Here is a 113,458-nt window from a genome sequence, read left to right on the forward strand (position 1 = left end):
TGGGGGGGGTGGGGGGGGGGGGGGGGGGGGGGGGGTGTGCGGCGGGTGGGGGGGGGGGGGGGGGGGGGTTTGGTTGGTGGGGGGGGGGGGGGGGGGTGGGGGGTGTCTTCCCGGGTGGGCGTTCCCCCCCCCCCCCCGACCGGAGTTCACCGCCTTGAGCAGGATCTCCGCGAGTGTCGTCAGGATGCCGTTGGTCTTGCCCACACGGTCACCCTAACCGCGATCACGCGTCCGCGAGCGCGTAGCCCTCCTCGCCGTGGACGACCTGGTCGACGCCGGCGATCTCGTCCTCGCTCGTGATACGGAAGCCGATCGTCTTCTGGATCGCGAAGCCGATCACGAAGGCCACCACGAAGGAGTAGATCAGCACGCCGAGCGCGGCGATCACCTGGACCGCGAGCTGACGGGCGTCGCCGCCCACGAACAGGCCGGTGCCGGTGGCGAAGAAGCCGAGGTACACGGTGCCGATGAGGCCGCCGACGAGGTGGATGCCCACGACGTCGAGCGAGTCGTCGAAGCCCAGGCGGAACTTCAGCTCGACGGCCAGCGCGCACACCACACCGGCGACCGCGCCCAGCAGCAGCGACCAGCCGGGCGTGAGGTTGGCGCAGGCCGGGGTGATCGCGACCAGACCCGCCACGGCACCCGAGGCGGCGCCGACCGAGGTCGCCTTGCCGTCCTTGATGCGCTCGATCAGGATCCAGCCGAGGATCGCCGCCGCCGTCGCACCGAGCGTGTTCAGGCCGATGAGCCCGACGCCGCCCATGTCCTCCGCGAGCCACTCGGCACCGGCGTTGAATCCGAACCAGCCGAACCACAGCAGCGCGGCGCCCAGCAGCGTCAGCGGCACGTTGTGCGGCTTGAGGATGCCCTTCTGGAAGCCGATGCGCTTGCCGAGCACGAGCGCCAGGGCGAGAGCAGCTGCACCCGCGTTGATGTGCACCGCGGTCCCACCGGCGTAGTCGATGACGCCGATGCCGCTGTCCTCCCCGAACAGCGTCGTGCCGAGGTTCATGATCCAACCGCCACCCCAGACCCAGGCCGCCACCGGGAAGTAGCCGACCGTGGCGAACACGCCAGCGAAGATCAGCCAGCTGCCGAACTTGGCGCGGTCGGCGATGGCGCCGGAGATCAGGGCGACCGTGATGATCGCGAACGTGGCACCGTAGGCGACGCCCAGGAGCGCGACGTTCGATCCCTCGCCCGATGCCAGGTTGGACAGGCCGAAGTCGGCGAACGGGTTGCCCGCGAACGCGGTCGGGCTGTCGACGGCGCTCATCGAGAAGCCGAAGAGAATCCACAGCACGGCGACGAGTCCGATGGAGCCGAAGCTCATCATCATCATGCTGACGACGCTCTTCGCCTTGACGAGACCGCCGTAGAAGAAGGCGACGCCGGGCGTCATGAGCAGAACGAGCGCCGTCGCGGTGATCGCCCACGAGATGTTGCCGGGAGCATCCATAAGGAAAACCTCACATCCGAAGTAATTGAGAGCTTCAGTGTGACCACGCACGGTTTCGCCCATGCGTGAGGTTTGTTTCCCCGCTGTTACAGCGTGCGCTCCGGTGTGAACATCGCGTTACGCGGCCCTTCGGGCTTACGCAGAATGCGTGAGGGCGTTGAGGCGGGAGATGGCGCGCAGGTACTTCTTGCGATATCCGCCGGCGAGCATCTCGTCGGAGAACACCGCGTCCAGACCCAGGCCGGTCGCGACGATGGGGAGCTGCGCGTCGTACACCCGGTCGACGAACGCCACGAAGCGCAGCGCCTCGGACTGATCCGTCAGCTGGCGCACGCCGCGGAGGCCCACCAGCGCGAGGCCGTCGATGAGGCGGATGTACCGCGAGGGGTGCACCTGGGCGAGGTGCCGGATCAGATCGTCGAACGCGTCGTCGGACGCGGGCCCCTCGGCCCCGTCGATCGCTGCCGCGTAGGCCGCATCATCCCGGACGACCGCGTGGCCGTCGATCGCCCGCTGACGGAAGTCCACGCCGTCGATGCGCAGCGTTTGGAAGCTGTCGGACATCGCGTGGATCTCGCGCAGGAAGTCCTGCGCGGCGAAGCGCCCCTCCCCCAGCGCGTTCGGCGGCGTGTTCGACGTCGCGGCGAGCTTGGTCCCGGTGGGCACCAGCTCGCCCAGCAGCCGCGTCATGACCATGGTGTCGCCCGGGTCGTCGAGCTCGAATTCGTCGATGCACAGCAGATCGGCGCCCTTGAGCAGGTCGACCGTGTTCTTGTAGCCGAGGGCCCCGACGAGCGCCGTGTACTCGATGAACGACCCGAAGTACTTCCGGCGGGCGGGCATCGCGTGGTAGATCGACGCGAGCAGGTGCGTCTTGCCGACACCGAAGCCACCGTCGAGGTAGACGCCCGGCTTGAGCTCCGGCTCCTTCTTCGCCCTGCTGAACAGTCCCCCGCGCTTGACCGGGGCGCCGCGGCCCGAGAAGCGCAGCAGCGTCTGCTTCGCCTCCTCCTGCGAGGGATACGCGGGGTCGGCGCGGTAGCTGTCGAACGTGGCCTCGTCGAACTGGGGCGGCGGCACCAGGCTCGCGAGCATCTCGGGCCCGGTGACGGTGGGCGTGCGGTCGGTGAGGTGCACGGTGCCGGAGCGGGTGGTCGGGTCGGTCATCACGGTCCTGAATCAGGCGGCGGCCTGTGTCGAAGTCTTACGGATCCGGTGCCGGGGGCACGGGGAGCATCTATCGTCGAAAGAGACGGATCAACACTACGCCGTCTTACCCGACCGCTCGCCCGCTCACCCGCTACGGAGACCCCATGGCCATCGAGTTCGACTCCTCCTCCTCCAAGTTCGCCGAGTATGCCGAGCCCGGACGGCTCGTGACGACGCAGTGGCTGGCGGAGCGGCTCGGCGCTCCCGGGCTCGTCGTGGTGGAGTCGGACGAGGATGTGTTGCTCTACGAGACCGGCCACATCCCCGGTGCCGTGAAGGTCGACTGGCACACGGAGCTGAACGACCCCGTGGTCAGGGACTACGTCGACGGCGAGGGCTTCGCGGCGCTGCTGAGCCGCAAGGGCATCGCCCGCGACGACACGGTCGTGATCTACGGCGACAAGAACAACTGGTGGGCGGCATACGCGCTGTGGGTGTTCTCGCTCTTCGGGCACGAGGACGTGCGACTGCTCGACGGAGGCCGTGACCGCTGGATCGCGGAGGGTCGCGAGCTGACCCGCGAGGTCACCGAGCGCCCGACGACCGAGTACCCGGTGGTGGAGCGCGACGACTCCGTGATCCGCGCCTATAAGGAGGACGTCCTCGCCCACCTCGGCAACCCGCTCATCGACGTCCGCTCCCCCGAGGAGTACAGCGGCGAGAGGACCACCGCCCCCGCCTACCCGGAGGAGGGCACGCTGCGCGCCGGCCACATCCCGACCGCGCAGAGCGTGCCGTGGGCCAAGGCGGTCGCGGAGGACGGCGGCTTCAAGAGCCGTGCCGAGCTCGAGGCGATCTACCGCGACGGCGCCGGGCTGAAGGACGGCGACGACGTGGTGGCCTACTGCCGGATCGGCGAGCGGTCGAGCCACACCTGGTTCGTGCTGAAGCACCTTCTCGGCTTCGAGAACGTGCGCAACTACGACGGTTCCTGGACCGAGTGGGGCAGCGCGGTGCGCGTTCCGATCGTCACCGGAGCCGAGCCCGGCACGGTCTGACCGTGGGACAATGGCGGGGATGAGCGCCACCGACCTGCCCGACACCCTCGCCGAGATCCGCGACGGGTTCCTGGAGACTCCCGAGGCCGACCGTCTCCTGCTGCTCCTCGAGTTCGCTGACGAGCTGCCTCCCGTCTCGGAGGAGGTCGCGAACCACCCCGAGATGTGCGAGCGCGTCGCCGAGTGCCAGTCGCCCGTGTACATCTACGTCGAGGTGAACGACGACATCGTGACGATGCACGCGACCGCACCGGAGGAGGCGCCCACCACGCGCGGCTTCGCGAGCATCCTCGTGCAGGGCATCACGGGCCTCACCTCCGACCAGGTCCTGGCGATCCCGGAGGACTACCCCCAGTCGATCGGGCTCACCAAGGCCGTGTCTCCGCTGCGCATCGGCGGGATGACGGGCATGCTCATGCGCGCCAAGAACCAGGTCAGGCAGAAGCGCTGAGACCCTGGTCCGCCAGCCACGTCGTGATCGCGGTGCTCCAGCCCCGCTCGTCGTAGTTCCACAGCTTCGTGTGACGGGCGACGGTGAACCGCGGCATCGTGACCAGGTCGGGTCGCGCCTCCTGCAACGCCCGTGACGCGTCGACGGGCACGAAGCCGTCGTCGTCGCTGTGCAGGATCAGGATCGGCGCGGCGAGCTCGTCGGCGCGCGCGACCATGTCGAGCCGGTCGAACAGGATCGGCTCGTCGGCGCCGCTCAACCGCGCCGTGAGCGGCAGTTGCAGGGCGCTCATCGCCAGGTCGGGCAGCGGGGGCCGGACGCGGAGGAGCTTCGCCTGGAAGCGCAGCACCGTGCGCCAGTCCACCACCGGGGACTCGAGGATGACGCCGGCGATCCGGTGCCGGTTGCCCGAGCTCACCGAGGCCTGCAGCGACACCGCGCCGCCCATGGACCAGCCCATCAGCACGACATGCTCGGCGCCGTGGCGCAGCGCGTAGGCGATGGCGGCGTCGACGTCGCGCCACTCGGACGCCCCGAGGGCGTAGGCGCCGGCCCGCGTGCGCGGTGCCTCGCCGTCGTTGCGGTACGACACCACGAGGTTCGGCAGCCCGGCGGCGTGCAGCACGGGCACCGCGCGGAGGCACTCCGACCTGGTCGTGCCGCGGCCGTGCACCTGGATCACCCAGGTGGACGACGACGCCGGGAAGAACCAGGCGGGGCACGGCCCGGCGGGCGAGCCGATCAGCACGTTCTCCCACCGCAGGTGCAGCTCGCTGGGAGAGGTGTAGTAGGAACCGCTGAAGGAGGCGCCGCGGTCGACGCTGGCGCCCGGCTCGATTTTGGTGAGCAGCTTGCGACGCACCGTCGTGCTGTCCGCGCTCAGCACGGCCCCGAGCTTCACGTAGCCGTAGGTCCCGGTGGTGAAGAGCCCGTAGCGCCCGGGCAGCTCGGTGTCGAGAGTGCGACCGAGCTCGATGGTCTGCGCACCGGTGTCGATCGCGAGGATCTCCGTGTCTGGCACCTTGCGCATCGGGGTGACCACGCGTCGCGCGACGGCGAGCACCAGGAATCCGGCGGCGGCTCCCAGCGCGAGGAGCGCGGGGACAATGAACTGGGCGGCGTGCCTGAGACTCTTCATCGCCTTCCGACTCTAGCCTGTTGCCGTGACCGCACATCCCGAGGCCGGGACGCCCTTCGACAGCGCCGTCGCCGAACTGCGTGAGACCGCGTTCCGCGATGACATCACGGTGCGCGAGATCCCGACGCCGCAGGGCCTCGCCCCGTTCGCGATCGCGCTCTCCGCCGATGTGCGGCCCGGCGAGGACGGCGACTCCGTGTACGGCACCGGCCGGTTCATCCTGCTCCACGATCCCGACGAGCCGGATGCCTGGGGCGGCGCCTGGCGCATCGTGATCTTCGCGCAGGCGCCGCTGGAGACGGAGATCGGCACCGACCCGCTGCTGGCCGACGTGACGTGGTCGTGGCTGGTGGACGCGCTCGACTCGCGCGGCGCGGTCTATCGCGCGCCGTCGGGCACCTCGACCAAGACGCTGTCCAAGGGTTTCGGCGGCCTGGCCGACGAGGGTGACGGGGCACAGATAGAATTGCGGGCGTCCTGGACACCGGATGGCCCCTTCCGACCGCACGTCGAAGCGTGGGCCGAGCTGGTCGGCATGCTGGCGGGACTTCCGCCGGGCTCCGAGGGCATCGCCGTGACCGGCGCGCGAAAGGCTGTACGTGACTGAATACTCCGTGATCTCCGACACCGAGGAGTTCCTGGCGGCGTGCGCGGCGCTCGTGGCGGGGTCCGGCCCCGTGGCGGTCGACGTCGAGCGGGCGTCCGGTTTCCGCTACTCGCAGCGGGCCTACCTGGTGCAGGTGTTCCGTCGCGACAGCGGCGTCTTCCTGTTCGATCCTCCGGCGATCGGTGACATGGGCGCACTGCAGACCGCGATCGGCGATGTGGAGTGGGTGCTGCACGCCGCGAGTCAGGACCTGCCGTCGCTGCGGGAGCTGCACCTCGAGCCGCGCACGATCTTCGACACGGAGCTGGCGGCGCGGCTGCTCGGTCACGACCGCGTCGGGCTCGCGGCGGTGGTGGAGGACACACTGGGCATCACGCTGAAGAAGGAGCACTCGGCGGCTGACTGGTCGACCCGTCCGCTCCCCGCCGCCTGGCTCGAGTACGCCGCGCTCGACGTGCTGCACCTGGTGGACGTGCGCGACGCCCTGGTCGCCGAGCTCGAGGAGCAGGGCAAGACCGACTTCGCCGCCCAGGAGTTCGCGGCCACGCTGGCGCGCACGCCCAAGGCCCCGCGCGAAGATCCGTGGCGGCGCCTCAGCGGGTTGCACCAGGTGCGCGGCGCCCGTAACCTCGCCGTCGCCCGCGCCCTGTGGGAGGCGCGGGAGATGTACGCGCAGCAGCAGGACATCTCCCCCGGAAGGCTCGTCCCCGACCGCTCGCTCGTGGCGGCCGTGCTCGCCAACCCCGCGTCGAAGCAGGCGCTGGCCGGCATCAAGGAGTTCCAGGGTCGCGCGAGCCGCACCCAGCTCGACCGCTGGTGGCAGGCCATCGTCGACGGTCGCGCGGCCGAGCAGCTGCCGCGCGAGCGCGTCCCCAGCGACACCCTTCCCCCGCCGCGCGCCTGGTCCGATCGGAACCCCGAGGCGGACGCACGGTTGAAGGCCGCACGCCCCGCGGTCGAGGCGGTGGCGGAGGAGCTGGGCATGCCCACCGAGAATCTCCTCACGCCCGACTACCTGCGCCGCGTGTGCTGGGACTCCCCCGGCACCACCGCGGCGGAGATCGGCGACGCCCTCGCCGCGCTCGGTGCGCGTCCCTGGCAGATTGAACAGACCGCACAGAAGATCGCGGACGCCTTTGTAGAGGCGGCGCAAGCGCCCGACACCACCTCCCCGACCGCTTCGTAGGTTCGATCCAACCGATTCCTCCCGGTTTTCACGGTTTCCTAGACTGAGGTCAACCCCAAGAAACCTGGAGGCAGAGTGGCCGAGATCTCGGACGTCTTCTTCGTCGATGGCGTGCGCACCCCGTTCGGGCGCGCCGGCGAAAAAGGCATGTACTGGAACACCCGCGCGGATGACCTCGCCGTCAAGGCGACCATCGGGCTGATGGAGCGCAACGCCGCCGTGCCGGCCGACCGCATCGACGATGTCGCCATCGCGGCGACCAGCCAGACCGGTGACCAGGGGCTCACGCTCGGCCGGTCCGTCGCGATCCTGGCCGGTCTCCCCCAGACGGTGCCCGGACTCGCGGTGGAGCGCATGTGCGCGGGCGCGATGACCAGCGTCACCACGATGGGCGCGTCGATCGGCGTCGGCATGTACGACCTCGCCCTCGCGGGTGGCGTCGAGCACATGGGCCACCACCCGATCGGCTCCAACGCCGACCCCAACCCGCGCTTCGTCGCTGAGAAGATGGTCGACCCTGGCGCGCTCAACATGGGTGTCACGGCGGAGCGCATCTTCGACCGGTTCCCGCACCTCACCAAGGAGCGCTCCGACCGCTTCGGCATGCTGAGCCAGCACAAGGTGCAGGCGGCGTACGACGCCGGCAAGATCCAGCCCGACCTGGTTCCCGTCGCGATCAAGGGCGCCGACGGCGCGTGGGGTCTGGCCACCGAGGACGAGGGCCGTCGCCCGCAGACCACGATGGAGGACCTCGCCGGGCTCAAGACGCCGTTCCGTCCGCACGGACGCGTCACGGCGGGCACGTCCTCGCCGTTGACCGACGGCGCGACCATGTCGCTGCTCGCCGGTGGGGGTGCGGTGAAGGAGCTCGGTCTCGCGCCGAAGATGCGCATGGTGTCGTTCGCCTTCGCGGGCGTGCAGCCGGAGATCATGGGCATCGGCCCGATCCCGTCCACGGAGAAGGCGCTCAAGAAGGCCGGACTCGACATCTCCGACATCGGGCTGTTCGAGCTGAATGAGGCGTTCGCGATCCAGGTGATCTCGCTCCTCGACCACTTCGGCATCGCCGACGACGACCCCCGCGTCAACCAGTGGGGCGGGGCGATCGCGCTCGGACACCCCCTCGCGGCCTCCGGCGTCCGACTGATGATCCAGCTCGCCGCACAGTTCGCCGAGCGTCCCGACGTCCGCTACGGCCTGACCGCGATGTGCGTCGGCCTCGGTCAGGGCGGCTCGGTCATCTGGGAGAACCCGCACTACGACGGAAAGAAGAAGAAGTGAGCTACGACGACGTCGACTTCTCGCCCATCCAGGCGCTGACGGAGGGCGAGGTGATCACGCACTCCCCCGTGCGCGACATCCGCCTCCCCTCCGGCAAGGTCCTCGCCCTCATCACCCTCGACAACGGCCGCGACCACACGCGCCCGAACACGCTCGGGCCGGCCACGCTCACCGAACTCGGCGAGACGCTGGACGCGCTGAAGGCACGGGCGGCGTCCGGGGAGATCCAGGCCGTCGGCATCACGGGCAAGCAATACATCCTGGCCGCCGGCGCCGACCTGTCCGACATCAGCAAGGTCGGCTCGCGCGACAACGCCCGCCTCATCGCGCAGCTCGGGCACCGGGTGCTCGGCAAGCTCGGTGAGCTCGGCGTGCCGTCGTTCGCGTTCGTGAACGGTCTGGCGCTCGGTGGAGGGCTGGAGATCGCGCTGAACTCCAGCTACCGCACCGTCGACGCCTCGGCCGCTGCCGTGGCGCTCCCCGAGGTGTTCCTCGGCATCATCCCCGGCTGGGGCGGCGCCTACCTGCTGCCGAACCTCATCGGCATCGAGAACGCGCTCGAGGTCGTCATCTCGAACCCGCTCAAGCAGAACCGCATGCTGAAGCCGCAGCAGGCGTTCGACCTGGGCATCTTCGACGCGATCTTCCCCGCCGCGAACTACCTCGAGAACTCGCTGACCTGGGCCGACGCGGTCCTCGGCGGCAAGAAGGTGGAGCGCAAGAACGAGCCGGGCAAGATCGAGCGGCTCACCAAGTGGCCGATCGCGATCAAGATGGCGCGCGGCATGCTCGAGTCGAAGATCGGCACCGTGCCGAAGTCGCCGTACGCGGCGCTCGACCTGCTCGACAAGGCCAAGAGCGGCACCAAGGCCGAGGGCTTCGCCCGCGAGGACGAGGCACTGGCCGAGCTCGTGACCGGCGATCAGTTCGCCGCCTCGATGTACGCCTTCGATCTCGTGCAGAAGCGGGCCAAGCGCGCGGTCGGCGCGCCCGACAAGGCGCTCGCGAAGAAGGTCACCAAGGTCGGCATCATCGGTGCCGGACTCATGGCGAGCCAGTTCGCGCTGCTCTTCGTGCGCAAGCTCCAGGTCCCCGTCCTCATCACCGACCTCGATCAGGCGCGGGTCGACAAGGGCGTGGCGTACATCCACGACGAGATCGGGAAGCTGGAGGGCAAGGGGCGCCTCGACGCCGACACCGCCAACAAGCTGCGCGCGCTGGTCACGGGCACGACCGACAAGAGCCTGTACGCCGACTGCGACTTCGTGATCGAGGCGGTCTTCGAAGAGGTCGGCGTCAAGCAGCAGGTCTTCGGCGAGATCGAGAAGATCGTGGCGGAGGACACCATCCTCGCCACGAACACCTCCTCGCTCTCGGTCGAGGAGATCGGCGCGACGCTCGCTCACCCGGAGCGCCTGGTCGGGTTCCACTTCTTCAACCCGGTCGCCGTCATGCCGCTGATCGAGATCGTCAAGACGCCGAGCACCTCCGAGGCCGCACTGTCCACGGCTTTCGTGGTCGCGAAGAACCTGGGCAAGAACGCGGTCCTGACCGCCGACGCACCCGGCTTCGTGGTGAACCGTCTGCTGGCCAAGGTCATGGGCGAGGCTGCGCGCGCGGTCTACGAGGGCACCCCGATCGCCGAGGTGGAGAAGGCGTTCGCGCCGCTCGGCCTGCCCATGGGGCCGTTCCAGCTGATCGACCTGGTCGGATGGAAGGTCGCCGCCCACGTGCAGGACACGATGGTGCACGCCTTCCCCGACCGGTTCTACGCGAACGAGAACTTCCACGCCCTCGCCGCGCTCGACCAGGTCGTGGAGAAGGACAAGGGCGGCCGGGTGGTCGGCTGGAGCAAGCAGGCCGAGAAGGTCATCAAGCCCGCACTCGGCAAGAGTCCGGCCTCTGCGGCGACCATCCTGCAGCGCGTGCAGGACGGCCTGGCGACGGAGATCAAGCTGATGCTGGACGAGGGCGTCGTGCCCGAGGTGGAGGACATCGACCTGTGCCTCATCCTCGGCGCAGGCTGGCCGTTCATCGACGGCGGCGCCTCGCCCTACCTCGACCGCGAGGGCGCTTCGGAACGCGCCTTCGGCGGCTCGTTCCACACGCCGCAGATCCGCGGCATCGAGAACCGCTGATCAGTCCGACGACGGGGGCCGTGCCGAGCGCGCGGCCCCCGTCGTCGCGTCCTGGGCAGGGCGCTCGTCGGGCTCCCCGCGGCGCGGCCAGTGCGACATCGCCCGTTCCGCCAGGGCGGTGATGGTGAGCGACGGGTTGACACCGGGGTTCGCGGGGACCGCAGCACCGTCCACGACGTGCAGCCCGGGATGACCCCAGACGCGGTGGTACTCGTCCACGACGCCGGTCTCCGGGGCCGAGGAGATGACCGCCCCGCCGAGGAAGTGCGCCGTCAGCGGGATCCCGAACACCTCCGGCCACGACCCGCGCGCCTCGGCACGGATCCCGCTCTCCTGCTCGAGCCGCGCCGCGATCGCCTGCGCCGCACGGTGTGCCTCCGGCAGGTGACTCGGGTTCGGCGCACCGTGCCCCTGCGCGCTGGTCAGACGCCAGCGCCCGAACCGCCGCCGCAGCGACAGCGTGAGGGAGTTGTCGGCGGTCTGCATGACGAGGGCGATGATCCCGCGCTCGCTCCACCGCCGGAGCGACCCGAGCCGGACCGCGGTGACCGGTGCGCGGAGGATTCCCCGCACGAGCGCTGCCAGGCGTCCGGGCAGCGACCTCTCCCCCGGCACGAGCACGGTGGCCAGAGCTCCCATCAGGTTCGACCCCGGACCGTAGCGGACGTTCTCGACGTGGGTGCGCTCGTCCACGTGGAAGGACGTCGTGATCGCCACACCCCGCGCGAGCTGAAGCTGCTCCGGAACGCGCACGGCCACGGCGCCGTCGAGCGCCTCGGAGTTCGTGCGGGTCAGGCGCCCCACGGCGTCGGGTATCCGAGGGAGCGCGCCGGTGTGCTTCATCCGGTGCAGCAGCTGCTGCGTGCCCCAGGTGCCGGCGGCGAGCACGACCTCCCGCGCCGTCACGGTGCGGGCCCGGCGCCGCAGCCAGGCCCCGCTGCGCACGGTCGTGATCGCGAAGCCGCCCGTCGCCAGCTCCCGCACCTCGGTGACCGTGCGGAGGGGCTCGATCGCGACTCCGCGTCGCTCCGCCAGCGCGAGGTAGTTCTTCACCAGGGTGTTCTTCGCGCCGACGCGGCACCCCACCATGCAGTTGCCGCAGAGCGTGCACCCCGTGCGGTCGGGACCCTCCCCGCCGAAGTACGGATCGGGCACGCGGCGCCCCGGCTCGCCGAACCACACCCCGATGGGTGCCCGGCGGAAGCTCTCCCCCACGCCGAGGTCGTCCGCGGCTCCCGCCATGATCCGTTCGACCGGCCCGCTGTGCGGATACGCATCGACCACGCCGAGCATGCGCTTCGCGGTTGCGTAGTGCGGAGCGAGCGCCGCCCGCCAGTCACGGATCGAGCCCCACTGCGGGTCGGCGAAGAACGCGGGGCCCGGCTCGTAGAGCGTGTTGGCGTAGTTGAGCGAGCCTCCGCCCACACCGGCTCCCGCGAGGATCATGACGTGCGGGAGGCGGTGGATGCGCTGCACGCCGAAGCACCCGAGCGCGGGCGCCCACAGGTACCGGCGCACGTTCCAGCTCGTCTTCGCGAAGTCGTCGTCGGCGAAGCGCCGCCCGGCCTCGAACACGCGGACACGGTAGCCCTTCTCGCTCAGCCGCAGCGCCGCGACCGAGCCGCCGAAACCCGACCCCACGACCACGACGTCCTCATCGAACACGGGCGTCTCCCTCGCTCGGTGGGGTCATCATCGTCAGCGCACCCGTCCGCACGGAGATGGTGCAGACGTCCTCGCCCCGGCGCTCGCCGTCGGCGTACACCACGAGTCCGGGCGCGGCGACCGTGACGCGGCGCGCTGCCGTGTGCTGCACCTCGGGACGGGCCAGGTGTGCCCCGCGCAGCAGGAGGGGGAACAGCCGCACGAGTCGGGTGCGGCCGAGCGGTGCGACGCGGACGACGTCGAGCCGCCCGTCGTCGGGCAGGGCGCCGACGCACACCGGCATGCCTCCGCCGTAGCTGGCCGTGTTCCCGATGGCCACCAGAGTCCCCCGGGCGGTGATCGGCCGTTCGTCGTCGACCGTGACGGTGAAGTCGAGCGGCCGCAGCCGGACGAGCTCGATGAGCAGGGCCAGGTAGTACCGGAGGGCGCCGGAGGGCCAGCGCAGACGGTTGGTGCGGTCGCTCACCCTCGCGTCGAAGCCCAACGCCACGACCGTGAGGAAGGCGGCACGACCCGCGCGCGTCTCGACCTCACCCACGTCGATCGCCCGGGGCGTGCCGGTGAGGGCGAGTTCGACGGCTGCGGCGGCGTCGTGTCGCGGCAGGCCGAGCGCGCGGGCGAGGTCGTTGCCCGTCCCGGCGGGCACCAGGGTGATCGGGACGGCGGCGGCGCACACGACATCGAGGATCCCCGACAGCGTGCCGTCCCCGCCGACCACCACGAGCCCGTCCGGCCCGCCCACGAGGGCTTCAGACGCCAGCGCCGTCGTGTCCGCCGCCGAGTCCCCGACGTAGAGTCTGACGCTCGCGCCGCGCTGTCGAAGGTGTGCCACCGCGAGCTCGGTCAGACGGCGGCCGCGCCCCTTGCCCGCGCGGGGGTTCGACAGCACCGCGATGTGGCCCACGTCAGTCCCCCGCCGGGAGGGCAGCGGGGATCACGGCGCCCGGGTTCAGGAGCGCCTGCGGGTCGAGCTCGCGCTTGATCGCCGTGAGGATCCGCATCCCGGCCGGTCCGAGCTCCTGCGCCAGCCAGGGCGCGTGATCCCGTCCGACCGCGTGATGGTGGCTGATGGTGCCCCCGTGCGCGAGGATCGCGTCGTTCACGCGTGCCTTGACGGTCGTCCACACCGGGAGCGGATCGCTGCGGATCCCGGCCAGGACGGTGAAGTACAGCGACGCCCCCGTGGGGTACAGGTGCGAGACGTGGCACATCACGGTCGACCGGGCCCCCGCGTCGCGGAAGCCCTCGCGCAGGGCGGTCTCGACCGCGGCCTTCAGCGTCGCGAGCCCCGTCCAGGTGGTGGCGGTCTCGAGGGTCTCGCAGAACACACCGGCGTCGAGCAGGGAGTCGCGCAGGTAGGGCCCGTCGAATCGGCCGGCCGCCCACTCCTCCGCATCCCCTGCGCCCGACGACGTCCCGCCCGCCGCGCGCAGCAGCGCGGTCGTCCGGGCGCGCCGCGCGTCGATGTCATCGCCCTCGTACACGGTCACGACGCTGGCGCCGCGCGCGATCGCCTTCCCGATCCGGCCGACCTGCGCGAGACCGACGGCGGTCTCGGCCTCGTCGGACAGACGGATCACGGTGGGACCCGCGCCGTGCTGCGCGACGCGGCGGAGTCCGTCGACCCCGTGCGCGAAGTCGGGGAACGACCATGACTCGAACACCCGCTCGGCGGGCACGGGGTGCACGCGCACGCGGACCTCGGTGATGACGCCGAAGATGCCCTCCGACCCCAGGAACAGCCGGATCAGGTCGGGTCCCGCGGCGGATCCGGGAGCCCGGCCGAGCTCGAGGTCGCCCGTCGGTGTCGCGACCCGGAGCCCGGTGACCATGGTGTCGAAGCGTCCGTACCCTGAGGAGTTCTGGCCCGACGAACGCGCGGCCGCGAAGCCGCCGATGGTCGCATAGCGGAAGCTCTGCGGGTAGTGTCCCAGCTCGAGCCCGTGCGCTGCCAGCTGCGCCTCGGCGTCGGGGCCGGTCGTCCCGGCCGCGAACACCGCCTCGCCGCTGAGCGCATCGACGCGCAGCAGGCCGCGCAGGCGGCGCAGATCCAGGCTGATCACGGCGCGGTGCGGCCCGCGCTCCGGATCGAGCGCGCCGACCACGCTCGTGCCCCCGCCGTAGGGGATCACCGCGATGTCGCGCTCCCCGGCCACGGCGAGGCATGCCATGACCTGAGCGTGGTCGGCGGGGAGCACGACCCCGTCCGGCACGCGTTGATCGCGCTCGCGGCGCCGCAGCAGGTCCGGGGTGGAGCGCCCGCCGGCGTGACGGATCCTCGCCTCGTCCGCGTGGTCCACCCCGTCGACGCCGACGACGGCCGCGAACGCCGCCCGGTCGTCGTCGGTGAGCGCGCTCGGTCGGACGCGCACCTCCGCGAGCGACGGCGGCGGCGCAGGGCGGCGCACTCGCCCCAGCAGCAGCGGGATCAGGGCTCGCACGGCGCGCGGAAGCTCCTTCGCCTTCGCCGGATCGCCCCAGCCGTTCCACCGCATGGGCTCCTGTTCGGCGGCCCTGCCGATCTCGTCCTGCATGCGTTACAGTGTGACACATCATGGAAGAACGTCAACCTGTCGGAGTCCCACCCGTGTGGGAACCGACGCAGACGCGGGTCCTCGACGCGGCCGACGAGCTCATCGTGCGCACCGGCATCCACGGGGTCACGATCGCAGCGCTCGCGCGCCGCTCCGGACTCAGCCGTCCGACGATCTACCGCACCTGGAGCGATGCCGACGACGTAGTGCGCGCCGCTCTGCTGCGGCGCGTCGGAACCCTCATCGGACGCTTCTCCGCGGTCGCGGACACCCGAGCCGCCCTGGTCGACGACATCCTGACGTTCACGGCCCTGTTCCGCGCCGACGACGTCTACGCCCGGCTGCTCGACGAGGAGCCGGAGGCCTTCACGCGCTACACGCTGCAGCGCGTCGGGTCGAGCCAACGGCTCATCCTCGGCTGGCTCGCCGCAGCCATCGGACGGGGCCAGAGGCACGGGTCCGTGCGGGCCGGAGCGCCCGAGGAGATCGCCGTGATGCTGCTCCTGATCGCCCAGTCGGCCGTGCTGTCGCACGCGACCGTGGCCGACCTGATCGACGAGGACGCGTGGGAGCGCGAGCTCCGCGCCGCCGTGGACGGGCACCTGCGACCGTGACCGACCCCGCCACCGCCCTCCACGCCGCCCGCCGCCGACGCGATCTCGCCGCGGGAGCGGAGGAGACCTGCGACGTGCTGGTGGTCGGCGGAGGCATCACCGGTGTCGGTGCGGCTCTCGACGCCGCCTCACGCGGACTCCGCGTCACACTGATCGAGGCCGAAGACCTCGCGTTCGGCACGAGCCGCTTCAGCTCGAAGCTCGTACACGGCGGACTGCGCTATCTCGCCACCGGTGATGTCGCCACCGCGAACGAGAGTGCGCTCGAACGACACCTGCTGATGACGGTGATCGCGCCGCACCTCATCCGTCCGCTGCCGCAGCTGCTGCCGTTCGCCGCCGGGGTGACGCTCCGCCAGCGCTCCGCCGGTTCGATGGGCATGGCCATGGGCGACGCGCTGCGACTGCGCGCCAGGACGCCGCGTCGGGTGCTGCCACCGCCGCGACTGGTGGGGCCGCGCGAGGCCCAGCGGCTGTTCCCCGCTCTGCGTCGCCGTGACCTGCGCGGCGGCGTGCTCGGCTTCGACGGGCAGCTGGTCGATGACGCCGCGCTCGTGGTCGCTGTCGCACGGACGGCGGCGGGGCGGGGCGCGCGCATCCTCACACGGGTGCGGGCGGAGGAGCTGCACGACGGTGGAGCGACCGTCGTCGACACGCTCACGGGCGAGCGGCTCGAGCTGCGCGCCCGGGCCGTCGTGAACGCCACCGGCGTCTGGGCGGGAACGCTCGACGACAGCATCCGCGTGCGCCCGAGCCGCGGCACGCACCTCGTGCTCGACGCGGACGACCTGGGCCGCCCGACCGCGGCGTTGACCGTTCCCCGGGAGGGCTCGATCAGCCGCTACGTGTTCGCGCTGCCGCAGCGCCACGGGCGGGTGATCGTGGGGCTGACCGACGAGGACGCCGCCGGGCCGGTCCCGCGCGTCGCCGCGCCCACCGAGCCCGAGATCGCGTCGCTGCTCGCCACGCTGAACCGACTGCTGGCGACCCCCCTCACGCGAGACCACGTCCGCGGGGCGTTCGCCGGACTGCGGCCCCTGGTGGACAACGGCGCCGCGTCGTCCGCGGACGTGTCCCGGCGGCACCTGGTGCACGTCTCCCCCGGCGGGTTCGTGTCGGTGCTCGGCGGGAAGCTCACGACCTACCGTCGGATGGCCGAGGACGCGGTCGACCTCGCCCTGCGTCACCGCGGGATCGACGCACCGCCCAGCAGCACCGCGGCTCTGCGGCTCGTGGAGGACACGGGCGCGCGGTGGGGTGCACCGGACGACACGTCGGATCCGCCCGCACTCCCACGCGCCGCGGTCGAGTTCGCCGTGCGGTGCGAGGGCGCGCTGACCGCGGACGACGTCCTGGAACGACGCAGCCGCCTCGCGCTGGTCACCGCCGACGCGGAGCGCGCACGACCGACCGTCGAGCACATCGTCGCGGAGACCCTCGCCGATCTGGACTGATCCCGCCGCGGGCCCCGGATCAGTGGCGCTCGTGCAGCGGGAGGTCGATCGTACCGGTCTCTCCCGCGTGGCGCGCCTTGGGGATGCGCGTCCCGAGCACCTGCGCCACCACGTCCTGGGCGATCTTCGACGCGGTGAGCCCCGCATCCGCGAGGATCTGGTCGCGCGACGCGTGGTCGAGGAACTCGTCGGGCAGCCCCAGCTCGTCCACGGCCGTGTCGATCCCGGCCTCGCGCAGCACCTGGCGCACGCGCGTGCCGATGCCGCCGACGCGGATGCCGTCCTCCAGGGTGATGACCAGGCGATGACGAGCGGCGTGCTCGACGACCGACGGCTGCACCGGGATCGCCCAGCGCGGGTCGAGCACCGTCGCACCGATGCCCTGCGCGCGGAGGCGGTCCGCCACATCGAGGGCGAGCTCGGCGAACGGGCCGATCGCGACGATGAGCACGTCTTCGCTCTCCCCCCTGGCCAGCACGTCGACTCCGTCAGCGAGGCGCTCGATCGCCGGGAGGTCGGGCGCGACCTCCCCCTTCGGGAACCGGATCACGGTGGGCGCGTCCTCGACGGCGACCGCCTCGTCCAGCGCCTCGGTGAGTCGCACGCCGTCGCGCGGCGCGGCGATGCGGATGTGCGGCACGATCTGCAGCATCGCGAGGTCCCACATGCCGTGATGGCTCGGACCGTCGGGACCGGTGACCCCGGCCCGGTCGAGCACGAAGGTGACGCCGGCACGGTGCAGCGCGACGTCCATGAGCACCTGATCGAAGGCGCGGCCCATGAAGGTCGCGTACACCGCGACCACCGGGTGCAGCCCGCCGTAGGCGAGTCCGGCCGCCGAGGCCACGGCGTGCTGCTCGGCGATACCCACGTCGTAGACCCGATCCGGGAAGCGCTCGGCAAAGGGGGCCAGGCCGGTCGGCCGCAGCATCGCCGCGGTGATCGCGATCACGTCGGAGCGCCGTTCGCCCACGTCGACCAGCGCGTCGGAGAACACGTCGGTCCATCCGCGCCCGCCGGAGGACAGCGTCTCCCCGGTCGTGGGGTCGATGCGCCCGACCGCGTGGAACTGATCGGCGTCGTCGTCGCGCGCGGGCTGGTACCCGCGCCCCTTCTCGGTGATGGCGTGCACGATGACGGGCGCGCCGTACGACTTCGCGAGCTCCAGGGTCTCCAGCAGGGCCGGGAGGTCGTGGCCGTCCACCGGGCCGAGGTACTTGATGTCGAGGTTCGAGTAGAGGGCCTCGTTGTTCGTGAAGCGGGAGAGGAAGCCGTGCGTGCCACCCCGCACCCCACGGAACACGGCCCTGCCGACGGGGCCGAACGCGCGGAACAGACGGTCGGACTTGTGGTGGAGGTCCTTGTACGCGGCCGCCGTGCGGACCCGGTTCAGGTAGCGCGACATCCCGCCGATCGTGGGTGCGTAGGAGCGGCCGTTGTCGTTGACGACGATCACCAGGTTGCGGTCGTTGTCGTCGGAGATGTTGTTCAGCGCCTCCCAGGTCATGCCGCCGGTGAGCGCACCGTCGCCCACGACGGCGACCACATGCCGGTCGGCGCGTCCGGTCGCGGTGAGGGCGCGGGACACGCCGTCTGCCCAGCTCAGCGAGCTCGAGGCGTGGGAGGACTCGACCACGTCGTGCGGGCTCTCGCCGCGCTGCGGGTAGCCGGCCAGACCGCCGCGCACGCGCAGTCCGGAGAAGTCCTGGCGCCCCGTGAGCAGCTTGTGCACGTAGGACTGATGCCCGGTGTCGAAGATGAAGGGGTCGTCGGGAGACGAGAACACGCGGTGGAGGGCGATGGTGAGCTCCACGACGCCGAGGTTCGGCCCCAGGTGGCCCCCGGTACGGGAGACGTTCTCGACGAGGAACGTGCGGATCTCGGAGGCGAGTTCTTCCAGTTGCTCTGGCGACAGGCGGTCCAGGTCGCGGGGTCCAGAGATGCTCGGAAGAATGGGCATCTGCGCCTCCTCACAGGCTTCGACAGAGACGCCCGTCACGGGTGCGAGCGCCTACCGATCCTACCTCGCGGAGTCGGAGAAGCCGCCGAGGACGACGCCCCCTTGACACGGCGAAGGGGCCCGTGTCCGTAGACCCGGGCCCCTCCGTGAGACGCGTCAGACGAGCGAGCGCAGCACGTACTGCAGGATGCCGCCGTTGCGGTAGTAGTCCGCCTCACCGGGGGTGTCGATGCGGACGACCGCGTCGAACTCGATCGGCTGCTTACCCTCGGGCGAGTGCTCGCTCGGGGTGGCGGTGACCTTGACCGTCTTCGGGGTGACGCCGTTGTTGAGCTCCTCGAGGCCCGTGATCGAGACGATCTCGGTACCGTCGAGGCCCAGCGACTCCCAGCTCTCGCCGGCCGGGAACTGCAGCGGGACGACGCCCATGCCGATGAGGTTGGAGCGGTGGATGCGCTCGAAGCTCTCCGTGATCACGGCCTTGACGCCCAGCAGGCTCGTGCCCTTGGCCGCCCAGTCGCGCGACGAGCCGGAGCCGTACTCCTTGCCGCCGAAAACGACGAGCGGGGTGCCCTGCTCGGCGTAGTTCATGCACGCGTCGTAGATGTACGACTGCGGACCGCCCGGCTGGGTGAAGTCGCGCGTGAACCCGCCCTCGACGACCTGACCGTCGTTGACGGCCGAGACCATGAGGTTCTTCAGACGGATGTTCGCGAACGTGCCGCGGATCATCACCTCGTGGTTGCCTCGGCGCGAGCCGAAGGAGTTGAAGTCCTTGCGGTCCACGCCGTGCTCGGTGAGGTACTGCGCCGCCGGGGTGCCCGGCTTGATGTTGCCGGCGGGCGAGATGTGATCGGTCGTGACCGAGTCGCCCAGGGTCGCCATGACGCGCGCGCCCTGGATGTCCTGCACCGGGGTGAGCTCCATCGTCATGCCGTCGAAGTACGGCGCCTTGCGCACGTAGGTCGAGTTCTCGTCCCACTGGAACGTGTCGTCGTCGGGCGTCGGCAGGTTGCGCCAGCGCTCGTCGCCGTCGAACACCGTGGCGTACTGCTTGATGAACTGGTCGCGCGAGATCGACGAGTCGACGATCTCCTGCACCTCCTCCGGCGACGGCCAGATGTCCTTGAGGAACACGTCGTTGCCGTCGGCGTCCTGACCCAGCGCGTCGGTGTCGAAGTCGAAGTGCATCGATCCGGCGAGGGCGTACGCGATGACCAGCGGCGGGCTGGCCAGGTAGTTCATCTTCACGTCGGGGCTGATCCGGCCCTCGAAGTTGCGGTTGCCGGAGAGGACGGCCGTCACGGCGAGGTCGTGCGAGTTGATCGCCTCCGACACCTCCTCGATCAGCGGGCCGGAGTTTCCGATGCAGATCGTGCAGCCGTAGCCGACGGTGTAGAAGCCGAGGCCCTCGAGATCCTTGTCGAGGCCGGACTTCTCGTAGTAGTCGGTGACGACCTTCGAGCCGGGGCCGAGCGTCGTCTTGACCCAGGGCTTCTGCTTCAGGCCCTTCTCGCGAGCCTTGCGCGCGAGCAGACCGGCCGCGATCATGACCGACGGGTTCGACGTGTTCGTGCACGACGTGATGGCGGCGAGGGTCACAGCGCCGTTGTCGAGGATGTACTTCTCGCCGTCCGGGGTGGTGACCGGCACCGGGTTGGAGGCGTTGACCGGGGCGCCGCTGCTGATATGCACCGGACGCGTGGTCGGCTCCTCCTCGCCGGGGACCTGCCCGGGGTCGGACGCGGGGAACGAGTGCTTCGACTCGAGGTCGACGATGTCCTCGCTGGTCGAGGGCGAGGCGTAGGCCAGGATGTCCTGCTCGAACTGCGACTTGGCCTCGGACAGCAGGATGCGGTCCTGCGGACGCTTCGGGCCGGCGATCGACGGGACGACCGTGCCGAGGTCCAGCTCGAGGTACTCGCTGAACACGGGCTCGCGCGACGCGTCGTGCCAGAGCTGCTGCTCCTTGGCGTACGCCTCGACAAGCGCGACGGCTTCCTCGCTGCGGCCGGTGAGGCGCAGGTAGTCGAGCGTGACGTCGTCGATCGGGAAGATCGCGGCGGTGGAGCCGAACTCCGGCGACATGTTGCCGATCGTGGCGCGGTTCGCGAGCGGCACCGAGGCGACGCCCTCGCCGTAGAACTCGACGAACTTGCCGACCACGCCGTGCTTGCGCAGCATGTCGGTGATGGTGAGCACGACGTCGGTCGCGGTCACACCGGCGGGGATCTCGCCCGAGAGCTTGAAGCCCACGACGCGCGGGATGAGCATCGACACGGGCTGGCCGAGCATCGCGGCCTCGGCCTCGATGCCGCCGACGCCCCAGCCGAGCACGCCGAGACCGTTCACCATCGTGGTGTGCGAATCGGTGCCGACGCAGGTGTCGGGGTACGCGCGCAGCACGCCGCCGACCTCGCGGTCGTAGATGACCTTGGCCAGGTGCTCGATGTTCACCTGGTGGACGATGCCGGTGCCGGGCGGGACGACCTTGAAGTCGCTGAACGCCGTCTGGCCCCAGCGCAGGAACTGGTACCGCTCGCCGTTGCGCTCGTACTCGATCTCGACGTTGCGCTCGAGCGCGTTCTCGGTCCCGAAGAGGTCGGCGATGACGGAGTGGTCGATCACCATCTCGGCGGGCGAGAGCGGGTTGATCTTGTTGGCGTCGCCGCCGAGCGCCGTGACTGCCTCGCGCATCGTGGCGAGGTCGACGATGCAGGGCACGCCGGTGAAGTCCTGCATGACCACGCGCGCCGGCGTGAACTGGATCTCGGTGTTCGGCTCGGCGGTGGCATCCCACGAGCCGAGCGCCTCGATCTGCGCCTTCGTCACGTTCGCGCCATCCTCGGTGCGAAGCAGGTTCTCCAGCAGGACCTTGAGGCTGAAGGGAAGCTTGTCGAAACCGGGCACCGTGTCGATGCGGAAGATCTCGTAGTCGGTGCTGCCGACCGTCAGGGTGCTCTTGGCACCGAAGCTGTTCACCGTGGACACGAATCCGTCTCCTTCTATTCGGATGGGAGCGACAGGCGCCTCCATCTTGCTCGCCCGCGCACCCCGGCGGCTAGGAAGGCGGACCTAACCAGTCTGCTCCCCGCGACGCGTGGGCGAAAGCCTGCGATTTATCTTGATGTCGAGATAAATCTATCACGCCGCGGCGGCATCCTCGCGCGAAGGCGCGCGGGGATAGAGCGCACGGACCACCAGCCAGGTGACCGCGATGAGCGGCGCGAACAACGGCAGTCCCATCACCAGCTTGAGCGTTCCGAGCGCCGTCACGTCGCCCGCGAGATACAGGGGGAACTGCACGGCCAGTCGCGCGAAGAAGAGGGCCGCCCACGCGATGCCGAGCCAGAAGAAGGCGCGACGCTTGCGGCGGTCCGTCCGCCACGCGGTGCCCTCGCCCATGAGGAAGCCGGCGGCCAGACCGATGACCGACCACCCGATGAGCGCCGACACGAGGATGGCCGACCCGTACACGGCGTTGGTGATGAGCCCGGGGACGAAGTTGTCCTCGCCGCGCCCGGTCCAGAGCGCCAGTCCTGCGGCGGCGACCGCGGCGATCAGGCCGCCGAGCGCCGCGGACGGTGGCGACTTCTGCACCAGGCGCACGATCGTGAAGATCGCGGCAAGCCCGACGGAGACGCCGAGCGGAAGGATCAGCGGCTGCGGGCGGAGGGTGAAGAGGATGACGAACGCGAGGCTCGGGAGCACCGATTCGACAATGCCGCGCCAGCCGCCCATCGCCGACCACACGACCGTGTGCGTGCTCGCGCTCTGCGCGGGATCGAGGCCCGCCTTCCTGGCCGCTCCCCCCAGCGCGGCACCCAGGATCTCCGACGCGGTCTGCGGGCGCTCCGGCTCCTCGGGAACCGGGGAGCTCACGCCGAGCCCGGGGTCGCCGGCATCTTCAGGGGGATGAGGTCACGCGGGGGCATGGGGGCGCCGCCACGCACGACGACGATGGAACGGAACAGGTCCTCCACCTTCGCGGCCGCCTCGGGATCGGACGCCGCCGCCCCGCCGATCACACCGCGCAGGAACCACCGCGGGCCGTCGATGCCGATGAAGCGTGCCAGACGCAGGCCGGAGCCCTCGGCCGCCGTGGCCGGGACCTCGGCGAGCAGCTCCTTGCCCAGCGGGCCCTCCCGCTCCTCGACCCGTCCGCCCTGCGCCTTCACCTGATCACGCAGCTGCACGCGGGTCTCGTCCCACAGACCGCCCGATCGGGGCGCCGCGAACGGCTGCACCTGCAACGAGGACTCCGCGTAGTCGAGACCGACGGCGACGATGCGCTTGGACTGCTCCTCGACCTCGAGGCGCAGGTTCAGGCCCTCGCGCGGAAGGATCTTGATCCCGCCGAGGTCGATGTACGGGCGGACCGGGTTCGCCTCGGAGTCGTCGAAAGGACCCTCCGTGGCGCGGTTCTCCGGCGCCGACTTGGAGGGGGTCGCGTTGTTGTCGCTCATCTCGCCTGTCCTGCTTCGTTCGCGGTGGCCTGTGCCTGGTAGCCGGTCGATCCGAATCCCCCGTCGCCCCTGACGCTGTCCGGGAGCTCCTCGACCGGCAGGAACCGGGCGCGGGTCACGGGCATCACAATGAGCTGGGCGATGCGATCGCCGACGGCCACATCGTACGCGCTGTGGATGTCCGTGTTGATCAGGCTCACCTTGATCTCACCCCGGTAGCCGGCGTCGACGGTGCCCGGTGCATTGACGATGGAGATCCCGTGCTTCGCCGCGAGACCACTGCGCGGAACGACGAAGGCCGCGTAGCCGTCCGGGAGGGCGATGCGCACGCCGGTCGGGACGAGAGCCCGCTCCCCCGGCTCCAGGTGCACGGCCTCCGCGGCGACCAGATCGGCGCCCGCGTCACCCGGGTGCGCATAGCCGGGGACCACTGCGGCGATAATGGGGACATCAACGGAATCGGTCACCCCATGAGGCTAATGCAGAACCCCGCCACCGCCGCACGTCCCCGCTACCGGGAGCGGCTCGCACCGAGCCTCTGGCTCCTCGTCACCGTCGCTCTCGCCGGACCGATGGTCTCGCTCATCTTCGTCCCGGTCGGATCGACGGTCGCGCTCGTCCTCGGCGCGCTGGTCTCCGCCGCGCTCGTCCTCGCGGTCATCGGTCTTGCCCCGGTCGTCTCGGTCGAGGACGGCGTGCTCCGCGCCGGTCGCGCGCACATCGACGTGACCCACCTCGGCGAACCGCTCGCGCTCGATGGAGCAGACGCGCGTCACGCCAGAGGACCCGGACTCCCCGCCCGCGGGTGGCACCTCATCCGCGGCGGCATCGACGGCCTGGTCGTGGTGCCCAACCTCGACGACGCGGATCCGGTCGTGGCGTGGACCATCTCGACCCGCACCCCCGACCGCCTCGCTGCGGCGATCCGCGCTGCGAAAGGCTGAGCCACCCGCCAACGACAGCGCGCCCCTGACCGGATGGTCGGGGGCGCGTCATGCGTCGCTCGGAGGACTGCTCAGGCAGCGCACTCCTTGCAGATGGGGCCGTCGGGTCCCTCGTGGTCGAGCTGCGAACGGTGCTTCACGAGGAAGCAGCTCATGCACGTGAACTCGTCCTGCTGCGCGGGCAGCACGACGACGTCGAGCTCGAGGTCGGAGAGGTCCGCGCCCGGCAGGTCGAAGTTCGAGGGGTTGTCGGAGTCCTCGTCCCCCGTCGTGCCGGACAGCTTGTCCGGCACACGCTCCTTCAGGGCTTCGATCGACTCGGAGTCGTCTTCACTCTTTCGGGGAGCGTCGTAATCGGTTGCCATGCGGTGAATCTCCACTTTCATGGTGCGAGTGGGCGGGTGTGCCGTCGGGTAATCGGCGGCCATAGTTTGCATGACGGTGGGGCATTTCGCAAATGCCTCCGCATGCGACAGGGCAAACTCACGGCACGCCCGCGATATTCCCTGTTCCGCCCCCTCCCCCGTGACACCATGAACGCACACCCATCAGAGGGGCATTCGCATGGAAAACGTCACCATCGTCGGCACTGAAGCAGGAGTCCTCGTGCTCGCGACCGAGTCGGGCGAACGCTTCGCGCTGCCCATCGACGACGTGCTGCAGCGGGAGATCCGCCGCGCCACCCGACAGGCCGAACCGACCGCCCAGAAGCTCGCCGCGAGCCCGCGCGACATCCAGGCGCAGATCCGCGCCGGTCTCACCGCACCCGAGGTCGCCGAGCTGCTCGGTATCGCGGTCGACGACGTGGTCCGCTTCGAGGGGCCGGTGCTCGCCGAGCGCGAGCACATCATCGGCCAGGCTCTCGCCGTGCCCGTGCTCATCGGCAGCGAGGTCGAACCGGACGCCCAGCCGACGTTCGGCGCGGCCGTGCGCGCCAAGCTCGCAGAGGTCGCGGCGACATCCGAGCGCTGGGCGAGCTGGAAGGAGGACACCGGCTGGATCGTGAAGCTCGAGTTCACAGCCAACGACGTCGATCACGACGCCCGGTGGAGCTTCGACCCCCGGCGCAGCGCGCTCTCGCCCCTCAACGCCGACGCCACTCAGCTCTCCCGTCAGGGCTCGCTCCCCGAGGGACTGATCCCCCGGCTCCGCGCGGTGGAAGCCGACCGGACGACGTCGCCGTACAAGGACGACAGCCGTTTCGACTCCGGTGCGTTCGGACCGCGCCTCGTGCCCGCCCCGGAGGCGGAGGTCGAAGAGCCGTCGCTGCCGGAGCGCTCCGCCCCCGCCGTTCAGGACGCGGCGATCAACCGCGCCCCCGACTCCAGCGCCCCGAGCGCCGAGACCGCCGACCTGCTGGAGGCCCTGCGACGGCGTCGGGGTCAGCGTGAGTCGTCACCGCTGCTCGAGGAGCATGAGGAGAGCCGCGAGGAGTCGAGCCCGATCTCCCTCTTCGAGGCCTTCGACGATGTCAGCGAGCCGGAGACGACGGAACCGGAGTCGCCGCGCAGCCCCGCCGAACCGGCGGAGAGCGGCGGCCGTCGTCGTCGGCGCAACGCCATGCCGTCGTGGGACGAGATCGTCTTCGGGGCGCGCACCGACGAGTGAGCCGCGCTTTCGGTGGTGAAACCGGCGTCACCGTGCGAACGCACCGAGGCGGATGAGCGGCACCCGCGTCTCCTCATCGGTCATGGCACCGTGCTGTCCGATCATGCCGCGATTGCGCTGATCCGCTGCGGTGCCGTCGTACACCGCCCAGGCCGCGCGCGCGATCACGAGCACGTCCCCCACCCGGGCAGCCGCGGCCTCCGTCACCGCGGGACCGAACAGGCCGGCCCTGATGGCGTCGTCGCGCGTCACGACATCGGCGGCGCCCTCCAGGTCGGTGCGCAGCCGGGAGAGCACCGCGCTCTCGTCGGCGGCCGGCTCCAGGTACACGTGCAGCATGCGCGGCTCGCCGCCCAGGTGCCGCACCCCGCGCAAGTGCGGTTCATCGAGGACCGCCTGCCGATGGACGGGGACATCGACCATGCCGTGGTCGGAGGTCACCAGGACGCCCACGCCCGGAGGCACACGAACGCTCAGGGCGGCATCGATGCGCTCCAGCGCCGAGACCCACTCCGCGGAGGCGATCCCGTAGCGGTGCCCCGCCTTGTCGACCTCGGGCAGATAGCAGTAGACGAAGGAGCCCGGATGGTCGTGGGCGAGAGCGAAGGCCGCCTCGACCCGATCCTCCGGGGTCAGCGCGGGGACGAAGGTCGCGCCGCGCAGCGTCGCGCGCGTGAACCCGCTCGTGGCGTACGCGGCGAGCCCCACGGCGAACGTCTCTCCGCCCGCGGCGGACTCCCGCTCGAAGACGGTCGGCACCGGCTGCCACGCGAGCGGGTCGAGCCCGTCGCTCTCCCACCCGCTGAGCTGGTTCACGAGCACGTCACGCTCGCGGTCGAGGACGCGGTACCCCACCAGCCCGTGCTCGCCAGGCCACGCGCCCGTCACGATGCTGGTCAGCGCGGCAGCCGTCGTCGACGGGAACACGCTGTGCGCGACATCCCGCTTCGTCATCGCCCCGCTGAGCGTACGCGCATGACCGGAGTGGCCGCGGAGACCGAGCGCGCCCAGGCCGTCGACGACCACCAGCACGACCGACTCCGCGCGCGGGAGCAGCTCCGACTCGCCGCGGAGAGCGGCGCTCAGGTCGCCCGCCACCCCGACGACGCTCCGGGCGCTGGGCGAGGCGGACGGTAGCATGAGGGACATCCGAGCCAGTCTGACACAGGCTCCCGTACGCCCCCAGGAAGTCCATGCCGAAAACCCCGCCGTCCGAGCCCGTCGACGAACGCATCCAGGACATCGATCTCTCTCACGAGATGCAGGGCTCCTTCCTCGAATACGCGTACTCCGTCATCTACTCCCGCGCCCTTCCGGACGCGCGGGACGGGCTCAAGCCGGTGCAGCGCCGCATCCTGTTCCAGATGGCCGAGATGGGTCTGCGCCCCGACCGCGGTCACGTCAAGAGCGCGCGCGTCGTCGGCGAGGTGATGGGAAAGCTGCACCCCCACGGCGACTCCGCCATCTACGACGCGCTCGTGCGGCTCGCCCAGGAGTGGGCGCTGCGCGTGCCGCTCGTCGACGGGCATGGCAACTTCGGCTCACTCGACGACGGCCCGGCGGCCGCCCGGTACACCGAGGCACGACTCGCGGCCGCCGCACTCTCCCTCACGGAGAACCTCGACGAGGACGTCGTCGACTTCATCCCCAACTACGACGGCCAATTCCAGCAGCCCGCCGTGCTGCCCGCGGCCTTCCCGAACCTGCTGGTCAACGGCGCCAGCGGCATCGCCGTCGGCATGGCGACGAACATGGCCCCGCACAACCTCATCGAGGTCGTGGCCGCAGCCGTGCATCTCCTCGAGCACCCGGACGCCACGACGGAAGAGCTGATGGAGTACGTGCCCGGCCCCGACTTCCCCTCGGGCGGCATCCTGATGGGCCTCGACGGCGTGAAGGACGCGTACACCACCGGCCGCGGCGCCCTGAAGGTCCGCGGCAAGACATCGATCGAGCCGCTCGGCCCCCGCCGCACGGGCATCATCGTCTCCGAGCTGCCCTATATGGTCGGCCCCGAGCGACTGATCGAGAAGATCCGGGACGCCGTCCAGGCCAAGAAGCTGCAGGGCATCAGCGACGTCACCGACCTCACCGACCGCAACCACGGACTGCGCGTGGCCATCGGCGTGAAGACCGGGTTCGATCCGAACGCGGTCCTGGAACAGCTGTATCGGCTGACACCGCTGGAAGACTCGTTCAGCATCAACAACGTCGCCCTGGTGGACGGGCAGCCGCGAACCCTCGGCCTCAAGGAGATGCTGAGCGTCTACGTCGGGCATCGCATCGAGGTCATCACCCGCCGCAGCCGCTACCGCCTCGCCCGGCGCGAGGAACGTCTCCACCTCGTCGAGGGCCTCCTCATCGCGATCCTCGACATCGACGAGGTCATCCAGGTCATCCGCTCCTCCGACGACTCGGAACAGGCGCGCACCCGCCTGCGCTCGGTCTTCGATCTCAGCGAGCCGCAGGCCGAGTACATCCTCGAGCTGCGGCTGCGGCGCCTGACCAAGTTCTCCCGCATCGAGCTGGAGACCGAGCGCGACGCGCTGCTCGCCGAGATCGCGAACCTGCGCGAGCTGCTCGGCAGCCCCGCGCTGCTCCGCGCCGCCGTCGCCCGCGAGCTCGACGCCGTGGCCGAGGCATACGGGACCCCGCGACGCACGCTGCTGCTCAACGCGGCTCCGCCGAAGCCCCGCGCCGCCAAGGGGGCCGCCGACCTGCAGATCGCCGACGCGCCCACCACGCTCGTGCTGTCCACCACCGGTCGTGCCGTCCGGGTCGACCTGGGCGACGGCCAGGAGCTCACGGCCCCCACCCGCCGGAGCAAACACGACGCCATCCTCGCCACGGTCGAGACCACGGTGCGCGCCGAGCTCGGTGCGCTCACGAGCAGCGGACGGGTCGTGCGCTTCTCCCCCGTCGACCTTCCGTCGGTTCCGGCGAGCTCCGTCCAGCTGGCGGCCGGCGCCCCGCTGCGCGACTACCTCGGCATCACCACGAAGGGCGAGCGCATCCTCGGGTTCGTCCGCTTCGACAGCGACACGCCGATCGCCCTGGGCACCGCGCAGGGCGTCGTGAAGCGCATCGTGCCGTCGGCGCTCCCCGTCCGCCCGGAGCTCGAGGTGATCGGCCTCAAGCCCGGCGACACGGTCGTGGGTGCGGCGGAGTCCCCCGACGACGCCGAGCTCGTGTTCCTCACCTCCGATGCGCAGCTGCTCCGCTTCGCTGCCGCGAGCGTGCGACCGCAGGGCGCTGCCGCCGGAGGTATGGCCGGCATCAAGCTCGGGGCCGGCGCCACGGTGCTGTTCTTCGGGGTGGTCGCACCGGGGGTCGACGCGGTCGTGGCGACCGTGTCGGGTGCCGAGAGCATCCTGCCCGGAACCGATCCAGGACGCGCGAAGGTCTCGTCGTTCGCGGAGTACCCCGCCAAGGGACGAGCGACCGGCGGGGTGCGCGCCCACGCCTTCCTGAAGGGCGAGGACCGGCTGACGGTCGCGTGGGTCGGTCCCAACCCGCCGCTCGCGGTCGACCCGACGGGTGCCGTCCGCAAGCTCCCGGAGTCCGGCGCCCGACGCGATGCCTCCGGTCAGCCCATCGACGGCGTGATCGGCAGCATCGGGCGCACGATCGTCTGAGCGCGCGAGGAGCCGTCGAGCGGGGTGCCCGGGCTTCGGGCTCCCCGCTGCGTGTCAGGCGTCGATGGACTCGCGCGACAGCCGGTCGGCCGAGTCGATGATGAACTCGCGCCGCGGAGCGACCTCGTTGCCCATCAGCAGCTCGAACACGCGACCGGCGGCCTCCGCGTCCTCCATACGGACGCGACGGAGCAGACGCCCGGAGCGGTCCATGGTCGTGTTCGCCAGCTGCTCGGCGTCCATCTCCCCGAGACCCTTGTAGCGCTGGATCGGCTCGTGCCACCGCTTGCCCGCCTTGCGGAGCTTCGCCAGCAGCGCGTGCATCTCCTGCTCGGTGTACGTGTAGATCGTCTCGTTCGGCTTGGACCCCGGGTTGATCACGATGATGCGGTGCAGCGGAGGAACGGCGGCGAACACGCGGCCGTGCTCGATCAGTGGTCGCATGTACCGGAAGAACAGCGTGAGCAGCAGGGTGCGGATGTGGGCGCCGTCGACGTCGGCGTCGCTCATCAGGATGATCTTCCCGTAGCGCGCCGCCTCGATGTCGAACGTGCGACCCGAGCCCGCTCCGATCACCTGGATGATCGACGCACACTCCGCATTGGAGAGCATGTCCCCGACCGAGGCCTTCTGCACGTTGAGGATCTTGCCGCGGATGGGCAGGAGTGCCTGGAACTCGCTGTTGCGCGCGTTCTTCGCCGTGCCGAGAGCGGAGTCGCCCTCCACGATGAACAGCTCGCTGCGTTCGACGTCGTTGGTGCGGCAGTCGACGAGCTTCGTGGGGAGCGTGGACGACTCCAGCGCGTTCTTGCGACGCTGTGTCTCCTTGTGCGCCCGCGCGGACACCCTGGCCTTCATCTCGGACACGATCTTGTCGAGGAGCTGCGTGGCCTGGCTCTTGTCGTCGCGCTTCGTCGAGGTGAAGCGCTGCAGGAGCTCCTTGCGCATGACCTGGGCGACGATCTGCCGCACCGCCGGCGTGCCGAGCACCTCCTTGGTCTGGCCCTCGAACTGCGGTTCTGGCACGTTGACGGTGAGCACGGCCGTGAGCCCGGCCAGCACGTCGTCCTTCTCCAGCTTGTCGTTGCCGACCTTCAGCCGGCGGGCGTTCTGCTCGACCTGCGCGCGGAGAACCTTCAGCAGCTCCTGCTCGAAGCCCTGCTGGTGCGTGCCGCCCTTGGGCGTGGAGATGATGTTGACGAACGAGCGGATGCGGGTGTCGTAGCCCGTGCCCCAGCGCAGTGCGACATCCACTTCGCAGACGCGCTCCACCTCGGTCGCGACCATGTGGCCGTCCGCCTGCAGCACGGGCACCGTCTCGCGGAACGTGCCCTCGCCCTGGATGCGCCACGTGTCCGTCACCGGCGGGTCGATGGCGAGGTAGTCGACGAACTCGGAGATGCCGCCCTCGTACAGGTACGACGTCTCGATCGGCCCGGCGGGAGCGCCGTCGTCGCCGACGGGCGCCGTACCGGCGCGCTCGTCGCGCACCACGATCTCGAGGCCCGGGACCAGGAACGCCGTCTGTCGCGCACGCGTCTCCAGCTCAGCCAGCTGGAACGCGGCATCCTTCGTGAAGATCTGCCGGTCGGCCCAGTAGCGCACGCGCGTGCCGGTGACGCCGCGCGGCGCCTTGCCGATGACCCGTAGCTCGCTCTTCTCCTCGAACGGCGTGAACGGCGCGTCGGGCCGCTTCTCGCCGGAGTCGCGGAACACGCCAGGCTCGCCGCGGTGGAACGACATCGCATAGGTCTTGCCGCCGCGATCGACCTCGACGTCGAGACGCTCGGAGAGGGCGTTGACCACCGAGGCGCCGACGCCGTGCAGTCCACCGGACGCGGCGTACGAGCCGCCGCCGAACTTCCCGCCGGCGTGCAGCTTGGTGTAGACGACCTCGACGCCGGACAGCCCGGTGCGCGGTTCGACGTCGACCGGGATGCCGCGGCCTCGGTCGTGCACCTCGACGCTGCCGTCCTCGTGCAGGATGATGTCGATGCGCGACCCGTTGCCGGCGACGGCCTCGTCGACGGAGTTGTCGATGATCTCCCACAGGCAGTGCATGAGCCCGGGCGAACCGTTCGAGCCGATGTACATGCCCGGTCGTTTGCGGACCGCCTCGAGTCCTTCGAGCACCTGGAGATGATGGGCGGAGTACTCGGCATTCACAATCTCCGAGTCTATTCGCGCGGGCGCCGTGGACTCGGCCGACACTCCCCACGCGTCGGCAGTCGGCGCCGGCCCGTACGCGCTGAGCGAAACACGCCGACAACCGGGCATGCCCACAGGCGGGGCGTGGTTGTATTGAGCACGACCAACAAGGACGCCGACACCCGAGGAGGCCCCGAGATGAATGCAACGACCGAACGTGAGACCTCCGCTGTCGAGTTCCGGCTGACCGCGATGGACCGGTGCGACTCCTGCGGTGCGCAGGCCTACATCGCCGCCGAGGTCAACGGCTCCGAGCTCCTGTTCTGCGCCCACCACGGCCGCAAGTACGAGGAGAAGCTCCGCAGCGTCGCCACCAGCTGGCACGACGAGACCGCTCGCCTCGTCGAGACGGTCTGATCGCGCGGGTGGAGTGAGCCGGACCCGCCGGCTCAGTCCACCGGCACGCGACGGATCCGCGGACTCAGCCGCGTGAGGATCTCCTCGCCGACCGTGTCGATCCGTTCCGCGAGCGTCGTGGCCGAGGACTCGCCCGCCTCTCCGGGACCGAAAACCGTCACCTCGTCCCCGACGGACAGTCCCGCCCATCCCTCGATCTGCGCGAAGAACGGTTCGATCCGTTCGAGCGCGCGTGCTCCGGCCGGCGTGCCGACCCGGGCCCCGACGAGCGTCGATGGCAATCCGTCGAAGGCGCCGACCTCGATCACCGCGCGACCCTCCTCCACGCGTGCGACCGGCGCCACCAGTCGCGCGACCGGGCGCACACCCTCCAGCTCGGGCCCGTCCGCGGAGCGGATCCCGTAGCAGAACGCACCGATGCGGGCGACGGTGCCCCGCAGCTCGGGACGCCACCACGACGCGGCGGACGCGGTGAGGTGAAGGGCGGCCGGTGTCGGGCCCGTCCCCCCGGCGGCGCGGACCGCATCGAGGAACACGGCCTGCGCGTCATCGTCCTCGCGATCGCTCGCCTCCGCGATGTGGCTCCAGATCCCCTCCAGGGACAGCAGTCCGGCAGCCTCTGCAGCCCGAGCCTGCGCGATCGCCCCCGGCCAGTCCTCGGGGAGCACGCCGTTGCGGTGCAGGCCCGTGTCGATCTTCAGGTGCACGCGCGCGACAGCCCCGAGCGCCTCGGCCCGCGCGATGATGCGGTGCAGGTACTCCACAGTGCCCACGCCGAGGTCGATCCCCTGGAGCAGCGCCTCGTCGATCTCCGCATCCGTCGAGGTGGCCCACGCGAACACCCTCGCCTCAGGCCCAACGAGCCGTCGCACGTCGAGGCCGCCCCGCACGTCGTAGCTTCCGAACGACGCCACCCCCGCCTGTACGGCCGTCTCCACGGTCCAGGTGAGGCCGTGGCCGTAGGCGTCGTCCTTGAGCACGAGCATGAGCTCGCATCCGCCGAGGCGGGAGGTGACCGCCGCGATGTTGTCGCGGAGCGTCCGCGCGCTCAGCCGCAGCTCGGGGCGGCTCATGCCTCCCACCCCCGCACGGCATGCGAACCGGCGACGGCGACCAGCTCCGCGGCGGACATGTCCGTCGCCGAGGACCATCGGACGATCTCGTCTCGGGCGGGTCCGGTGCCACCGAAGTACGTCACCTCGGCGCCGACCGGGGCCTCCGTGCCCTCCAGATCGACGACGCAGACGTCCATGGCCACGCGGCCGACGATCGGGCGGAGGATGCCGTCCACCTCGACCAGGGCGACGTTGCCGAGCGCGCGCACGATGCCCTGGGCGTACCCTCCGGTCACGAGCGCGACCGTGGTGTCGCCCGACGCGCGGAACGTGTAGCCGTAGGAGACGGCGTCGCCCGCGCGCAGCGGCTTGGTCGACATCACGCGTCCCGTCAGCCGCAGGACCGGTGTCGCGTCGTGATTGCTGCCGGGGAGGCCGTAGAGGATCGACGGGTCGATGTCCGGTTCCCCCGTGGTGACCCCCGCGATGCCCTCCAGCCGCAGCATCTCCACCTCGCCCTCGCTGTCCACGCGCACCTCGCGGGCACCGGCCACCGTCACGGCGTGGGCCACGGCGAGCAGCCCGTGACCCCAGGCGTCGCGGCGCAGGTCTGCTCGCACTCCCCCCTCGCGGACGGCCGCAACCGCTGCGGCGGTGAGGGCGGAGCGGGAGATCAGCGCCCGCGGAAGCGCACTCGAGGTCGTGTCACACACGTGATCCAGCCTAGCTTCGTGTTCCGGGATCCCGGTGTGACTCCCCCGTAGACTGGACGGCATCCCCAACCCCCGGAGCTCCATGACTCGTCTTTCTCTCGCGCCCCGCATCCGCTACCTCCTCGGCCGCGCCCGTCGCATCGACGTCGGCTCCGTTGTCGAGCGAGCGAAGGAGGCCTCTGCACAGCACCACAAGCCCGTCCCGACGATCGTCGTGGACATGCTGTGGTCCGCCGCGCGGCACAACGTGGGGTTCCAGGACTACATCGACTACGACTTCGCGATGCTCACCCGTGCCGAGCGCGACACCTACATGACGCACCCCGTGTCGAACCAGCTCTCCCAGAAGTACGACCACCCGGACTTCCGGTGGATCTTCCAGGACAAGATCGAGTTCAACCGGAAGTTCTCCGAGCACCTCCATCGCGAGTGGCTGGTGGTCGAAGAGGGCAACGCCGCCGAGGTGCGCGCGCTCACGGAACGCCTGGGGACCATCGTCACCAAGGAGCCGGTCGGCCAGGCGGGCACCGGTGTGCACCGGTACCACGCGGCCGATATCGACGACTGGGATGCCTTCCACCGCGGGCTGCTGAGTCGCGGCGAGCTCCTCATCGAAGAGGTCATCCGACAGCACGACGACCTCGCCGCCGTCTGCCCTGGCACCGTGAACACGACCCGCATCACCGCGTTCTTCGACGGCGAGAAGGCGCACATCCTCGCGATGGCTCAGAAGTTCGGGCGGGGCGCCGTGAGTGATCAGATGACTTTCGGGGGCTTCTACACGATGCTCGACGAGAACGGACACGCGGTCGGCGCGGGGTACGACTCGCACGGCCACGTGCACGAGACGCACCCGGACTCGGGCTTCCGCATCGCGGACTTCCAGCTGCCCTTCATGGACGAGGTGCGAGCCTTCATCGACCGCGTGGCCAGGGTCGTGCCCGAGGTGCAGTACGTCGGCTGGGACGTCGTCGTCACGCCGGGCGGTCCCGTGCTCGTCGAGGGCAACTGGGGCGCCGGCGTGTACGAGAACAAGCCCAGCGTCACCGGGATCCGCACCGGCCACAAGCCGCGCTACCGCGAGGTCATCGGGTTCTGACCACCACGACAGAACGCCCCCGGATTCCTCCGGGGGCGTTCTCGTCGAACCAGCAGATCAGACCGCGCGGACGATGCCGAGCGGCGTGGACTCCAGTCCCTGGCCGAGCGGATTGTCGCCGAGGATCTTCACCAGCCGGGCTTCGCCGGCCTTGTCGAGCGTCGATCCGAGGATGTTGCCGCCGAGGTCGTTGATGTCCACCACCGCGACCTCCACCTGCCCACCGAGCAGGCCCTTGAGCCGTGCTGCGACGCCGTCCGGGTCCTTCGGGCCGAGCACCACGGCCTGGTTGTACGGCGGGATCGTGTGCTTGGTGGGGCCATCGATCGCGCGCGCCTTGTCCCCGGCGATGCGATAGAAGTCGCCCTTTCGTCCGAACGCCTTGGTGACCGCCGAGACGGCGGCGGCGAACAGGATACGCGGCGTGCCGCACTCCCGCAGTGCCATCTCCATGGTCTCGGGCATGCCGAGCCCGATGCCGTAGGGCGTGCGCGTGACGTACTTCGAGAGGAACAGCGCGAGCTTGCGCGGCGTGATCTCGTCCAGGCGGTACGACCGACCCTGCGTGATCGCCACGATCTTCTCCGTGACGAACAGCAGGTCTCCCGGCTGCACGGCGTCCTTCGCGTATTCGGTGATGACCGCGTCGAGGTCGTCGTCCGGCATCACCACGCGGGTGCGCAACGGGATGCGCGCGTAGCTCGTGCCGTCGACGCTGGTCTCGAGCGCCTTGCCCTCGTTCGCCTGCATCACTCGAGGTAGTCCCGCAGCGACTGCGAGCGGCTCGGGTGGCGCAGCTTGGCCATCGTCTTCGACTCGATCTGACGGATCCGCTCACGCGTCACGCCGAACGTGTCACCGATCTGGTCGAGCGTCTTGGGCTGACCGTCGCCGAGGCCGAAGCGCATGCGGATCACGCCCGCCTCCCGCTCCGAGAGCGAGTCGAGCAGCTGCTCGAGCTGGCGCTGCAGCATCGTGAAGCCCACGGCATCGGCGGGGACGACCGCCTCGGTGTCCTCGATCAGGTCACCGAACTCGCTGTCGCCGTCTTCACCGAGCGGAGTGTGCAGGGAGATGGGCTCACGGCCGTACTTCTGCACCTCCACGACCTTCTCCGGGGTCATGTCGAGCTCGCGGCTCAGCTCCTCCGGGGTGGGCTCACGACCCAGGTCCTGCAGCATCTGCCGCTGCACGCGGGCGAGCTTGTTGATGACCTCGACCATGTGCACGGGGATGCGGATCGTGCGGGCCTGGTCGGCCATGGCGCGCGTGATCGCCTGACGGATCCACCAGGTCGCATAGGTCGAGAACTTGAAGCCCTTGGTGTAGTCGAACTTCTCGACGGCGCGGATCAGACCGAGGTTGCCCTCCTGGATCAGGTCGAGGAACTGCATGCCGCGACCGGTGTACCGCTTGGCGAGCGAGACGACGAGCCGCAGGTTCGCGCCGAGCAGGTGGCTCTTGGCTCGCTGGCCGTCGCGGGCGACCCACTGGAGGTCGAGACCCAGCTGACTCGACTTCTCGGCCGGGGTCATCGCGGACAGCTTCTCCTCGGCGAACAGACCCGCCTCGATGCGCATCGCGAGCTCGACCTCTTCGGCCGCGTTCAGCAGCGCGACCTTTCCGATCTGCTTCAGGTAGTCCTTGACGGGGTCGGCCGTGGCGCCGGTGATCTGCGTCGAGTAGACGGGGACGTCCTCGTCGTCGTTCGACGAGATGACGATCGCGCCGGTGGGCAGCGGCTCGGTGAACGCCGGCTTGGCGTCCTCCTCCTCGTCGTCCCCCGTGCTCTCCTCGGCGGAATCGGTCGCGGCGTCGTCTTCCTCGACGACGTCCTCCGACTTCTTCTTCTTCGCCGCGCCGCGCTTGGCGGCACCGCGCTTGGCGGGCGCTGCCTCGTCGAGGTTCTCGACCTCGATCTCCTCGTCGGGCGTGGGTTCTTGGGCGGCCTTCTTCGTCCGTGTGTTCTTCGTCGTGGCAGGAGTCACGTTTCGCCTTTCACGGAGCCGATCACGGGCCCCGGGACATTTCGGACACTAGTAAGACCCTTGTCAAGTCCGGAGTTCGAAAACGCCGATTGACAACGGGTCGGACTCCTAGTATCGCACACGTGTGGCGCTCCGGATGCAATCCGGCGAAGTTCGCGTCGATCCGGCTCAGCCGCGGCCGGGCTTGTCCTCGTCGCCCGACGGTCGCGTGGCCAGGTAGCGCTCGAGCTCCGCCGCCAGCTCGTCCGCGCTCGGCAGGTCGCGCTCGCTGAACCCGCCCTCGTCGTAGCTGTCGTCCTCGGGGTCGCGGCCTGCCATGTAGGCGTCGTAGCGGCGCTCCAGGTTGTGGACCATCTGCTGCAGCTCGTCGTTCGCCGCGACCTGCTCGTCCACCCTGGCGATGTAGTCCTCCCGGCGCTCGCGCACGGCGTCGAGCATGAGCACCAGTCCCGTGGATGCCATGAGCTTCTCGGCCGCGGCGCTGACCGCGTCGGGGTTCTCCGTCTCGGCGAGGTAGTGCGGCACGAGCAGCACGAAGCCCACCACTCGTTCGCCGCGCTCGGCGAAACGGAACTCCAGCAGATGCCCCGCGGTCGCCGGCACCTGCGTACGCGGGCGCCACACCGAGTGCGAGACCACGAGGTCACGGCGGTTGCCGCTCACCGTCGTGCCGATGGGGCGGGTATGCGGCACGGGCATGGCGATCGAATGCACCCAGTGCAGTCCGGATGCCTCGTATTCCGCGGCGAGGTCGAGCACGGTCTCGGCGAAGGCGTTCCAGGCGAAGTCCGGTTCGTAGCCCGCGAGGAGGAGGAACGGGCGACCGAGGGCGTCCGTCGCGAGCGAGAGCTCCAGCCGAGGCGGCCGGAACTCGGAGAGGTGGTCCTGATCGAAGGAGATCACCGGACGGCGGGCCCGGTAGTCGAGGAGCACATCGTTGTCGAAGATCACGAGCGGCTGCGGAGATGTGGACTCGCGGAGGTGGTCGATCAGTCCGGACACCGCGCTCCCGGCATCCGTGAAGCCGGTCAGGAGCACGACGAGGGGCAGTCCGTGCGGCACCGTCGGCGCGTTCGCGACGCGTTCGTGGATCTCTCCGGAGAAGGGCATGACTCCATGCTACGAGCAGGTCCCGACGAGGGGCCCCGGGCCGTCTCGCTGAGAGCGAACACGCGGGGGCACGCGGGGCCGCCCGGTCGCAGAGGTCCTCCTAGGATGGAGAGCATGACGCTTCCCGTGCTCTCGCACACCACCGATCAGTTCCCCGGAAGCGCTGCTGATGCCGCAGTGCTCGTCGTTCCCGATCTCTCGGATTCGGCCGAGTCGCTGGGGGCCTACCCCGGCCTCGCCGAGGTCCTCGAAGGCATCGGGTTCACCGGTGCCGCCGGATCGTTCGCCCGCGTGTACGCGCCCGACGTCTCCACCCTGCCGTTCGCCGTCGTCGGTGCAGGGAAGAGCATCGACGATGCCGCGATCCGCAGCGCCGCCGGTGTCGCCCTCCGCTCGCTGACCGGGTTCCCGCACGTCGCGCTCGGGCTCGCCTCCGGCCTCGACGGCCACGCCGCCGCCGCCGCCGAGGGGGCCGTGCTCGGCGGTCACCGCTTCGACGGCTACCGCACCGAGAAGGGCAAGGCGCGCGCCGAGCGGATCACCGTCCACGCGGACCTCGACGACGAGACGATCACCCGAGCGCAGACCCTGGGCGAAGCCGTCGCGCTGATCAAGGATCTGGTGAACGTCCCCGCGGAGTGGCAGAGCCCCGCGCAGCTCGCGCAGAGCGCGGCCGACAGCGTCGCCGAGCTCGATGTCACCGTCGACATCTTCGACGAGGCCGCGCTGGCGGAGCAGGGCTTCGGCGGAATCCTCGGGGTCGGGCAGGGGTCCGACCGGCCGCCGCGTCTGGTCCGCCTCGACTACTCCCCCGCAGACGCCGTGCGGCACCTCGCCCTGGTCGGCAAGGGCATCACGTTCGACACCGGTGGTCTCTCCCTCAAGCCGGCCGCCTCGATGGTGGGCATGAAGTTCGACATGGCCGGGGCCGCGACGTCCCTGGCCGCCCTTCGCGCCATCGCCCGGCTCGGGCTCCCGGTGCGCGTCACCGCCTGGCTCTGCATCACCGACAACATGCCGTCCGGCCGCGCCCTGCGCCCCGGTGATGTCATCCGCATCCTCGACGGCACGACGGTCGAGGTGCAGAACACCGACGCCGAAGGGCGCCTGGTCCTCGCCGACGGCCTGGTCGCCGCCAGCCGAGAGCACCCCGACGTCATCATCGACGTCGCGACGCTGACCGGTGCGATCGTCGCCGCCCTCGGACACCGGCACACGGGCGTGTTCGGCGACGACGAGACGGTGACGCGGTTCCTCGCCGCGGCGGAGCAGACCGGAGAGCCCGCCTGGCACATGCCGCTGCCCTCGTACATGGAGGAGTCCCTCGAGTCGCCGATCGCCGACCTGCAGAACGCGAACATGGGCGACCGGATGGGCGGCGCCTCGTTCGCCGGTCTGTTCCTGCGACGCTTCGTCGGACCGGTCTCGGACGCCGAGGACGCCGCCCGCATCCCCTGGGTGCACCTCGACATCGCGGGCTCCGGCGAACACGCCGGTGCGCCGTACGGCTTCACGGAGAAGGGTCCAACGGGGGCGATGGTCCGATCGATCGTCGCCTTCGCCGAAGCAGCATCCCACACGGAGGCATAACACCGATGACAACCCACACCTTCGACATCGTCGTGCTCGGCGGTGGCAGCGGCGGCTACGCGGCCGCGCTGCGCGCCAGCGAACTCGGCAAGTCGGTCGCGCTGATCGAGAAGGACAAGGTCGGAGGCACCTGTCTGCACCGCGGCTGCATCCCGACCAAAGCGCTGCTGCACGCGGCGGAGGTGGCGGAGCATGTGCGCGACGCCGCAGCGGTGGGGATCTCGGCCACCCTCGACGGCATCGACGCGGCGGGCGTGCGGGCATACCGCGAGGGCATCGTCGCGAAGAAGTACAAGGGGCTCGAGGGCCTCGTCAAGGCGCGTGGCATCACCACGGTCACCGGGACGGGACGGCTCAACGCAGACCGGAGCGTCAGCGTCGGCGACGACGTGTACGTCGGGACGGACGTCGTGCTCGCCACCGGCTCGTACAGCCGCACGCTTCCCGGGCTCGACATCGGCGGCCGCATCCTGACCAGCGAGCAGGCGCTCGCGCTCGATGTGATCCCCGAGCGCGTCATCGTGCTCGGCGGCGGTGTGATCGGCGTGGAGTTCGCGAGCGTCTGGCGCTCCTTCGGTGTCGAGGTCACGATCGTCGAGGCGCTGCCGCACCTCGTGCCGAACGAGGACATCGCGATGAGCAAGGGGCTCGAGCGCGCGTTCCGGCGCCGCGGCATCCAGTACTCGCTCGGAGTGCGGTTCCAGCAGGCCACCCAGGACGACACGTCCGTCAGCGTGACCCTCGAGGACGGCACGGAGCTCACCGCGGACTACCTGCTCGTCGCAGTCGGTCGCGGTCCCGCCACGGCCGATCTGGGCTTCGAGGAGGCGGGCGTCGTCCTCGACCGCGGGTTCGTCACGGTCGACGAGGAACTGCGCACCGGGGTTCCCGGGGTGTGGGCGGTCGGCGACATCGTCCCAGGGCTCCAGCTCGCCCACCGGGGCTTCCAGCAGGGCATCGCGGTGGCCGAGCGCATCGCCGGCCTCTCCCCCGCGACGGTCCCCGACGTGCAGATCCCGAAGGTCACGTACTCCAGCCCCGAGGTCGCCTCGGTCGGGCTGACCGAGGAGGCGGCCGTGGCCGCGCACGGCGCCGACGCGGTGTCGTCCTACGAGTACAACCTCGCCGGCAACGGCAAGAGCGAGATCATCGGAACGGGCGGCCTCGTCAAGGTCGTCCGCCAGAAGGACGGCCCGGTGCTCGGCGTGCATCTGATCGGTGACCGCGTCGGCGAGCTCATCACCGAGGGTCAGCTCGCTGTGGCCTGGGAGGCGCACCCCGAGGACATCGCTCCGCTCATCCATGCGCACCCCACGCAGAGCGAAGCGCTCGGCGAGGCCTTCCTCGCGCTGGCCGGAAAGCCCCTGCACGCCCTCTGAGCACCAACCGGTGCCCGAGTCACTAAGCTAGACAAGCGTCATACAACTTCTGAAGGAGACTCAGTCATGAGCACATCCGTGGTCCTCCCCGCTCTCGGTGAGAGCGTCACAGAGGGTACGGTCACCCGCTGGCTCAAGCAGGTGGGAGACACCGTCCAGGCGGACGAGGGCCTGCTCGAGATCTCGACCGACAAGGTCGACACCGAGATCCCCTCCCCGGTCACCGGCGTGATCGAGGAGATCCTCGTCGCCGAGGACGAGACCGTCGAGGTCGGTGCCCTGCTCGCTCGCATCGGCGACGGCAGCGCCGCAGCCCCGGCGGGCGACGCGCCCGCTGCGGCCGCCCCCGAAGCGGAGGCCGCCCCTGCCGAGGCCCCTGCCGCGACCGAGACTCCTGCTGAAGCGCCGGCTCCGGCCGAGGCTCCTGCGGCCGAGACTCCCGCTCCCGCCGCCGAGGCTGCGCCGTCCGGTGACGCCACCGACATCGTGCTTCCCGAGCTCGGCGAGAGCGTCACCGAGGGAACGGTCACCCGCTGGCTCAAGCAGGTCGGTGACTCGGTCGAGGTCGACGAGGCTCTTCTGGAGATCTCGACGGACAAGGTCGACACGGAGATCCCCTCGCCCGTCGCCGGCGTGCTCCAGGAGATCGTCGCGGCCGAGGACGAGACCATCGCGGTCGGCGCCGTCCTGGCCCGCGTCGGTTCCGGCGCTTCCCAGCCTGCCGCCACCGAGGCACCTGCCGCGCCGCAGGCCGCGCCCGAGGCGCCCGCCACCCCGGCACCCGCTGAGGCTCCGGCCGCACCGCAGGCGGCTCCCGCCCAGCCCCAGGCTCCGGCCGCGGCCCCTGCACCTGCTGCCCCTGCTCCGGCGCAGGCCGCACCGGCTCCCGCAGCGACCGAGGCTCCCGCTCCGAAGCTCTCGCTGCCGACGGAGAACGACAACCTCTACGTCACCCCGCTGGTGCGCCGTCTGGCCGCACAGCAGGGCGTGGATCTCGCTTCCGTGACGGGTACCGGTGTCGGCGGGCGCATCCGCAAGGAGGATGTGCTCAAGGCTGCCGAGTCCGCATCGCAGGCTCCGGCCGCCACGAATGCGGCTCCGGCTCCCGCACCGCTCGAGGTCTCCCCGCTGCGGGGTACGACCCAGCCGATGTCGCGTCTGCGCAAGGTGCTCGCCAAGCGCGCGGTCGAGTCCATGCAGCAGACGGCGCAGCTCACCACGGTTGTGGAGGTCGACGTCACCGCGCTGGCGGAGTACCGCGACAGCGTCAAGGGCTCGTTCCTCGAGAAGACCGGCGACAAGCTCTCGTTCCTGCCGTTCTTCGCGCTGGCCGCCGCCGAGGCGCTGCAGGCCTTCCCGATCGTGAACGCGACGGTCGACGGTGAGCAGATCGTCTACCCGGCCACCGAGAACGTCTCGATCGCGGTCGACACCGAGCGCGGGCTGCTCACTCCGGTGCTGCGCGACGCCGCGTCGAAGAACATCGCTCAGATCGCTCACGAGATCGCCGACCTCGCGGCCCGCACGCGCGACAACAAGCTGAAGCCGGACGAGCTGGCCGGCGGGACCTTCACGCTGACCAACACCGGTTCCCGCGGTGCGCTGTTCGACACGCCCGTCGTGTTCCTTCCGCAGTCCGCCATCCTCGGCACCGGCACGGTCGTCAAGCGTCCGGGTCTCGTCAAGGTCGGCGGAACCGACGCGATCGCGGTCCGTTCGTATGTGTACCTCGCTCTGTCGTACGATCACCGCATCATCGACGGTGCCGACGCGGCGCGCTTCCTCGGTGCGGTGAAGGCGCGCCTCGAAGCGGCGCAGTTCGCCCCGCAGCTGGGCGCCTGACCGAACGATCATTCTGGCTGGTCCGCGACGTCGTACACGTCGCGGACCAGCCATTTGTCGTCCTGCCGCACGAGTACGACCATCGCGGTGGGACTCGCGGCGTCCGCCTCCGCCGGCCGAGCGACGCGGGTGACCGCGACGTCGCCGTACTCGTCGACCAGCTCGACCGTGAGCTCACCGCTGAGCGCGCGCACGGCGTCGACGGTTCCTGCGGAACCGGGCGCGATCGCGGCGACGCACTCCGTGACCCCGGCGGAGTGACAGGCCTCAGCGGCGGAGACGAGCGTCGGGACGGCGGCGGCGGGGTCGCCCGCCTCCGCGACGCGCGGCGTGGGGGCAGCAGACGCGTGCTCGGGTCCTGTCGTCGATGACCCGCCTTTCGCCCGACCATCCCCGGTCGACGTCGGCGTCGGCGCTGTCCCCGCCGCGGTGGAGGCACCTCGGGCGTCGCTCCCGCCGTCGCCGCTCGGCCACATCAGCCCGCCCACGAGCACGACGGCCGCACCCGCTGCCGCGATCAACAGCAGTCGGCGACGCGGTGCGCGGGGAGCCGCGGCCCGATCCCGCCCCTTACCGCTCGTCGCCCGCCGCACGCGGACGGCCTCCCTGGCGTCGGCGATCCGCGACGCGATGTTCTCCCGCAACATCCGCACGGCGCTGCGGACTCTCGCCCGGGTGGTCCGTGGGGTACGGACCGCGGACCTCCGCGTCGCGAGGCTCCTCCGGGTCGGGGCGACCCCGCCCGCAGCGGGCTCGACGACGCGGGAGAGGTCGCGCGCCCGCACCGGCTTCGTCGTCTGATGCTCCAGGGGACGTGGGGACACGAGGGCGAGAAGCTCGCACTCCCACTCGTCGAGAAGCCGCCGCGGGACCCGGGGGTGCTCCAGTCGTTCGCGCAGTCCATCCCCCACCCGGTCGAGAACACGCCTCAGCGCTCGATCGGTCTCGCCGTCCCTGAGCGTCTCGACGATCGACGCCGCTGCGGACCGGATCCCGCTCCCCTCACCGATGACGAACAGGGGTCGCCCGCCGTCGGTGAGCCACCACGTACCCTCGACGCCGCTGCCCACGCGCGCCAGTTCACCGATGCCGCGCAGCAGACTCACCGCCACCGTGCACACCTCACCCTGACGCAACCGCTGCCCCGAGGCGGACCGTCGGTCGATGAACGCCTGCAACCGATCGGTGCACCAGGGCAGCAGCACATCGTGGCCGTCCGCACGTCGGACGATGTCCAGCGGTCCGGCGACGTGCTGTGCGCCCGCGAAGTGCCAGCCCGCCCATCCCGCGAGCTCCTCGCTCGGACACCGCACCGCCACGCCGTCGCCGCTGGTGACGAGCGCCCCCGCGAAGGGGGTGTCCGGCGACGACAGCATCCGCAGCGTGCGGTGCGCTCGTGCCAGCAGGGGCGGTGGGGCCGTCTCGATCGTCTGGGCGTCGGTCATGCGCCCATCTCACCCGAGGGACCGTGCGCCCGGAGCCATCCACGGCGTGAGCGGAAAGGTCCGCCGGCTGCGGCTGGCTGTGCAGAGCGAGTCCTCGTGCTGCTCCGCTCCGCGCGAACGACGACATCGTCAGGGTCTGGGACTCGGTAGGCTGGATGTCATGGCAAAGCGTGCTCCCGAACCCGAGAAGCGTCCTGGGTTCTTCTCCCAGATCAAGTCCCTCTTCCGGTTCACGCGCGAGGCCTACCCGTGGCTCCCCTGGGCGCAGGCCGGCATCCTCGTCGGCGGCATCCTGCTCGGCCTCGTCGCCGGCTACCTCATCCCGCCGTTCCAGGTGTGGACCCTCGTGCTCTGGGGCATCACCGGCCTCATGCTGGGCGTGCTCGGCGCGCTGTTCCTCATGACGCGACTGTCGACGTCGGCGATGTACACCAAGATCGACGGCATGCCCGGCGCGACCGGTCACGTGCTGAGCACCAGTCTCGGGCGTCGCTGGCAGGCATCGGAGACCCCGGTGGGGATCAACCCGAAGACCCAGGAGGCCGTGTACCGCACGATCGGTCGCGGCGGCATCGTGGTGGTCGGCGAAGGTGCCCGCGGCCGCCTCACGCGCCTGGTCAACGAGGAGCGGAGCAAGGCGCAGCGCGTCGCGCACGGTGTCCCCGTGACCGTGCTCTACGTCGGGCACGGCGAGGACGAGGTGCCCATCGCCGACCTCGCCAAGACCATCAAGAAGCTTCCCAAGGCCATCGACAAGGCCACCATGGCCGCGGTGATCCGTCGCGTCGACTCCGTGTCGCAGTCGCTCTCGTCGCTGCCGATCCCGAAGGGCATCGACCCCACCAAGGTGCGCCCGCAGCGTCCGCGCTGACCCGCACACCGCACGATCGACGCGCGGCCGTCCTCCTCGGAGGGCGGCCGCGCGTCGTCACTCCGACAGCGGCTGCTTCGGCAGGCGCCGCACCTTCGCCCGGCGACGACGACGCTCCGGGATCATCGAGCGCATCTCTTCGAGCTTGCCGAAGCAGAACAACCGGTCGTCCGCCTCCAGCACGACGTGCTTGCGCGGGTTCGGGATCACGCTCACCCCGCGGTGCAGCGTGAGCACGGTGATGTCACGCTCCCACAGTCCGGCTTCACCCAGGGTCTTCCCCACCAGGTCGGCGGCGCCGTGCACCATCAGTTCCGCCACGCCGTACCCCGTCGACACCGTCAGGCGCTGTCGCACGTCGATCTCGGGGAACGCCACCTGCCCGGCGATGTAGTCGATGATGGCGCCGGCGACGTCGAGCTTCGTGGCCGTCTCGATGCCCTGCAGTCCCGGCGAGGAGTTCACCTCCATGACGAGCGGTCCCTCGTCGCCCTCGAGCATGTCCACTCCCGCCACCCGCAGCCCCATGATCTGCGCCGAACGGACGGCCGCCCGCTCGTACACCGGGTCGAGCTCGATCGCCTCCACCGATCCGCCGCGGTGCACGTTCGAGCGGAATTCGTCGCCGGCCGCCGACCGCCGCATCGCCGCGACGACGCGGTCGCCCACGACCAGCGCACGGATGTCGCGCCCACGACTCTCGGAGATGAACTTCTGGATGAGCACGTTCTGCTTCGTGGAGTGCAGGGTCTCGATGATCGCCTCGGCGACCTTGACCTGTGGGGCGAGGATCACGCCGATCCCCTGCGTGCCCTCGAGCAGCTTGATCACGACCGGGGCACCGCCGACGCGCTCGATCGCCGGGCGCACATCGGCGCGGTTGCGCACGAAAGCGGTGGGCGGCATCGCGATGTTGTGCCGGGAGAGGATCTGGTTGGCGCGGAGCTTGTCGCGCGCGCTCGAGATGCCGTTGGCGGTGTTCGGGGTGTACACGTCCATCTGCTCGAACTGGCGGACCACCGCCGTACCGAAGTAGGTGATCGAGTTCCCGATGCGCGGCAGGATCGCGTCGTAGTCGCTCAGCTGGCGTCCCCGGTAGTGCAGGTCGGGTTCATCGGAGGTGAGGTCGATCGCGAAGCGAAGGGTGTTCAGCACCTTGACGTTGTGCCCCCGCTGCAGCGCGGCGGCCCGGAGGCGCTGGGTGGAGTACGCCTGCGGCGCACGGGACAGCACTGCGATCTTCACGGGGGATTTCCTGCCAGGATGTATCAGGTGAGTAGGTCTACCCATTCAAACACCCTCACGGGGTGGCGAGAGTGGGTCAGCCTGCCCGATCTCGGCGTCGACTGGATCAAGGCGAAGATCGACACCGGCGCGCGCACCTCATCGCTGCACGCGTTCGACGTGCACGAGTTCGAGCGTGAGGGCGAGGCGTGGGTCCGCTTCCGGGTGAACCCGTGGCAGGACAGCCAGGACGACGCGGTCGTCGTCGAGTGCCCTGTGCACGATCGCCGCGCCGTGCGCAGCTCGTCCGGGCACGCGCAGGAGCGTCTGGTGGTGCAACTGATCATCCGCCTGGTCGACCGCGAGGTGCTGGCCGAGGTCACCCTCAGCAACCGGGACGAGATGGGGTTCCGCATGCTCATCGGTCGCGAGGCCCTGCGTCACAGCTACGTCGTGGACCCCGCGCGCTCGTTCCTCGGTGGAAGGGCACCGCGCGAGGCACGCCGCCGCAACCGGGGACGCGTCTGAGGCAAGCGGGCGACCCGACGCTGCTCAGGCGCGGATGAGGACGGTGCCGACCGCCTTGTCGTGCAGACCGCGCTGATCCGCATCCCAGACGACCGCCGGGATCACGACGAGCAGCAGCAGCGTGCGAACGACCGGCCGCCACAGCCCGATCCAGGCGCCGTCGAGACGCACCAGGCGCATGCCGAGGATGCGGTGACCCGGGCTACCCCCCGCGGTGGGGATGAACAGGATCTGCAGGACCGCGAACACCAGCAGCGGGGCGAACTGCGTCAGACCCGCCTCGGACGGCAGCGCGAACTGGTCGAACCCGAGGAAGCCGGTGGCGATGATCGTGGCGGCCGCGTAGTCGATCACGAGAGCGCCGATGCGTCGTCCGGGACGGGCGATGCTTCCCGTTCCCGACTCCGGGAGTCCGAGTCGTTCACCGGGGTACCTGTTCACCGCATCCGTCACCACACCAGCCTACCGAGCCCTCGGAACCGCGCCTTCCGCCCTCACGCTGTAACACGCTCGAAACAAAGCGGATACCGTGGAGAAATCCCCCGTCCGTACTGTGCAGAGTGGCCCCGAAGCCATCGATCCGCATCACAGGAGTCGTTACATGTTCAAAGATTCGTCCGAGGTACTGGCCTACATCAAGGAGAACGACGTCAAATTCCTTGACATCCGGTTCACCGATCTCCCTGGCGTGCAGCAGCACTTCAACATCCCTGCGGCGACGGTCGACGAGGCCTTCTTCACGGACGGGCAGCTGTTCGACGGCTCCTCGATCCGCGGCTTCGCGAGCATCCACGAGTCGGACATGCAGCTCATCCCCGACGTGACGACGGCCTACATGGACCCGTTCCGCGAGGCGAGCACCCTCGTGATGATCTTCGACATCTACAACCCGCGCACCGGCGAGATCTACTCGAAGGACCCGCGTCAGGTCGCCAAGAAGGCCGAGAAGTACCTCGCGTCGACCGGCATCGCCGACACCGCGTACTTCGCGCCCGAGGCCGAGTTCTACATCTTCGACGACGTGCGCTACTCCGTCACGGCGGGCGAGAGCTTCTACAAGGTCGACTCCGAGGAGGCCGCGTGGAACACCGGTCGCGAGGAGGAGGGCGGCAACCTCGCCAACAAGACCCCGTACAAGGGCGGCTACTTCCCCGTGAGCCCGGTCGACAAGACGGCCGACCTGCGCGACGACATCACGCTCAAGCTGATCGAGGCCGGCTTCATCCTCGAGCGCTCGCACCACGAGGTCGGCACGGCGGGCCAGCAGGAGATCAACTACCGCTTCGACACGATGGTGCACTCGGCGGACGACATCCTGAAGTTCAAGTACATCGTGAAGAACACGGCCGAGGAGTGGGGCAAGGTCGCCACCTTCATGCCCAAGCCGCTCTACGGTGACAACGGCTCCGGCATGCACACGCACCAGTCGCTGTGGAACGACGGCAAGCCGCTGTTCTACGACGAGGCCGGCTACGGCCAGCTCAGCGACATCGCCCGCTGGTACATCGGCGGCATCCTGGCGCACGCTCCCGCGCTGCTCGCCTTCACGAACCCGACGCTGAACAGCTACCACCGTCTGGTGAAGGGCTTCGAGGCTCCGGTCAACCTGGTGTACTCGGCCGGCAACCGCTCCGCCGCGATCCGCATCCCGATCACGGGCTCCAACCCGAAGGCCAAGCGCATCGAGTTCCGCGCTCCCGACGCCTCCGGCAACCCGTACCTCGCCTTCGCGGCGCAGCTCATGGCAGGTCTCGACGGCATCAAGAACCGCATCGAGCCGCACGAGCCGGTCGATAAGGACCTCTACGAGCTTCCGCCCGAGGAGGCCAAGAACATCCCGCAGGTGCCGAACTCGCTGCTCGACTCGCTCGAGGCGCTCCGCAACGACCACCAGTTCCTCCTCGAGGGCGGCGTGTTCACCGAGGAGCTCATCGAGACCTGGATCTCCTACAAGTACGAGAACGAGATCCTGCCGATCGCGCAGCGTCCGCACCCGTTCGAGTACGAGCTGTACTTCGGGGTCTGACCCGCACCGCGAAGCGCCCGCCGGGATTCCTGGCGGGCGCTTCCGCGTGTCCGGGGGTCATTCCACACACCCTCTTGCAGGTCCCTGCCCCGGAGTCAAGCCCGAAGACGGGAATCGTGCAGGGCCCTAGCGTGAGAGAGTCGCCGGGCTACCCGACCCGGCGACGGGGAGGCTGCACCATGTGGACGCAGGAGGCGACGCCGACCGAGGCTCTGCTCGACAGCCGATACCGGCTGGGCGATGCCGTGGGCGTCGGCGGCATGGCGACCGTGTACCGCGCCGAGGACATCGCGCTGGAGCGCACGGTCGCGGTCAAGATCTTCCGCACCTCGGACGATGCCGTTACCTCGACGGACCGCGCGCACTCCGAGAAGGCGCTGCTCGCCTCCCTCAACCACCCCAACCTGGTCACGCTCCTGGACGCCCGCCTCGACCCCGGCCGGGCGATGTACCTGGTGATGGAGTTCGTTCCCGGCCCCACGCTCAGCAGCCGCCTCTCCCGCTCCGCCGTGACTCCCCAGGAGGTCGCGACCATCGGTGCCGACGTCGCCTCCGCCCTCCATGCCGCTCACGCGGCGGGCATCGTGCACCGTGACGTCAAGCCCTCCAACGTTCTCCTCACCCCGCCGACGTCGGGTAGCGACCGGTGGACGGCGAAGCTCGCGGATTTCGGGATCGCGTGCATGATCGACACGTCGCGGGTCACCGCGCCGGGCATCGTCCTCGGCACCCTCACGTACATGGCGCCCGAGCAGCTGCGCAACGGCGAGGTACGGCCGTCGGTCGACATCTACGCGCTGGGCCTTGTGCTCCTGGAGGCACTGACCGGCACACCCGGCTTCGCGCCCACCCTGAGCGTCGAGACCGCCCTCGCCCGCCTGCACCTGGCGCCGGACGTTCCCGCGTCGCTCGGACAGGACTGGGGGCGGCTGCTCACCGCGATGACGAGCATAGACCCGGCCGAACGGCCGCACGCTGCCGAGGTCGCGGTCGAGCTGCGGCGGTTGAGCGAAGCACTCGCGGAGGCCGACGAGCGCGCCACCGCTCCCCTTCCCGCCGTCGTCGCGCCCGCCGCCACGCGCGTCCTGCCCGTTCCCGGCATCCCCTCGCCCGCCGCATCCTCGGCGCCCGTGGCCCCGCTGGTCATCCCTCCCGTGCCGCCGCTCCCCGCCCCCGCGGCTCCGGCTCGGCCGCTCACCCGTGCCCAGGCCCGGCGGCGGCTCGCCGCCCGTGCGGTCGCTGCACCGCGCCGGACACCGCGGCGACGCGACAGTCTGCTCTTCGCCGCCGTCGTCGCCATCGGAGCCGTCACCACGATCGCGGTGTCGCTGTCGGGCCAGGGCACTCAAGCCGTGGCGAGCTCCTCCGGCGCCGTGCTCAGCGGGATCTCCTCCGTCGAGTCGCCCACGGCCGCCGAGACGGCCCCGCCCACCGTCGTCGAGGTGCCCGCGGCCGTCGCTCCCGCCCCCGCCGAGTCCCTCACCGTCGAGTCCGTCGGCGACGAGCACTCGACCGACCATGCCGACGACAACCCGGCTGCACAGCAGGACAACGGCAAGGGCAAGGGAGCGAAAGGCAACGGCGAGGGCACGAGGGGCGGAAAGCCGGGTTCCGCGGACCAGGGTTCGCCGACCACGGACGATCGAGCCGCGGTCGAGACGCCCGGCAAGGGCGATAAGGGCACAGGCTCGCAGGGCAAGGGCTCGAACGACTAGGCCCGGCGTTCAGCCGAACGCCCTCGGGTGTCGCTGAGCGCGCCGGGCCCCGGTGTGGAGCAAGATCGAGTGCGAGCACGCACAGTTGGAGGGGACATGCGCCGCAGGAGAATCATCGCGACCGACGAGGCGCAGACCGTATCGGCCCAGCGCCGCTCCCCCACCTCGGTGGTCGCAGGGGCGAGAGCGAACCCGTTCATGTTCGGGCTGCTCGGAGCCCTGGGCGTCCTGGTCGCTCTCGCGATCGGCGGCATCGTCAATCAGCTCGCGACCGTACTGGTCTACATCGGCGCCGCGATCTTCCTCGCGCTCGGACTCGACCCCATCGTCACCAGCATCGAGCGCAAGCTCCCCCGTCCCGCCGCCGTCGCGATCGTCGTCGCCGGCGTCGTCCTCGCGTTCGCCGGGATCATCCTCGCCATCGTCCCGATCCTCGTCGAACAGATCACCAACCTGATCAAAGACGGTCCGAAGATGATCGAGGACTTCATGAAGACGGACTGGTACAAGGACATGAGCGCCCAGTTCGGCTCGACCATCACCGATGCCGTCAACGGCGTGCTCGGCTTCGTGCAGGACCCCGACAACTTCTTCGACATCGGCGGCGGTGTCTTCGCGGTCGGCGCCGGGATCGCCGGAGGCATCACCGGCGTCACCATCGTCCTGATCCTGACGCTGTACTTCATGGCGTCGCTGCGCAGCATGAAGCGCGTCGCCGCTCGCTTCGTGCCCGCCTACCAGCGCGACACGTTCAGCGAACTCCTGGAGGACGTCTCGAGCGCGGTCGGTCGCTACGTGATCGGTCAGGCGAGCCTCGCCCTGACCAACGGCGTGCTCAGCCTGATCTTCCTCAGCATCATCGGCGCACCGGTGCCGGCGCTGCTGGCCCTCATCGCCTTCATCGGCTCGATGATCCCGCTCGTCGGAACCCTGTCGGCATCGATCATCATCTCGCTGATCTGCCTGTTCGAGTCGCCCACGACCGCGCTCATCGCGATCATCTACTACCTCGTGTACATGCAGATCGAGGCATACGTGCTGTCGCCCCGCATCATGAGCCGCGCGGTCGCCGTTCCGGGGGCTCTCGTGGTGATCGCGGCCGTCGCGGGTGGTGCGCTCGGCGGGATCCTCGGCGCGCTGGTGGCCATCCCGATCGCGGCGAGCATCATCATCATCGTGCAGAAGGTGGTGTTCCCGACACAGGACCGGAAGAAGACACCACCGGCCGTGACGGTCGCGTGATCAGCGGACGGTGACGGCGCCCGCCTGCACGCGCACCGCGAACGACGAGATCTCCCCGACCTCCTCGCCGTCGATCTCGAACATCTGCGGAGCCGCAAGGCGCACCTCGATGCGCTCGGCGGAGACGTGCGTGGTGGAGTCCGTGCTCACCGCCTGATCGACACTCCCGAGAATCCGTCGGATGCCGTTGTCCCACACCACGGAGCGGACGGTGTCGAGCCACTGGAGCGGTCCGTCGGCGCTGATCAGCAGCATGTCGAGGAGCCCGTCGTCGACGAGGGCGTCGGGCAGCAGCCGGATGCCGCCCTGCAACATGCCGCAGTTTCCGATCAGGAGGGTGTGCCCACGCAGCTCCTGCGGCTCACCGTCGTCCAGCTGCAACGTGATGTCGGTCATCTCCGTGCCGGCGAGTGCCCGGCCCATCGCCTCGACGTACGCGAGCCATCCCGCGCGGTCCTTGAGGTCGTCATTGGTCTCCACCAGCATCTGGGCATCGACGCCGAAGCCCACCATGACCGAGAACGCGTGCTCCTCCCCGTCGATCTCGACCCATCCGAGGTCGATGTTCCGCGGCTCGCTGTCGCGGACGTGCTCCAGCGCGGGAAGGACGCCCTCCAGGGGGATGCCGAGGTTGCGGGCCAGGAGGTTGCCGGTGCCCTGCGGCACGATGCCGAGGGCGACCCCGGTCTCCGCGAGGGCCTCCGCGACCGCTCGGATGGTCCCGTCTCCGCCCACCGCGATGACCGGGTCGCAGCCCTCCGCGACCGCCTCCGCCGCCATGCCACGGCCCGCGTCCTCCGGGGTGGTCTCCCACCAGCGGATGTCCGCGTCATCGCCGAACGCGAGCCGGACGGCCTCCTCGAGAACCCCCCTGTCCGACTTCGTGGGGTTCCAGATCACTGCCAGAGGAGAAGACGTCATGCGCTCAGCCTGGGCGACCGGAGCCGTTCCCGCAACTCGGTTGACAGTCACCCGTAGAACAGGTGCTCGAAGGTCCGCCGAGCCCGGCGCGTGACACCCAGGTAGTCCTCCTCGAGCTGCGTGGCCGCGCGGTTCGGGTAGCCCAGCAGCCGCGCCAGCGCGTCGAGCTGCCGGCGGTCGGCCGGGAGCACGTCGCTGGTCTGTCCGGTGAGCAGGGTGATGGCCGACCGGAGCCGGCTCGACAGCAGCCAGGCGGCCCGCAGACGCTCCGCGTCCTCCTCCTCCACGAGCCCGGCAGCGACCGCCGCGTCCAGCGCCCGCAGTGTCGAGGTGGTGCGGAGTCCCGGCACCTGCGCCGCATGCTGCAGCTGCAGCAGTTGCACGAGCCACTCCACGTCGCTCAGGGTTCCCGGTCCGAGCTTGAGGTGCCGCCGCGGATCCGTGCCCTGCGGCAGCCGCTCCCCCTCGACCCGCGCCTTGATGCGCTTGATCTCCCTCAGCCCCTGGAGGTCGACCATGTCGGGGTAGCGGATCGAATCGGCGAGCTCCGTGAACCGCGCGATCAGCTTGACGCTCCCCGCGACGCCCTGCGCGCGCAGCAGCGCCTGCGCCTCCCACGACAGGGACCAGCGACGGTAGTACGCCGTGTACGCGTCGAACGAGCGCACCAGCGGACCGTTGCGCCCCTCCGGACGCAGTCCGGCGTCGAGCTCCAGCGGCAGCCGGTGGTCGGTGAGGTGCTCGCGCAGACCCGCCACGATCTTCGTGGCGAGCTTCTCGGCGCGCTGCGGATCCACGCCGTTCGCGTCGTACACGTACAGCACGTCCGCGTCGGAGCCGAACCCGAGCTCGCCACCGCCGAACCGGCCCATCGCGATCACGGCGAAGTCGAGCGCCGCGTCCTCCGGCGGCACGACCTCACGCATCACCGCGCGCAGCCCGGCCTGGATCGTCGCGGCGGTGATGTCGGTGAGGGCCGTCGCCACCTCCTCGATCGTGAGCACATCGAGCACCGCGCCCATGGCCGTGCGCAGCAGCTCGCGCCGCCGCAGGGCCCTGACCGCCCGCAGCGCGTCCGCGACCGTCTCGTGCCGCGTCTGGATCGCCCGCGCCTCCTCGTCCAGCGCCTCCGCGCCACGTGGTCGCAGGCGCTCCGTGCTGTCGAGCCAGGCCACGGACTCCGGGATCCATTCGAGCAGCTCCCCGATGTAGCGCGACGACGACAGCAGCCGCGTGAGGCTCTCGGCGGCGCCGGAGGAATCCCGCAGCATCCGCAGGAACCACGAGGTGTCGCCCAGCCGCTCGCTGATGCGACGGAACGCCAGGAGCGCGTAGTCCGGGTCGCTGCCGTCGGCGAACCAACGCACCATGATCGGCATCAGGTGCCGCTGGATCGTGGCCTTGCGGCTCAACCCTCGCGTCAGGGCACCGATGTGGCGCAGCGCCCCGGCCGGGTCGCGGAACCCGATCGCCGCGAGCCGGTCGTGCGCCTGCTCCAGCGACAGCGTGCGCTCCTCCTCCGGCAGACCGGCGACCGCGCTCAGCAGCGGGCGGTAGAACAGGCGCGTGTGGATCTCGCGCACCTCGCGGCGCACGGCCTCCCAGCGCGCCCAGATGGCGTCGCCGCTGTCGGCCAGTCCGGTCGCGCGGGCGAGGAACCGTCGCCCGGCCGGCGTGCGGGGCATCAGGTGCGTGCGGGAGAGCTCGCGCAACTGCAACCGGTGCTCCATGAGCCGCAGCACGCGGTAGTCGGCGGCGAAGGTCGCCGCATCCGCCCGGCCGATGTACCCGCCGTCGACGAGGGCGTCGAGGCTCTCCAGCGTGCCGCGGGTGCGCAGCGTCTCGTCGGTCAGCCCGTGCACGAGCTGCAGGAGCTGCACCGTGAACTCGATGTCGCGCAGACCGCCCGCGCCGAGCTTGAGCTGGTACGGCGCGTCCTCCGGATCGATGTGCTCCATGACCCGTTCGCGCATGCGCTGCACGTTCTCGACGAACTCCTCGCGCGCGGCGCTCGACCACACGAGGGGCTGCACGGCCGCGATGTACTCCGCGCCCAGCACGGGGTCTCCCGCGAGCGGCCGTGCCTTCAGCAGCGCCTGGAACTCCCACCCCTTCGCCCAGCGGTCGTAGTAGGCGGCGTGCGAGACGAGCGAGCGCACCAGCGCCCCCTGCTTGCCCTCGGGCCGCAGCGCCGCATCGACCTCCCACAGGGGCGGCTCGACCTCGATCGCGCTGAGGGCACGCATCGTCTCGCGCGCCAGTCGCGTCGCGATGTCGATGGCCCGCGCCTCCGACACGACCGCGTCATCGGCGGTTCCCGCGACGAAGATGACGTCGACGTCGCTGACGTAGTTCAGCTCCCGCGCGCCGGCCTTGCCCATGCCGATGATCGCGAGCCGGGTCGCGGCGAGCTCGTCGTGGCCGGTGCTCGCGCGCAGCCGCGCCCGCGCTACCGCCAGCGCCGCCTCCAGCGCCGCACCGGCGAGGTCGGCCAGCGCCGCGGCGACCGCGGGCACCGCGTCCTCCGGGCGCTCGTGCGCGAGGTCGAACGCGGCGATCGCGGCGAGCTCGCGCCGATACGCCACGCGCACCGCCACGACCGCGTCGTCGTCGCCCGCCGCCGCGACACCGTCGCTGGCGTCCACGGCGGCGAGGAGGCGGCTGCGCAGCGCGTCGGCCGATGGCAGCGCCGACACGGGCTCGCCGAGCACCGAGAGCTGTGCGGGGTGGCGCAGGAAGAACTCGGCGAGCCCGGTCGAGGCGCCGAACACCCGCCACACCGTGCGGCGCGCCTCCGCATCGTCGACGAGCGGCCGCACCGCCTCCGGGTCACGGCGCGCCACCCGGAGCAGACCCCGCACCGCCGCATCCGGGTCTGCGGCGCCCATACCGTCGAGCAGCCCCGCACGGGGTCGGTCCAGCAACGACTCCAGCTCTGCCAGCGACGCGGCGGCCTCGGACAGCTCGGAGAAACCGATCCGTGCGAGCGCGGAGAGCGAGACGGAGGCGTCGGGTCGGGCCATGCCGCGCCTCAGAGGAGCTCGAGGTTGTTCTTCAGCTCCAGCGGCGTGACCTGCCCGCGGTACGCCTCCCACTCCTTGCGCTTGTTGAGCAGCACGTAGTTGAACACCTGCTCGCCCAGCGTCTCGGCCACGAGCTCGGACTCCTCCATGTACTCCAGCGCGTGGTCGAGGCTCGCGGGCAGGGCGGAGTAGCCCAGCGCACGGCGCTCGGCGTCGCTCAGCGCCCACACGTTGTCCTCGGCCTCCGGCGGCAGCTCGTACCCCTCCTCGATGCCCCTGAGGCCGGCGGCGAGCATGAGCGCGTAAGCCAGATAGGGGTTCGCGGCCGAGTCGAGCGCGCGGTACTCCACGCGCGACGACTGCCCCTTGTTCGGCTTGTACATCGGCACCCGGACGAGCGCCGAACGGTTGTTGTGACCCCACGTGATGAAGCTGGGGGCCTCGTCGCCGCCCCACAGACGCTTGTACGAGTTGACGAACTGGTTGGTCACGGCGGAGATCTCGTTCGCGTGCCGCAGGAGCCCGGCGATGAAGTGACGGCCGGTCTTGGACAGCTGGTACTTCGCCCCCTCCTCGTAGAACGCGTTCTGATCGCCCTCGAACAGCGACATGTGCGTGTGCATGCCGCTGCCGGGCTGACCGCTGAGCGGCTTCGGCATGAACGTGGCGTACACGCCCTGCTCGATGGCCACCTCCTTGATCACGGTGCGGAACGTCATGACGTTGTCGGCCGTGGTGAGTGCGTCGGCGTAGCGCAGGTCGATCTCGTTCTGACCGGGACCGCCCTCGTGGTGGCTGAACTCCACCGAGATGCCGAGGTCTTCGAGCATGCGCACCGAGCGGCGCCGGAAGTCATGGGCTGTACCGCCCGGCACGTTGTCGAAGTACCCGGCGGAGTCGACCGGGACCGGACCCTCGGGCCCGAACGACGAGGACTTGAGCAGGTAGAACTCGATCTCCGGGTGCGTGTAGAACGTGAAGCCCGCGTCAGCGGCCTTCGCGAGCGCGCGCTTGAGCACGTGACGCGGATCCGCCACCGCCGGCTGCCCGTCCGGAGTGGTGAGGTCGCAGAACATGCGCGCCGTCGGGTCGATCTCCCCGCGCCACGGCAGCGTCTGGAACGTGGTCGGGTCGGGCTGCGCCAGCAGATCGGACTCGTACGTGCGGGTGAGGCCCTCGATGGCCGAGCCGTCGAAGCCGATGCCCTCCGCGAACGCCCCCTCAACCTCGGCCGGCGCGATCGCGACCGACTTCAGCGTGCCGATCACGTCGGTGAACCACAGCCGCACGAACTTGACGCCGCGCTCCTCGATCGTGCGAAGCACGAAGTCCCTCTGCTTGTCCATGGCTACTCTGCGCCCTGGCCCTTCGCGTCGGAGCCGAAGCCGCTCGACGGCTTCGCGTCCCAGCCCTGCTCCGCGGCCTCCTCCTCGGCCCAGGCACGCGACCGCTCCTGGAGGACCTCGGGCGCACGACGCGCCTCGGCCTCGGTGTCGAAGGGGCCGACGCGGTCGATCGAGGGCGACAGCATGCCGAACTCGACCTCGCCCGTGGCGGAGTTGTACCAGTACTTGTGATCGCCGTCGGTCATGGCTTCTCCTTCTTCCCGCGAGTCGTTCGGGTGATGTCATCGATCCTACTGGCGCACACAGCGGTCGCTAAGCTATCGGCCATGGCAAAAGCGATCGGCGTCGACATCGGCGGCACGGGTATCAAAGCGGGAATCGTCGACCTCGAACACGGCACCATGGCCTCGGATCGGGTACGCGTGCCCACCCCGGAGGGTGCGGCGCCGGAGGACGTGCTCCTCGCCGTGCAGACCGTGCTCAAGACCCTCGACGTGCACGAGTCGACGCTCCCCCTCGGCGTGGCCTTCCCGGCGATCGTCAAGCGCGGCAAGACCCTGTCCGCCGCCAACGTGTCGAAGAAGTGGATCGACTTCGACGCGGAGCGGTTCTTCCGCGACGGCCTCGGCCGCAACATCGTGTTCGTGAACGACGCCGACGCGGCGGGTGTGGCCGAGGCTCGCCACGGTGCCGCCCGCGACGTGATCGGCTTCACGCTGCTCACCACTCTCGGAACCGGGATCGGCTCGGCCTTCCTGTACGACGGCGTGCTGCTGCCCAACACCGAGCTCGGTCACCTCAACTTCCGCGGCTTCGAGTCGGTGGAGACCTGGGCGGCCACCTCCGCCCGCGAGCGCGAAGGGCTCAGCTGGGCCGAGTGGGCGGAGCGGCTGCAGGAGTTCTACTCCCACATCGAGTTCATCTTCAGCCCCGACCTGTTCGTGGTCGGCGGCGGGGTGTCGAAGAACGCGGGCGACTTCCTCCCGCTGCTCGACCTCAAGACCCCGATCGTCCCGGCGATCCACCGCAACAACTCGGGCATCATCGGCGCCGCGTCACTCGCCGGCGACTGACACCAGCGCGACTCGTGGAAGGCCCCGCAGAGCATCTGCGGGGCCTTTCCTCGTGGGGCGAATGGGCCGGCCTGTACGCCGGGTTCTGTTCCGGGGTTCTTCGCCCCTTCGACGGTCATCTCTCTCGGCGACACGTTGCCGTGCCGCTCCAGCGGTCTACCCGAGGACTCGGCGGGCCGCGTCAACATCCTCTGTCTGACCTTGCTCCGGGCGAGGTTTACCTGGCGGGCCGTGTCACCACGACCCCCGGTGGTCTCTTACACCACCCTTTCACCCTTACCCGCGATCCGAGGATCACGGGCGGTCTGCTCTCTGTGGCACTTTCTCGCGGATCACTCCGGGTGGGTGTTACCCACCGCCCTGCCCTGTGGAGCCCGGACGTTCCTCGGTGCGGTCACCCGCCACGCGACCGTCCAGCCGACCCATTCGCCCCTCCAGTCTACGGCGCTCACTTCTCCGCGGAATCCGCGATGCGCAGGTCGAGCGGCACCTCGATCGGGAACGTGCCGAACAGGCGGGTCGTCGCGACCTCCGCTGCCTCCCGCACCGCCGCCGCGGCGGCCTCGGCGTGCTCGCGCGGGGTATGCACGATGATCTCGTCGTGCAGGAAGAACGCCAGATGCGGCTCGCGGGCGAACGGGCCGGAGGCCTCGGCGGCCCCGAACACGGGCGGCAGCTGCTGCAGCCGGTGTCGGATCTCGGCGAGCCAGATGAGCGACCACTCGGCCGCCGTGCCCTGCACCACGAAGTTGCGGGTGAAGCGCCCCCAGTCCCGGGCTCGCCGACGAGCGAGGGCGACCACGGCGGGATCGGCCTCCGCGGCCGTCGCATCCGACTGCAACCGCATCCACTCGTCCGACGGCCGCGGCGAGGACCGGCCCAGCCACGTCGAGACGATCCCGCCGTCCTCGCCCGTGCGCGCCGCTTCGTCGACGAGGGCCATGGCGCGCGGGTAGACGCGGCGCAACCGTGGCACCAGACGGCCGCTGTCGCCGCTCGTCGCGCCGTACATGGCCCCGAGCACCGCATACTTCGCCTCTTCACGGGTCGCGACCGCGCCCGACGCCACGACACCCGCGTAGAGGTCGCCACCGCGCGCCGCCTCGGCCATCGCTTCATCCGCCGCCATGGCCGCCAGCATCCGCGGCTCCAGCTGCGCGACATCCGCGACCACCAGCGTCCATCCGGGGTCGGCCCGCACGGCGGGTCGCAGGTTCCGCGGCAGCTGCAGCGCTCCCCCGCCGGCCGAGGCCCAGCGCCCCGTCACCACGCCACCGGGGATGTAGACCGGACGGAACCGCCCCTCGTGCACCCACTCGGACAGCCACGTCCACCCGTTCGCGCTCAGCAGCCGGGACAGCTTCTTGTACGCCAGCAGCGGTTCGACGACGGGATGGTCCTGCGTCGACAGTTCCCACTTGCTCGTGGACTCGACCTGCACTCCGACGCGATGCAGGGCGCGCAGCAGCTTGGGTTGGCTGTCCAGGTGGAGAGTCGCATCGCCGAGGAGCGCTCGCACCTCGTCCGCACGCTCCACCATGTGCCGGGGAAGACCGCCGCCCGCGGGCCGGGCGCCGAGGGTCTCGGTGAGGATCGCGTCGTGCACCGCCGTGTCCCAGGGCAACCCGGCGGCGCGCATCTCCTCGGCGATCAGGCCACCTGCGGACTCGGCGGCGCACAGGAGCGTCAGCCGACCGTCCCGCGCGGCGGCGATCACCCGGCGTTGCGCGCGGTACTGCTCCAGGGCCGCGACGGCCGCCGGCTCCCCCGATTCCTCGTCGAACACGTCGAACAGGGAGGGCGTCGCGTCCGCGGGCTGCCGCGGCTCCCAGGCGGCAGACGGAGGCAGCGGCGCGGGCACCGTCGCGGTGTCCCGCAAGATCGCATGGCACAGGACCAGGTCGTGACTGCGGCCGATGCGGACTCCCTCCCGCAGCAGCAGTGCGTACACCTCGGCGGCCGAGCGCAGGATCCACCGGGGGCCGTCCTCCGCCTCCGTCGCGGCGACCCAGGACGCGAGTTCGCCCGCGGGCACGAGCGTCCGACCGATCTCCCGGTCGTGCTCGTCGAGCTCGACCGCCGCGTACTCGGCCGCCCCGAGCGCGATCAGGGCGATGCGGCGCTCCGTGCCCGACGCCGGCACCGTCATCGGCGGTGCACGACGGATGCGCTCACGAGAGCCCCGACTCCTCGGTGCGGACGAGGATGCAGCCGCACTCGGGGCAGGAGACCACGGCGTCCTCCGGGGCACGGCGGATCTCGTTGAGGTCGGTGCCAGGGAGCATCATGCGGCAGCCCTCGCAGGTGCCGCGGGTGAGGAGCGCCGCCCCCGCGCTGTTCTGCGCGCGGCGGTCGTACTCCGCCAGCAGCGGGGCGGGGATCGAGCCGGCGACGGCCTCCCGGTCACGCGTCAGCTGAGCGCCGAGCTCGGTGGCCGCCACCACGTCGGCCTTCGCCTGCGCGGTCAGGGCCGTGCCCTCGGTCGTGGTCGTGTCGAGCAGCGCCTGCTGAGCGGCGACGGCGGCATCGGCCTCTTCCACGCGCCCCATCACGTCGAGCTCCGCGTCTTCCAGGTCGCTCAGGCGCTTGGCCAGGCTGGCGAGCTCGTGCTCGAGCGCCTGCGCCTCCTTCGCGTTGGTCGCCGCCGCCAGACGCGCGGTGTCGCGGTCACGACGCTGTTCGGCCAGGGACACGTCGGACTCCAGCCGCGCGAGCTCGGCCCGCGCATCGTCCCGCGCGCCGGTGAGAACCGTGAGCTCGCGGAGCTGCTCCTGGCGGACGGCGACGAGCTCGGTGATCCGCGCCGCCTGACTCGGCTGGGTGCGGGCGCGCTCGGCCTGCGCGATGCGCCGGTCGAGGTCCGCGATGTCGAGCAGGGTGCGCTGGTTCTCCGGGGTGGCGTTCACGCTCTCAAATCTAGTCGGTCGGCCGTCGTCCGGGCCTCAGCCGATGACGCCGTCGACGTAGAGCCACGTGCGGCCCTCGCGGACGAATCGGCTGCGCTCGCGCAGGGAGCCGCGCTCGGAGCCGTGCCGCCAGAACGCCTCGAACTCCACGACGCCGTCGCGGTCGAACGGTCCCCCGGCCACGCGGTCGACGATCAGCAGCCGACGCCACTCCAGACCCCGGTCGAACTCGACGTCGCGGGGCCGCGTGCTCGGATGCCAGGTGCGCAGCAGGTACGCGGCGTCCTCCCGGGAGAAAGCGGTGTAGCGGGAGCGCATGAGCCGCTCAGCGGTCGGAGCGGGCGCACCTCCGAGAAGGGGCGCGCAGCACTCGTCTAACGGGTTGCCGGAGCCGCAGGGGCAGCGTGCGGACGACATCACGAGAGCGCGACGATCAGGGTCATGCCTGCCAGCATCACGCACACCGGGGTCATGGTCCACCGTTCCGCGGGACTCCGCGAGATCGCATTGAGCAGGATCCCGATCACGAAGTACGCGAACAGCACCCAGCACAACACGACGACGACGGGCAGCTCACCCCCGGCGATGACTCCCGCACGGCTCAGCAGCAGTGCGGCGAACCCGGCGTAGAGGACGACCGAGACGATGCTGCCGACGCGGAGCCGCACGGGCAGAACGCCGTGCGCAACGCCCCAGGCGAAGCGGCCGAGCGGCGCGCCGAAGATGAGAGCGACCTGGAACAGCATCAGAGCCGCGAGAAGGACGAGGGCGCCCGTCAGAGCGACGGCGAGCATGCGGAGACCTCCAGGGTGTCGGGAGTCATGCGGACAGGTCGAGATCGTCGAGCCAGGAGAGCGCGAGCCCGTGCGAGCGGAGACCGTAGTCGAGGGTCGCGCGACGGAAGCGGTACAGCTCGCGCACGGCCTCAGGCACGTCGGTCGCATCGAGCTCCTCCGCCAGGGCGGCAAGCCGGGACTGGTCCTGCGCGATCCGTGTGCGGATGACCTCGACGCACAGCGGACGCTCCGCGGGCGGGAGGTGTCCCAGGAGGTGGATCCGCGCGAGCATCAGGGGCTCGGGGTCGGATCCGGTGAGCGGCGACGTCATCCACGTGTGCCAGGACCGACGCCCCTCCGCCGTCACGCGGTACAGCTTCCTTCCCCGACCGTTCGCGGCCGCCTCGTCCACGCGTGCCCAGCCCTGCGACTCGAGCTGACGGAGGGCGCGCTGGATGCTTCCGAAGCTCGCGGCGTAGAAGAGCGAAATCCCGGCGCGGAACCGCTTGTGCACGTCGTAGAGCGTGAGCGGAGCGTCCAGAAGGATCCCGAGGATGAGGAACTGCATGCTCCAGATATACCTCTTAGGGATATTGCGGACAAGGCCTACGCTGAACACAAGCCACCGAAGGAGCACCGATGCCCGCCATCCCCACCGTCACCGCCCACAACGGCTTCACCCTTCCCGCGATCGGGCTGGGCACCTATCGCCTCGACGGCGATGCGGGAGCCGACGCCGTCGCCGCGGCCATCGGCGCGGGCTACCGCCTCATCGACACGGCCTTCAACTACGAGAACGAGGGGTCCGTCGGGCGCGGTATCGCCGCCGCCGACGTCGACCGCGCCGAGATCATCGTCACCACCAAGCTGCCCGGCCGACACCACCCCGCGGACCGGGCGCGGATCAGCATCGAGGAGAGCCGCTCCCGGCTCGGGCTCGATGCGACCGATCTCCATCTGATCCACTGGCCGAACCCGCACCAGGACGAGTACGTCCCCGCATGGACGGCGCTCGTCGAGGCCCAGTCCCGCGGCGTCGTGCGGCAGATCGGCGTGTCGAACTTCCTGCCGGAGCACCTGGAGCGCATCGAGAGGGAGACCGGCGTCCGCCCCGTGGTCAACCAGATCGAGGTGCACCCGTACTTCCCCCAGGAGGAGCAGCTCGCCCACCACCGCGCCCAGGGGATCATCACCGAGGCGTGGAGTCCGATCGGCCGGGCGAAGGCGCTGCTCGACGAGCCCGTGATCAGGGAGGTCGCCGCCGCACACGACATCGCACCGGCGCAGGCGGTGCTGGCCTGGCACGTCGCCCGGGGGACCGTGGCGATCCCCAAGGCCTCGTCGCTCGCTCACCAGCTCGACAACCTCGCCGCGGCGGAGATCGTGCTCGACGACGCCGAGGTGGCCGCGATCACCGCACTCGGTCGCCCGGACGGACGGCTCTTCGACGCGGACCCCGCCGTCCACGAGGAGTCCTGACCGCGGGAGCGCTCAGACGGTCTGCGTCCCCAGCACCCGCAGGAACTCCAGCTTGCCGGCCGCCTCGCTCCCCCGCGGCGCGGTCAGCACGATCAGCGCCTGCGACTCGTCTTCCGTGAACAGCGCCTGGCAGTCGACCTCGATCTCGCCGAGCTCCGGGTGCACCATCACCTTGTGCTGCTCGAAGCGACGGCTCACCTCGTGCGCCTCCCACAACCGCACGAACTCGTCGCTCATGGCCGAGAGGGCCGTGACCATCTCGCAGGCGCGGGAGCGCGCACCGGGGACCGCGTGCGCGGCCCTGAGCGTCGCCACGAGAGACCGCGACTGCCGCACCTGATCGACCTCCCGATAGCGGAGGCGCTCCGTCTGCGGGGAGGCGAACCAGCGGTAGATCCCGCTGCGATCCATCCCGGTCAGGCTTCCCGCATCGCCGATCAGCGCCCGGGAGGCGTCGTTCTGCACGAGCACCTCGTCGAGCACCGACACCACGAACGCCGGCGTGTCGTGCAGCCGGTCCAGCACCCGGAGGATCCCCGGCCGCACGTAGTCGGTCGCCGTGACGCGATCCGGGGCGCTGTGGCCGCTCAACCGGAACAGGTAGTCGCGCTCGTCCTCGGTCAGCCGCAGCGCCCTGGCGAGCGAGCCGAGGATCTGCACGCTCGGCTGCGGTCCCCTCCGCTGCTCCAGGCGTGCGTAGTAGTCCGTCGACATCGTGGCCAGCTGGGCCACCTCCTCGCGCCGCAGACCGGCGGTTCGGCGGCGCGCTCCCGCGGGCAGCCCCACGTCGGCGGGCGTCAACGCCTCCCGGCGGCGCAGCAGGAAGTCGGCCAGCGCATCACGATCCATTCCTGAAGTATCCCCCCGCCGCGGCACCCGAACCAGGGATCGGCGGTCCCTGGACGATCCCTCTCTGGAGCGTCCAGCCGCCGCCGTCGACGCTGGAACCATGGACATCACCGGAAACACCATCTTCATCCCCGGCGCGACCAGCGGCATCGGCCTCGCGCTGGCCCTCCGACTCCACGAACGCGGGAACACCGTGATCGTCGGCGGGCGGCGCGCCGACCGGCTCACCGCGATCGCCGACGCGCACCCCGGCATCCACACCGTGCAGATCGACACCGCGGACGCCGACAGCATCCAGGCAGCCGCCCGCACCGTCCTCGCCGAGCATCCGGCGCTGAACGTGCTCGTCACCATGGCGGGCATCATGCGCGCCGAGGACTGGCGCTCACCCGACGGCTTCCTCGCGACCGCCGAGGAGATCGTGACCACCAACGTCCTCGGGCCGATCCGTCTGATCGCCGCGTTCGTCGAGCACCTGCGCGCGCAGCCCGCCGCGACGATCATGACCGTGACGTCCGGGCTCGCGTTCGTCCCGCTCAAGGCGACGCCGACCTACAACGCCAGCAAGGCCGCGATCCACATGCTCAGCGAATCCCTCCGCCTGCAGTTCGCCGGCACGAGCATCTCCGTCGTCGAGCTGGAGCCGCCGGCGGTTCGCACCGCTCTCATGCCCGGGCAGGAGCAGGACGAGTCGGCGATGCCTCTCGACGAGTTCGCCGACGAGGTCATGGCGCTCATCGAGACCGACCCGGAGGCGCCCGAGGTGCAGGTCGAGCGCGTCAAGTTCCTGCGCCACGCCGAGGCGAGGGGGGACTACGCCCGCGTCGTCGCCGCGCTCAACAGCACCGATCGTCACGCCCGCTGAGGCCGGGGCGGTGCCCGCGCACCGCCCCCCAGTTCACGCCTGCAGGGACCCCGCGACCGCGGTGAGAGCATCGGCCGACTGCCGCAGCTGCTCCAGCTCGCGCTCCGAGAAGGAGGTGGCGCGGATCGGATCGGCCCCGGCGGCGCTCACGATCGACGGCACCGACAGGGCGACGCCGTCCAGGCCGTGGAAGTCGCGCAGCACCGTGCTCACCGGCATCACGGCGTGCTCGTCGCGGAGGATGGCCTCCACGATCCGCGCGCTCGACAGCCCGATCGCGTAGTTGGTCGCCCCCTTGCCGCGGATCACCTTGTACGCGGCGTCGCGCACCTCCACCGCGATCTCGTCCAGCTCCTCCAGCGTGAACCGCGGGTGACCCGGCGTCTCCCACTCCAGGATCGGCACCGTGCCGATCGTGGCGCGGGACCACAGGGGGAACTCCGTGTCCCCGTGCTCGCCGATGATGTGCGCGTGCACGCTCGCAGTCGACACTCCCGCCCGCTCGGCGAGCTTCCATCGCAGACGCGACGTATCGAGCACCGTGCCGGAGGCGAAGATCCGCTCCGGCGGCAGCCCCGTCTCCTGCTGAGCGATCACGGTGAGCACGTCGCACGGGTTCGTGACGATGACGTACACCGCGTTCGGTGCGACGGCGAGCAGGTCGGGCATCATGCGCCGGATGATGCCCGCGTTCACCCCGGCCAGCTCGGTGCGGGTCTGCCCCGGGTTCTGCTTGGCCCCGGCGGTGATGACCACCACGTGCGAGCCGGCCGCGACCGAGATGTCGCTGCCCCCGACGATCGCGCTCGACCCGGTGAACTGGGTCCCGTGGGCGAGGTCGAGCACCTCGGCCTCGACCTTCTCGGTGGCGATGTCATAGAGCGCGACGTGACGGGCGGAGCCGCGGATCAGTGCGGCGTACGCGACGCTGGAGCCGACGCTCCCCGCACCCACGACCGTGAGCTTCGAGTTCTCGATGATCTCCATGCGCCCATACTGACAGCGGGCGCGTCGCTCCGGGAGGGGGCGAGCCGTGCGAAAGCGCGCAGGTCAGACCGCCGCGGCCACCGCATCCGCCGCGGTCCGGTGGGTGAACCGGAACCCCGAGCGCTCGAGCACCTCCGGGCGCACATCGGCATCCGGCAGCAGGAGCGAGTCGGCCGCGTCCCCGAGCGCCAGGCGCAGCGCCCAGCGGGGAGCGCGAAGCCAGTACGGGCGATGCATCCGCGCGGCAAGGGCGCGTCCGATGTCGTTCATGGTGGCGGGCGTCGGACCCGCGAGGTTCACCGGACCGGTGAGCTTCGCGTCGAGCGTGTGCCGGATCGCCCGCACCTCGTCCTCGAGCGAGATCCACGGCCACGTCTGCGTGCCAGGGCCCAGCGGTCCCGCGACCCCGAGCCGGGTGAGCAGCACCAGCGGCCGCAGGACGCCGCGGCGATGGATCACGGGGGCGGTGCGCAGCAGCGCGACCCGGGTGAGGTCCTCCACCCGTCTGGCCTCGGCCTCCCATCGCACGCAGAGGTCGGCGAGGAACGTGTCGCCCGGCCGCGAGTCCTCCGTGAGGGTCTCCCCCGGCGCGGAGCCGTAGTAGCCCACGGCCGACGCGGAGACCAGCGCCGGAGCGTCGGAGCCGAGCGAGCGCAGCGCCGTCGTGAGGGTGTGCGTCGCATCGAGCCGGGACTCCACCAGCTCCCGGCGGTACCGCAGCGTCCACGGGAGCCGGCCGACGCTGGCACCGCCCAGGGCCACGACCGCCTCCGCACCCGCGAGCACGTCGGGGTTGAGGGAGCTCACACCGGGCATCCACTGATGCTCGCCGTCCTCCCGGGGCGGGTGACGCACGAGCGTGTCGACCTCGATCCCGTCGCCTCGCAGCGAGGCCGCGAGGGCGGAGCCGATCAGGCCGGATGCCCCGCTGATGACGATGCGTCGCGCCATGGTCGCTCCCCCGGTCTCCTCGAGACGGTGGGCCCTGCCGGGATCGAACCGACGACATCCACGGTGTAAACGTGGCGCTCTACCAGCTGAGCTAAGGGCCCTGGTGCGCTCAGTCTATCCGGCGGCGCATGCGCACCCACGTCGTGGAAGAGGGATAGGCTGAGGTCGGCGCGCGTTGTGCACGGCCGACAAGGCTGCCCGTGTCGCTTCCCGTTTCCTTGGCATGACCTGCCAGCTTGACGAAAGGTTCCCCCGTGACCGTCCACGACCAGGATCCGTACTCTCAGGGCCCCCTCGACAGCGATCCGGAGGAGACCGGCGAGTGGCAGCAGTCGCTCGATGAGCTGGTGGATGCCAAGGGACACGGCCGCGGCCGTGAGATCATGCTCAGCCTCCTCAAGCGCTCCAAGGAGCTGCACCTGAACGTGCCGATGGTCCCCACCACGGACTACATCAACACGATCGCTCCGGAGAACGAGCCGGAGTTCCCCGGCGACGAGGAGATCGAGCGCCGCTACCGCGCCTGGATCCGCTGGAACGCGGCCATCACGGTGCACCGGGCGCAGCGTCCCGGCATCGGTGTCGGCGGTCACATCTCCACGTACGCCTCCTCCGCCGCCCTGTACGAGGTGGGCTTCAACCACTTCTTCAAGGGTGCCGACCACCCCGGCGGTGCCGACCAGATCTTCATCCAGGGTCACGCCTCCCCCGGCACCTACGCCCGCTCGTTCCTCGAGGGTCGTCTGACCGAGGACCAGCTCGACGGCTTCCGCCAGGAGAAGTCGCACGCCCCGAACGGCATCCCCTCCTACCCGCACCCGCGGCTGATGCCCGAGTACTGGCAGTTCCCCACCGTGTCGATGGGGCTCGGCCCGATCAACGCGATCTACCAGGCGATGTCGAACAAGTACCTGGAGAACCGCGGCATCAAGGACACCTCGCAGTCGCACGTCTGGGCCTTCCTGGGCGACGGCGAGATGGACGAGGTCGAGAGCCGCGGTCAGCTGCAGGTCGCGGCGAACGAGGGCCTCGACAACCTGACCTTCGTCGTCAATTGCAACCTGCAGCGTCTCGACGGCCCGGTGCGCGGCAACGGCAAGATCGTGCAGGAGCTGGAGTCGTTCTTCCGCGGTGCCGGCTGGAACGTCATCAAGGTCGTCTGGGGCCGCGAGTGGGACGACCTGCTCGCCCGCGACACCGACGGCGCGCTGCTGAACCTGATGAACGTCACGCCCGACGGCGACTACCAGACCTACAAGGCGGAGTCGGGCGCGTACATCCGCGAGCACTTCTTCGGGCGCGACGAGCGCACCGCCGCCCTCGTCAAGGACTACTCCGACGACGACATCTGGAACCTCAAGCGCGGCGGCCATGACTACCGCAAGGTCTACGCCGCGTTCAAGGCCGCGACCGAGCACAAGGGCAAGCCGACCGTCATCCTCGCGAAGACCGTCAAGGGCTACGGGCTCGGCCCGCAGTTCGAGGGCCGCAACGCGACCCACCAGATGAAGAAGATGACGCTGGACAACCTCAAGACGTTCCGCGACGCGATGCACATCCCCATCACGGACGCGCAGCTCGAGGAGAACCCGTACCTTCCCCCGTACTACAACCCGGGACCGCAGGACGAGACGATCCAGTACATGCTGGAGCGTCGTCGCGCGCTGGGCGGCTTCCTGCCGGAGCGCCGCTCGACCCACGTGGGGCTCTCGCTCCCCGAGGAGAACGCGTACGCGCTGCCGAAGAAGGGCTCGGGCACGCAGGAGATCGCCACCACCATGGCCTTCGTCCGCCTGCTGAAGGACCTGCTGCGCTCGAAGGAGTTCGGTCACCGCATCGTGCCGATCATCCCCGACGAGGCGCGCACGTTCGGCATGGACGCCTACTTCCCGACCGCGAAGATCTACAACCCGAACGGTCAGCACTACACGTCGGTCGACCGGGAGCTGCTGCTCGCCTACAAGGAGAGCCCGCAGGGCCAGATCGTCCACGTCGGCATCAACGAGGCGGGCGCCCTCGCGGCCTTCACCGCGGCCGGCACGTCGTACGCCACGCACGGCGAGCCGCTGATCCCGATCTACATCTTCTACTCGATGTTCGGCTTCCAGCGCACGGGCGACGCCCAGTGGGCGGCGGGCGACCAGATGGCACGCGGCTTCATCATCGGCGCGACCGCCGGACGCACCACCCTGACCGGTGAGGGCCTCCAGCACGCCGACGGCCACTCGCACCTGCTGGCCGCGACCAACCCGGCCACCGTGTCCTACGACCCGGCCTACGGCTACGAGATCGCGCACATCGTCCGCTCCGGTCTGGAGCGCATGTACGGCGGCGAGCACGAAGACCCGAACGTCATGTACTACCTCACGGTGTACAACGAGCCGATGGTGCAGCCCGCCGAGCCGGCGGACGTGGACGTCGACGGCATCGTCCGCGGCATCCACCGCGTCTCGGTCGGCGAGGGCGACGGGCCTCGCGCCCAGCTGTTCGCGTCGGGCGTGGGACTGCCGTGGGCGATGGAGGCGCAGGAGCTGCTCAAGAACGACTGGGGCGTGATCGCAGACGTGTGGTCGGTCACCTCCTGGACGGAGCTGCGCCGCGACGGTCTCGCCGCAGACGAGCACAACTTCCTCCACCCCGAGCAGGAGCCGCGCACGGCGTACCTCACGCAGAAGCTGCAGGGCGTCGAGGGTCCGGTCGTGGCGGTGAGCGACTTCATGCACGCCGTCCAGGACCAGATCCGTCCGTGGGTGCCGAACCGCTTCGCCACGCTCGGCGCCGACGGTTTCGGCTTCTCCGACACGCGGGCCGCTGCTCGTCGCTTCTTCAAGATCGACGGTCCGTCGATCGTGGTGCGCACGCTGCAGTCGCTCGCGGAGGAGGGCACGGTCGACCGTTCGCTCGCCGCGCAGGCCATCGAGAAGTACCGTCTGCACGATGTGAACGCCGGCACCAGCGGTAACGCAGGCGGGGAAAGCTGAGCCTTCGGTGACACCGTCGTCTGCCGCCGGCATGGACAAGGCCGCGACACTCACCTGGCTGCGCCGGATCTCCGGTGACATCGCCTCGGTGACGATCAAGCGGCTGGAGGACACGCTCCCGTGGTACGCCGACATGCCACCGGCCCGCCGTTCTGCGGTCGGGCTGGTGGCGCAGGCGGGCATCACCTCGTTCATCCAGTGGTACGACGACCCCACCTCGACCCCGTGGATCGCGGCGGACATCTTCGCCGCCGCGCCACGGGAGCTCCTGCGCAGCGTGAGCCTGCAGCAGACGCTCCAGCTGATCCGCGTGACGGTGGAGGTGACCGAGGAGCGCGTCGCCGGCAAGGGTGAGCATCTCCGCGAGGCCATCCTGCTGTACTCGCGCGACGTCGCGTTCGCCGCGGCCGACGTGTACGCCCGCGCCGCAGAGGCCCGCGGCCTGTGGGATGCGCGCCTCGAGGCACTCGTGGTGGACTCGATCCTCACGGGAGAGGCCGACGAGGAGCTGCCGAGCCGCATCGCCGCCCTGGGCTGGCACGGACACGGCGAGGTCGCGGTGCTGGTCGGCACGACGCCTCCGCAGTTCGATGTGGACCTCGTGCGTCGGACGGCGCGGAAGCTCGCGGTCGACGTGCTGATCGGCGTGCAGGGCTCACGGCTCGTCCTGGTGCTCGGCCGTGCCCGCGTGGCCGGACAGGAGGGCGAGGACGAGGAGCTGGGCTTCCAGGAGATCGCCGCCCGGCTCGAGCCGTCGTTCGGGCCCGGCTTCGTCGTGCTCGGACCCGCGGTCGCCGCCCTCGTCGATGCGAGCCAGAGCGCCAGGGCGGCCCTCGCCGGCTTCGCGGTGGCTCGCGCCTGGCGGAGCGCACCGCGACCGGTGGAAGCCGACGACCTGCTGCCCGAGCGCGCTCTGGCGGGCGACCCCCTCGCGAAGCAGACGCTGGTCGAGCGCATCTTCCGCCCACTGCAGGCCCATTCGACCGATCTGGTGACGACGCTGTGGAGCTACCTCGACAACGGCCGCTCGCTGGAGGCGACCGCGCGCGAGCTGTTCGTGCATCCGAACACCGTGCGCTACCGCCTCAAGCGCGTGAGCGAGGTGATCGGGTGGGACGCCACGGGCCCGCGCGAGGCCCTCATCCTGCAGACGGCCCTCATCCTCGGGTCCATCGGTGCCGCGGAGCAGGTGCGTCGCCGCCCGTCCGCACGGCGCCCGCCGCGGTGACGCCGCCAGGCCCTGTGCGCCACACACAAGGGATCCTCGCAATCTTGTGATGGATCATCCACCGCTCGTCGGCAATCGTTGGCAGACTGGGTGGGTGATTGTCGTCGTCTGCCCTGGACAGGGCTCGCAGACCCCCGGTTTCCTCGCCCCCTGGCTCGACCTCGACGGCGCCGAGGAGCGTCTCGCCTCCTTCTCCGAGGCGGCCGAGGTCGACCTCCGCACCCACGGCACCGTGTCCGACGCCGACACCATCCGTGACACGCGCATCGCGCAGCCGCTGATCGTCGCCGCGTCGCTCCTCGCCGGCGACGCCCTCGTGCAGCGGTCCGGCCGCCGTGCGGACGGCATCGCCGGTCACTCGGTCGGCGAGGTCGCCGCCCTCGTGGGCAGCGGGGTGATCGACGAGACGACCGGCATGCGTCTGGTGGGGATCCGCGGCCGCGCGATGGCCGATGCCGCCGCGCAGACCCCCACGGGCATGAGCGCGGTGCTGGGCGGCGACGAAGAGGCGCTGCTCGCCCGCCTGGCCGAGCTCGGCCTGTCCCCCGCCAACTACAACGGCGGCGGCCAGATCGTGGTCGCCGGACCGCTGCCGGCACTGGCTGCTCTGGCCGAGGAGCCGGTGAAGGGCACGCGCGTGGTGCCACTGCAGGTCGCCGGCGCGTTCCACACCTCGTACATGGGCTCGGCGGTCGCCGCGCTCCGCGACGCGGTGGCCGACGTGTCCCCCGTCGACCCCGACATCACGCTCTGGACCAACCGCGACGGCTCCGTGGTCTCCGACGGCGCGCAGGCGCTCTCGTATCTCGTCGACCAGGTGTCCTCGCCGGTGCGCTGGGACCTCTGCATGGCGTCGTTCGCCGAGGCGGGCGTCACCGGGGTCATCGAGCTCGCCCCCGCCGGCGCCCTCGTCGGCCTCGCCAAGCGCGGGCTCCGTGGTGTGCCGACCGTCGCCGTCAAGACCCCCGAAGACCTCGACGCAGCCGTCGCGCTGCTGAACGGAGACGCCGCATGAGCGCCACGCTCGCCCAGCTCACCGGCCCCGCGTACACCCGCATCTACTCGTACGGTGCCGCGCGCGGCGAGAACGCCGTCCCGAACGACGACCTGATCGGTCCGATCGACTCGAGCGACGAGTGGATCCGCCAGCGCACCGGCATCGTGACTCGCGTGCGCGCCGACAAGGGAACGGATGCGATCGACCTGGCCACCGCCGCGGCCGCCGAGGCCATCGAGAAGTCGGGCGTCCCCGCCGACCAGGTCGACCTCGTGATCGTCGCGACGATCAGCAACCCGAAGCAGACGCCCTCGGTCTCGGCGATCGTCGCCGACCGCGTCGGTGCGAACCCGGCGGCCGCCTACGACATCAACGCCGCCTGTGCGGGGTATGCGTACGCGATCGCGCAGGCCGACGCGCTCATCAAGGCCGGTACGGCACGCCACGCTCTCGTGATCGGCACCGAGAAGCTGTCCGACGTGGTCGACCCCACCGACCGCAGCATCTCGTTCCTGCTCGGCGACGGTGCCGGCGCTGCACTGATCGGCCCCAGCGAGACGCCGGGCATCTCCCCCGCCGTGTGGGGTTCGGACGGCTCCAAGGCCGACGCCGTGGGCATGAACGCCACCCTCACCGAGTTCCGCGACGGCGAGGTGCCGTGGCCCACGCTGCGCCAGGAGGGCCCGACCGTCTTCCGCTGGGCGGTGTGGGAGATGGTGAAGGTCGCTCGTGAGGCACTGGACAAGGCGGGCGTGACCGCGGAGGACCTCGCCGCGTTCATCCCTCACCAGGCGAACATGCGCATCATCGACGAGTTCGCCAAGCAGCTCGGTCTGCCGGAGACCACGGCGATCGCCCGCGACATCGAGACGACGGGCAACACCTCGGCCGCCTCCATCCCGCTCGCGAGCCACCGCCTCCTGGCTGAACACCCCGAGCTTTCGGGTGGGCTGGCGCTGCAGATCGGCTTCGGCGCCGGTCTCGTGTTCGCCGCACAGGTCGTCGTCCTCCCCTGAGTCCGCGCCGACCTTCCCTAGACTGTTCCACGGTTCCTAATACACCCCGTAAGAAAGAGGAAGACCACCATGGCTTTCACCAACGATGAGGTCCTCTCCGGCCTCGCAGAGCTCATCACCGACGAGACCGGCATCAACGCCTCCGAGGTCGCCCTGGAGAAGTCGTTCACCGACGACCTCGACATCGACTCGATCTCGATGATGACGATCGTCGTCAACGCCGAGGAGAAGTTCGGCGTGACCATTCCCGACGACGAGGTCAAGAACCTCAAGACCGTCGGCGACGCGGTCAACTTCATCGTCGCGGGCCAGGAGTAACACGGCAGGATGCCACCCCCGCTGCGGCGGGGCGTGGCATCCTCCGCTCTGCCCATCTCCCGCACGACTCCCGTTCGACAAGGAACCACCTTCATGACCAAGCGCATCGTCGTCACCGGCATCGGCGCCACGTCCGCCATCGGCGGGACGGCTCCCGAGAACTGGACCAACCTCCTCGCCGGGGTGTCCGGCACCCGCACGATCGAGCACGACTGGGTGCAGCAGTACGAGCTGCCCGTCACGTTCGCCGCCTCGGCGATCGTCCGCCCCGAAGAGGTGCTGCCGCGCCACGAGGCCAAGCGTCTGGACCCGTCTTCGCAGTTCGCGTTGATCGCGGCACGCGAGGCCTGGGCCGACGCCGGTTCCCCCGAGGTCGCCCCCGAGCGCCTCGGCGTCGACTTCGCGACCGGCATCGGCGGCCTGTGGACCCTGCTGGACGCGTGGGACACGCTGCGCGAGAAGGGACCGCGCCGCGTCATGCCGCTGACGGTCCCGATGCTCATGCCCAACGCTGCCGCGGGCAACCTCTCGCTGCAGTTCGAGGCCCGCGCCTACGCGCAGACCGTGGTGAGCGCCTGTGCCTCGAGCACCGAGTCCCTCATCCACGCCTTCCACCACCTGCAGGAGGGTCTCGCCGACGTCGTGATCGCCGGCGGCACCGAGTCCGCGATCCACCCCATCACGATGGCGGCGTTCGCTTCCGCGCAGGCCCTCTCCCGCCGCAACGACGACCCGGCCCACGCATCGCGTCCGGGCGCGATCGACCGCGACGGCTTCGTGATGGGCGAGGGAGCGGCCGCGCTGATCCTCGAGACCGAGGAGCACGCCAAGGCTCGCGGCGCCAAGATCTACGGCTACATCCTGGGCGGCGGTGTCACGGCCGACGCCTACCACATCACGGGCAACGACCCGGAGGGCAACGGCGCGGCCCGTGCGGTCACGCAGGCTCTCGAGGAGGCCGGCATCACGGCCGACCAGGTCACGCACATCAATGCCCACGCCACCTCGACGCCGGTGGGCGACCCGAACGAGTACACAGCGCTCAAGAAGGTCTTCGGCGACCGAATCGATGAGATCCCGGTGTCGGCCACCAAGGCGTCGACCGGGCACCTGCTCGGCGGCACCGGCGCGCTGGAGGCGATCTTCTCGATCCTCGCGCTGCGCGACCGGGTCGCCCCTCCGACGATCAACATGACGGAGCCCGACCCCGAGGTCCCGTTCCGCCTGTCCGGAGAGCCGATGCCCCTGGGCGACGGACCGCAGATCGCGATCAGCAACTCCTTCGGCTTCGGCGGACACAACGCGGTGCTCGTGGTGGGCAGCGCCGACTGACGACCCCGTACGACACGACGAGGCCCCCGGGACGTCCCGGGGGCCTCGTCCTGTCTCGACGGACCCGGCTCAGCCGTTCGAGACGGCGAGCCGCTGCGACCGGGCCCTGCGGCGCCGCTCGATGCGGGGAAGGAACCAGCCGATGAGCGGACCGACGCCGAACGCGAAGAGCACGGTCCCCACACCCACCGGGCCGCCCAGCAGGAATCCGATGAGGAGCACCGAACCTTCGATCACGGTCCTGGCGAGCCAGACCGGCCATCCGGTGGTCCGGACGAGACCCGTCATCAGTCCGTCCCGCGGGCCGGGACCGAAGTCAGCGGCGATGTAGAGCCCGGTGGCGAACGCCAGCAGCACGAGTCCGAACACGAACATGGGCGCGCCGATCCACACGTTCGGCGGGGAGGGCAGTGCCAGCAGCGCGAGGTCGGCGCTGGGGCCGATCAGGAGGGCGTTGAGCAGGGTGCCGAGACCGACGCGCTGGCGCAGGGGGATCCACAGCAGCAAGACCACGATCGACACCAGCACGGTGACGGCGCCGTAGCCGAGGCCGCTCCGTCCCGCGACACCGAGCGCGAGCACGTCCCACGGCGCCACACCGATGCCCCCGCGGACCATGAACGCCAGCGCGATGCCGTAGAGCATCAGTCCGATGACGAGCTGGACCAGGCGCTCCGCGAGGTCGCGAGGGCTCGTGGCGCGGACGGGCAGGAGGATGGAGCGCAGGAGCATCTCTCCATCGTGGAACGACGGGAGCCGCGGTCGCCGAGACCACTGCGACAAAAGTGGCCTGCGTATAGCAGTCCACTTTTGCGGCAAGCTGGAGTCATGTCCTCACGACTCGTGGAACAGCTCGGAGCGCGCAGCGTCGCCGGCGCCTCGGCCACCACCCTGGCCCGCCAGATCACCGCGCTCATCCTCGACGGCCGGCTCACGGTGGGGGAACGACTGCCCAGCGAGCGTGCTCTCGCGGTCGAGCTGCGCCGCTCCCGCTCGACCATCACGCGCGTGTACGGCCTGCTGGAGGCGGACGGCTACGTCACACGGCACCACGGCGGCAGCACCCGGGTCGCACTCCCCCACGGCCCCGCGCTGCCGGGACAGGACGGCGACGGCGACGCGATCGACCTCTCCATCGCCTCGATGGACTCCACCCCCGGGCTGTACGACGCGACCGTGCGCTCACTCCCGCGACTCGCGGCGCTGCGCGGCACGAGCGGCTACTCGCTGCAGGGGCTTCCGGAGCTGCGCGAGGCGCTCGCGCAGCGCTTCACGGAACGCGGGGCCGACACCACCGCGGACGAGATCATCGTGACGTCCGGAGCGCTCAACGCCGTGAACCTGATCCTCACCGCGATCGGGCGTCGGGGCGAACGCGCACTCGTGGAACAGCCCACCTTCCCCCACGCGCTCGAAGCCCTCCATCGGCACGGCTACCGCCTGGTGCCCACGCCGGTCGACACGGACGGCTGGGACACCCGCCACGTCACGGACACGCTGCTCAGCGCGCGCCCCCACGTCGCCTACCTCATCCCCGACTTCCACAACCCGACCGGTGCCACCCTTCCGCAGGAGGAGCGCTCCCGCATCGCCGCCACCGCGCGCCACGTGGGAACCCATCTGATCGTCGACGAGACCACAGCCGAGCTCGACATCGACCGCGGCTGGGCTCCTGTCCCCCTCGCCGCGGAGGGACCGCACGTCATCACCGTCGGCTCGATGTCGAAGATCGCGTGGGGCGGGATGCGCATCGGGTGGATCCGGGCCGAGCGTTCCGTGATCGCGCGCCTGCTCGCCGTCCGCCCCTCGTTCGAGCTGGGCACCGCGCTGCTCGAGCAGTGCATCGCGGTCGAGCTGCTGCGCGACATGCCTGCACTCGGCGCGCACGTGCGCAGCCGGCTCACGGCGGGACGCGCTGCCGTCGCCGAGGGCCTCACGCACCTGCCCGGCGTGCGGATGCCGCGCACCCCGGGCGGTCTGTCGGCCTGGATCGATCTGGGCGCGCCGGTCTCGACGGCGTTGTCGCTCGCCGCCCGCGAGCAGGGCCTGATCCTGCCCCCAGGGCCGCGCTTCACGACCGGCGGGGTGCTGGAGCGGCGGCTCCGCATCCCGATCACCCTTCCGCCGGAGCGCACGGCGGAGGCGATGGCCCGTCTCGCCCTGGCGTGGGGCGACCTGGTGGGAGGCAGCCGACAGCCCGCGGCGGAGATGCGCCACGCGGCTGTCATCTGACGACGAAGACCCCGCCGCGGCATCCGTGGCGGGGTCTTCGTCGAGCGGGGCGAGGATACGTCTTCTCAGCGTCCGGGATCACTCACCGGAATCCGATACTCACGCCTCCCGCGCCCCCGGTCTGCGGGCCGGTCAACCGACCTTGTGGAGCCAGACGACGCGCGCATCGTCACTGGCGTGGCGGAACGGTTCGAGCTCCTCGTCCCAGGCGGAGCCGAGCGCGATGTCCAGCTCGCGCTGCAGCTCGACGGCGTTCCCTGCGGCGATCTCCATCGCGTAGCGGATGCGGTCCTCGCCGATCACGATGTTGCCGGCGGCGTCGGTCTGCGCGTAGTGGATGCCGAGATCCGGAGTGTGCAGCCAGCGTCCGCCGTCACTGCGGGGCGTCGGGTCTTCCGTGACCTCGAAGCGCAGGTGCTCCCAGCCGCGGATCGCGGTCGCGAGCGCAGCACCCGTGCCGACGGGGCCGTCCCAGTAGAACTCGGCGCGCCGGGCGCCGTCGAGGACCGGCTGCTCCGTCCAGTCGAAGTTCACCGCACGCCCGATAGCGCGACCGACCGCCCATTCCAGGTGCGGGCAGAGCGCGCGAGGCGCCGAGTGGATGAACACCACTCCGCGTGCGTAAGCCGTCGCCATGATCTCTCCGTTTCATCAGGTGCGTCTTCCCCTACGACCTGACCCACGAAGTGGCGAGAGTATGCAGTTGTGCGCCCATTCTCGCGGAGTTCCGCATAAATCACAAGCGTGTGATTCCATGACGAAGGCCCCGGTCGAGCGACCGGGGCCTTCGTCGTATCAGCGGAGGATCACGCCTCGCTCATGGCCTGCTTGACCTGCTGGCCCTTGGCGGCGTAGTACGCGGCGCGCGCCGCGTCCTTGCGCGCCTGCTCGGCGTAGCCGAACTCCAGCACGTCCTGCGGGACCTCGACGTTCGGGACGTCGTCGGTGCCGTGGTACTTCTCGATGTAGGCGTCGAGCTCGGGGCCCGAGGTCCACGACGTGATCAGGCAGTAGCGCGGGTCGGTGCCGTTGTGGGTGGCAGCATGCCACAGGCGCTGTGTGTCCACGATCAGCTGCGCGCCGGCCGGCAGCGCGATGCGGTACTCGATGCTCGGGTCGGTGCGGTTCTCGCGCAGGACGAAGTAGCTGTCCTTGTCGTCGGTGAGGTTGAAGAAGCCGCGGACGACCCAGCCGGTCCCGTCCGGGTTCAGGCGGTTGTTGTCGTCCTGGTGCAGGTTGTACAGGCAGTCGCCGTACGGGGTGGGCTGCAGCTCGATGATGCGGCACCGACCGACGTTGGCACCCGGCTCCTGCGCGCGACGCGTCAGGTTCGGTGCCTTCGCGACCTGGGAGTCGATCCAGACGCCGTCCTTGTCGGTGCGCGGCGGCTTGTGGTTCCAGAAGCCGTTGCACTCGATGTCGCCGAAGGCGCTGGCGAGGGGCGCGAACCGGGTGTCGCCCGAGGACTTCCAGTCGTTGTACTCGACGTCCAGCCACTCCTTGGGGTCGGCCTCCTGGTCGTAGCTGTCGAGGACGACGAAGCCCTTCTCCTCCAGCGCTGCGGACTTGATGTATCCCATGATCGAGTCATGTTCCTTTCATCGGGGGCCAGCACGTTTTAACAGGCCCTGATAAGGCAAGCCTAACAGCGGGGCTCGCCGCCTCCCCGAAGGGCGGCCGTGCATAACCCGAATAGACTGGGCGGGGCGTCGAGCGCGTTCTCGGCGCCCGTCGCAACGGGAGGATCAGACACCAGCATGAGCACCGCGACCAACGTCGAGGCGACAGCAGTCAACACGATCGAATGGCTCGCGGCGGGACGCACGACCATCGTCGTCCCCGTGTACCAGCGGCAGTACCGGTGGGACATCGGCGGCTGCGAACGGCTCCTGTCCGACGTCCGCGCGGTCGCGGCGGAAGACGACGCCCACCGTCACTTCCTCGGCTCCATCCTCTCCGCGCAGGACGGCAGCGGCGAGGACGCCGACCTCATCCTGATCGACGGACAGCAGCGGATCACCACGCTCATGCTCCTCGTCGCCGCGCTGCATCACGCGGTCCGCGACACCGATCCGGACCTCGCCGCCGAGCTCTCCCGCGTGCTCGTCCTGGCGGACGCTCCCGGACGCACCAAGCTCCGACCCCACGACGCATGGGCCGAGCTGTACGAGTCCGTCGTCCTCGACCGCCGCGACGACCTCGACCGCGAGTCGCGGTTCGACGACAACTACGCGTTCTTCCGCAGCCAGATCCACGTCGACGAAGTGCCGCTGATCTGGCGGGGGCTGCAGCGCCTGGAGCACGTGTCGATCACGCTGGGTCCCCGTGCCAACGCGCAGCAGATCTTCGAGAGCCTCAACTCCACCGGCGAGCCGCTGCGCGACCACGAGCTCATCCACAACTACATCCTGATGGGCCTGAGCCACGCCGAACAGCTCGACGTCGAGTCGCGCTTCTGGCTGCCCATCGAACAGCACACCGGCGAGGCGATCGGCGCGTTCTGGCGCCACTACCTCGTCATGGTCACCGGCCGAGAGGTTGCGGCGAACGGCGAGCACGGCGTGTACAGCGCGTTCCGCCAGTCGTTCCCGCGCGTCGACGTCGCGCACCTCCAGGCCGATGCCGCGAACTGGCGGCACTTCGCGGAGCTCTACGGCATCCTGCTCGACCCGTCACGGGAGCCCGACCTCGAGATCGCGCGGCAGCTGCGGGCCGTCAACACGTTCGGACGCTCGTCGTATCCGCTGGTGCTCAACGCCTACAGCGACCACGTCCGCGGACGCATCGACCGAGCCGAGTTCCTGCAGACGCTCGAGTGGCTGCAGGCCATGTACCTCCGCCGCGTGCTGGTGAATCTGCCGACCGAGCGCCTGATCGCGCGGCTCTGCCGGGCGCGCGCGAACGGTCAGGAGGCGCTTGCCCGCGCGATCGCCCGCATCACGCCGTCGGACGAGCGTGTGAGCGCCGTCCTGAAGTACAGCGAGCTGCCCTACCCCGCCTACGTGCTCGGGCGACTCGAAGGCGTCGACGAGGTCGAGGGCTTCGATGTCGAGCACATCGTCCCGGCCGTCCCCGGTGACGCGTGGTCGGGCGACGGCGTGCGTCCGTGGAGCGAGTACAGCGAGGACGAGCAGAACAGCCACCGCGCGCTCGCTCCCACGCTCGGCAACCTCACGCTGCTCGAGCAGGGGCTGACCGAGCGCGTGTTCGGAGCATCGTTCCCGGTCAAGCGCGACGAGGCCTACGCGCGCAGCACCGTGCCGGCCACGCGAGAGCTGACCGCCGCTGCGGCCTGGGGCACCGCCGCCATCACGGCCCGCACGGTCGCGCTGACGACCGAGCTGCTGCGGATCTGGGCCCGCCCTGCCCTGCCGGAGATCGACGACGACGGCCTCACCCCGATCCTCGACGCCGTCCGCCGGCGCGGCTGGCCGGCCGGCTGGGAGCGCGAGTTCGACTACGTCGAGTACCGCGGAGAGCGCTGGGAGGTCTACGACGTCAAGCACCTCTTCAACCGCGTGTTCCGGCGTGCGTGGACCGACACCCGTGAGGCGGCCGTCGCGTACTGCGCCGCGCACGGCGGCCCCATCTACGACGCCCAGGCGTGGAAGGGCCAGTGGGACCGGCTCGACGACGAGCACTCGCTGTACATGGGGTGGGACTCGAACTACATGATGACCGCGGTGCAGGGCGTGCTGGAGGAGTCCGGGCTCGCCTCCGAGGTCTTCGTCAAGTACTCCTACATCGGGAACGTGATGTGACATGACCACCACCGTCCGCCGCCGCCTGCTCGACCTGACCGTCGACGAGCACACCCTGACCGTGCCGCTCGTGTGGGACGACCCCGCCGACCCGCGCAGCATCGACGTGTTCGCCGCGGTGGTCGCGCGCGAGGGCGGAGAGCAGCTGCCGTACCTGGTCTTCCTGCAGGGCGGCCCGGGGCACGAAGCGCCGCGGCCGTTCCACTCCTCCACCGCCCCGGCGTGGCTCGACCAGGCGCTCGCGCACTACCGGGTCGTGCTGCTCGACCAGCGGGGCACCGGTCGTTCCACCCCCGTCGGCGACGACGACCTCGCTCAGGGAGCCGACGCGGTGGCCGAGCACCTGACCCACCTGCGCGCCGATGCGATCGTGCGCGACGCCGAGGCGATGCGCGAGCACCTGGGTGCCACCACCTGGAGCGTGCTGGGTCAGTCGTTCGGCGGGTTCACCACGCTCGCCTACCTGTCGACCGATGCCGGGTCGCTGCGCGACGTGTTCATCACCGGCGGCCTCAGCACCGTCGAGCGGCACCCCGACGAGGTCTACGCGCTGTGCTACGACAAGATGCGCATGGCCTCCGAGCGCTACTACCGCCGATTCCCCGAGCACCGCGACACCATGCGCCGTCTGATCGACCTCGCCGACGAGGGCCGCATCGTCCTGCCGGACGGCGAGGTCGTCTCGCGCTCGCGCCTGCGCTCGGTCGGCTCCGCGCTCGGCACCGACGACGGATGGCAGACGGTGTGGTCGCTCCTGGAGCGCGACCCCTCGTCGAACGCCTTCCGGTACGACCTGATGCACGCCATGCCCTTCGGCGGCCGCAATCCGCTGTACTACGTGTTCCATGAGTCGAGCTATGCGAGCGGCCATGCGACCCGGTGGTCGGCCGAGCGCGTCGAACCCGCCGACTTCCAGGACGATCCCACGCTGTTCACGGGCGAGCACATCCGCCGCGAGTGGACCGACACGGTTCCGGCGCTGCGGCCGTGGCGAGAGGTCACTCTGGCCCTGGCCGAGCACGCCTGGCCGCAGATCTACGACCCCGCGGCGATCACCGCCTCGGGTGCGACGGGAGCCGCCGCCGTGTACGTGCATGACGTGTACGTGCCGCTCGAGTTCTCACTCGAGACCGCGCGACTGCTCCCCGGGGTATCCCTGTGGGTGACCAGCGAACACGAGCACAACGGCTTGCGGACGGGCCAGGTGCTCTCCCGCCTGATCGACCTCGCCGCGGGTCGACGCCTGCGCTGACGCCCCACGGCGACACTGCAGCCGCCTATCCTGGGGGCATGCGAGACGTCATGGCGTGGGCGACGGTCGCGCTGGTCCTGGTCACGGGTCCCGCGCTGCTGATCGCCGGGATGCGACACACGTTCTCGCGCAAGCCGGTCGACGAGAAGTACGAGCACGCGACCGGCGGCGGGCTCGTCGGCGCATTCGACAGCGTGTGGTCCCCCTCTGCTCACGAAGCCGGCCAGGAGCGCGATCGGCAGACACGGCGCACCGCCCCCGCCCCCTCCCCGGGCGACCCGCCCGACCGCATCCGCGGCACCAGGATCATCATCGACCTGTGACGGGCGCCGGGCATGACGAAGGCCCCGCGTTCCGAGGAACGCGGGGCCTTCGTCGGGGGCCCTTACTTGGAGGAGCCGCCGAAGCCCTTGAAGCGCTGGTTGAACTTCTCGACGCGACCGGCCGAGTCCATGATGCGCTGCTTGCCCGTGTAGAAGGGGTGCGAAGCCGAGGAGATCTCGACGTCGATCACCGGGTACTCCACGCCGTCCAGCTCGATGGTCTTGTCGCTGGTGACGGTGGAACGGGTGAGGAAGGTCTCGCCCGAGCCGAGGTCGCGGAACACGACGGCCTGGTAGTCGGGGTGAATGTCAGTCTTCATGGGATTCCTTAGTTGCTGCCCTGGATTGTGCCAGGGACGAGGGAAGTCTGCGGTGCAGAGAGCACCAAGGGTCGATTCTATCAGATGCCGCGTCAGGACGCGGCGCGGGCGGCGTAGCGGCCACCCTCCTGAGACAGCGTGATCGGCATCCCGAACGCGGCCGTCAGCGACTCGCTCGTGAGCGACTCCTCGATCGGTCCCGCCGCGACGACGACGCCGTCACGCAGCAGCAGCACGTGCGTGAAACCGACCGGGATCTCCTCCACGTGGTGCGTCACCATCAGCATCGCGGGCGTCGACGGCGCCGAGGCGTACCCGCCGAGCAGGGCGAGCAGCTCCTCGCGCGAGCCGAGGTCGAGCGAGGCCGTCGGCTCGTCGAGCAGCAGCAGCTCCGGGTCGGTCATGACGGCGCGCGCGATCTGGACACGCTTCTGCTCGCCGTCGCTGAGCGTGCCGAACGTGCGGTCGGCGAGGTGATCCAGACGCCAATCGCGCAACACGCGGAGGGCGCGGCGCTCATCGATGTCCTCATAGCTCTCGTTCCACCGGCCGAGCACCGAGTACGCGGCCGTGAGCACCGTGTTGAGCACGGTCTCGTCACGCGGAACCCGCTTGGCCATCGCGGAGGAGGCGAACCCGATCCGGGGGCGGATCTCGAACACGTCGGTGCGACCGAGCGTCTCGCCCAGCACGGTGACCGTGCCGGCCGTCGGGTGCATGAGCGTGTCGGCCAGCTGCAGCAGCGTGGTCTTGCCCGCGCCGTTCGGCCCGAGGATCACCCATCGCTGATCGTCGGCGACCTGCCAGGTCACGTGATCGATGATGTTGCGCCCCTCTCGGCGCACGACGACGTCAGCGAAATCCAGAGCGATCGGCATGCGGCCAGCCTATCGGCTCAACGGATCAGCTCCGCGTAGAGCGCGCGGGTCGCTTCCGCGATCGCGGTCCAGCTGAACTGGGTCCGCGCCCGCTCCCGTCCGGCTTCACCGTATGCGCGGGCGCGCTCCGGATCCGTCGCGACCTCGGTCAGCACGGCGGCCAGGTCGGCGACGAAGCGCTCCGGGTCGATCGGGGTGCCCGTGCCGTCCTGCACCTGCTCGATCGGCACCAGGCGGCCGGTCACGCCGTCGTCGACCACCTCCGGGATCCCACCCGTGGCCGTGCCGACGACCGCGGCGCCGCACGCCATCGCCTCCAGGTTCACGATGCCCAGCGGCTCGTACACCGAGGGGCACACGAACGTGGTCGCTGCGGCGAGGATGGCCGACAGCTCGTCGCGGGGGAGCATGCGCTCGATCCAGATGACGCCCTCGCGAGTCTGCTGCAAAAGCCGCACCCCCTCCTGCACCTCGGCCATGATCTCCGGGGTGTCCGGGGCGCCGGCGCACAGCACCAGCTGCACCTCCGGCGGCAGGAGCCGGGCCGCCTGGAGCAGGTACGGCAGTCCCTTCTGCCGGGTGATCCGCCCGACGAACACCACGGACGGGCGAGCGGGGTCCATGCCGATCGACTCCAGGAACGCGGCGTCCTCGACCGGCCGCCAGCGCTCCACATCGATGCCGTTGTGGATCACCCGGACACGCGCGGGGTCCACCCCGGGATAGCTGCGCAGGATGTCGGCGCGCATCCCCGCGCTCACCGCGACGACGGCGGCCGCGTTCTCGTACGCCAGCTTCTCGATCCCGCTCGACACCGCGTAGCCGCCGCCGAGCTGCTCCGCCTTCCACGGTCGCAGCGGCTCCAGGCTGTGCGCGGTCAGCACGTGCGGGATGCCGTGCAGCTGCGAGGCGAGGTGACCGGCGAAGTTCGCGTACCAGGTGTGGCTGTGCACGAGGTCGGCCCCGCCGATCGCGGCGACGATCTCGAGGTCGGTGCCCAGCGTCTGCAGCGCCGGGTTCGCGCCGGCAAGTCCGGTCGGCGTGCGGTACGCGAACGTGCCCTCCTCCTCGCGCGGCGCACCGAAGGCTCGGACCGTCACATCGATGCTCTCGCGCAGGGCGGCGACCAGCTCAGCCACGTGCACTCCGGCGCCGCCGTAGATCTCCGGCGGGTACTCCTTGCTGATCATCTCGACTCGCATGCCTAGACGCTAGCGACCGGCTTGTCCAGACGCTAGTTTCCCCGGCGCGGCGGCATCTATGGTGGAGCCATGTCCGCTCCAAAGAAGGTCTTCGGGATCATCCTCGCCGGCGGCGAGGGCAAGCGACTCATGCCGCTGACAGGGGATCGTGCGAAGCCTGCCGTGCCGTTCGGCGGCCAGTACCGCCTGATCGATTTCGCCATCTCCAACCTGATCAACTCGGGCCTGCGTCAGATCGTGGTGCTCACCCAGTACAAGTCCCATAGCCTGGACCGGCACATCTCGCAGACCTGGCGGATGTCGGCACTGCTCGACTCGTACGTCGCCTCCGTCCCCGCGCAGCAGCGACTGGGCAAGCGCTGGTTCTCCGGCTCGGCCGACGCGATCCTGCAGAGCATGAACCTGATCAACGACGAGAAGCCGGACATCGTCGTGGTGATCGGCGCCGACCACGTCTACCGCATGGACTTCCGCCAGATGCTCGAGGCGCACATCGAGTCGGGCGCCAAGGCCACCGTGGCCGGCATCCGGCAGCCACTCGCCCTCGCCTCGCAGTTCGGCGTGATCGACGCGGACCCGGAGTCCGGACGGATCCGGCAGTTCCTCGAGAAGCCGACCGACGCGACCGGTCTCGCGGACTCCCCCCACGAGGTCCTGGCCTCGATGGGCAACTACATCTTCGATGCGGACGCCCTCATCGCCGCCGTCGAGGCGGACGGCGAGTCCCCGACGTCGAGCCACGACATGGGTGGCGACATCGTGCCGTACTTCGTCGACCGCGGCGAGGCCGGCTACTACGACATGAAGCAGAACGACGTCCCCGGCTCGTCGCCGCGCGACCGCTCCTACTGGCGGGATGTGGGGACGATCGACTCGTTCTTCGACGCGCACCGTGATCTGATCTCGACGCTGCCCGTGTTCAACCTCTACAACATGGAGTGGCCGATCCACTCGCAGGCGGTGAACTCGCCGCCTGCGAAGTTCGTGCGCGATTCCGTCGGCCGCATCGGCAACGCGATCGACTCGATCGTGTCCCTCGGCTCCGTCCTGTCCGGCACGCACCTCGAGCGGAGCGTGGTGGGACCGTGGACCCTGGCCGGTGGCGGTTCGACCATCACCGACTCCGTCGTGTTCGATCATGTGCACGTCGGGCAGGGCGCACGCGTGCACCGGGCGATCCTCGACAAGAACGTCGTCCTCGCGGACGGCGCGACGGTCGGTGTGGACCGTGAGCGAGACCTCGCGCGCGGCTTCACCGTGACGGAGTCGGGCATCACCGTGGTCGGCAAGGGCGTCTTCATCGAGCGCTGAGCCGTCACGCCGTCCGGGCCCGTGCGCCCGCATCGCTAGGCTCGGAGGGTGACCTCCGCGCGCTTCCTCGTCGTCCTCGATGCCGATTCCACGCTCATCCGCAACGAGGTGATCGAGCTCCTCGCCGACGAGGCCGGTCGCCGCGCGGAGGTGCAGGCCGCCACCGAGGCCGCGATGCGGGGCGAGATCGACTTCGCATCCAGCCTCCGCTCCCGCGTCGCCGCACTGGAGGGGGTGCCGGTGTCGGCGTTCGAGCGCGTCCGCGCCCGCATCGAGCCGACCCCGGGCGTCCGCGAGCTCACCGCCGCCGTGCACGCGCGCGGTGGCGTGGTGGGCGTCGTGTCCGGCGGGTTCCACGAGATCCTCGACCACATCGCTCCCGAGCTCGGCGTCGACCGGTGGCGCGCCAACCGGCTCGAGGTCGCGGACGGCGTGCTGTCCGGTCGCGTCGACGGCGACATCGTCGATGGGCAGGCCAAGGCGTCCTGGCTGCAGACCTGGGCGGATGAGCTCCGGGTCCCGCGGCGAGCCACCATCGCCATCGGTGACGGGGCGAACGATCTGCCCATGATGGCCGTCGCCGGACTCGGACTCGCGTTTAACGCGAAGCCGGCCGTCCGGGAGGCCGCGAGCCTCGTCGTCGCCACGCAGGATCTCGCCGAGGTCATCCCTCTCCTGCCGTGAGGGCGGTGGTGGATGTCGGCGGCCAGCGCTAGCGTCGCCGCATGGACATCATCCTCATCCCCGGACTCTGGCTCGACGCGCGCAGCTGGGACGACGTGATACCGGCGCTGGAGCAGGCAGGACACCGCACCCATCCGCTCACCCTTCCCGGTCTCGGGGCTTCCGGTCCGGCCGCCTCCGACATCGGCATGGCGGAGTGGGTGGCCGCGGGCGTGGCCGCCGTCGATGAGGTCGAGGGCGACGTGGTCGTCGTCGGTCACAGCGGAGGCGGCAATGTGGCCTGGGGAGTCGCCGACGCGAGGCCCGAGCGCGTGCGGCGCGTGATCTTCGTCGACACGGTGCCGCCGCCGCCCGGTTCGGGCATCAATGAGTTCGAGGTCGTCGACGGTGCCGTCCCGTTCCCCGGGTGGGACTTCTTCCCCGACGAGGATGTGCACGACCTCGACGACGCGACACGGGCCCGCACGGTCGGGCTGACGCAGAGCGTGCCGGGACGCGTGCCCGCGGACGAGATCCAGCTCGAGAACCCCGCGCGCCACTCCGTGCCGGTGACGCTGCTCATGGGCGGGCTCGACGAGGAGGCGTTCGAGGCGACGATCGCACAGTGGGGTGCATACGCGGAGGAGTTCCACGCCATCGCCGACGCCGAGGTCGTGCGCATCGGGTCCGGCCACTGGCCGCAGTTCTCGGTTCCGCAGCGCCTGGGTGAGCTGCTGGTCGCCGCCGTCGCCCGGTGAGTCCGACGTGCGGACGGGTCGGAGCCCGGGCCTCTCAGCGCGTCAGTGGCCCATCCCGAGGCCGCCGTCGACGGGGATGACGGCACCCGAGATGTAGGCGGCATCATCGCTCGCGAGCCAGGTGACCACACCCGCGACCTCATCCGCCGTCGCGAACCTTCCGGCGGGAATGCTGGCCTGGTACTGCTTCTGCGTCTCCTCCGGGAGCTCCGCGGTCATGTCGGTCTCGATGAACCCGGGCGCGACGACGTTGGCGGTGATGCCGCGGGCCCCGAGCTCGCGCGTGATCGACCGGGCGAAGCCGACCAGGGCGCTCTTCGACGCTGCGTAGTTGACCTGACCGGCGGAGCCGTAGAGCCCGACGACGCTGGAGATGAGGATGATGCGTCCGAACCGTGCGCGCAGCATGCCCTTCGACGCACGCTTGACGACGCGGAAGGTGCCGCCGAGGTTGGTGGCGACCACGCTGTCGAAGTCGTCCTCGCTCATGCGCAGCAGGAGGGTGTCCTTCGTGATCCCGGCGTTGGCCACCACGACCTCGACCGGGCCGAGCTGCTGCTCGACCTCGGTGAACGCGGCATCGAGGGACGCGGCATCGGTGACATCGGCGCGCACCGTGAGCGTGCCCTCCGGACCCTCGCCGCTGCGGGCGGTGACGGCCACGCGGTACCCCTCTCGCACGAAGCGCTCGGCGATGGCGCGGCCGATGCCGCGGTTGCCTCCGGTGACGAGGACGACGCGGTCAGCACTCATGGGGGCACTCCTGCTCTGGTCGGGGGTCGGGTTTCCGAGCCGTGAACGATCCTAGCGACTGCAGCGAGCGTGCCCCGGGCGGAATCGGGGCGCCGCCGAGCCCGCACCGGCGTAGGCTGGAAGCATCGTGAAGAACGCACGTCGAGTCCCGGCCGTCACCTCTCTCCCCCAGTCTCCCGGGGACGAGAGCGACCACCGCGTGCGCCGCTACGCGCTCACGATGACGATCCGCGTCGTGTGCTTCGGCCTGATGTTCTTCGTGCAGCCGTTCGGGTGGTACACGTGGGTGTTCGCCCTGGCCGCCGCTGTGCTGCCCTACATCGCCGTGGTGTTCGCCAATGCGGGAAGCGACAGCACGGAGACCTCCGCCGAGTCGCCGTTGCAAGAGCTCGATGCGGCTCCCGGTCCTCCGCCTGTGCAGGAGGCGAACCCCGGCGTCTTCACGATCCGCGAAGGCCGCGCGGAGCAATGACCGATCTGATCTGCTCGCGCGCCGGATGCCGGAGCGCGGCGACCAGCCAGGTCGTGTGGCGCAATCCCCGCATCCACGCCCCCGACCGCGAGAAGATCTGGCTGGCGTGCCCCGAGCACGTGGACTTCCTCCGCGACTATCTGGCCGCCCGTGACTTCCCCGTGACCGTGAGAGACGGTGTGCCCTCGTGAACAACCGCCTGACCCGCTGGGGCGTCTACACCCTGATCGCGATCGGGTTCGCGATCGCCTGCGCCTTCCTGTCGCACTGGCAGTTCGAGCGCAACGAATCGCGGGCCGAGCAGATCGCGCTGGTCGAGCAGAACTACGACGCCCCCGCGGTGCCCCTCACCGAGGTGCTGGGCGACGACGACGTGCTCGATCCCGACGACGAGTGGCGGCCGGTCACGCTGCAGGGCGAGTACCTCGCCGACGAACAGCTGCTCGTGCGCAACCGCCCGCACGGGGGCACGAGCGCCTTCGAGGTGCTGGTGCCGTTCCGCGATGTCGACGGTCGCGTGCTGATCGTCGACCGGGGGTGGGTTCCGCCGGGCGAGGGTGACGTGCCGGACGCCATCCCCGCCCCACCGTCCGGCGAGGTCACGGTCACGGTGCGCCTTCGACCCGGCGAGCCGCTTCCCGCCTCCGGTCGCGGCGCGCCGGAGGGCCAGGTGCCCACGATCCATCTGCCGTCGATCTCCGAGACCATCGACGGTGGCGCCCTCACCGGCGCTTACGGGCGACTGGTGTCGGAGGACCCGGCGGGCTCGGGAACCCTCGGCGGCTTCGAGTCGCCCACCGACGATCCCGGTCCGCACCTGTCGTACGCGATCCAGTGGATCCTGTTCGCGATCATGGGGTTCATCTTCATCGGCTACATCATCCGCACCGAGATCGTGAAGCACCGCGAGGAGCTCGAGGGGAAGCCGGCACCCGTGAAGGCGCCGCGCCGGCGCGACCGCGACGCCGACGTCGAGGACGAGCTGCTCGACGCCCGCTGAGCCCGAGTGCCGCGCGCTCAGGTGCCGGTCGTACCGCTCACGTGCCGTCCCCAGCCGCCCGGTGCCACCTCGTACACGATCCGAGTGTGCCGTCGATCGGTCGCCCCCTGCCAGAACTCCACCCGCGAGGGCTGCAGGCGCCACAGCACCCAGTCCCCGGCGGCGACCCCGTCCCGCGCGGCCGGAGACCGTGCGGCCAGGTCGGCCGCGCTCTCCGCGGGCGTCGCCTCCCGCACCGGCCCGCGGAGCCGCACCGCCCGGGCGAGCGGCTGCCACCAGAAGTTCAGTGCCGCCACGGCGTGCACGGCGAGCTGGACGCCCTTGCCCGACGAACGAGGCCCCGCGAACGCCCATCCGCGGGCGTCCGCATCCTTGAGGAGGAGCGTGCGCGCATCCGGCATGCCGTCGCGATCGACCGTCGCCAGGGTGGCGGCGTGCGGCTCCGGCACCCCCTGATCGGCAGCGAGCCGGATCCACGAGAGGAACAGCGGCAGGGGCTCCGCCGGGAGCGCGGCGACGTCGACCGGTCGCCCGCGACCGGTGAGCGCCGGCCGGCTCCGCAGCCATGCGCGCATGTCGGACGGATGGTTCGGCGCGGGCGTGCTCATGCTCCCGATGATGTCACGCCGTCGCTCGGGCCGCGCCGGGTCAGGCGAGCTCGATGAGCTCCTGGTACTCCTGGTTCCAGATGTCCTCGACGCCGTCCGGGAGGATGAGCACCCGCTCCGGGTTGAGCGACTGCACCGCTCCGGGGTCGTGCGACACGAGCACCACGGCGCCCTCGTAGTGCGCGAGCGCCCCGAGGATCTCCTCGCGCGACGCCGGGTCGAGGTTGTTGGTCGGCTCGTCGAGCAGCAGCAGGTTGGCCGACGAGACCACGAGCGTGGCGAGCGAGAGGCGGGTCTTCTCCCCACCGGACAGCACCCCGGCGGGCTTCAGGACATCGTCGCCGGTGAACAGGAACGAGCCGAGCACCTTGCGCGCCTCCGTCTCGGTGATGTGCGGAGCGGCGGAGACCATGTTCTCCAGCACCGAGCGGGAGACGTCGAGGTTCTCGTGCTCCTGCGCGTAATAGCCCACCTTGAGGCCGTGCCCCGGCTCGAGCTGGCCCGTGTCGGGCTGGTCGACCCCGGCGAGCATCCGCAGCAGCGTCGTCTTCCCTGCGCCGTTGAGTCCGAGGACGACCACCTTCGAGCCGCGGTCGATCGCGAGGTCGACATCGGTGAAGATCTCCAGCGAGCCGTAGGACTTCGACAGCCCGGACGCCATGAGCGGGGTCTTGCCGCAGGGGGCAGGCTTCGGGAACCGCAGCTTCGCGACCCGGTCCTCCTGCCGCACCTCGTCGAGTCCGGCGAGCAGCTTCTCGGCGCGCGCGATCATCTGGTGCGCGGCCGCGGCCTTCGACGCCTTGGCGCCGAAGCGCGCGGCCTGCTGCTGCAGCGTCGTCGCCTTCTTCTCCGCGTTCGCGCGCTCCTTCTTCCGGCGCTCCTCGTCGGCGGCGCGCTGGCGCAGGTAGTTCTTCCAGTTCATGTTGTAGATGTCGATGACCTGGCGGTTCGCGTCGAGATAGAACACGCGGTTCACGGTCTCCCCCACGAGCTCGACGTCGTGGCTGATGACGATCAGGCCGCCCTTGTAGTTCTTCAGGAACTCACGAAGCCACACGACGCTGTCGGCGTCGAGGTGGTTGGTCGGCTCGTCGAGGATCATCGTGTCGGCGTCGGAGAACAGGATGCGCGCCAGCTCGATGCGCCGACGCTGACCGCCCGACAGCGTCGAGAGCGGCTGGTCGAGGATGCGGTCCGGCAGCGAGAGGTTGTGCGCGATCGACGCGGCCTCCGCCTCCGCGGCGTACCCGCCCTGCGCCTCGAACCGCTCCGTGAGCGTGGCGTAGCGCTTCATGGCCTTCGCCGCGACCGCCGGGTCGTCCGAGCCCATCGCGAGCGACGCCTCCGTCATGCCGAGGTTCAGCTGACCGAGGCCGCGCGCGTCGAGGATGCGCGTGCGCGCGAGGTCTTCGGGGTTCCCGGAACGCGGGTCCTGCGGCAGGTAGCCGAGCTCACCCGATCGGGTGACCGAGCCTCCGGAGGGCAGCACATCCCCCGCGAGCACCTTGGTGAGCGTGGTCTTGCCGGCGCCGTTGCGCCCGACCAGTCCGATCTTGTCTCCGTCGCCCACGCGGAACGACACGTTCTCCATCAGCAGGCGCGCGCCAACGCGGATCTCGAGGTCGTGCACGGCAAGCACAGCGGACGTCCGTTCCTTCGGGGTGGGTGAGCGGCCGATCGGCCAGCCTCCCAGTATATGCCGCCCGGAGAGCCTCACCGCCCGGCAAGATCCCTCCCGAGAGTGAGAGCCGGAATACCGCAGAGGGATGCCCGCTGCGCGACCGCCCGCCTACCGTGCAGGAGTGGACATCCTCAACGAGCTCATCATGCAGGCGATCGCCTCCCCCTGGCTGTACCTGGTGCTGTTCGCCGTCACGGTGATCGACGGGTTCTTCCCGCCCGTGCCGAGCGAGACCGTGCTCGTCGCCGCGGCCGCCGTCGCCGCATCCACCGGCGACGGAAACCTGCTTCTCCTGGGGCTCGTCGCGGCGGTCGGTGCCGCCATCGGCGACAACCTCGCCTTCCTGATCGGACGCCGGCTGGGCACCTCACGATTCGCCTGGATGCGGCGGCCGAGGGTGGTCACGGCCTTCGCATACGCCCAGCGCGCGCTCGATCGACGCAGCGCCACGCTCATCCTCGGCGCGCGGTACATCCCCGTCGGTCGCGTCGCGGTGAACATGTCCGCGGGTGCGCTGGGCTTCCCCTGGCGCCGGTTCCTGCCGCTGAGCCTCATCGCGGGCGCGAGCTGGAGCATCTTCAGCCTCGCGATCGGGCTGCTCGCCGGTGCATGGATCAAGGACCAGCCCCTGCTCAGCGCCCTGCTCGGCATCGGCGTGGCCCTGGTGATCGGTGTCGTGGTCGACCGGATCGCCGCCGCCCGTCGTCGCCGTGCGCCCGTGGCCCACCTGGCAGGATGAGAGTCATGGCACGCCGCCGAGCCCGACCCCCGCGCGCGCCGCGGATGAACCGCCGCACCACCGCCCTCGCGGCGCTGTATGCGGCGGTCGTCGTGCTCTACGCGCTGCTCGTGCCCCTGCAGACCGTGCTCTCCGGCACCCCCCTGCCGCTGACGTTCCTCGTCGGCGCGGCGCTGTGCGGAGCGCCGCTCGTCGCCCTCGCCCGACCGCGCACGGCCATCGCGCTGTTCACCGCCGCGACCTTCACCCTGCCGCTCCTCGTGGTGCCCGCGCAGGCCATCCAGTCGCCGTGGCCCTGGTCGGTGCCCGCGCTGCTCACCTTCCTCCTGTTCGTGGGCGTCGTGACTTTCGTGCACGGCGCGCGCCTCGGAGCCGTCGCCCTCGTGCTCGGGGCCCTCACGTCGCTCACGGCTCCGCTGCTGCGCGTCGACATGGTCGCCAGCGACGCGTCAGCGGGGAGTGCGACCGCCGATCTCATCGTGACGTCGTCGCTCGCCGCGGCCATGTACCTCATCGCGGTGCTCGTCGCCGGACGGGTCCGCGTGGCCCAGGAGCTCACGCGTGAGCGGGAGCACAGCGCGCTGGAGGAGTCGCGCCGCGCGCTCGTCGAGGAGCGCACGCGGATCGCACGCGAGCTCCACGACGTGGTGGCGCACAGCATGTCGGTCATCCAGGTGCAGGCGTCGACCGCGCGGTACCGGCTGCCCGGGCTCGACGACGCCGCGACGGCCGAGTTCGAGGACATCGCCGCGACCGCCCGCACCTCGCTCACGGAGATGCGACGCATGCTGGGGGTGCTGCGCACGGAGGACCAGCACGCCGAGCTCGCCCCGCAGCAGGGTCTCGACGACATCCCCGCGCTCGTGGACAGCATCCGCCGCGCCGGCGTCGAGGTGGGGCTCGTGATGGAGGGCGCGGACGCCGCGTCCGCCGCGGAGCCCACCGTGCAGATCGCCGCGTTCCGCATCGTGCAGGAGGCGCTGAGCAACGCCGTCCGTCACGCGCCGGGGGCCCGTGTCACGGTGCGCGTGCACGGGGACTCGGCGGCGCTGCGGCTCGTCGTGCAGAACGCCGCGCCGCCGCGACCGCCGGAAGCCCACCCCGGCGGCTACGGGCTGCGGGGAATGCGCGAGCGCGCGGAGATCCTCGGCGGCAGCCTCTCCGCCGGCCCCACGGACGACGGCGGCTGGCGCGTCGAGGCGACCCTTCCCCTGGCCAACGGCTCGACCCCGACCACCGCCGACCACGGCATGACGGCAGCCCCACCGGCCGCAGCAGACGAGGAGACCCCGTGACGATCAGCGTGCTCATCGCCGACGACCAGGCGATGGTCCGTGCGGGTTTCGCCGCCCTTCTCGACGCCCACGACGGGATCCGCGTGGCCGGACAGGCCGCGAACGGCGCCGAGGCCGTGGCGCTGTCTGCACGGCTCGATCCGGACGTGATCCTGATGGACGTGCGGATGCCGGAGCTCGACGGCATCGAGGCCACGCGCCGCATCCTCGGCACGTCGTATCCCGCCGCTCACGTGCCGCGCATCCTGATGCTCACGACGTTCGACATCGACGACTACGTCTACGACGCGCTGGAGGCGGGCGCGAGCGGCTTCCTGCTCAAGGACGCCCTGCCCGAGGAGCTCGTGCACGCGGTGCGGGTGGTCGCGGGCGGCGACGCCCTGCTGGCTCCGAGCGTCACCCGCCGCATGATCGAGCAGTTCGCCGGACGACGCCCGCGCGCCCCCCGCTCCGCGACCGTGCTGGCGGAGCTGACCGATCGCGAGCGCGAGGTGCTGGTGCTGATCGGTCGCGGCCGGTCGAACTCCGAGATCGCCACGGACCTCTTCATCGCGGAGCAGACCGTGAAGACGCACGTGGGCAAGGTGCTGTCCAAGCTCGGCCTGCGCGACCGCGTGCACGCGGTGATCCTCGCCTACGACACGGGCCTGGTCGAGCCGTCGTCCTGACTCCCCCCACGGTAGGGGTCTGATCGACACCGCAGGGTGATGCCGCCGCGGACACCCCGTCCCTAGCCTCCGAGGACACCGTTCCGAGGAGGACCCATGGCCATCGTCCAGGCGCTGCCCGCCGCCGCTCCCCCGCCCGCGCCGTCCGCACGACGCGACACCGGCATCGACTTCATCCGCGCGCTCTGCGTGCTCGGCGTGGTGGTGCTGCACGCCATCATGGTGGGCGTCACGGTGGCCGACGGCGCCCCGGTGTTCGAGAACGCGAGCGACGGCACGGGATGGATCGCACCGCTCAGCTGGGTGCTGCAGGTCATGCCGCTGTTCTTCGTGATCGGAGGGTTCTCCGGGCTGCTCGCCTCCCGTCGGCTGCGGGCGAGGGGCGCGAGCACCCTCGACTTCCTGACCGCACGGGTACACCGGCTGCTGCGTCCCGCAGTCATCACGGTCGCCGCGGTCGGCGTGGCACTGGCCGTCCTGACGCTCCTCGGCGTCCCGGCCGAGCTGATCGCGGTCGCGGGCTTCCGCTACGGGCAGCCCCTGTGGTTCCTCGGGGTCTTCCTGCTGTGCCAGCTGCTGCTGCCCGCCCTGGCGGCCCTCCACGAGCGTGCTCCGCTGCGCACGATCGGAGCGCTCGCGGCCGCCTCAGTCGCGGTGGATGCGCTACGCGGCGTGACCGGCGTGGCAGGACTGGGGTTCCTCAACCTCGCCTTCGTCTGGCTCACGCTGCAGCAGCTCGGATTCTTCCTCGCCGACGGGCGCATCGACGCCCTCGCCCGCCGCACCCGGGTCGCCGTCACCGCGGGCGCCGGAGTGCTCCTCACCGTGCTCTTCATCGCCGGCGTGTACTCCCCCGACCTCATCGCCAACATCAACCCGCCCACCGCCGCGCTCCTGCTGGTCGGCGTGGTCCACACGGGCCTGCTGTCCCTGCACCGCGAGCGGATCGCCCGGGCGAGCAGCACCGCCGCGGCGGCCGCGTTCACGCGATTCGTCACCCGCCGCACGATGACGATCTACCTGTGGCACATGCCCGTGCTGCTGGCGATGGCCGGCGTGACCGCAGTCGTCGCCCTCGGCACCGGTGCCGCTCTCCCGGCGCTCGACGGCCCGGAGTGGTGGCTGACACGCCCGCTGTGGCTGCTGTCGGCGCTGGCCCTGACCGCAGGGGTGGCCGTCGCCGTCGACCGCTTCGAACGACAGCCGGCGCCGACGGGCACCCGATCGTCCGGGCGGCTGGTCTCGGCCGGGCTGCTCGGGCTCGGCGGCGTGGTGCTGCTGCTGGTCGTGGGCACGTCCGTCACGACCGCGGTCGTGGCCGTGGCCCTGCTGATGGCCGCGCTGCGCCTCGCCAGGGCGGCCGAACCGGTGCCAGCGCTCGCGGTCGGGTGAGGCTCAGGCCACGCCGCGCGCGGCGAGGGCGTCGCCCACCCGGTCGGCGTGCCGGAGGGTGAGCACGAGGAGCGGCACCGCCGCGCGCGGCCCTAGGCGCACCCCTCGAGCGCGCTCGGCCTCACGGAGCCGGTGGACGAACGCCGCGACCACCGGCACCATCGTGAGCGTGAGCGACAGCGTCAGCGCGACGACCTCCGGATCGACACCCCAGCGACGCAGCGGCCGCAGCACCGTCTGCAGCACATCGAGCAGGTCGGACATCCGGGTGGTCATCGTCACCAGTGCGGCGACGAGCAGCAGCGCCGCGACCCGACTGGCGCCGACCCACGCGGCGATCGGCGAGACGAACACCGCCAGCATCACCCCCAGCACGAGGAGGATCCATCGCAACCGCCACAGTTCGACGAGCAGCGTGCGCGGACTCTGCCCTCCGAGCGGATAGAGCACGACCGTGGCGGCGAGGGCCACGCTCACGACGACGGGCTGCGGCGGAAGCAGGGTCAGACCGAGCGCGCAGAGCACGAGCCCCGCGAGCTTCACCCCCGCCGGCAGGCGATGCAGCACGCTCGTGCCGGGGCGGTAGAGCGAGATCACGCGGACACCCGGCAGTACTCGTCGATCACCGCATCCGGGTGACCCACGGCCACGGCTCGCCCGCCCTCGAACAGCACGGCCAGGTCGCAGCGCGCGGCCAGGTCGAGGTCGTGCGTGGCCACCACGACCTGCGCCTCCTGCGCCATCAGCAGCTCCGCGATGCGCCGGGCGTTGCGCCGGTCGAGAAGCGTGGTCGGCTCGTCGGCCACGAGCAGCCGCGGCTCGGTCACGAGCACGGCCGCCAGCGCGAGCAGCTGCTTCTGCCCGCCGGACAGCGACAACGCCGGCACGTCCGCGTGCGCCTCGAGCCCATGCACCGCGAGGGTCTCGCGCACGCGTCGGTCGACCTCCGCGCGCGGGAGGCCCCGCAGCGACAGGGCGAGATCTTCCGCGGGCGTCGGCATGAGGATCTGCGCGTCGGGATCCGTGAACACGAAGCCGACGCGGCGTCGGAGCTCCCGCGTGTCGCGCACCACGTCGAGCCCGTGCACGACCGCAGTGCCCGCCGTCGGCACGACCAGGCCGTCCAGCACACGCGCGAACGTCGACTTTCCCGAGCCGTTCGCTCCGATCACGGCGATGCGTCGTGCCGTGAGGTCGAGGCTCACGTCATCGAGGATCGCCCGGCCGTCGACCTCCACCCGCACGTGCTCCAGCACGATCGATGCGGCGGCTTCCTCGGCCCGACGCTGCTCGCGCACTCCCACCTCCTGAACACCGTTCACCTGAACGCCGTTCACTATAGTGGGGTCATGACCCCCGAGCCCAATCCGGCCCGACACGACCGCGACAGCGTCGCCCGCAGCGCTCTCGCCCTGCTCGACGAGGTCGGTCTGGCCGACCTCTCGATGCGGCGCATCGCCGCGCGGCTCGACGTGCAGCCCAGTGCTCTCTACTGGCACTTCGCGAGCAAGCAGGAGCTGCTCGCCGATCTCGCCGACCGCATCACCGCGAGCGTCCCCCGCGGAACCACCGGCGTCCTCGCCACCGCCCGCGGCCTGCGGGATGCTCTGTTCGCCCACCGCGACGGCGCCGAGCTCGTGCTGAGCACCTACGCGCTCCAGCTCGGCTCGGCGCACGCGCTCGACGCGCTCATCGCCGCGCTGCGGAGCGACGGCGCCGACGATCCCGAAACCCGCGCGACCGCGATCCTTCACTTCGTCCTCGGCCACGCGACGCTCGTGCAGCAGCGCATGCACGCCGACAGCCACGGCGCCCTGCCACCCTCGGACGAGATCGACGTGACGGCGGGTCTCGACCGCGCGTTCGACCTGGGCGTGCGGGCGCTCGCGGGCGAGGTCAGCGCACTGCGGGCTCCGCGGCGTGCCCGAGCCTGAGACCCGGCACGAGCGCCAGCAGCACGAGACCGAGACCGAACGCGAACACCACGCCGAAGGCACCAGGACCGCCGCCGAGGGTGGCCACGGCGAGCCCCGCGACCGCGATCGCGACCGCGGACCCCGTCGCGTCGGAGATCGACAGCGCCGAGGAGTTGAACCCCTGGTTCGACTCGTCCGAGTAGGCCAGCGTGAGCACCGTCAGGCGCGGATACAGCAGCCCCATGCCGCCACCCGCGAACGCCCACCCGAGGATCACCACGACGGGCGACACCGGGAACACGGCCGCCGCGAGCACCGCCAGCATCGCCACCAGGAGGGCTCCGAGGCTCAGCAGCGTGATGCGGCGGTTGCCCAGCCGCTCGCCGTAGCGCCCCTGCAGCGCCGAGGCTCCAGCCCACGCGAACGCGGCGAGCATGAGCGCCACCCCCGCCCACGTGGCGGTGAAGTCGTACTTCCGGATGAGCAGGTAGGGGATGTAGGCCTCCGCCGCGAAAAACGCGCCGGCCGCCACGCCGCGCATCAGCACGACGCTGGGCAACCCGGCTCCCGCGTGAAGGGTACGGGCGGGGAGCAGCGGCAGCACCGCGACGCCGATCCCGAGGATCGCGGCCACGGCGACCGGCCAGCGCACCCCGTGGTCGAGCTCGGCCGAGACGCCGATCACCACCGCCAGCGCCGCCACCACGACGGCCAGCAGCAGGCGGAGGCGCAGCGCACGCCGGTCCTGGGGTTCACCGCCGCCCAGGTCGACACCACGCAGCCGGACCGCGATCATCAGGAAGGCGATCGCGGTGAGCACCGCGACGCCCAGGAACGCCCAGCGCCAGTGCAGGTACTCCGCGACCGCTCCCGCGAGGAACGGCCCCACCATCGACGGGACGACCCAGGCGGCCGCGAACGCCGCGAACACGCGCCCGTGCAGCTCCGGCGGGTAGAGCCGCGCGACCACGACGTACAGCGCGACCGTCTGACCGCCGGTGCCGAGCCCCTGCACGAGCCGACCGATCAGGAACTGCGGCATCGACGTCGCGAAGCCCGAGATCAGCAGGCCGACGATGAACAGCGCCACCGCCACGTACAGCGCGCCGCGCGGCCCGCGCGCGTCGGACCAGGCACCGGTCGCGACCATCCCGATCACGCTCGTCGCAAGGGTGCCGGCGAACGCGACGGCGAACAGCGCCTCACCGTCGAGCGCCGCACTCACGATCGGCATGACCGTGGTGACCGCGAGCGCCTCGATCGCGGCGAGGAAGATGAGCGCGACCGCGCCCACCGTCACCCAGATTCGGCCGCGATCCCAGATCGATGCGACGGGCTGCGGCGCGGTCATCGCTCCACGAGCGCGGCGATCCGCTCGACGGCCTCCGTCAGGATCTCCGGGCTCGTCCCGAAGTTCAGTCGCACGTGGCCCGCTCCCTCGGTGCCGAACGCCGGGCCGAAGTGCAGGGCGACCTTCGCATCCCGCAGGATCCGCCGCGCGGGGTTGTCGCCCCAGCCCAGAGCCGACAGGTCGATCCAGGCCAGGTAGCCCGCGTCCGGGATCCGGTAGCGGGCACCGGGAAGATGCCGCGCCAGCAGGTCCTCCAGGAGCACACGGTTCTGGTCGAGCGTGTCGAGCAGCCCGTCCAGCCACGCATCGCTCTCCTCCGCGAACGCTGCGACCGAGGCGAGCAGACCGAACTGACCGGTGCGCCACTCGACCTCCACGGGGAGCCCTCGCACCACGGCGCTGGTGTCGTCGTCGGCCGTGACCATCAGCGCACACTTCAGGCCGGCGAGGTTGAACGCCTTGCTGGCGCTCACGACCGCATAGCCGACGCGTGCGGCCGTCTCGCTCGCCGCGAGGAAGGGCGTGAACCCGGTCCCCGGCTGGGCGAGCGGCGCGTGGATCTCGTCGGACACGACGGCGGCGCCGTACTCGGCAGCGATCTCCGCCAGCGCGGCGAGGGCGTCTCGGTCGTGCACCGTGCCGGTCGGGTTGTGCGGGTTGCACAGCAGGATCGCGGTCGCACCGTCGTCGAACGCCCCGCGGATCCCGTCGAGGTCGAGCTCCCACCCCGTGCCCGTGTCGCGCAGCGGCACCCGCAGCACCTCCGCACCGGCCTCCTCCACGAGGTCGTAGAACGGCGGGTACACGGGCGGGGTGACGACGACCCGCTCCCCCGGCTGCGTCACGCGGCGCAGGATCTCCACGATGCCCATGCTCACGTCGGCCGTGCTGCGAGTGCGAGCGGGATCCACCGCCCAGTCGTAACGGCGGCGCGCGAAGCCCGCGAACGCCTCGGCCAGCGGCGTCTTCGAGGCGATGTACCCCGTGTCGCCACGCTCGACCGCACGGTGCAGGGCCGCGGTGATCGCGGGGGCGAGGGGGAAGTCGGTCTCGGCGACGAAGAGCGGAAGCACATCGGCGGGGTACTCGCGCCACTTCTCGCTGCTGCGCTCACGGAGTTCCGCCAGGGACAGGGCCTGAACATGCAACATTCGATCTCCCGAGTTCTCGTCCCCGCCTCACCGCGGAGTCAGCGAAGCGGGCGCGTCTCCGCGCCCGCTCCGTCGTGCATCACTGTCTTCAGCGTCAGATTGCGAATCCCAGCGCGCGCATCATGTCGCGCCCGTCGTCCGTGATCCGCTCCGGACCCCACGGCGGCATCCACACCCAGTTGATGCGGAACCGGTCCACGACGTTGTCGAGAGCCTGCGCGGTCTGGTCTTCGAGGACGTCGGTCAGCGGGCAGCCCGCGCTGGTCAACGTCATGTGGATGACGAGAGCATCGTTCTCGTCATCCCAGGCGAGGTCGTAGATGAGGCCGAGGTCGACGACGTTGATCCCGAGCTCCGGGTCCATGACGTCCTTGAGCGCCTCGGTGACCGCGTCGTACTTCTCATCCGTGAGGGTCGCTGTCATACGGCTCAGCCTACGCCTCGATCGGGGCGGAAGGGTCGAGGAACCGGTCGTAGCCCTCGTTCTCCAGCCGGTCGGCGAGCTCGGGCCCGCCCTCTTCGACGATCTTGCCCGCGACGACGACGTGCACGAAGTCGGGGCGAATGTACCGCAGGATCCGGGTGTAGTGCGTGATCAGGAGCACGCCGAGTCCCGTGGACTCCTTGGCACGGTTCACGCCCTCGGACACGATCTTCAGCGCGTCGACGTCGAGACCCGAGTCGGTCTCGTCGAGCACGGCGAACTTCGGCTTGAGCACCTCGAGCTGCAGGATCTCGTGGCGCTTCTTCTCGCCGCCGGAGAAGCCCTCGTTGACGTTGCGCTGCGCGAACTTCGGGTCCATGCGCAGGTTCGCCATGGACTCCTTGACGTCCTTGGTCCACTGGCGGATCGAGGGCGCCTCGCCGTCGAGCGCGGTCTTCGCCGTGCGCAGGAAGTTCGTCACGGTGACGCCGGGGATCTCCACCGGGTACTGCATCGCGAGGAAGAGCCCGGCGCGGGCGCGCTCGTCGACGCTCATCGCCAGCACGTCCTCACCGTCGAACGTGATCGAGCCGGAGGTCACCGTGTACTTCGGGTGACCGGCGATCGTGTAGGCCAGGGTCGACTTGCCCGAGCCGTTGGGGCCCATGATGGCGTGGGTCTCACCGGTGTTCATGGTGAGGGTGATTCCGTTGAGGATCGGGGTGGTCCCCGCCTCGGTCTCGACCGTCACGTGCAGGTCGCGGATCTCGAGAACAGACATTCTTCAGACTTCCTTCGTCACAGCAGGATCGATGAGCACGTCGTCGCCGTCGATCTCGACGACATAGACCGGGACGGGCTCGTAAGCGGGGAGGTTCTGGGGCTTGCCGGTGATCAGGGAGAAGGCCGAGCCGTGAGCCCAGCACTCCACCGTGTCGCCTTCCACGAAGCCCTCGGACAGCGAGATGTCGCCGTGCGTGCAGGTGTCGCCGATGGCGTGGATCACGCCATCGCCGTCCTTGATCACCGTGATGGGCACGCCGCCCGGCTCGACGCGGAGCGGGGTGTCCTGCTCCAGGTCGGAGACCGCGCAGACGCGCTCGGCGGTCACGCGTCCACCTCGGCGAGCTCGGCCTCGATGGCGGCGAGCAGCTCCGCCTCGAGCGTCGGGATACCGAGGCGCAGCACGATGTCGGTGAGGAAGCCGAGCACGACGAGACGCCGCGCCTCCTCCTCCGGGATGCCGCGGGCCTGCAGGTAGAAGAGCTGCTCGTCGTCGAAGCGACCGGTCGCACTCGCGTGGCCCGCGCCGACGATGTCGCCCGTCTCGATCTCGAGGTTCGGGATCGAGTCGGCGCGCGCCCCCTCGGTGAGCACCAGGTTGCGGTTCGCCTCGTACGAGTCGGTGCCCGTGGCGTCGGCGCCGATCAGCACGTCGCCGATCCACACACTGTGCGCGCTCGCGCCCTGCAGGGCGCCCTTGTACAGCACGTCGCCCGTGGTGTGCGGGCCCTTGTGGTGCAGGTAGACCTGGCTCTCCAGGTGCTGCCCGGCGTCGGCGTACGACAGCCCGTAGAGGTAGCCCTCGGAACCCGCGCCCGCGAGCTCGACGCTCGGGTTCACGCGCACGAGGCCGCCGCCGAAGCTCACCACGAAATGCTTGAGCGTGGCGTCGGAGCCGACGCGGGCCTGGTGCGCGGCCGCGTGCACCGCGTCGTCCTCCCATTGCTGCACCGTGACCACGGTGAGCTTCGCGCCATCGCGGACGATGATCTCCACGTTCTGCGCGTACTGCGCGGAACCCTTGTGCTGCAGCACCACGGTCGCGACGCTGTGCTCCAGCGCCTCGATCACGATGTGGGCGTCGGCGCGGCGGTCGGCACCCGTACCCGTGACGGAGATGAAGATCGGCTCGGCGACCTCCTCCTCACGCGGGATGCGCACGTGCACCGCCTCGCTCGCACCCTGCCAGGCGACGGCGGCCGTGATGTCCTCGGGGAGGAAGACCTCGCCGCGCGGAGCGGCGCCGATGGCGAGCGGTCCTGCCACGTACTGCCCGCCGGAGCTGAAGGCGTACGCGACGCCGTCGTTCGCCTCTGCCGTCTGGAACAGCGGCGTCAGCTGCGCGACCGGCGTGTGCTTCCAGTTGACCTCACGGCCGCTGGGGGCGCCGAAGTCGTCCGGGTCGTACGAGTGCGGGCGCTCGGAGCGCGTCTGCACCGGGACGAATCCGGCGTCGGCGACCTGGGCGGCCGGGTCGATGTGCGCGTTCGTGTGCTGCGCCTCCGTGGGCGCTGTCGTCGAGGCCGCCATTTAGCCGACCGATCCTTCCATGCCCATCTCGATGAGCTTGTTCAGTTCCATCGCGTACTCCATCGGCAGCTCGCGCGCGATCGGCTCGATGAAGCCGCGCACGATCATCGCCATCGCCTCGTCCTCGGGCATGCCGCGGGACTGGAGGTAGAAGAGCTGCTCCTCGCTGACCTTCGAGACCGTGGCCTCGTGGCCGAGCTGCACGTCGTCGACGCGGATGTCGATCGCCGGGTAGGTGTCGGAGCGCGACTTCGTGTCCACGAGCAGCGCGTCGCAACGGACGGTGTTCGCCGAGTGGTGGGCGTTGGCGTCGACGCGGACCTCACCGCGGTAGCCGGCGCGACCGCCGCCGCGGGCGATCGACTTCGAGACGATCGACGACTGCGTGTACGGCGCCATGTGGATCATCTTGGCGCCCGCGTCCTGGTGCTGACCGGGACCGGCGAAGGCGACCGAGAGGGTCTCGCCCTTCGCGTGCTCGCCCATCAGGTAGATCGACGGGTACTTCATCGTCACCTTGGAGCCGATGTTGCCGTCGACCCACTCCATGGTCGCGCCCTCGTGTGCCACGGCGCGCTTGGTGACCAGGTTGTAGACGTTGTTCGACCAGTTCTGGATCGTCGTGTAGCGCACGCGGGCGTTCTTCTTCACGATGATCTCGACCACGGCCGAGTGCAGCGAGTCGGACTTGTAGATCGGAGCCGTGCAGCCCTCGATGTAGTGGACGTAGCTGTCCTCGTCGGCGATGATCAGGGTCCGCTCGAACTGGCCCATGTTCTCGGTGTTGATGCGGAAGTACGCCTGCAGCGGGATCTCGACGTGCACGCCCTTCGGGACGTAGACGAACGAGCCGCCCGACCACACGGCCGTGTTGAGTGCGGCGAACTTGTTGTCGCCAGCCGGGATGACCGTGCCGAAGTACTCCTCGAAGAACTCGGGGTGCTCGCGCAGCGCCGTGTCGGTGTCCATGAAGATGACGCCCTGGGCCTCGAGGTCCTCGCGGATCTGGTGGTACACGACCTCGGATTCGTACTGCGCGGCGACGCCGGCCACGAGGCGCTGGCGCTCTGCCTCGGGGATGCCCAGGCGCTCGTACGTCTCGCGGATCTCCTCGGGGAGGTCCTCCCAGCTCTGCGCCTGCTTCTCGGTGGAGCGGACGAAGTACTTGATGTTGTCGAAGTCGATGTCGCTGAGGTCGGCGCCCCACGTCGGCATCGGCTTGCGACCGAAGAGCTGATACCCCTTCAGACGGGTCTTCAGCATCCACTCGGGCTCGTTCTTGAGGGCAGAGATCCCGCGGACCACCTCTTCGGAGATGCCGCGTTTCGCCACGGCACCCGCGGCGTCCTCATCGTGCCAGCCGAACTCGTACACCCCCAGACCGTCAAGCTCCGGGCGGTCGATCAGCACATCCGACATGCAACACTCTCCTCACAGGTCCCAAACGGTGTCATCCGCCCCGACACACCTGATCCCCGTCGAGTCTGCGGGAGCGGGTGCCGTTGGTGGGCCCTCATCATCGGCGCTTCCATCGCGCCTAAACTGTTGACGATGCTTCAGCGCGGTCAGCGCTCATCGCAACAATCCGATTCTACAGGTTCCGCCTGGCGGACGGGCCGCGCGCCACGTCGCCGACGAGCCGGAGGACTCATGCCCGAGACGACCATCACCACCCCTCCGACGACTCGGACGACCCCCGTTCCGCGATCCCGCGGGTGGGCGAAGGCGCTGACCGTCTTCGCGTGGCTCTCGTTCGTCAGCGAGACGATCATCATCGGCACCGGCGGCGCGGTGCGTCTGACCGGCTCCGGCCTCGGCTGTTCCGACTGGCCGCTGTGCACGCCCGAGTCGCTCGTGCCCATCCTCGAAGTGCAGGGGGTGCACGGCATCATCGAGTTCGGCAACCGCCTGATGACGGGCGTCGTCGGCATCATCGCGCTCACCGTCGTGCTGCTCGTCCTGTACACGGTGAACGGGCGTCGCGCGGTCACGAAGGCGCTGTGGTTCGCGCTCGGCGGCATCGTCGCGGCCGGCATCGCCTTCGCGATCGCCTTCCCCTTCCACTTCCCCGCCTCGCCGATCGCTTCCGGCGTGCTGCTGCTCGCCGTCATCGCGGCCGCCGTCCACTCCGTCCGCACCACGGCCACGCGTCGCGACCTCGTGCTCCTGGCGTGGCTCGTGCTGATCGGTGTGGTGGCTCAGGCCCTCGTCGGAGGCATCACGGTCCTGACCGGGCTGAACCCCTTCATCGTGGGCTTCCACTACACCTCGTCGTTGCTTCTCGTATGCGTCACGGCCGCGTTCCTCGTGCGCCTCAAGACCGCACCGGGGCCCCGCGAACGCGCCGTGCCGAGCTGGTTCGCGATCGTCACGCATGTGACAGGACTCGCGCTCGCGGTGACGATCCTGTTCGGCGTCCTCACCACCGGCTCCGGGCCGCACTCGGGTGATGCGGACGTGCTGCGCCACGGCTTCGACGCGACCATCCTCGCGCACGTGCACTCCTGGCCCGGCTACGTGCTGGCCGCCCTGGTGCTGTTCCTCACGATCACCGCCTGGGCACTCCGCCTGGAGCCCCGCCGCTGGCTGCTCGTGCTCGTGCTCGCGATCCTGGTGCAGGTCGGCGTCGGGGTGTGGCAGGCGCGCGAGGGGCTGCCGCCGATCCTGGTCGGCATCCACATGGTGCTCGCCTCGCTGTCGGCCGCGACGTACACCGTGGTCGTGCTGCACCTGAAGCGCCCGGTGCGGACGGACGTCGCGGCCGAGGAACCCGCCCCGGCGCTCACCGGGCGCTGAGCCGCACAGACGATCCATAGCGTGCGCACCGGGGCCTCATCAGGGCATCGGTCAGCCTGGTCGGCATGCACAGAACACTGACCAGAAGCATCGGATTCTGGATTCTCCTCATCGTGTCCCTCGCCGCGATCGGCGTCGGCGGATGGCTCATCGCCGGCCAGATCGGCACCATGACGAGCACCCTGCTCGATGGCACGGCCACGGGGGTGGAGGTCTACGTCGGCCAGTCGCTCGTGGTGGTCGGAGCCGCGGTGCTCGGCGCCGGCCTGATCGGCCTGCTCCTCGCCCTCGGCCTCGTGGCGGCGCGGGCACTCGTCCCGGCCGTGCCCGTCGCGCTCGACGCCGGAATGGATGAGCCGTCCCCCAACGAGGTCATCGCCGCGACCGGGTCCGCGACCGATCAGGATGCGACGGCGACCACGGACGCCGCCAACACGCCGGCGGACGACGCGTCAGCGTCCGCGGCGTCGGAGGACGCTGCGGATCAGAACGGCAGCAGCGGGTCGACCGCGACGGCCACGAAGATCAGCGTCAAGTAGGTGATCGAGGCGTGGAAGACTCGCATCGGCCGCGCCTCGGTCCCCCGCACCGCCTGGTTGTACAGGCGGTGCGACTCGTAGATGAACCAGCCGCCGAAGACCAGCGCGGACACCGTGTAGACGAGACCCATGTTCGCGATCGGCACCAGCAGCAGCGAGCACGCGACGGTCGCCCACGCGTAGAGGATCACCTGGAGGCCGACCTGCGAGGCGTTGCGCGTGACGCCGAGCATCGGGACGTCGACGTCCTCGTAGTCGTCCTTGTACTTCATCGACAGCGGCCAGTAGTGCGGCGGCGTCCACAGGAAGACCAGCAGGAACAGGATGAACGCCGGCCAGTCGAGAGAGCCCGTGACGGCCGACCAGCCGATGAGCACGGGGAAGCAGCCCGCGATGCCGCCCCAGATGATGTTCTGCTCGGTGCGGCGCTTGAGGATCATCGTGTAGATCACGACGTAGAAGAAGATGGCCGAGGCCGAGAGCACTGCGGTGAGCCAGTTGGTGGTGAACCAGAGCCAGACGGTGGACACGATCGCGAGAGTCCAGGAGAAGATCAGCGCGCCGCGCGGGCTCACCTCGCCCGTGACCAGCGGACGGTTCTCCGTGCGGTGCATGTGCGCGTCGATGTCGCGGTCGAGATACATGTTGAAGGCCCCGGCCGAGCCGGCGCTCATGGATCCGCCGATGACGGTCGCGAGGACCAGCCAGAGGTTCGGGAGACCGCCCTGGGCGAGGAACATCACCGGGACGGTCGAGACGAGGAGGAGTTCGAGGACTCGGGGCTTCGTCAGCGTCACGTAAGCGCTCACCGTGCGACCGATGGACGACTTCCGTACGGTCTGATCAGACATCGTCGAGATCTCGATCGCCTCCTCCGCGCGCGTTACGGGACAACCTCTCCAGTGTATGACACGCGATGACGCCTTCCGTGCCCCCCGGCCACCGATCGGATCCACCGTCACCGCTATGCTGAAGGCACTCGCGCGCCCGATGCTGCGCACACCCCCACCCGTCCTCGAGGCGGTGCGGAATGCGCCAGGGAAGTTGCGGATGCGCCAAGGAATACGGGCGCCCTCGAAACTGTCGGAAAGGGCATGAACGTGTCGGAATTGCAGTGGGACGAGATCGATCGACGCGCGGTGGACACCGCCCGGATCCTGGCGGCCGATGCGGTCGAGAAGGTCGGCAACGGCCACCCCGGCACGGCGATGAGCCTGGCTCCCGCGGCGTATCTGCTGTACCAGCGCGTCCTGCGGCACGACCCCGCCGACACCGACTGGCTCGGCCGCGACCGGTTCATCCTCTCCGTCGGACACTCGTCCCTCACGCAGTACGTGCAGCTCTACCTCGGCGGCTTCGGCCTGGAGCTCGATGACCTCAAGGCGCTGCGCACGTGGGGATCGAAGACCCCCGGCCACCCCGAGTACGGACACACGAAGGGCGTGGAGATCACGACGGGTCCGCTCGGGCAGGGCCTCGCCTCCGCCGTGGGCTTCGCGTACGCCGCCCGCTACGAGCGTGGGCTGTTCGATCCGGAGGCCGCGGCGGGCACGAGCCCGTTCGACCACTTCGTCTACGTGATCGCCGGTGACGGCGACCTGCAGGAGGGCGTGACCAGCGAGGCCTCGTCGCTCGCGGGCCACCAGCAGCTGGGCAACCTCATCGCGATCTACGACTCCAACCAGATCTCCATCGAGGACGACACCAACGTCGCGTTCACGGAGGATGTCGCCGCCCGCTACGCCTCCTACGGCTGGCACGTGCAGACGGTCGACTGGAAGAAGACGGGCGAGTACGTCGAAGACGTCGCCGAGCTCTACGCCGCCATCGAGGCCGCGAAGGGCGAGTCCGACAAGCCCTCGCTCATCATCCTCAAGACCATCATCGGCTGGCCCTCGCCCGGCAAGCAGAACACCGGCAAGATCCACGGCTCCGCCCTGGGTGCGGACGAGCTCGCCGCGACCAAGAAGGTCCTCGGGTTCGACCCGGAGCAGACGTTCGTGGTGGCCGACGACGTGATCGCCCACACGCGCGGCCTGGCCGAGCGCGCGGCCGAGGAGCGCGCCGCCTGGCAGAAGTCGTTCGACGCCTGGGCCGAGGCGAACCCGGAGCGCAAGGCGCTGCTCGACCGCGTTGAGGCCCGCGAGCTCCCCGCCGACATCGCCGACGCGCTGCCCGTGTTCGAGGCCGGCAAGGACGTCTCGACCCGCGCCGCGTCCGGCCAGGTCATCAACGCCCTCGCCGCACAGCTGCCCGAGCTCTGGGGCGGGTCCGCCGACCTCGCCGAGTCCAACCTCACCACGATCAAGGACGCGGCGTCGTTCATCCCCGAGGAGTGGTCGACGCACGAGTGGTCGGGCACCCCCTACGGCCGCGTGCTGCACTTCGGCATCCGCGAGCACGCGATGGGCGCGATCGTGAACGGCATCGTGCTGCACGGGCCGACGCGCGCGTTCGGCGGCACCTTCCTCATCTTCAGCGACTACATGCGACCCTCGGTGCGTCTGGCCGCTCTGATGAACGTGCCGAGCATCTTCGTCTGGACGCACGACTCCGTCGCCCTCGGTGAGGACGGACCCACCCACCAGCCCATCGAGCAGCTCGCCACGCTGCGCGCGATCCCGAACCTCGCCGTCGTGCGCCCCGCCGACGCGAACGAGACCGCCGCCGTCTGGCTGGAGATCCTCCGCCGCCACGAGGGCCCCGCCGGCATCGCCCTGACGCGACAGAACATCCCGGTGTTCGAGCGCGGCGAGGGCGAGGCCTCCGGCGACACGTTCGCCTCCGCCGCTCAGGCCGTCAAGGGTGCGTACGTGCTCGCCGAGGCCCCGAACGGCACGCCCGACGTCATCATCGTCGCCACCGGATCCGAGGTGCAGCTCGCGGTGAACGCCCGCGCGGCCCTCGCCGAGGAGGGCGTGAACGTGCGCGTCGTCTCGGCCCCGTCGCTCGAGTGGTTCGCGGAGCAGGACGAGGCGTACCGCGAGAGCGTGCTGCCGTCGTCGGTCACGGCGCGGGTGTCGGTCGAGGCCGGCTCCGTGCTCACGTGGCGCGGCATCGTCGGCGACCGCGGTCGTTCGGTCGGCATCGACCACTTCGGCGCCTCCGCCGACTACAAGACCCTCTTCGAGAAGTTCGGCATCACCACCGAGGCCGTCGTCGCGGCCGCCCGCGAGACCATCAAGGAGAACGCATGAGCACCCCCACCGCACAGCTCGCCGAGGCCGGCGTCAGCATCTGGCTCGACGACCTCTCGCGCACCCGCATCTCCTCCGGCAACCTCGCGGAGCTGATCTCGTCGCGCAACGTCGTCGGCGTCACCACGAACCCGACGATCTTCGCCAACGCGATCACCGACAAGAACGACACGTCGTACGACGCGCAGGTCACCGAGCTCGCCGCGTCCGGCGCCTCGGCGGAGGAGGCCGTGTTCGCGGCCACCACGCAGGATGTGGGTGCCGCGCTCGACATCTTCCGCCCGGTGTGGGAGCAGTCCGGTCACGTGGACGGCCGCGTGTCCATCGAGGTCTCCCCCGACCTCGCGCATGACACCGACGGCACCGTCGCGCAGGCGAAGGAGCTGTGGGCGAAGATCGACCGCCCGAACCTGCTCGTGAAGATCCCGGCGACCAAGGCCGGCCTCCCGGCGATCACCGAGGCGATCGCGCACGGCATCAGCGTCAACGTGACCCTGATCTTCAGCCTGGAGCGGTACGCCGAGGTCATCGACGCCTACCTGACGGGCCTGGAGCGCGCGAAGGACGCCGGTGTCGACCTGTCGACCGTCCACTCCGTCGCGTCGTTCTTCGTCTCCCGCGTGGACACCGAGACCGACAAGCGCCTCACCGCGATCGGGACCGACGCCGCCGAGGCCCTCAAGAGCAAGGCCGGCCTGGCCAACGCCCGCCTGGCCTACGAGCTGTTCGAGCAGAGCTTCGAGACCGACCGGGCGAAGGCCCTCCTCGCGGCGGGGGCGAACGCCCAGCGTCCGCTGTGGGCGTCGACCGGCGTGAAGGACCCTGCGCTGCCCGACACCCTCTACGTCACCGAGCTCGTCGCCCCCGGCGTCGTCAACACCATGCCGGAGAAGACCCTCGAGGCCACCTTCGACCACGGCGTCGTCACCGGCGACACCATCACCGGCGGCTACGACGAGGCCCGTCAGGTCTTCGCCGGGCTGGAAGAGGTCGGCATCGACTTCACCGACGTCACCCAGGTGCTCGAGGACGAGGGCGTCGCCAAGTTCATCGATTCGTGGCACGACCTGCTCACCCAGGTCGCCGAGGCACTGGAGGCACAGCGATGACCTTCGCGATCCACGCCTCGGGCGCCGCGCGCGCCGCGATCGAGGAGACCGTCCCGAGCCTCGTCCACGACCTGGTCGCCTCGCGCATCACGAGCGGCGACACCACGCTGTGGGGTCCGGCGGCCGAGGCCGAGGCCTCGATCCGGCTCGGGTGGGTCGAGGCGGTCTCCGTCTCCCGGCCGCTCGTCGCCGAGATCGTCGCCCTGCGCGAGGAGCTCGCCGCGAAGGGAGTCACGCGCGTCGTGCTCGCCGGCATGGGCGGGTCGTCGCTCGCGCCCGAGGTGATCGCACAGACCTCGGGGGTCCCCCTCACGATCCTCGACTCCACGGCGCCCGGCCAGGTGCTGGCCGCGCTCGACGAGGGCCTCGCCGAGACCGTGCTCGTGGTGTCGTCGAAGTCCGGGTCCACGGTCGAGACCGACTCGCAGCGTCGCACGTTCGAGGCGGCGTTCCGCGACCTCGGCATCGACCCGACCGAGCGCATCGTCGTCGTCACCGACCCGGGCTCGCCGCTCGACGCCTCCGCGCGCGAAGCCGGGTACCGCGTGTTCAACGCCGACCCGAACGTGGGCGGCCGCTACTCCGCGCTGACCGCGTTCGGCCTGGTGCCGTCCGGCCTCGCGGGCGTCGATATCGACGAGCTGCTGAACGAGGCCGAGGCCTCGCTGCTCGAGGTCGCCGTCGACTCCGCCGAGAACCCGGCCCTGCGCCTGGGCGCGGCCATCGCCGCGACCACCCCGCGCCGCGACAAGCTGGGTCTGATCACGGACGGCACCCACATCAAGGGCCTGCCCGACTGGATCGAGCAGCTCATCGCCGAGTCCACGGGCAAGGAGGGAACCGGCATCCTCCCGGTCGTGCTGCTCCCCGTCTCCCCCGAGCTCGACCCCGTGCCCGCCGACCTGCAGATCGTGCGACTGGTCGACGACGCGAACGAGTTCCACCTGCACGAGCGCCACGAAGGTGAGATCCTCGTCAGCGGCACGCTCGGCGCGCAGTTCATCGTCTGGGAGTACGCCACCGCCATCGCCGGGCACCTGCTCGGCATCAACCCGTTCGACCAGCCCGACGTCGAGTCGGCGAAGGTGGCCGCGCGCGGCCTCCTCGACGCCCGGCCCGAGCCCACCGCCCCCGCGTTCGTGGAGAACGGCGTCGAGGTGCGCGTGTCGGACCCGGCTCTCGCGGCCTCCGGCACGGTCGAGGGCGTGCTCGACGCGCTGTGGGCGCAGCTGCCCGCCGACGGCTACGTGTCGATCCAGGCGTACGTCAACCGTCTCGAGGTGCCGCAGCTGCAGGGCCTGCGCGAGCTGGTCGCCGCCGACTCCGGTCGTCCGACCACGTTCGGCTGGGGCCCGCGCTTCCTGCACTCGACCGGCCAGTACCACAAGGGCGGCCCGGCGCAGGGGGTGTTCCTGCAGATCCTGGAGCGCACCGACGTCGACCTCGAGATCCCCGGTCGGCCGTTCACGTTCGGTCAGCTCATCCAGGCGCAGGCCGCCGGCGACGCGGGCGTGCTCGCGGAGCACGGGCGTCCCGTCGTCTCGCTGACGATCACGGAGTCGTCCGACGACGTGCTCACCCTCTTCGAAGCCGCACAGAAGTAACAGCAGGAGAAGCCCCCACCGATGACTGTTCCCCTCTCGCGCGGGCACAACCCGCTGCGCGACCCCGACGATCGCCGGCTCAACCGGATCGCGGGGCCCAGCGCCCTCGTGATCTTCGGCGTCACGGGAGACCTGTCGCGCAAGAAACTCATGCCCGCGGTGTACGACCTCGCCAACCGCGGCCTGCTGCCCCCCGGGTTCGCTCTGGTCGGGTTCGCCCGACGCGACTGGGAGGACCAGGACTTCGCGCAGGTCGTGTACGACGCGGTGAAGGAGCACGCCAGGACGCCGTTCCGCGAGGAGACCTGGGCGCAGCTGTTGCAGGGCATCCGCTTCGTGTCCGGCGAGTTCGACAACCCGGACTCCTTCCGCAAGCTCAGGGAGACCGTCGAGCGTCTCGACGTGGAACGCGGCACGATGGGCAACCACGCGTTCTACCTGTCGATCCCGCCGAAGGACTTCCCGCTGGTGGCGAAGCAGCTCAAGGACTCCGGGCTCGTCGGGCAGGACGCCGACGACGATGAGCGGTGGCGGCGTGTGGTCATCGAGAAGCCGTTCGGGCACGACCTCGAGTCGGCCCGCGCGCTGAACGCGGCGCTGGAGGTCGCGTTCCCGGCCGACTCGATCTTCCGCATCGACCACTACCTCGGCAAGGAGACGGTCCAGAACATCCTGGCGCTGCGCTTCGCCAATGAGCTGTACGAGCCGATCTGGAACCGCAACTACGTGGACCACGTGCAGATCACGATGGCCGAGGACATCGGCGTCGGGGGACGCGCGGGGTACTACGACGGCATCGGGGCGGCCCGTGACGTGATCCAGAACCACCTCCTGCAGTTGCTGGCGCTCACCGCGATGGAGGAGCCGATCAGCCTGTCGGCGGAGCATCTGCGCGCCGAGAAGGAGAAGGTGCTCGCCGCCGTGCACGTGCCGGAGGACCTGTCGCTCGCGACGGCCCGC

The 113,458-nt window shown here is 70.5% G+C and carries 104 protein-coding genes, 1 tRNA gene and 1 other RNA gene (1 of these 106 only partly in view); 51 read left to right on the forward strand and 55 right to left on the reverse strand.

Annotated elements, in window-relative coordinates; translation table 11 throughout:
• Positions 1–223: 223 nt before the first annotated feature.
• Together ACFV3I_RS10965 and zapE are read right to left on the reverse strand one after the other, a co-directional pair.
• The gene (locus tag ACFV3I_RS10965) at positions 224–1,462 is read right to left on the reverse strand and encodes an ammonium transporter (protein WP_136033071.1); all 1,239 of its coding nucleotides are present in this window, start codon (positions 1,460–1,462) and stop codon (positions 224–226) included.
• A gap of 135 nt (positions 1,463–1,597) precedes the next feature.
• The gene (gene zapE / locus ACFV3I_RS10970) at positions 1,598–2,629 is read right to left on the reverse strand and encodes a cell division protein ZapE (RefSeq protein ID WP_247638820.1); all 1,032 of its coding nucleotides are present in this window, start codon (positions 2,627–2,629) and stop codon (positions 1,598–1,600) included.
• Between the two features lie 146 nt (positions 2,630–2,775).
• Here zapE and ACFV3I_RS10975 point away from each other — a divergent pair, with 146 nt between their 5' ends.
• Both ACFV3I_RS10975 and ACFV3I_RS10980 read left to right on the forward strand, forming a co-directional pair.
• Complete coding sequence (locus ACFV3I_RS10975; protein ID WP_247638821.1) at positions 2,776–3,669, forward strand: sulfurtransferase; 894 nt, start codon at positions 2,776–2,778, stop codon at positions 3,667–3,669.
• 19 nt (positions 3,670–3,688) lie between these two features.
• Positions 3,689–4,120, forward strand: coding sequence for a SufE family protein (locus ACFV3I_RS10980; protein WP_136036107.1), 432 nt, complete (start codon positions 3,689–3,691; stop codon positions 4,118–4,120).
• Here the strand turns inward: ACFV3I_RS10980 and ACFV3I_RS10985 are convergent.
• Entirely contained in the window at positions 4,104–5,258 is a 1,155-nt protein-coding gene (locus ACFV3I_RS10985; RefSeq protein ID WP_247638822.1) for a S9 family peptidase, read from the reverse strand. The genes ACFV3I_RS10980 and ACFV3I_RS10985 overlap by 17 nt on opposite strands.
• 25 nt (positions 5,259–5,283) lie before the next feature.
• Here ACFV3I_RS10985 and ACFV3I_RS10990 point away from each other — a divergent pair, with 25 nt between their 5' ends.
• The 4 genes from ACFV3I_RS10990 to ACFV3I_RS11005 all read left to right on the forward strand — a co-directional run bounded on the left by ACFV3I_RS10990 (position 5,284) and on the right by ACFV3I_RS11005 (position 10,470).
• Positions 5,284–5,865, forward strand: a complete 582-nt coding sequence (locus ACFV3I_RS10990; RefSeq protein WP_378822804.1) for a DUF3000 domain-containing protein — start codon at positions 5,284–5,286, stop codon at positions 5,863–5,865.
• Positions 5,858–7,051, forward strand: coding sequence for an HRDC domain-containing protein (locus tag ACFV3I_RS10995; protein WP_136033058.1), 1,194 nt, complete (start codon positions 5,858–5,860; stop codon positions 7,049–7,051). Before ACFV3I_RS10990 ends, ACFV3I_RS10995 begins: the two co-directional genes overlap by 8 nt.
• Before the next feature lie 75 nt (positions 7,052–7,126).
• Entirely contained in the window at positions 7,127–8,332 is a 1,206-nt protein-coding gene (locus tag ACFV3I_RS11000) for a thiolase family protein (protein ID WP_136036104.1), read from the forward strand.
• Complete coding sequence (locus tag ACFV3I_RS11005) at positions 8,329–10,470, forward strand: 3-hydroxyacyl-CoA dehydrogenase NAD-binding domain-containing protein (RefSeq protein ID WP_378822806.1); 2,142 nt, start codon at positions 8,329–8,331, stop codon at positions 10,468–10,470. Before ACFV3I_RS11000 ends, ACFV3I_RS11005 begins: the two co-directional genes overlap by 4 nt.
• On the opposite strand, the gene ACFV3I_RS11010 is transcribed toward ACFV3I_RS11005, so the two are convergent.
• The 3 genes from ACFV3I_RS11010 to ACFV3I_RS11020 are packed head-to-tail and all read right to left on the reverse strand — an operon-like array spanning position 10,471 to position 14,669.
• Positions 10,471–12,135 carry a GMC family oxidoreductase gene (locus tag ACFV3I_RS11010; RefSeq protein ID WP_247638824.1) on the reverse strand — a complete coding sequence of 555 codons (1,665 nt, stop codon included), beginning with the start codon at positions 12,133–12,135 and terminating at the stop codon, positions 10,471–10,473.
• Positions 12,125–13,039 carry a YegS/Rv2252/BmrU family lipid kinase gene (locus tag ACFV3I_RS11015; RefSeq protein ID WP_247638825.1) on the reverse strand — a complete coding sequence of 305 codons (915 nt, stop codon included), beginning with the start codon at positions 13,037–13,039 and terminating at the stop codon, positions 12,125–12,127. The genes ACFV3I_RS11010 and ACFV3I_RS11015 overlap by 11 nt, the downstream gene beginning before the upstream one ends.
• A 1-nt stretch (position 13,040) precedes the next feature.
• A complete protein-coding gene (locus ACFV3I_RS11020) occupies positions 13,041–14,669 on the reverse strand; it encodes an FAD-binding oxidoreductase (protein ID WP_247638826.1) in 1,629 nt (542 codons plus the stop codon).
• 53 nt (positions 14,670–14,722) lie between these two features.
• Here ACFV3I_RS11020 and ACFV3I_RS11025 point away from each other — a divergent pair, with 53 nt between their 5' ends.
• Together ACFV3I_RS11025 and ACFV3I_RS11030 are read left to right on the forward strand one after the other, a co-directional pair.
• On the forward strand, positions 14,723–15,283 hold the full coding sequence (locus tag ACFV3I_RS11025; RefSeq protein ID WP_247638827.1) for a TetR/AcrR family transcriptional regulator: 561 nt from the start codon (positions 14,723–14,725) through the stop codon (positions 15,281–15,283).
• On the forward strand, positions 15,280–16,737 hold the full coding sequence (locus ACFV3I_RS11030) for a glycerol-3-phosphate dehydrogenase/oxidase (protein WP_378822811.1): 1,458 nt from the start codon (positions 15,280–15,282) through the stop codon (positions 16,735–16,737). The genes ACFV3I_RS11025 and ACFV3I_RS11030 overlap by 4 nt, the downstream gene beginning before the upstream one ends.
• A 19-nt stretch (positions 16,738–16,756) precedes the next feature.
• Here ACFV3I_RS11030 and dxs read toward each other — a convergent pair whose 3' ends face one another.
• The 5 genes from dxs to dut form a co-directional block, all read right to left on the reverse strand.
• The gene (gene dxs, locus ACFV3I_RS11035) at positions 16,757–18,697 is read right to left on the reverse strand and encodes a 1-deoxy-D-xylulose-5-phosphate synthase (RefSeq protein ID WP_136036100.1); all 1,941 of its coding nucleotides are present in this window, start codon (positions 18,695–18,697) and stop codon (positions 16,757–16,759) included.
• A gap of 156 nt (positions 18,698–18,853) precedes the next feature.
• Positions 18,854–21,688 (reverse strand): aconitate hydratase, encoded by a 2,835-nt coding sequence (locus tag ACFV3I_RS11040; protein WP_136036099.1) that lies wholly within the window; start codon positions 21,686–21,688, stop codon positions 18,854–18,856.
• A gap of 153 nt (positions 21,689–21,841) precedes the next feature.
• Complete coding sequence (locus ACFV3I_RS11045; RefSeq protein WP_136045086.1) at positions 21,842–22,579, reverse strand: DUF3159 domain-containing protein; 738 nt, start codon at positions 22,577–22,579, stop codon at positions 21,842–21,844.
• On the reverse strand, positions 22,576–23,163 hold the full coding sequence (locus ACFV3I_RS11050) for a DUF3710 domain-containing protein (RefSeq protein ID WP_136033035.1): 588 nt from the start codon (positions 23,161–23,163) through the stop codon (positions 22,576–22,578). Before ACFV3I_RS11050 ends, ACFV3I_RS11045 begins: the two co-directional genes overlap by 4 nt.
• Positions 23,160–23,630: a dUTP diphosphatase gene (gene dut, locus ACFV3I_RS11055; protein WP_136033032.1), complete on the reverse strand. Its 471-nt coding sequence runs from the start codon at positions 23,628–23,630 to the stop codon at positions 23,160–23,162. Before dut ends, ACFV3I_RS11050 begins: the two co-directional genes overlap by 4 nt.
• 12 nt (positions 23,631–23,642) lie before the next feature.
• Between dut and ACFV3I_RS11060 the strand changes: the two genes are divergently transcribed.
• Complete coding sequence (locus ACFV3I_RS11060) at positions 23,643–24,107, forward strand: DUF3093 domain-containing protein (RefSeq protein ID WP_136036097.1); 465 nt, start codon at positions 23,643–23,645, stop codon at positions 24,105–24,107.
• 71 nt (positions 24,108–24,178) lie between these two features.
• Here the strand turns inward: ACFV3I_RS11060 and ACFV3I_RS11065 are convergent, their stop codons facing one another.
• On the reverse strand, positions 24,179–24,472 hold the full coding sequence (locus ACFV3I_RS11065; RefSeq protein WP_025103572.1) for a DUF4193 domain-containing protein: 294 nt from the start codon (positions 24,470–24,472) through the stop codon (positions 24,179–24,181).
• A 199-nt stretch (positions 24,473–24,671) separates the two neighbouring features.
• Here ACFV3I_RS11065 and sepH point away from each other — a divergent pair, with 199 nt between their 5' ends.
• Positions 24,672–25,715 carry a septation protein SepH gene (gene sepH, locus ACFV3I_RS11070; RefSeq protein ID WP_378822813.1) on the forward strand — a complete coding sequence of 348 codons (1,044 nt, stop codon included), beginning with the start codon at positions 24,672–24,674 and terminating at the stop codon, positions 25,713–25,715.
• A gap of 27 nt (positions 25,716–25,742) precedes the next feature.
• Here the strand turns inward: sepH and ACFV3I_RS11075 are convergent, their stop codons facing one another.
• Complete coding sequence (locus ACFV3I_RS11075; protein ID WP_378803727.1) at positions 25,743–26,864, reverse strand: alkaline phosphatase family protein; 1,122 nt, start codon at positions 26,862–26,864, stop codon at positions 25,743–25,745.
• Positions 26,865–26,908: 44 nt separating this feature from the next.
• On the opposite strand from ACFV3I_RS11075, the gene ACFV3I_RS11080 reads away from it, so the two are divergent.
• Positions 26,909–29,350: a DNA topoisomerase (ATP-hydrolyzing) subunit A gene (locus tag ACFV3I_RS11080; protein ID WP_378803728.1), complete on the forward strand. Its 2,442-nt coding sequence runs from the start codon at positions 26,909–26,911 to the stop codon at positions 29,348–29,350.
• 54 nt (positions 29,351–29,404) lie between these two features.
• Here the strand turns inward: ACFV3I_RS11080 and ACFV3I_RS11085 are convergent, their stop codons facing one another.
• Positions 29,405–31,516, reverse strand: coding sequence for a type IIA DNA topoisomerase subunit B (locus tag ACFV3I_RS11085; protein WP_372490596.1), 2,112 nt, complete (start codon positions 31,514–31,516; stop codon positions 29,405–29,407).
• Between the two features lie 180 nt (positions 31,517–31,696).
• Here ACFV3I_RS11085 and ACFV3I_RS11090 point away from each other — a divergent pair, with 180 nt between their 5' ends.
• A complete protein-coding gene (locus ACFV3I_RS11090) occupies positions 31,697–31,915 on the forward strand; it encodes a hypothetical protein (protein WP_136033021.1) in 219 nt (72 codons plus the stop codon).
• A gap of 32 nt (positions 31,916–31,947) precedes the next feature.
• On the opposite strand, the gene ACFV3I_RS11095 is transcribed toward ACFV3I_RS11090, so the two are convergent.
• Together ACFV3I_RS11095 and ACFV3I_RS11100 are read right to left on the reverse strand one after the other, a co-directional pair.
• A complete protein-coding gene (locus ACFV3I_RS11095; protein WP_378803729.1) occupies positions 31,948–32,988 on the reverse strand; it encodes an alanine racemase in 1,041 nt (346 codons plus the stop codon).
• Entirely contained in the window at positions 32,985–33,683 is a 699-nt protein-coding gene (locus tag ACFV3I_RS11100) for an alanine racemase C-terminal domain-containing protein (RefSeq protein ID WP_206251188.1), read from the reverse strand. The genes ACFV3I_RS11095 and ACFV3I_RS11100 overlap by 4 nt, the downstream gene beginning before the upstream one ends.
• An 82-nt stretch (positions 33,684–33,765) precedes the next feature.
• On the opposite strand from ACFV3I_RS11100, the gene ACFV3I_RS11105 reads away from it, so the two are divergent.
• The gene (locus ACFV3I_RS11105; protein WP_378803730.1) at positions 33,766–34,782 is read left to right on the forward strand and encodes a sugar-transfer associated ATP-grasp domain-containing protein; all 1,017 of its coding nucleotides are present in this window, start codon (positions 33,766–33,768) and stop codon (positions 34,780–34,782) included.
• A gap of 57 nt (positions 34,783–34,839) precedes the next feature.
• On the opposite strand, the gene ACFV3I_RS11110 is transcribed toward ACFV3I_RS11105, so the two are convergent.
• From ACFV3I_RS11110 to ACFV3I_RS11120, 3 genes are all read right to left on the reverse strand, one after another.
• Positions 34,840–35,532, reverse strand: a complete 693-nt coding sequence (locus ACFV3I_RS11110; protein WP_205812673.1) for a coenzyme F420-0:L-glutamate ligase — start codon at positions 35,530–35,532, stop codon at positions 34,840–34,842.
• Entirely contained in the window at positions 35,532–36,770 is a 1,239-nt protein-coding gene (locus tag ACFV3I_RS11115; RefSeq protein WP_378822816.1) for an RNA polymerase sigma factor, read from the reverse strand. The genes ACFV3I_RS11110 and ACFV3I_RS11115 overlap by 1 nt, the downstream gene beginning before the upstream one ends.
• A gap of 168 nt (positions 36,771–36,938) precedes the next feature.
• Positions 36,939–37,880 (reverse strand): proteasome assembly chaperone family protein, encoded by a 942-nt coding sequence (locus ACFV3I_RS11120; protein WP_378803732.1) that lies wholly within the window; start codon positions 37,878–37,880, stop codon positions 36,939–36,941.
• Positions 37,881–37,994: 114 nt separating this feature from the next.
• Here ACFV3I_RS11120 and ACFV3I_RS11125 point away from each other — a divergent pair, with 114 nt between their 5' ends.
• The 3 genes from ACFV3I_RS11125 to sucB all read left to right on the forward strand — a co-directional run bounded on the left by ACFV3I_RS11125 (position 37,995) and on the right by sucB (position 42,691).
• Positions 37,995–39,470 carry a leucyl aminopeptidase gene (locus tag ACFV3I_RS11125; RefSeq protein WP_136036090.1) on the forward strand — a complete coding sequence of 492 codons (1,476 nt, stop codon included), beginning with the start codon at positions 37,995–37,997 and terminating at the stop codon, positions 39,468–39,470.
• A 5-nt stretch (positions 39,471–39,475) separates the two neighbouring features.
• Positions 39,476–40,849 carry a dihydrolipoyl dehydrogenase gene (lpdA, locus tag ACFV3I_RS11130; protein WP_378803733.1) on the forward strand — a complete coding sequence of 458 codons (1,374 nt, stop codon included), beginning with the start codon at positions 39,476–39,478 and terminating at the stop codon, positions 40,847–40,849.
• Positions 40,850–40,915: 66 nt separating this feature from the next.
• On the forward strand, positions 40,916–42,691 hold the full coding sequence (gene sucB, locus ACFV3I_RS11135; protein WP_378822818.1) for a 2-oxoglutarate dehydrogenase, E2 component, dihydrolipoamide succinyltransferase: 1,776 nt from the start codon (positions 40,916–40,918) through the stop codon (positions 42,689–42,691).
• Positions 42,692–42,699: 8 nt separating this feature from the next.
• Here sucB and ACFV3I_RS11140 read toward each other — a convergent pair whose 3' ends face one another.
• Positions 42,700–44,136 (reverse strand): hypothetical protein, encoded by a 1,437-nt coding sequence (locus ACFV3I_RS11140; protein ID WP_378803735.1) that lies wholly within the window; start codon positions 44,134–44,136, stop codon positions 42,700–42,702.
• Between the two features lie 160 nt (positions 44,137–44,296).
• On the opposite strand from ACFV3I_RS11140, the gene ACFV3I_RS11145 reads away from it, so the two are divergent.
• On the forward strand, positions 44,297–45,007 hold the full coding sequence (locus ACFV3I_RS11145; protein ID WP_136030306.1) for a DUF4191 domain-containing protein: 711 nt from the start codon (positions 44,297–44,299) through the stop codon (positions 45,005–45,007).
• Positions 45,008–45,064: 57 nt separating this feature from the next.
• Here the strand turns inward: ACFV3I_RS11145 and ACFV3I_RS11150 are convergent, their stop codons facing one another.
• Complete coding sequence (locus ACFV3I_RS11150) at positions 45,065–46,252, reverse strand: RimK family alpha-L-glutamate ligase (RefSeq protein WP_136030304.1); 1,188 nt, start codon at positions 46,250–46,252, stop codon at positions 45,065–45,067.
• An 18-nt stretch (positions 46,253–46,270) separates the two neighbouring features.
• Between ACFV3I_RS11150 and ACFV3I_RS11155 the strand changes: the two genes are divergently transcribed.
• Positions 46,271–46,759, forward strand: coding sequence for an ATP-dependent zinc protease (locus tag ACFV3I_RS11155; RefSeq protein ID WP_378822819.1), 489 nt, complete (start codon positions 46,271–46,273; stop codon positions 46,757–46,759).
• Positions 46,760–46,783: 24 nt separating this feature from the next.
• On the opposite strand, the gene ACFV3I_RS11160 is transcribed toward ACFV3I_RS11155, so the two are convergent.
• A complete protein-coding gene (locus tag ACFV3I_RS11160) occupies positions 46,784–47,212 on the reverse strand; it encodes an RDD family protein (protein WP_372490597.1) in 429 nt (142 codons plus the stop codon).
• A gap of 148 nt (positions 47,213–47,360) precedes the next feature.
• Between ACFV3I_RS11160 and glnA (ACFV3I_RS11165) the strand changes: the two genes are divergently transcribed.
• From glnA (ACFV3I_RS11165) to ACFV3I_RS11175, 3 genes are all read left to right on the forward strand, one after another.
• The gene (gene glnA, locus ACFV3I_RS11165) at positions 47,361–48,785 is read left to right on the forward strand and encodes a type I glutamate--ammonia ligase (protein ID WP_136030300.1); all 1,425 of its coding nucleotides are present in this window, start codon (positions 47,361–47,363) and stop codon (positions 48,783–48,785) included.
• A 179-nt stretch (positions 48,786–48,964) separates the two neighbouring features.
• A complete protein-coding gene (locus tag ACFV3I_RS11170; RefSeq protein ID WP_378822821.1) occupies positions 48,965–50,500 on the forward strand; it encodes a serine/threonine-protein kinase in 1,536 nt (511 codons plus the stop codon).
• Between the two features lie 96 nt (positions 50,501–50,596).
• Positions 50,597–51,742 (forward strand): AI-2E family transporter, encoded by a 1,146-nt coding sequence (locus ACFV3I_RS11175; protein ID WP_378822823.1) that lies wholly within the window; start codon positions 50,597–50,599, stop codon positions 51,740–51,742.
• On the opposite strand, the gene ACFV3I_RS11180 is transcribed toward ACFV3I_RS11175, so the two are convergent.
• From ACFV3I_RS11180 to ACFV3I_RS11195, 4 genes are read right to left on the reverse strand one after another with little or no spacing between them, the layout of a single operon-like run.
• The gene (locus tag ACFV3I_RS11180) at positions 51,743–52,663 is read right to left on the reverse strand and encodes a diacylglycerol kinase family protein (RefSeq protein ID WP_136045564.1); all 921 of its coding nucleotides are present in this window, start codon (positions 52,661–52,663) and stop codon (positions 51,743–51,745) included.
• A gap of 47 nt (positions 52,664–52,710) precedes the next feature.
• Positions 52,711–55,686, reverse strand: a complete 2,976-nt coding sequence (locus ACFV3I_RS11185) for a bifunctional [glutamine synthetase] adenylyltransferase/[glutamine synthetase]-adenylyl-L-tyrosine phosphorylase (protein WP_378822826.1) — start codon at positions 55,684–55,686, stop codon at positions 52,711–52,713.
• A gap of 8 nt (positions 55,687–55,694) precedes the next feature.
• Complete coding sequence (gene glnA / locus ACFV3I_RS11190; protein ID WP_378822829.1) at positions 55,695–57,032, reverse strand: type I glutamate--ammonia ligase; 1,338 nt, start codon at positions 57,030–57,032, stop codon at positions 55,695–55,697.
• Between the two features lie 2 nt (positions 57,033–57,034).
• Positions 57,035–57,277, reverse strand: coding sequence for an SPOR domain-containing protein (locus ACFV3I_RS11195; RefSeq protein ID WP_136030250.1), 243 nt, complete (start codon positions 57,275–57,277; stop codon positions 57,035–57,037).
• Positions 57,278–57,358: 81 nt separating this feature from the next.
• Here ACFV3I_RS11195 and ppgK point away from each other — a divergent pair, with 81 nt between their 5' ends.
• A complete protein-coding gene (gene ppgK, locus ACFV3I_RS11200) occupies positions 57,359–58,105 on the forward strand; it encodes a polyphosphate--glucose phosphotransferase (RefSeq protein ID WP_136036155.1) in 747 nt (248 codons plus the stop codon).
• Between the two features lie 58 nt (positions 58,106–58,163).
• Here the strand turns inward: ppgK and rnpB are convergent.
• From rnpB to ACFV3I_RS11230, 6 genes are all read right to left on the reverse strand, one after another.
• An RNA gene (gene rnpB, locus ACFV3I_RS11205) (RNase P RNA component class A) lies at positions 58,164–58,530 on the reverse strand.
• Positions 58,531–58,553: 23 nt separating this feature from the next.
• Complete coding sequence (locus tag ACFV3I_RS11210) at positions 58,554–60,254, reverse strand: bifunctional 3'-5' exonuclease/DNA polymerase (RefSeq protein WP_378822830.1); 1,701 nt, start codon at positions 60,252–60,254, stop codon at positions 58,554–58,556.
• Between the two features lie 22 nt (positions 60,255–60,276).
• Positions 60,277–61,011, reverse strand: a complete 735-nt coding sequence (locus ACFV3I_RS11215) for a zinc ribbon domain-containing protein (RefSeq protein ID WP_378822832.1) — start codon at positions 61,009–61,011, stop codon at positions 60,277–60,279.
• A 36-nt stretch (positions 61,012–61,047) separates the two neighbouring features.
• A complete protein-coding gene (locus ACFV3I_RS11220; protein WP_378822833.1) occupies positions 61,048–61,428 on the reverse strand; it encodes a YchJ family protein in 381 nt (126 codons plus the stop codon).
• A complete protein-coding gene (locus tag ACFV3I_RS11225) occupies positions 61,428–61,805 on the reverse strand; it encodes a hypothetical protein (protein ID WP_378822835.1) in 378 nt (125 codons plus the stop codon). Before ACFV3I_RS11225 ends, ACFV3I_RS11220 begins: the two co-directional genes overlap by 1 nt.
• A 25-nt stretch (positions 61,806–61,830) precedes the next feature.
• Positions 61,831–62,355: a PadR family transcriptional regulator gene (locus ACFV3I_RS11230; protein WP_378822837.1), complete on the reverse strand. Its 525-nt coding sequence runs from the start codon at positions 62,353–62,355 to the stop codon at positions 61,831–61,833.
• Between the two features lie 71 nt (positions 62,356–62,426).
• Here ACFV3I_RS11230 and ACFV3I_RS11235 point away from each other — a divergent pair, with 71 nt between their 5' ends.
• Positions 62,427–63,266 carry an aldo/keto reductase gene (locus tag ACFV3I_RS11235; protein ID WP_378822839.1) on the forward strand — a complete coding sequence of 280 codons (840 nt, stop codon included), beginning with the start codon at positions 62,427–62,429 and terminating at the stop codon, positions 63,264–63,266.
• Between the two features lie 12 nt (positions 63,267–63,278).
• Here the strand turns inward: ACFV3I_RS11235 and ACFV3I_RS11240 are convergent, their stop codons facing one another.
• A complete protein-coding gene (locus ACFV3I_RS11240) occupies positions 63,279–64,115 on the reverse strand; it encodes a helix-turn-helix transcriptional regulator (RefSeq protein WP_378822841.1) in 837 nt (278 codons plus the stop codon).
• 100 nt (positions 64,116–64,215) lie between these two features.
• Between ACFV3I_RS11240 and ACFV3I_RS11245 the strand changes: the two genes are divergently transcribed.
• Positions 64,216–64,980 carry an SDR family oxidoreductase gene (locus tag ACFV3I_RS11245; RefSeq protein WP_378822843.1) on the forward strand — a complete coding sequence of 255 codons (765 nt, stop codon included), beginning with the start codon at positions 64,216–64,218 and terminating at the stop codon, positions 64,978–64,980.
• Positions 64,981–65,013: 33 nt separating this feature from the next.
• Here ACFV3I_RS11245 and ACFV3I_RS11250 read toward each other — a convergent pair whose 3' ends face one another.
• From ACFV3I_RS11250 to ACFV3I_RS11260, 3 genes are all read right to left on the reverse strand, one after another.
• Entirely contained in the window at positions 65,014–65,967 is a 954-nt protein-coding gene (locus tag ACFV3I_RS11250) for an L-lactate dehydrogenase (protein WP_378803741.1), read from the reverse strand.
• 63 nt (positions 65,968–66,030) lie between these two features.
• The gene (locus tag ACFV3I_RS11255; protein WP_136036163.1) at positions 66,031–66,918 is read right to left on the reverse strand and encodes a TIGR01777 family oxidoreductase; all 888 of its coding nucleotides are present in this window, start codon (positions 66,916–66,918) and stop codon (positions 66,031–66,033) included.
• 28 nt (positions 66,919–66,946) lie between these two features.
• Positions 66,947–67,019: transfer RNA gene (locus ACFV3I_RS11260), tRNA-Val, on the reverse strand.
• Between the two features lie 153 nt (positions 67,020–67,172).
• Between ACFV3I_RS11260 and aceE the strand changes: the two genes are divergently transcribed.
• From aceE to ACFV3I_RS11290, 6 genes are all read left to right on the forward strand, one after another.
• Complete coding sequence (gene aceE / locus ACFV3I_RS11265; RefSeq protein WP_136030225.1) at positions 67,173–69,899, forward strand: pyruvate dehydrogenase (acetyl-transferring), homodimeric type; 2,727 nt, start codon at positions 67,173–67,175, stop codon at positions 69,897–69,899.
• Positions 69,900–69,930: 31 nt separating this feature from the next.
• Positions 69,931–71,127: a CdaR family transcriptional regulator gene (locus ACFV3I_RS11270; protein ID WP_136030264.1), complete on the forward strand. Its 1,197-nt coding sequence runs from the start codon at positions 69,931–69,933 to the stop codon at positions 71,125–71,127.
• 94 nt (positions 71,128–71,221) lie between these two features.
• Positions 71,222–72,142, forward strand: coding sequence for an ACP S-malonyltransferase (locus ACFV3I_RS11275; RefSeq protein ID WP_247639002.1), 921 nt, complete (start codon positions 71,222–71,224; stop codon positions 72,140–72,142).
• Positions 72,139–73,140 carry a beta-ketoacyl-ACP synthase III gene (locus ACFV3I_RS11280; protein ID WP_136030221.1) on the forward strand — a complete coding sequence of 334 codons (1,002 nt, stop codon included), beginning with the start codon at positions 72,139–72,141 and terminating at the stop codon, positions 73,138–73,140. The genes ACFV3I_RS11275 and ACFV3I_RS11280 overlap by 4 nt, the downstream gene beginning before the upstream one ends.
• A 69-nt stretch (positions 73,141–73,209) precedes the next feature.
• Positions 73,210–73,458 (forward strand): acyl carrier protein, encoded by a 249-nt coding sequence (locus tag ACFV3I_RS11285; protein ID WP_136030219.1) that lies wholly within the window; start codon positions 73,210–73,212, stop codon positions 73,456–73,458.
• 93 nt (positions 73,459–73,551) lie between these two features.
• Complete coding sequence (locus ACFV3I_RS11290; protein ID WP_136030217.1) at positions 73,552–74,790, forward strand: beta-ketoacyl synthase; 1,239 nt, start codon at positions 73,552–73,554, stop codon at positions 74,788–74,790.
• 69 nt (positions 74,791–74,859) lie between these two features.
• On the opposite strand, the gene ACFV3I_RS11295 is transcribed toward ACFV3I_RS11290, so the two are convergent.
• Positions 74,860–75,522, reverse strand: a complete 663-nt coding sequence (locus ACFV3I_RS11295; RefSeq protein ID WP_136030215.1) for a YitT family protein — start codon at positions 75,520–75,522, stop codon at positions 74,860–74,862.
• A gap of 96 nt (positions 75,523–75,618) precedes the next feature.
• On the opposite strand from ACFV3I_RS11295, the gene ACFV3I_RS11300 reads away from it, so the two are divergent.
• Positions 75,619–77,022, forward strand: a complete 1,404-nt coding sequence (locus tag ACFV3I_RS11300; protein WP_378803743.1) for a PLP-dependent aminotransferase family protein — start codon at positions 75,619–75,621, stop codon at positions 77,020–77,022.
• 132 nt (positions 77,023–77,154) lie between these two features.
• Here ACFV3I_RS11300 and ACFV3I_RS11305 read toward each other — a convergent pair whose 3' ends face one another.
• Positions 77,155–77,658: a DUF3145 domain-containing protein gene (locus ACFV3I_RS11305; RefSeq protein WP_136030211.1), complete on the reverse strand. Its 504-nt coding sequence runs from the start codon at positions 77,656–77,658 to the stop codon at positions 77,155–77,157.
• 170 nt (positions 77,659–77,828) lie between these two features.
• Positions 77,829–78,602 (reverse strand): hypothetical protein, encoded by a 774-nt coding sequence (locus ACFV3I_RS11310; RefSeq protein ID WP_136030209.1) that lies wholly within the window; start codon positions 78,600–78,602, stop codon positions 77,829–77,831.
• A gap of 177 nt (positions 78,603–78,779) precedes the next feature.
• On the opposite strand from ACFV3I_RS11310, the gene ACFV3I_RS11315 reads away from it, so the two are divergent.
• From ACFV3I_RS11315 to ACFV3I_RS11325, 3 genes are read left to right on the forward strand one after another with little or no spacing between them, the layout of a single operon-like run.
• Positions 78,780–80,783 (forward strand): DUF262 domain-containing protein, encoded by a 2,004-nt coding sequence (locus ACFV3I_RS11315; RefSeq protein ID WP_378803744.1) that lies wholly within the window; start codon positions 78,780–78,782, stop codon positions 80,781–80,783.
• A 1-nt stretch (position 80,784) separates the two neighbouring features.
• Positions 80,785–82,035, forward strand: a complete 1,251-nt coding sequence (locus ACFV3I_RS11320) for an alpha/beta fold hydrolase (RefSeq protein ID WP_247638998.1) — start codon at positions 80,785–80,787, stop codon at positions 82,033–82,035.
• Positions 82,036–82,073: 38 nt separating this feature from the next.
• Positions 82,074–82,358, forward strand: a complete 285-nt coding sequence (locus tag ACFV3I_RS11325) for a hypothetical protein (protein ID WP_247638997.1) — start codon at positions 82,074–82,076, stop codon at positions 82,356–82,358.
• 62 nt (positions 82,359–82,420) lie between these two features.
• Here the strand turns inward: ACFV3I_RS11325 and ACFV3I_RS11330 are convergent, their stop codons facing one another.
• The 3 genes from ACFV3I_RS11330 to glgA all read right to left on the reverse strand — a co-directional run bounded on the left by ACFV3I_RS11330 (position 82,421) and on the right by glgA (position 84,758).
• On the reverse strand, positions 82,421–82,678 hold the full coding sequence (locus ACFV3I_RS11330; protein ID WP_047520045.1) for a type B 50S ribosomal protein L31: 258 nt from the start codon (positions 82,676–82,678) through the stop codon (positions 82,421–82,423).
• A 92-nt stretch (positions 82,679–82,770) separates the two neighbouring features.
• A complete protein-coding gene (locus tag ACFV3I_RS11335) occupies positions 82,771–83,556 on the reverse strand; it encodes an ABC transporter ATP-binding protein (RefSeq protein WP_136036170.1) in 786 nt (261 codons plus the stop codon).
• Positions 83,557–83,573: 17 nt separating this feature from the next.
• Positions 83,574–84,758 (reverse strand): glycogen synthase, encoded by a 1,185-nt coding sequence (gene glgA / locus ACFV3I_RS11340; protein WP_136036171.1) that lies wholly within the window; start codon positions 84,756–84,758, stop codon positions 83,574–83,576.
• Between the two features lie 69 nt (positions 84,759–84,827).
• Here glgA and ACFV3I_RS11345 point away from each other — a divergent pair, with 69 nt between their 5' ends.
• From ACFV3I_RS11345 to ACFV3I_RS11355, 3 genes are read left to right on the forward strand one after another with little or no spacing between them, the layout of a single operon-like run.
• On the forward strand, positions 84,828–86,069 hold the full coding sequence (locus ACFV3I_RS11345; protein WP_136030197.1) for a glucose-1-phosphate adenylyltransferase: 1,242 nt from the start codon (positions 84,828–84,830) through the stop codon (positions 86,067–86,069).
• A 48-nt stretch (positions 86,070–86,117) separates the two neighbouring features.
• Complete coding sequence (gene serB, locus ACFV3I_RS11350; protein WP_206251168.1) at positions 86,118–86,753, forward strand: phosphoserine phosphatase SerB; 636 nt, start codon at positions 86,118–86,120, stop codon at positions 86,751–86,753.
• A 41-nt stretch (positions 86,754–86,794) separates the two neighbouring features.
• Entirely contained in the window at positions 86,795–87,490 is a 696-nt protein-coding gene (locus ACFV3I_RS11355; protein WP_206251167.1) for an alpha/beta fold hydrolase, read from the forward strand.
• 42 nt (positions 87,491–87,532) lie between these two features.
• On the opposite strand, the gene ACFV3I_RS11360 is transcribed toward ACFV3I_RS11355, so the two are convergent.
• On the reverse strand, positions 87,533–88,243 hold the full coding sequence (locus ACFV3I_RS11360; protein ID WP_136030190.1) for a beta-ketoacyl-ACP reductase: 711 nt from the start codon (positions 88,241–88,243) through the stop codon (positions 87,533–87,535).
• A gap of 127 nt (positions 88,244–88,370) precedes the next feature.
• Between ACFV3I_RS11360 and ACFV3I_RS11365 the strand changes: the two genes are divergently transcribed.
• From ACFV3I_RS11365 to ACFV3I_RS11375, 3 genes are read left to right on the forward strand one after another with little or no spacing between them, the layout of a single operon-like run.
• Complete coding sequence (locus tag ACFV3I_RS11365; RefSeq protein ID WP_206251166.1) at positions 88,371–88,715, forward strand: DUF3099 domain-containing protein; 345 nt, start codon at positions 88,371–88,373, stop codon at positions 88,713–88,715.
• Complete coding sequence (locus tag ACFV3I_RS11370) at positions 88,712–88,906, forward strand: hypothetical protein (RefSeq protein ID WP_136030186.1); 195 nt, start codon at positions 88,712–88,714, stop codon at positions 88,904–88,906. Before ACFV3I_RS11365 ends, ACFV3I_RS11370 begins: the two co-directional genes overlap by 4 nt.
• Positions 88,903–89,715: an SURF1 family protein gene (locus ACFV3I_RS11375; protein WP_136036174.1), complete on the forward strand. Its 813-nt coding sequence runs from the start codon at positions 88,903–88,905 to the stop codon at positions 89,713–89,715. The genes ACFV3I_RS11370 and ACFV3I_RS11375 overlap by 4 nt, the downstream gene beginning before the upstream one ends.
• Before the next feature lie 17 nt (positions 89,716–89,732).
• Here the strand turns inward: ACFV3I_RS11375 and ACFV3I_RS11380 are convergent, their stop codons facing one another.
• Positions 89,733–90,323 carry a pyridoxamine 5'-phosphate oxidase family protein gene (locus ACFV3I_RS11380; RefSeq protein ID WP_206251164.1) on the reverse strand — a complete coding sequence of 197 codons (591 nt, stop codon included), beginning with the start codon at positions 90,321–90,323 and terminating at the stop codon, positions 89,733–89,735.
• Positions 90,324–90,363: 40 nt separating this feature from the next.
• On the reverse strand, positions 90,364–91,962 hold the full coding sequence (locus ACFV3I_RS11385) for an ABC-F family ATP-binding cassette domain-containing protein (RefSeq protein ID WP_136030182.1): 1,599 nt from the start codon (positions 91,960–91,962) through the stop codon (positions 90,364–90,366).
• Positions 91,963–92,125: 163 nt separating this feature from the next.
• On the opposite strand from ACFV3I_RS11385, the gene ACFV3I_RS11390 reads away from it, so the two are divergent.
• The 4 genes from ACFV3I_RS11390 to ACFV3I_RS11405 all read left to right on the forward strand — a co-directional run bounded on the left by ACFV3I_RS11390 (position 92,126) and on the right by ACFV3I_RS11405 (position 96,098).
• On the forward strand, positions 92,126–92,743 hold the full coding sequence (locus ACFV3I_RS11390; protein WP_247638995.1) for a VTT domain-containing protein: 618 nt from the start codon (positions 92,126–92,128) through the stop codon (positions 92,741–92,743).
• Positions 92,744–92,748: 5 nt separating this feature from the next.
• The gene (locus tag ACFV3I_RS11395; RefSeq protein WP_247638994.1) at positions 92,749–94,038 is read left to right on the forward strand and encodes a sensor histidine kinase; all 1,290 of its coding nucleotides are present in this window, start codon (positions 92,749–92,751) and stop codon (positions 94,036–94,038) included.
• Positions 94,035–94,706: a response regulator transcription factor gene (locus tag ACFV3I_RS11400; protein ID WP_136030177.1), complete on the forward strand. Its 672-nt coding sequence runs from the start codon at positions 94,035–94,037 to the stop codon at positions 94,704–94,706. Before ACFV3I_RS11395 ends, ACFV3I_RS11400 begins: the two co-directional genes overlap by 4 nt.
• 96 nt (positions 94,707–94,802) lie before the next feature.
• Entirely contained in the window at positions 94,803–96,098 is a 1,296-nt protein-coding gene (locus ACFV3I_RS11405) for an acyltransferase (protein ID WP_378822847.1), read from the forward strand.
• Between the two features lie 3 nt (positions 96,099–96,101).
• On the opposite strand, the gene ACFV3I_RS11410 is transcribed toward ACFV3I_RS11405, so the two are convergent.
• Positions 96,102–96,695 carry an energy-coupling factor transporter transmembrane protein EcfT gene (locus ACFV3I_RS11410; RefSeq protein ID WP_247638992.1) on the reverse strand — a complete coding sequence of 198 codons (594 nt, stop codon included), beginning with the start codon at positions 96,693–96,695 and terminating at the stop codon, positions 96,102–96,104.
• The gene (locus ACFV3I_RS11415) at positions 96,692–97,396 is read right to left on the reverse strand and encodes an energy-coupling factor ABC transporter ATP-binding protein (protein ID WP_378822849.1); all 705 of its coding nucleotides are present in this window, start codon (positions 97,394–97,396) and stop codon (positions 96,692–96,694) included. The genes ACFV3I_RS11410 and ACFV3I_RS11415 overlap by 4 nt, the downstream gene beginning before the upstream one ends.
• A gap of 51 nt (positions 97,397–97,447) precedes the next feature.
• Between ACFV3I_RS11415 and ACFV3I_RS11420 the strand changes: the two genes are divergently transcribed.
• Positions 97,448–98,032, forward strand: coding sequence for a TetR family transcriptional regulator (locus ACFV3I_RS11420; RefSeq protein WP_247638991.1), 585 nt, complete (start codon positions 97,448–97,450; stop codon positions 98,030–98,032).
• Here ACFV3I_RS11420 and ACFV3I_RS11425 read toward each other — a convergent pair.
• The 7 genes from ACFV3I_RS11425 to sufB form a co-directional block, all read right to left on the reverse strand.
• Positions 97,995–99,365, reverse strand: coding sequence for an MFS transporter (locus ACFV3I_RS11425; protein ID WP_247638990.1), 1,371 nt, complete (start codon positions 99,363–99,365; stop codon positions 97,995–97,997). The two genes, ACFV3I_RS11420 and ACFV3I_RS11425, sit on opposite strands and share 38 nt — an antisense overlap.
• Positions 99,362–100,516: a MalY/PatB family protein gene (locus tag ACFV3I_RS11430; RefSeq protein WP_136030167.1), complete on the reverse strand. Its 1,155-nt coding sequence runs from the start codon at positions 100,514–100,516 to the stop codon at positions 99,362–99,364. Before ACFV3I_RS11430 ends, ACFV3I_RS11425 begins: the two co-directional genes overlap by 4 nt.
• Before the next feature lie 94 nt (positions 100,517–100,610).
• Entirely contained in the window at positions 100,611–100,940 is a 330-nt protein-coding gene (locus ACFV3I_RS11435; RefSeq protein WP_017202280.1) for a metal-sulfur cluster assembly factor, read from the reverse strand.
• Between the two features lie 10 nt (positions 100,941–100,950).
• Complete coding sequence (gene sufC / locus ACFV3I_RS11440; protein ID WP_101845421.1) at positions 100,951–101,721, reverse strand: Fe-S cluster assembly ATPase SufC; 771 nt, start codon at positions 101,719–101,721, stop codon at positions 100,951–100,953.
• A gap of 3 nt (positions 101,722–101,724) precedes the next feature.
• Positions 101,725–102,051: a non-heme iron oxygenase ferredoxin subunit gene (locus tag ACFV3I_RS11445; RefSeq protein ID WP_136030165.1), complete on the reverse strand. Its 327-nt coding sequence runs from the start codon at positions 102,049–102,051 to the stop codon at positions 101,725–101,727.
• Positions 102,048–103,253: a Fe-S cluster assembly protein SufD gene (gene sufD / locus ACFV3I_RS11450; protein ID WP_136030163.1), complete on the reverse strand. Its 1,206-nt coding sequence runs from the start codon at positions 103,251–103,253 to the stop codon at positions 102,048–102,050. Before sufD ends, ACFV3I_RS11445 begins: the two co-directional genes overlap by 4 nt.
• Positions 103,254–104,672, reverse strand: coding sequence for a Fe-S cluster assembly protein SufB (gene sufB, locus ACFV3I_RS11455; RefSeq protein ID WP_136030161.1), 1,419 nt, complete (start codon positions 104,670–104,672; stop codon positions 103,254–103,256). It abuts the gene before it with no gap.
• 231 nt (positions 104,673–104,903) lie between these two features.
• Between sufB and ACFV3I_RS11460 the strand changes: the two genes are divergently transcribed.
• Together ACFV3I_RS11460 and ACFV3I_RS11465 are read left to right on the forward strand one after the other, a co-directional pair.
• Positions 104,904–106,049, forward strand: a complete 1,146-nt coding sequence (locus ACFV3I_RS11460) for a heme A synthase (RefSeq protein ID WP_206251156.1) — start codon at positions 104,904–104,906, stop codon at positions 106,047–106,049.
• 65 nt (positions 106,050–106,114) lie between these two features.
• Positions 106,115–106,588 (forward strand): hypothetical protein, encoded by a 474-nt coding sequence (locus tag ACFV3I_RS11465; protein WP_206251155.1) that lies wholly within the window; start codon positions 106,115–106,117, stop codon positions 106,586–106,588.
• On the opposite strand, the gene ACFV3I_RS11470 is transcribed toward ACFV3I_RS11465, so the two are convergent.
• Entirely contained in the window at positions 106,534–107,439 is a 906-nt protein-coding gene (locus ACFV3I_RS11470) for a heme o synthase (RefSeq protein ID WP_136030155.1), read from the reverse strand. The genes ACFV3I_RS11465 and ACFV3I_RS11470 overlap by 55 nt on opposite strands.
• 249 nt (positions 107,440–107,688) lie before the next feature.
• On the opposite strand from ACFV3I_RS11470, the gene tkt reads away from it, so the two are divergent.
• The 4 genes in view from tkt to zwf are tightly spaced (at most 21 nt apart) and all read left to right on the forward strand, a layout consistent with a single transcriptional unit that may run on beyond the window.
• A complete protein-coding gene (tkt, locus tag ACFV3I_RS11475) occupies positions 107,689–109,785 on the forward strand; it encodes a transketolase (protein ID WP_247639004.1) in 2,097 nt (698 codons plus the stop codon).
• Positions 109,782–110,894, forward strand: coding sequence for a transaldolase (gene tal / locus ACFV3I_RS11480; protein ID WP_136030153.1), 1,113 nt, complete (start codon positions 109,782–109,784; stop codon positions 110,892–110,894). Before tkt ends, tal begins: the two co-directional genes overlap by 4 nt.
• On the forward strand, positions 110,891–112,498 hold the full coding sequence (locus ACFV3I_RS11485) for a glucose-6-phosphate isomerase (protein WP_378803747.1): 1,608 nt from the start codon (positions 110,891–110,893) through the stop codon (positions 112,496–112,498). The genes tal and ACFV3I_RS11485 overlap by 4 nt, the downstream gene beginning before the upstream one ends.
• Before the next feature lie 21 nt (positions 112,499–112,519).
• Positions 112,520–113,458, forward strand: partial view of a glucose-6-phosphate dehydrogenase gene (gene zwf / locus ACFV3I_RS11490; RefSeq protein WP_136030150.1) — the 5' portion only. Its footprint extends 612 nt past the window's final position; only the first 939 of its 1,551 coding nucleotides appear in the window; its start codon is at positions 112,520–112,522; the stop codon falls past the right edge of the window.

It is taken from the genome of Microbacterium sp. NPDC059771 (assembly GCF_042732495.1).
Lineage (GTDB): Bacteria > Actinomycetota > Actinomycetes > Actinomycetales > Microbacteriaceae > Microbacterium > Microbacterium sufflavum.

Bases quoted from the DNA above. Each gene is read 5' to 3' on its own strand.
- ACFV3I_RS10965 (WP_136033071.1), bottom strand. From the start codon at position 1,462: ATGGATGCTCCCGGCAACATCTCGTGGGCGATCACCGCGACGGCGCTC.
- zapE (WP_247638820.1), bottom strand. From the start codon at position 2,629: ATGACCGACCCGACCACCCGCTCCGGCACCGTGCACCTCACCGACCGC.
- ACFV3I_RS10975 (WP_247638821.1), top strand. From the start codon at position 2,776: ATGGCCATCGAGTTCGACTCCTCCTCCTCCAAGTTCGCCGAGTATGCC.
- ACFV3I_RS10980 (WP_136036107.1), top strand. From the start codon at position 3,689: ATGAGCGCCACCGACCTGCCCGACACCCTCGCCGAGATCCGCGACGGG.
- ACFV3I_RS10985 (WP_247638822.1), bottom strand. From the start codon at position 5,258: ATGAAGAGTCTCAGGCACGCCGCCCAGTTCATTGTCCCCGCGCTCCTC.
- ACFV3I_RS11020 (WP_247638826.1), bottom strand. From the start codon at position 14,669: ATGCAGGACGAGATCGGCAGGGCCGCCGAACAGGAGCCCATGCGGTGG.
- dxs (WP_136036100.1), bottom strand. From the start codon at position 18,697: ATGCCCATTCTTCCGAGCATCTCTGGACCCCGCGACCTGGACCGCCTG.
- ACFV3I_RS11050 (WP_136033035.1), bottom strand. From the start codon at position 23,163: ATGAGCGACAACAACGCGACCCCCTCCAAGTCGGCGCCGGAGAACCGC.
- ACFV3I_RS11060 (WP_136036097.1), top strand. From the start codon at position 23,643: ATGCAGAACCCCGCCACCGCCGCACGTCCCCGCTACCGGGAGCGGCTC.
- ACFV3I_RS11065 (WP_025103572.1), bottom strand. From the start codon at position 24,472: ATGGCAACCGATTACGACGCTCCCCGAAAGAGTGAAGACGACTCCGAG.
- sepH (WP_378822813.1), top strand. From the start codon at position 24,672: ATGGAAAACGTCACCATCGTCGGCACTGAAGCAGGAGTCCTCGTGCTC.
- ACFV3I_RS11075 (WP_378803727.1), bottom strand. From the start codon at position 26,864: ATGTCCCTCATGCTACCGTCCGCCTCGCCCAGCGCCCGGAGCGTCGTC.
- ACFV3I_RS11080 (WP_378803728.1), top strand. From the start codon at position 26,909: ATGCCGAAAACCCCGCCGTCCGAGCCCGTCGACGAACGCATCCAGGAC.
- ACFV3I_RS11090 (WP_136033021.1), top strand. From the start codon at position 31,697: ATGAATGCAACGACCGAACGTGAGACCTCCGCTGTCGAGTTCCGGCTG.
- ACFV3I_RS11095 (WP_378803729.1), bottom strand. From the start codon at position 32,988: ATGAGCCGCCCCGAGCTGCGGCTGAGCGCGCGGACGCTCCGCGACAAC.
- ACFV3I_RS11105 (WP_378803730.1), top strand. From the start codon at position 33,766: ATGACTCGTCTTTCTCTCGCGCCCCGCATCCGCTACCTCCTCGGCCGC.
- ACFV3I_RS11110 (WP_205812673.1), bottom strand. From the start codon at position 35,532: ATGCAGGCGAACGAGGGCAAGGCGCTCGAGACCAGCGTCGACGGCACG.
- ACFV3I_RS11120 (WP_378803732.1), bottom strand. From the start codon at position 37,880: ATGCCCTTCTCCGGAGAGATCCACGAACGCGTCGCGAACGCGCCGACG.
- ACFV3I_RS11125 (WP_136036090.1), top strand. From the start codon at position 37,995: ATGACGCTTCCCGTGCTCTCGCACACCACCGATCAGTTCCCCGGAAGC.
- lpdA (WP_378803733.1), top strand. From the start codon at position 39,476: ATGACAACCCACACCTTCGACATCGTCGTGCTCGGCGGTGGCAGCGGC.
- sucB (WP_378822818.1), top strand. From the start codon at position 40,916: ATGAGCACATCCGTGGTCCTCCCCGCTCTCGGTGAGAGCGTCACAGAG.
- ACFV3I_RS11140 (WP_378803735.1), bottom strand. From the start codon at position 44,136: ATGACCGACGCCCAGACGATCGAGACGGCCCCACCGCCCCTGCTGGCA.
- ACFV3I_RS11145 (WP_136030306.1), top strand. From the start codon at position 44,297: ATGGCAAAGCGTGCTCCCGAACCCGAGAAGCGTCCTGGGTTCTTCTCC.
- ACFV3I_RS11155 (WP_378822819.1), top strand. From the start codon at position 46,271: ATGTATCAGGTGAGTAGGTCTACCCATTCAAACACCCTCACGGGGTGG.
- glnA (WP_136030300.1), top strand. From the start codon at position 47,361: ATGTTCAAAGATTCGTCCGAGGTACTGGCCTACATCAAGGAGAACGAC.
- ACFV3I_RS11170 (WP_378822821.1), top strand. From the start codon at position 48,965: ATGTGGACGCAGGAGGCGACGCCGACCGAGGCTCTGCTCGACAGCCGA.
- ACFV3I_RS11175 (WP_378822823.1), top strand. From the start codon at position 50,597: ATGCGCCGCAGGAGAATCATCGCGACCGACGAGGCGCAGACCGTATCG.
- ACFV3I_RS11180 (WP_136045564.1), bottom strand. From the start codon at position 52,663: ATGACGTCTTCTCCTCTGGCAGTGATCTGGAACCCCACGAAGTCGGAC.
- ACFV3I_RS11185 (WP_378822826.1), bottom strand. From the start codon at position 55,686: ATGGCCCGACCCGACGCCTCCGTCTCGCTCTCCGCGCTCGCACGGATC.
- glnA (WP_378822829.1), bottom strand. From the start codon at position 57,032: ATGGACAAGCAGAGGGACTTCGTGCTTCGCACGATCGAGGAGCGCGGC.
- ACFV3I_RS11195 (WP_136030250.1), bottom strand. From the start codon at position 57,277: ATGACCGACGGCGATCACAAGTACTGGTACAACTCCGCCACGGGCGAG.
- ppgK (WP_136036155.1), top strand. From the start codon at position 57,359: ATGGCAAAAGCGATCGGCGTCGACATCGGCGGCACGGGTATCAAAGCG.
- ACFV3I_RS11210 (WP_378822830.1), bottom strand. From the start codon at position 60,254: ATGACGGTGCCGGCGTCGGGCACGGAGCGCCGCATCGCCCTGATCGCG.
- ACFV3I_RS11220 (WP_378822833.1), bottom strand. From the start codon at position 61,428: ATGTCGTCCGCACGCTGCCCCTGCGGCTCCGGCAACCCGTTAGACGAG.
- ACFV3I_RS11225 (WP_378822835.1), bottom strand. From the start codon at position 61,805: ATGCTCGCCGTCGCTCTGACGGGCGCCCTCGTCCTTCTCGCGGCTCTG.
- ACFV3I_RS11230 (WP_378822837.1), bottom strand. From the start codon at position 62,355: ATGCAGTTCCTCATCCTCGGGATCCTTCTGGACGCTCCGCTCACGCTC.
- ACFV3I_RS11235 (WP_378822839.1), top strand. From the start codon at position 62,427: ATGCCCGCCATCCCCACCGTCACCGCCCACAACGGCTTCACCCTTCCC.
- ACFV3I_RS11240 (WP_378822841.1), bottom strand. From the start codon at position 64,115: ATGGATCGTGATGCGCTGGCCGACTTCCTGCTGCGCCGCCGGGAGGCG.
- ACFV3I_RS11245 (WP_378822843.1), top strand. From the start codon at position 64,216: ATGGACATCACCGGAAACACCATCTTCATCCCCGGCGCGACCAGCGGC.
- ACFV3I_RS11250 (WP_378803741.1), bottom strand. From the start codon at position 65,967: ATGGAGATCATCGAGAACTCGAAGCTCACGGTCGTGGGTGCGGGGAGC.
- ACFV3I_RS11255 (WP_136036163.1), bottom strand. From the start codon at position 66,918: ATGGCGCGACGCATCGTCATCAGCGGGGCATCCGGCCTGATCGGCTCC.
- ACFV3I_RS11270 (WP_136030264.1), top strand. From the start codon at position 69,931: ATGGACAAGGCCGCGACACTCACCTGGCTGCGCCGGATCTCCGGTGAC.
- ACFV3I_RS11280 (WP_136030221.1), top strand. From the start codon at position 72,139: ATGAGCGCCACGCTCGCCCAGCTCACCGGCCCCGCGTACACCCGCATC.
- ACFV3I_RS11285 (WP_136030219.1), top strand. From the start codon at position 73,210: ATGGCTTTCACCAACGATGAGGTCCTCTCCGGCCTCGCAGAGCTCATC.
- ACFV3I_RS11290 (WP_136030217.1), top strand. From the start codon at position 73,552: ATGACCAAGCGCATCGTCGTCACCGGCATCGGCGCCACGTCCGCCATC.
- ACFV3I_RS11295 (WP_136030215.1), bottom strand. From the start codon at position 75,522: ATGCTCCTGCGCTCCATCCTCCTGCCCGTCCGCGCCACGAGCCCTCGC.
- ACFV3I_RS11300 (WP_378803743.1), top strand. From the start codon at position 75,619: ATGTCCTCACGACTCGTGGAACAGCTCGGAGCGCGCAGCGTCGCCGGC.
- ACFV3I_RS11305 (WP_136030211.1), bottom strand. From the start codon at position 77,658: ATGGCGACGGCTTACGCACGCGGAGTGGTGTTCATCCACTCGGCGCCT.
- ACFV3I_RS11310 (WP_136030209.1), bottom strand. From the start codon at position 78,602: ATGGGATACATCAAGTCCGCAGCGCTGGAGGAGAAGGGCTTCGTCGTC.
- ACFV3I_RS11315 (WP_378803744.1), top strand. From the start codon at position 78,780: ATGAGCACCGCGACCAACGTCGAGGCGACAGCAGTCAACACGATCGAA.
- ACFV3I_RS11320 (WP_247638998.1), top strand. From the start codon at position 80,785: ATGACCACCACCGTCCGCCGCCGCCTGCTCGACCTGACCGTCGACGAG.
- ACFV3I_RS11325 (WP_247638997.1), top strand. From the start codon at position 82,074: ATGCGAGACGTCATGGCGTGGGCGACGGTCGCGCTGGTCCTGGTCACG.
- ACFV3I_RS11330 (WP_047520045.1), bottom strand. From the start codon at position 82,678: ATGAAGACTGACATTCACCCCGACTACCAGGCCGTCGTGTTCCGCGAC.
- ACFV3I_RS11335 (WP_136036170.1), bottom strand. From the start codon at position 83,556: ATGCCGATCGCTCTGGATTTCGCTGACGTCGTCGTGCGCCGAGAGGGG.
- glgA (WP_136036171.1), bottom strand. From the start codon at position 84,758: ATGCGAGTCGAGATGATCAGCAAGGAGTACCCGCCGGAGATCTACGGC.
- ACFV3I_RS11345 (WP_136030197.1), top strand. From the start codon at position 84,828: ATGTCCGCTCCAAAGAAGGTCTTCGGGATCATCCTCGCCGGCGGCGAG.
- ACFV3I_RS11355 (WP_206251167.1), top strand. From the start codon at position 86,795: ATGGACATCATCCTCATCCCCGGACTCTGGCTCGACGCGCGCAGCTGG.
- ACFV3I_RS11360 (WP_136030190.1), bottom strand. From the start codon at position 88,243: ATGAGTGCTGACCGCGTCGTCCTCGTCACCGGAGGCAACCGCGGCATC.
- ACFV3I_RS11370 (WP_136030186.1), top strand. From the start codon at position 88,712: ATGACCGATCTGATCTGCTCGCGCGCCGGATGCCGGAGCGCGGCGACC.
- ACFV3I_RS11380 (WP_206251164.1), bottom strand. From the start codon at position 90,323: ATGAGCACGCCCGCGCCGAACCATCCGTCCGACATGCGCGCATGGCTG.
- ACFV3I_RS11395 (WP_247638994.1), top strand. From the start codon at position 92,749: ATGGCACGCCGCCGAGCCCGACCCCCGCGCGCGCCGCGGATGAACCGC.
- ACFV3I_RS11405 (WP_378822847.1), top strand. From the start codon at position 94,803: ATGGCCATCGTCCAGGCGCTGCCCGCCGCCGCTCCCCCGCCCGCGCCG.
- ACFV3I_RS11420 (WP_247638991.1), top strand. From the start codon at position 97,448: ATGACCCCCGAGCCCAATCCGGCCCGACACGACCGCGACAGCGTCGCC.
- ACFV3I_RS11425 (WP_247638990.1), bottom strand. From the start codon at position 99,365: ATGACCGCGCCGCAGCCCGTCGCATCGATCTGGGATCGCGGCCGAATC.
- ACFV3I_RS11430 (WP_136030167.1), bottom strand. From the start codon at position 100,516: ATGTTGCATGTTCAGGCCCTGTCCCTGGCGGAACTCCGTGAGCGCAGC.
- ACFV3I_RS11435 (WP_017202280.1), bottom strand. From the start codon at position 100,940: ATGACAGCGACCCTCACGGATGAGAAGTACGACGCGGTCACCGAGGCG.
- sufC (WP_101845421.1), bottom strand. From the start codon at position 101,721: ATGTCTGTTCTCGAGATCCGCGACCTGCACGTGACGGTCGAGACCGAG.
- sufD (WP_136030163.1), bottom strand. From the start codon at position 103,253: ATGGCGGCCTCGACGACAGCGCCCACGGAGGCGCAGCACACGAACGCG.
- sufB (WP_136030161.1), bottom strand. From the start codon at position 104,672: ATGTCGGATGTGCTGATCGACCGCCCGGAGCTTGACGGTCTGGGGGTG.
- ACFV3I_RS11460 (WP_206251156.1), top strand. From the start codon at position 104,904: ATGCCCGAGACGACCATCACCACCCCTCCGACGACTCGGACGACCCCC.
- ACFV3I_RS11465 (WP_206251155.1), top strand. From the start codon at position 106,115: ATGCACAGAACACTGACCAGAAGCATCGGATTCTGGATTCTCCTCATC.
- ACFV3I_RS11470 (WP_136030155.1), bottom strand. From the start codon at position 107,439: ATGTCTGATCAGACCGTACGGAAGTCGTCCATCGGTCGCACGGTGAGC.
- tal (WP_136030153.1), top strand. From the start codon at position 109,782: ATGAGCACCCCCACCGCACAGCTCGCCGAGGCCGGCGTCAGCATCTGG.
- ACFV3I_RS11485 (WP_378803747.1), top strand. From the start codon at position 110,891: ATGACCTTCGCGATCCACGCCTCGGGCGCCGCGCGCGCCGCGATCGAG.